The 115,343-nt window shown below is 43.1% G+C and carries 103 protein-coding genes and 1 pseudogene (1 of these 104 running past the window's edge); 60 read left to right on the forward strand and 44 right to left on the reverse strand.

The features are described from left to right. Positions 1–3,658: VWA domain-containing protein (locus tag AB6E08_RS00145; protein WP_372159568.1), on the forward strand; the 3,658-nt coding region annotated here is incomplete at its 5' end. A 93-nt stretch (positions 3,659–3,751) separates the two neighbouring features. Here the strand turns inward: AB6E08_RS00145 and AB6E08_RS00150 are convergent. Both AB6E08_RS00150 and AB6E08_RS00155 read right to left on the reverse strand, forming a co-directional pair. Further along, positions 3,752–4,945, reverse strand: coding sequence for a class I SAM-dependent methyltransferase (locus AB6E08_RS00150; RefSeq protein WP_009846634.1), 1,194 nt, complete (start codon positions 4,943–4,945; stop codon positions 3,752–3,754). 129 nt (positions 4,946–5,074) lie between these two features. Then, positions 5,075–6,478, reverse strand: a complete 1,404-nt coding sequence (locus AB6E08_RS00155; protein ID WP_371695600.1) for a methyl-accepting chemotaxis protein — start codon at positions 6,476–6,478, stop codon at positions 5,075–5,077. 88 nt (positions 6,479–6,566) lie between these two features. Here AB6E08_RS00155 and yccX point away from each other — a divergent pair, with 88 nt between their 5' ends. After that, positions 6,567–6,854 (forward strand): acylphosphatase, encoded by a 288-nt coding sequence (gene yccX / locus AB6E08_RS00160; protein WP_009846636.1) that lies wholly within the window; start codon positions 6,567–6,569, stop codon positions 6,852–6,854. A 54-nt stretch (positions 6,855–6,908) separates the two neighbouring features. Here yccX and AB6E08_RS00165 read toward each other — a convergent pair whose 3' ends face one another. The 6 genes from AB6E08_RS00165 to AB6E08_RS00190 form a co-directional block, all read right to left on the reverse strand. After that, positions 6,909–7,238 carry a TusE/DsrC/DsvC family sulfur relay protein gene (locus tag AB6E08_RS00165; RefSeq protein WP_029225525.1) on the reverse strand — a complete coding sequence of 110 codons (330 nt, stop codon included), beginning with the start codon at positions 7,236–7,238 and terminating at the stop codon, positions 6,909–6,911. Between the two features lie 159 nt (positions 7,239–7,397). Next, positions 7,398–8,063: a Bax inhibitor-1/YccA family protein gene (locus tag AB6E08_RS00170; RefSeq protein WP_012603870.1), complete on the reverse strand. Its 666-nt coding sequence runs from the start codon at positions 8,061–8,063 to the stop codon at positions 7,398–7,400. Between the two features lie 313 nt (positions 8,064–8,376). Continuing rightward, positions 8,377–9,141, reverse strand: a complete 765-nt coding sequence (locus AB6E08_RS00175; RefSeq protein WP_009846639.1) for an amino acid ABC transporter ATP-binding protein — start codon at positions 9,139–9,141, stop codon at positions 8,377–8,379. 22 nt (positions 9,142–9,163) lie between these two features. Next, positions 9,164–10,261 carry an amino acid ABC transporter permease gene (locus AB6E08_RS00180; protein ID WP_372065004.1) on the reverse strand — a complete coding sequence of 366 codons (1,098 nt, stop codon included), beginning with the start codon at positions 10,259–10,261 and terminating at the stop codon, positions 9,164–9,166. A gap of 1 nt (position 10,262) precedes the next feature. Beyond that, the gene (locus tag AB6E08_RS00185; protein WP_009846641.1) at positions 10,263–11,468 is read right to left on the reverse strand and encodes an amino acid ABC transporter permease; all 1,206 of its coding nucleotides are present in this window, start codon (positions 11,466–11,468) and stop codon (positions 10,263–10,265) included. A gap of 71 nt (positions 11,469–11,539) precedes the next feature. Beyond that, complete coding sequence (locus AB6E08_RS00190; RefSeq protein ID WP_004733634.1) at positions 11,540–12,568, reverse strand: amino acid ABC transporter substrate-binding protein; 1,029 nt, start codon at positions 12,566–12,568, stop codon at positions 11,540–11,542. A 480-nt stretch (positions 12,569–13,048) separates the two neighbouring features. Between AB6E08_RS00190 and AB6E08_RS00195 the strand changes: the two genes are divergently transcribed. After that, positions 13,049–13,990 carry a bifunctional precorrin-2 dehydrogenase/sirohydrochlorin ferrochelatase gene (locus tag AB6E08_RS00195; RefSeq protein ID WP_017103471.1) on the forward strand — a complete coding sequence of 314 codons (942 nt, stop codon included), beginning with the start codon at positions 13,049–13,051 and terminating at the stop codon, positions 13,988–13,990. Positions 13,991–14,154: 164 nt separating this feature from the next. Here the strand turns inward: AB6E08_RS00195 and AB6E08_RS00200 are convergent, their stop codons facing one another. Both AB6E08_RS00200 and AB6E08_RS00205 read right to left on the reverse strand, forming a co-directional pair. After that, the gene (locus AB6E08_RS00200) at positions 14,155–14,637 is read right to left on the reverse strand and encodes a YajQ family cyclic di-GMP-binding protein (protein WP_004733632.1); all 483 of its coding nucleotides are present in this window, start codon (positions 14,635–14,637) and stop codon (positions 14,155–14,157) included. A gap of 12 nt (positions 14,638–14,649) precedes the next feature. Further along, positions 14,650–15,708: a 3-deoxy-7-phosphoheptulonate synthase gene (locus tag AB6E08_RS00205; protein WP_009846643.1), complete on the reverse strand. Its 1,059-nt coding sequence runs from the start codon at positions 15,706–15,708 to the stop codon at positions 14,650–14,652. A 207-nt stretch (positions 15,709–15,915) separates the two neighbouring features. Here AB6E08_RS00205 and AB6E08_RS00210 point away from each other — a divergent pair, with 207 nt between their 5' ends. Together AB6E08_RS00210 and AB6E08_RS00215 are read left to right on the forward strand one after the other, a co-directional pair. Then, positions 15,916–16,803, forward strand: a complete 888-nt coding sequence (locus AB6E08_RS00210; RefSeq protein WP_372064999.1) for a putative PEP-binding protein — start codon at positions 15,916–15,918, stop codon at positions 16,801–16,803. 176 nt (positions 16,804–16,979) lie between these two features. Further along, positions 16,980–17,462, forward strand: coding sequence for a PaaI family thioesterase (locus AB6E08_RS00215; RefSeq protein ID WP_009846645.1), 483 nt, complete (start codon positions 16,980–16,982; stop codon positions 17,460–17,462). Positions 17,463–17,584: 122 nt separating this feature from the next. Here the strand turns inward: AB6E08_RS00215 and AB6E08_RS00220 are convergent, their stop codons facing one another. Beyond that, the gene (locus tag AB6E08_RS00220) at positions 17,585–18,940 is read right to left on the reverse strand and encodes a hypothetical protein (RefSeq protein ID WP_012603874.1); all 1,356 of its coding nucleotides are present in this window, start codon (positions 18,938–18,940) and stop codon (positions 17,585–17,587) included. A 28-nt stretch (positions 18,941–18,968) separates the two neighbouring features. On the opposite strand from AB6E08_RS00220, the gene AB6E08_RS00225 reads away from it, so the two are divergent. After that, positions 18,969–19,877 (forward strand): S1 RNA-binding domain-containing protein, encoded by a 909-nt coding sequence (locus tag AB6E08_RS00225; protein ID WP_009846647.1) that lies wholly within the window; start codon positions 18,969–18,971, stop codon positions 19,875–19,877. Positions 19,878–20,216: 339 nt separating this feature from the next. Here AB6E08_RS00225 and rsmF read toward each other — a convergent pair whose 3' ends face one another. The 4 genes from rsmF to AB6E08_RS00245 all read right to left on the reverse strand — a co-directional run bounded on the left by rsmF (position 20,217) and on the right by AB6E08_RS00245 (position 27,629). Then, a complete protein-coding gene (rsmF, locus tag AB6E08_RS00230) occupies positions 20,217–21,638 on the reverse strand; it encodes a 16S rRNA (cytosine(1407)-C(5))-methyltransferase RsmF (protein ID WP_372064994.1) in 1,422 nt (473 codons plus the stop codon). A gap of 170 nt (positions 21,639–21,808) precedes the next feature. Then, entirely contained in the window at positions 21,809–24,466 is a 2,658-nt protein-coding gene (locus AB6E08_RS00235; protein ID WP_372064991.1) for an MlaD family protein, read from the reverse strand. Further along, positions 24,453–25,754 (reverse strand): PqiA/YebS family transporter subunit, encoded by a 1,302-nt coding sequence (locus AB6E08_RS00240; RefSeq protein WP_371707838.1) that lies wholly within the window; start codon positions 25,752–25,754, stop codon positions 24,453–24,455. Before AB6E08_RS00240 ends, AB6E08_RS00235 begins: the two co-directional genes overlap by 14 nt. A gap of 78 nt (positions 25,755–25,832) precedes the next feature. Next, positions 25,833–27,629 (reverse strand): ABC transporter ATP-binding protein, encoded by a 1,797-nt coding sequence (locus tag AB6E08_RS00245; RefSeq protein ID WP_371995643.1) that lies wholly within the window; start codon positions 27,627–27,629, stop codon positions 25,833–25,835. 89 nt (positions 27,630–27,718) lie between these two features. Here AB6E08_RS00245 and AB6E08_RS00250 point away from each other — a divergent pair, with 89 nt between their 5' ends. From AB6E08_RS00250 to rmf, 14 genes are all read left to right on the forward strand, one after another. After that, on the forward strand, positions 27,719–28,210 hold the full coding sequence (locus AB6E08_RS00250; protein ID WP_009846653.1) for a GAF domain-containing protein: 492 nt from the start codon (positions 27,719–27,721) through the stop codon (positions 28,208–28,210). Positions 28,211–28,307: 97 nt separating this feature from the next. After that, positions 28,308–28,931, forward strand: a complete 624-nt coding sequence (gene proQ / locus AB6E08_RS00255) for an RNA chaperone ProQ (protein WP_009846654.1) — start codon at positions 28,308–28,310, stop codon at positions 28,929–28,931. Positions 28,932–28,948: 17 nt separating this feature from the next. Further along, positions 28,949–30,943, forward strand: coding sequence for a carboxy terminal-processing peptidase (gene prc / locus AB6E08_RS00260; RefSeq protein ID WP_372064987.1), 1,995 nt, complete (start codon positions 28,949–28,951; stop codon positions 30,941–30,943). Positions 30,944–31,219: 276 nt separating this feature from the next. Next, a complete protein-coding gene (locus AB6E08_RS00265; RefSeq protein ID WP_009846656.1) occupies positions 31,220–31,903 on the forward strand; it encodes a hypothetical protein in 684 nt (227 codons plus the stop codon). Positions 31,904–32,121: 218 nt separating this feature from the next. After that, entirely contained in the window at positions 32,122–34,728 is a 2,607-nt protein-coding gene (gene pepN / locus AB6E08_RS00270; RefSeq protein ID WP_372064984.1) for an aminopeptidase N, read from the forward strand. Positions 34,729–34,949: 221 nt separating this feature from the next. Further along, positions 34,950–35,168: a DUF2835 domain-containing protein gene (locus AB6E08_RS00275; protein WP_004733645.1), complete on the forward strand. Its 219-nt coding sequence runs from the start codon at positions 34,950–34,952 to the stop codon at positions 35,166–35,168. 228 nt (positions 35,169–35,396) lie between these two features. Continuing rightward, a complete protein-coding gene (locus AB6E08_RS00280; protein ID WP_372064981.1) occupies positions 35,397–40,238 on the forward strand; it encodes an NAD-glutamate dehydrogenase in 4,842 nt (1,613 codons plus the stop codon). A 346-nt stretch (positions 40,239–40,584) separates the two neighbouring features. Then, positions 40,585–41,595 carry a quinone-dependent dihydroorotate dehydrogenase gene (pyrD, locus tag AB6E08_RS00285; RefSeq protein ID WP_009846660.1) on the forward strand — a complete coding sequence of 337 codons (1,011 nt, stop codon included), beginning with the start codon at positions 40,585–40,587 and terminating at the stop codon, positions 41,593–41,595. A gap of 258 nt (positions 41,596–41,853) precedes the next feature. Next, positions 41,854–42,408, forward strand: coding sequence for a cell division protein ZapC (locus tag AB6E08_RS00290; protein WP_017099303.1), 555 nt, complete (start codon positions 41,854–41,856; stop codon positions 42,406–42,408). Between the two features lie 509 nt (positions 42,409–42,917). Continuing rightward, positions 42,918–45,038, forward strand: a complete 2,121-nt coding sequence (gene rlmKL, locus AB6E08_RS00295) for a bifunctional 23S rRNA (guanine(2069)-N(7))-methyltransferase RlmK/23S rRNA (guanine(2445)-N(2))-methyltransferase RlmL (protein WP_086049469.1) — start codon at positions 42,918–42,920, stop codon at positions 45,036–45,038. 25 nt (positions 45,039–45,063) lie between these two features. Then, positions 45,064–45,324 (forward strand): glutaredoxin family protein, encoded by a 261-nt coding sequence (locus AB6E08_RS00300; RefSeq protein ID WP_012603885.1) that lies wholly within the window; start codon positions 45,064–45,066, stop codon positions 45,322–45,324. Continuing rightward, positions 45,302–47,218 (forward strand): ABC transporter ATP-binding protein, encoded by a 1,917-nt coding sequence (locus AB6E08_RS00305; protein ID WP_009846664.1) that lies wholly within the window; start codon positions 45,302–45,304, stop codon positions 47,216–47,218. Before AB6E08_RS00300 ends, AB6E08_RS00305 begins: the two co-directional genes overlap by 23 nt. Before the next feature lie 9 nt (positions 47,219–47,227). After that, positions 47,228–48,958, forward strand: a complete 1,731-nt coding sequence (locus AB6E08_RS00310; protein WP_371708353.1) for a DUF3466 family protein — start codon at positions 47,228–47,230, stop codon at positions 48,956–48,958. Between the two features lie 162 nt (positions 48,959–49,120). Further along, a complete protein-coding gene (gene rmf, locus AB6E08_RS00315; protein ID WP_009846667.1) occupies positions 49,121–49,294 on the forward strand; it encodes a ribosome modulation factor in 174 nt (57 codons plus the stop codon). A 314-nt stretch (positions 49,295–49,608) separates the two neighbouring features. On the opposite strand, the gene fabA is transcribed toward rmf, so the two are convergent. Both fabA and AB6E08_RS00325 read right to left on the reverse strand, forming a co-directional pair. Further along, positions 49,609–50,124: a bifunctional 3-hydroxydecanoyl-ACP dehydratase/trans-2-decenoyl-ACP isomerase gene (gene fabA / locus AB6E08_RS00320; protein WP_010440782.1), complete on the reverse strand. Its 516-nt coding sequence runs from the start codon at positions 50,122–50,124 to the stop codon at positions 49,609–49,611. A gap of 70 nt (positions 50,125–50,194) precedes the next feature. After that, entirely contained in the window at positions 50,195–51,847 is a 1,653-nt protein-coding gene (locus AB6E08_RS00325; protein WP_017101104.1) for a Lon protease family protein, read from the reverse strand. A gap of 189 nt (positions 51,848–52,036) precedes the next feature. Between AB6E08_RS00325 and matP the strand changes: the two genes are divergently transcribed. From matP to AB6E08_RS00340, 3 genes are all read left to right on the forward strand, one after another. Next, positions 52,037–52,492: a macrodomain Ter protein MatP gene (gene matP / locus AB6E08_RS00330; protein ID WP_009846670.1), complete on the forward strand. Its 456-nt coding sequence runs from the start codon at positions 52,037–52,039 to the stop codon at positions 52,490–52,492. Positions 52,493–52,515: 23 nt separating this feature from the next. Beyond that, positions 52,516–52,824, forward strand: coding sequence for a DUF3634 family protein (locus tag AB6E08_RS00335; RefSeq protein ID WP_012603889.1), 309 nt, complete (start codon positions 52,516–52,518; stop codon positions 52,822–52,824). A 104-nt stretch (positions 52,825–52,928) separates the two neighbouring features. Further along, complete coding sequence (locus tag AB6E08_RS00340) at positions 52,929–53,240, forward strand: hypothetical protein (RefSeq protein WP_102249656.1); 312 nt, start codon at positions 52,929–52,931, stop codon at positions 53,238–53,240. A 160-nt stretch (positions 53,241–53,400) separates the two neighbouring features. Here AB6E08_RS00340 and AB6E08_RS00345 read toward each other — a convergent pair whose 3' ends face one another. Both AB6E08_RS00345 and AB6E08_RS00350 read right to left on the reverse strand, forming a co-directional pair. After that, the gene (locus tag AB6E08_RS00345) at positions 53,401–54,003 is read right to left on the reverse strand and encodes a DUF2971 domain-containing protein (protein WP_371708354.1); all 603 of its coding nucleotides are present in this window, start codon (positions 54,001–54,003) and stop codon (positions 53,401–53,403) included. A gap of 354 nt (positions 54,004–54,357) precedes the next feature. Then, positions 54,358–54,957, reverse strand: a complete 600-nt coding sequence (locus AB6E08_RS00350) for an outer membrane beta-barrel protein (RefSeq protein ID WP_372031408.1) — start codon at positions 54,955–54,957, stop codon at positions 54,358–54,360. A gap of 220 nt (positions 54,958–55,177) precedes the next feature. Here AB6E08_RS00350 and AB6E08_RS00355 point away from each other — a divergent pair, with 220 nt between their 5' ends. The 4 genes from AB6E08_RS00355 to AB6E08_RS00370 all read left to right on the forward strand — a co-directional run bounded on the left by AB6E08_RS00355 (position 55,178) and on the right by AB6E08_RS00370 (position 56,466). After that, a complete protein-coding gene (locus AB6E08_RS00355) occupies positions 55,178–55,537 on the forward strand; it encodes a hypothetical protein (RefSeq protein ID WP_371707907.1) in 360 nt (119 codons plus the stop codon). Further along, positions 55,534–55,731, forward strand: coding sequence for a hypothetical protein (locus AB6E08_RS00360; RefSeq protein WP_371707906.1), 198 nt, complete (start codon positions 55,534–55,536; stop codon positions 55,729–55,731). The genes AB6E08_RS00355 and AB6E08_RS00360 overlap by 4 nt, the downstream gene beginning before the upstream one ends. A gap of 300 nt (positions 55,732–56,031) precedes the next feature. Then, the gene (locus AB6E08_RS00365; protein WP_371707905.1) at positions 56,032–56,250 is read left to right on the forward strand and encodes a hypothetical protein; all 219 of its coding nucleotides are present in this window, start codon (positions 56,032–56,034) and stop codon (positions 56,248–56,250) included. A 9-nt stretch (positions 56,251–56,259) separates the two neighbouring features. After that, positions 56,260–56,466: a KTSC domain-containing protein gene (locus AB6E08_RS00370; protein ID WP_371707904.1), complete on the forward strand. Its 207-nt coding sequence runs from the start codon at positions 56,260–56,262 to the stop codon at positions 56,464–56,466. 98 nt (positions 56,467–56,564) lie between these two features. On the opposite strand, the gene AB6E08_RS00375 is transcribed toward AB6E08_RS00370, so the two are convergent. Then, entirely contained in the window at positions 56,565–57,710 is a 1,146-nt protein-coding gene (locus tag AB6E08_RS00375; RefSeq protein WP_371707903.1) for an Abi family protein, read from the reverse strand. A gap of 172 nt (positions 57,711–57,882) precedes the next feature. Next, on the reverse strand, positions 57,883–58,632 hold the full coding sequence (locus AB6E08_RS00380) for a BRO family protein (protein ID WP_208775457.1): 750 nt from the start codon (positions 58,630–58,632) through the stop codon (positions 57,883–57,885). 260 nt (positions 58,633–58,892) lie between these two features. On the opposite strand from AB6E08_RS00380, the gene AB6E08_RS00385 reads away from it, so the two are divergent. Then, entirely contained in the window at positions 58,893–59,150 is a 258-nt protein-coding gene (locus AB6E08_RS00385; RefSeq protein ID WP_016787072.1) for a type II toxin-antitoxin system Phd/YefM family antitoxin, read from the forward strand. Continuing rightward, positions 59,138–59,440, forward strand: coding sequence for a type II toxin-antitoxin system RelE/ParE family toxin (locus AB6E08_RS00390; RefSeq protein ID WP_017101740.1), 303 nt, complete (start codon positions 59,138–59,140; stop codon positions 59,438–59,440). Before AB6E08_RS00385 ends, AB6E08_RS00390 begins: the two co-directional genes overlap by 13 nt. 205 nt (positions 59,441–59,645) lie before the next feature. Here AB6E08_RS00390 and AB6E08_RS00395 read toward each other — a convergent pair. Further along, positions 59,646–60,464: pseudogene (locus AB6E08_RS00395) on the reverse strand (ISNCY family transposase); the annotation flags it as partial. A 351-nt stretch (positions 60,465–60,815) separates the two neighbouring features. On the opposite strand from AB6E08_RS00395, the gene AB6E08_RS00400 reads away from it, so the two are divergent. Continuing rightward, on the forward strand, positions 60,816–61,070 hold the full coding sequence (locus AB6E08_RS00400) for a hypothetical protein (RefSeq protein ID WP_372064969.1): 255 nt from the start codon (positions 60,816–60,818) through the stop codon (positions 61,068–61,070). A 249-nt stretch (positions 61,071–61,319) separates the two neighbouring features. On the opposite strand, the gene AB6E08_RS00405 is transcribed toward AB6E08_RS00400, so the two are convergent. Continuing rightward, complete coding sequence (locus AB6E08_RS00405; RefSeq protein ID WP_372064967.1) at positions 61,320–61,808, reverse strand: helix-turn-helix transcriptional regulator; 489 nt, start codon at positions 61,806–61,808, stop codon at positions 61,320–61,322. An 81-nt stretch (positions 61,809–61,889) separates the two neighbouring features. Here AB6E08_RS00405 and AB6E08_RS00410 point away from each other — a divergent pair, with 81 nt between their 5' ends. The 6 genes from AB6E08_RS00410 to AB6E08_RS00435 all read left to right on the forward strand — a co-directional run bounded on the left by AB6E08_RS00410 (position 61,890) and on the right by AB6E08_RS00435 (position 64,932). Continuing rightward, complete coding sequence (locus tag AB6E08_RS00410; protein ID WP_258957340.1) at positions 61,890–62,108, forward strand: hypothetical protein; 219 nt, start codon at positions 61,890–61,892, stop codon at positions 62,106–62,108. Next, positions 62,105–63,388, forward strand: a complete 1,284-nt coding sequence (locus tag AB6E08_RS00415) for a replication initiation factor domain-containing protein (RefSeq protein WP_372064964.1) — start codon at positions 62,105–62,107, stop codon at positions 63,386–63,388. Before AB6E08_RS00410 ends, AB6E08_RS00415 begins: the two co-directional genes overlap by 4 nt. A 2-nt stretch (positions 63,389–63,390) precedes the next feature. Next, complete coding sequence (locus AB6E08_RS00420) at positions 63,391–63,741, forward strand: DUF1293 family protein (protein WP_122047591.1); 351 nt, start codon at positions 63,391–63,393, stop codon at positions 63,739–63,741. A 110-nt stretch (positions 63,742–63,851) separates the two neighbouring features. Next, positions 63,852–64,523, forward strand: a complete 672-nt coding sequence (locus tag AB6E08_RS00425) for a gcrA cell cycle regulator family protein (protein ID WP_122047590.1) — start codon at positions 63,852–63,854, stop codon at positions 64,521–64,523. Position 64,524: 1 nt separating this feature from the next. After that, on the forward strand, positions 64,525–64,725 hold the full coding sequence (locus AB6E08_RS00430; protein WP_133154560.1) for a hypothetical protein: 201 nt from the start codon (positions 64,525–64,527) through the stop codon (positions 64,723–64,725). Continuing rightward, complete coding sequence (locus AB6E08_RS00435) at positions 64,726–64,932, forward strand: hypothetical protein (protein ID WP_122047589.1); 207 nt, start codon at positions 64,726–64,728, stop codon at positions 64,930–64,932. Between the two features lie 374 nt (positions 64,933–65,306). Here the strand turns inward: AB6E08_RS00435 and AB6E08_RS00440 are convergent, their stop codons facing one another. The 3 genes from AB6E08_RS00440 to AB6E08_RS00450 all read right to left on the reverse strand — a co-directional run bounded on the left by AB6E08_RS00440 (position 65,307) and on the right by AB6E08_RS00450 (position 68,696). Next, positions 65,307–67,031 (reverse strand): ATP-binding protein, encoded by a 1,725-nt coding sequence (locus AB6E08_RS00440; protein ID WP_371707897.1) that lies wholly within the window; start codon positions 67,029–67,031, stop codon positions 65,307–65,309. Further along, positions 67,031–68,215 carry an FIST signal transduction protein gene (locus AB6E08_RS00445; RefSeq protein WP_122047303.1) on the reverse strand — a complete coding sequence of 395 codons (1,185 nt, stop codon included), beginning with the start codon at positions 68,213–68,215 and terminating at the stop codon, positions 67,031–67,033. The genes AB6E08_RS00440 and AB6E08_RS00445 overlap by 1 nt, the downstream gene beginning before the upstream one ends. A 115-nt stretch (positions 68,216–68,330) precedes the next feature. Then, entirely contained in the window at positions 68,331–68,696 is a 366-nt protein-coding gene (locus AB6E08_RS00450) for a hypothetical protein (protein ID WP_017103172.1), read from the reverse strand. Positions 68,697–68,948: 252 nt separating this feature from the next. Here AB6E08_RS00450 and ccoN point away from each other — a divergent pair, with 252 nt between their 5' ends. From ccoN to uspE, 10 genes are all read left to right on the forward strand, one after another. Beyond that, positions 68,949–70,382, forward strand: a complete 1,434-nt coding sequence (gene ccoN, locus AB6E08_RS00455) for a cytochrome-c oxidase, cbb3-type subunit I (RefSeq protein WP_009846707.1) — start codon at positions 68,949–68,951, stop codon at positions 70,380–70,382. 11 nt (positions 70,383–70,393) lie between these two features. Next, the gene (gene ccoO, locus AB6E08_RS00460; RefSeq protein ID WP_004742292.1) at positions 70,394–71,014 is read left to right on the forward strand and encodes a cytochrome-c oxidase, cbb3-type subunit II; all 621 of its coding nucleotides are present in this window, start codon (positions 70,394–70,396) and stop codon (positions 71,012–71,014) included. 9 nt (positions 71,015–71,023) lie between these two features. Further along, positions 71,024–71,200: a CcoQ/FixQ family Cbb3-type cytochrome c oxidase assembly chaperone gene (locus tag AB6E08_RS00465; protein ID WP_009846708.1), complete on the forward strand. Its 177-nt coding sequence runs from the start codon at positions 71,024–71,026 to the stop codon at positions 71,198–71,200. After that, a complete protein-coding gene (gene ccoP, locus AB6E08_RS00470) occupies positions 71,200–72,174 on the forward strand; it encodes a cytochrome-c oxidase, cbb3-type subunit III (protein WP_009846709.1) in 975 nt (324 codons plus the stop codon). The genes AB6E08_RS00465 and ccoP overlap by 1 nt, the downstream gene beginning before the upstream one ends. Positions 72,175–72,259: 85 nt before the next feature. Continuing rightward, positions 72,260–72,739 carry a FixH family protein gene (locus AB6E08_RS00475; RefSeq protein ID WP_009846710.1) on the forward strand — a complete coding sequence of 160 codons (480 nt, stop codon included), beginning with the start codon at positions 72,260–72,262 and terminating at the stop codon, positions 72,737–72,739. A gap of 5 nt (positions 72,740–72,744) precedes the next feature. Continuing rightward, positions 72,745–75,108, forward strand: a complete 2,364-nt coding sequence (locus tag AB6E08_RS00480; protein WP_372064957.1) for a heavy metal translocating P-type ATPase — start codon at positions 72,745–72,747, stop codon at positions 75,106–75,108. Positions 75,109–75,116: 8 nt separating this feature from the next. Next, positions 75,117–75,353: a cbb3-type cytochrome oxidase assembly protein CcoS gene (gene ccoS / locus AB6E08_RS00485; protein ID WP_372064954.1), complete on the forward strand. Its 237-nt coding sequence runs from the start codon at positions 75,117–75,119 to the stop codon at positions 75,351–75,353. After that, complete coding sequence (locus AB6E08_RS00490) at positions 75,343–76,017, forward strand: sulfite exporter TauE/SafE family protein (RefSeq protein ID WP_009846713.1); 675 nt, start codon at positions 75,343–75,345, stop codon at positions 76,015–76,017. Before ccoS ends, AB6E08_RS00490 begins: the two co-directional genes overlap by 11 nt. A gap of 86 nt (positions 76,018–76,103) precedes the next feature. Further along, positions 76,104–76,850 (forward strand): FNR family transcription factor, encoded by a 747-nt coding sequence (locus AB6E08_RS00495; RefSeq protein ID WP_009846714.1) that lies wholly within the window; start codon positions 76,104–76,106, stop codon positions 76,848–76,850. Positions 76,851–76,982: 132 nt separating this feature from the next. Continuing rightward, positions 76,983–77,933: a universal stress protein UspE gene (gene uspE / locus AB6E08_RS00500; protein WP_017097864.1), complete on the forward strand. Its 951-nt coding sequence runs from the start codon at positions 76,983–76,985 to the stop codon at positions 77,931–77,933. 272 nt (positions 77,934–78,205) lie between these two features. On the opposite strand, the gene ttcA is transcribed toward uspE, so the two are convergent. The 4 genes from ttcA to AB6E08_RS00520 all read right to left on the reverse strand — a co-directional run bounded on the left by ttcA (position 78,206) and on the right by AB6E08_RS00520 (position 81,906). After that, positions 78,206–79,099, reverse strand: a complete 894-nt coding sequence (ttcA, locus tag AB6E08_RS00505) for a tRNA 2-thiocytidine(32) synthetase TtcA (protein ID WP_009846716.1) — start codon at positions 79,097–79,099, stop codon at positions 78,206–78,208. A gap of 289 nt (positions 79,100–79,388) precedes the next feature. Further along, positions 79,389–80,039, reverse strand: coding sequence for a DUF2987 domain-containing protein (locus tag AB6E08_RS00510; protein ID WP_017103169.1), 651 nt, complete (start codon positions 80,037–80,039; stop codon positions 79,389–79,391). Positions 80,040–80,162: 123 nt separating this feature from the next. Then, positions 80,163–81,011 carry a glucosaminidase domain-containing protein gene (locus AB6E08_RS00515; protein ID WP_371707893.1) on the reverse strand — a complete coding sequence of 283 codons (849 nt, stop codon included), beginning with the start codon at positions 81,009–81,011 and terminating at the stop codon, positions 80,163–80,165. Further along, positions 81,004–81,906, reverse strand: coding sequence for a hypothetical protein (locus AB6E08_RS00520; protein ID WP_372064950.1), 903 nt, complete (start codon positions 81,904–81,906; stop codon positions 81,004–81,006). Before AB6E08_RS00520 ends, AB6E08_RS00515 begins: the two co-directional genes overlap by 8 nt. Positions 81,907–82,234: 328 nt before the next feature. Here AB6E08_RS00520 and potA point away from each other — a divergent pair, with 328 nt between their 5' ends. The 6 genes from potA to AB6E08_RS00550 all read left to right on the forward strand — a co-directional run bounded on the left by potA (position 82,235) and on the right by AB6E08_RS00550 (position 88,367). Beyond that, the gene (gene potA, locus AB6E08_RS00525) at positions 82,235–83,350 is read left to right on the forward strand and encodes a spermidine/putrescine ABC transporter ATP-binding protein PotA (protein WP_009846720.1); all 1,116 of its coding nucleotides are present in this window, start codon (positions 82,235–82,237) and stop codon (positions 83,348–83,350) included. Continuing rightward, complete coding sequence (gene potB, locus AB6E08_RS00530; RefSeq protein WP_012603924.1) at positions 83,334–84,191, forward strand: spermidine/putrescine ABC transporter permease PotB; 858 nt, start codon at positions 83,334–83,336, stop codon at positions 84,189–84,191. Before potA ends, potB begins: the two co-directional genes overlap by 17 nt. Then, positions 84,191–84,961 carry a spermidine/putrescine ABC transporter permease PotC gene (potC, locus tag AB6E08_RS00535; protein WP_004733706.1) on the forward strand — a complete coding sequence of 257 codons (771 nt, stop codon included), beginning with the start codon at positions 84,191–84,193 and terminating at the stop codon, positions 84,959–84,961. The genes potB and potC overlap by 1 nt, the downstream gene beginning before the upstream one ends. Positions 84,962–85,098: 137 nt before the next feature. Then, positions 85,099–86,133 carry an extracellular solute-binding protein gene (locus tag AB6E08_RS00540; protein WP_017097859.1) on the forward strand — a complete coding sequence of 345 codons (1,035 nt, stop codon included), beginning with the start codon at positions 85,099–85,101 and terminating at the stop codon, positions 86,131–86,133. 227 nt (positions 86,134–86,360) lie between these two features. Further along, positions 86,361–87,398: an extracellular solute-binding protein gene (locus tag AB6E08_RS00545; RefSeq protein WP_372064947.1), complete on the forward strand. Its 1,038-nt coding sequence runs from the start codon at positions 86,361–86,363 to the stop codon at positions 87,396–87,398. Between the two features lie 102 nt (positions 87,399–87,500). Then, a complete protein-coding gene (locus tag AB6E08_RS00550; protein ID WP_372065012.1) occupies positions 87,501–88,367 on the forward strand; it encodes a GGDEF domain-containing protein in 867 nt (288 codons plus the stop codon). Between the two features lie 131 nt (positions 88,368–88,498). On the opposite strand, the gene cobB is transcribed toward AB6E08_RS00550, so the two are convergent. The 11 genes from cobB to AB6E08_RS00605 all read right to left on the reverse strand — a co-directional run bounded on the left by cobB (position 88,499) and on the right by AB6E08_RS00605 (position 100,102). Next, positions 88,499–89,233, reverse strand: coding sequence for a Sir2 family NAD+-dependent deacetylase (cobB, locus tag AB6E08_RS00555; protein WP_371707889.1), 735 nt, complete (start codon positions 89,231–89,233; stop codon positions 88,499–88,501). Positions 89,234–89,437: 204 nt separating this feature from the next. Beyond that, positions 89,438–90,658 (reverse strand): ammonium transporter, encoded by a 1,221-nt coding sequence (locus AB6E08_RS00560; RefSeq protein WP_102250109.1) that lies wholly within the window; start codon positions 90,656–90,658, stop codon positions 89,438–89,440. 411 nt (positions 90,659–91,069) lie between these two features. Next, the gene (locus AB6E08_RS00565) at positions 91,070–91,486 is read right to left on the reverse strand and encodes a hypothetical protein (RefSeq protein ID WP_017059624.1); all 417 of its coding nucleotides are present in this window, start codon (positions 91,484–91,486) and stop codon (positions 91,070–91,072) included. Beyond that, entirely contained in the window at positions 91,470–92,543 is a 1,074-nt protein-coding gene (locus tag AB6E08_RS00570; RefSeq protein ID WP_102250110.1) for a formate dehydrogenase subunit gamma, read from the reverse strand. The genes AB6E08_RS00565 and AB6E08_RS00570 overlap by 17 nt, the downstream gene beginning before the upstream one ends. Positions 92,544–92,556: 13 nt before the next feature. Further along, on the reverse strand, positions 92,557–93,165 hold the full coding sequence (gene fdh3B, locus AB6E08_RS00575; protein WP_004733723.1) for a formate dehydrogenase FDH3 subunit beta: 609 nt from the start codon (positions 93,163–93,165) through the stop codon (positions 92,557–92,559). 11 nt (positions 93,166–93,176) lie between these two features. After that, positions 93,177–96,032, reverse strand: a complete 2,856-nt coding sequence (locus AB6E08_RS00580; protein ID WP_012603933.1) for a formate dehydrogenase subunit alpha — start codon at positions 96,030–96,032, stop codon at positions 93,177–93,179. 10 nt (positions 96,033–96,042) lie between these two features. Then, positions 96,043–96,243 carry a twin-arginine translocation signal domain-containing protein gene (locus tag AB6E08_RS00585; RefSeq protein ID WP_048610996.1) on the reverse strand — a complete coding sequence of 67 codons (201 nt, stop codon included), beginning with the start codon at positions 96,241–96,243 and terminating at the stop codon, positions 96,043–96,045. Between the two features lie 76 nt (positions 96,244–96,319). Beyond that, the gene (locus AB6E08_RS00590; RefSeq protein WP_029225439.1) at positions 96,320–96,988 is read right to left on the reverse strand and encodes a molecular chaperone; all 669 of its coding nucleotides are present in this window, start codon (positions 96,986–96,988) and stop codon (positions 96,320–96,322) included. 9 nt (positions 96,989–96,997) lie between these two features. Further along, on the reverse strand, positions 96,998–98,659 hold the full coding sequence (locus AB6E08_RS00595) for a 4Fe-4S dicluster domain-containing protein (protein ID WP_372064942.1): 1,662 nt from the start codon (positions 98,657–98,659) through the stop codon (positions 96,998–97,000). A gap of 302 nt (positions 98,660–98,961) precedes the next feature. Next, positions 98,962–99,648, reverse strand: a complete 687-nt coding sequence (locus AB6E08_RS00600) for a DUF3306 domain-containing protein (protein ID WP_372064939.1) — start codon at positions 99,646–99,648, stop codon at positions 98,962–98,964. Next, the gene (locus AB6E08_RS00605; protein WP_372045553.1) at positions 99,638–100,102 is read right to left on the reverse strand and encodes a DUF3305 domain-containing protein; all 465 of its coding nucleotides are present in this window, start codon (positions 100,100–100,102) and stop codon (positions 99,638–99,640) included. The genes AB6E08_RS00600 and AB6E08_RS00605 overlap by 11 nt, the downstream gene beginning before the upstream one ends. Positions 100,103–100,474: 372 nt before the next feature. On the opposite strand from AB6E08_RS00605, the gene fdhD reads away from it, so the two are divergent. Continuing rightward, complete coding sequence (gene fdhD, locus AB6E08_RS00610; protein WP_009846735.1) at positions 100,475–101,296, forward strand: formate dehydrogenase accessory sulfurtransferase FdhD; 822 nt, start codon at positions 100,475–100,477, stop codon at positions 101,294–101,296. A gap of 249 nt (positions 101,297–101,545) precedes the next feature. Here fdhD and AB6E08_RS00615 read toward each other — a convergent pair whose 3' ends face one another. Further along, the gene (locus AB6E08_RS00615; RefSeq protein ID WP_009846736.1) at positions 101,546–103,129 is read right to left on the reverse strand and encodes an ABC-F family ATPase; all 1,584 of its coding nucleotides are present in this window, start codon (positions 103,127–103,129) and stop codon (positions 101,546–101,548) included. A 451-nt stretch (positions 103,130–103,580) separates the two neighbouring features. On the opposite strand from AB6E08_RS00615, the gene AB6E08_RS00620 reads away from it, so the two are divergent. Both AB6E08_RS00620 and AB6E08_RS00625 read left to right on the forward strand, forming a co-directional pair. Next, positions 103,581–105,926 carry an ATP-binding protein gene (locus tag AB6E08_RS00620; RefSeq protein WP_372064935.1) on the forward strand — a complete coding sequence of 782 codons (2,346 nt, stop codon included), beginning with the start codon at positions 103,581–103,583 and terminating at the stop codon, positions 105,924–105,926. A 1-nt stretch (position 105,927) separates the two neighbouring features. Continuing rightward, on the forward strand, positions 105,928–106,815 hold the full coding sequence (locus AB6E08_RS00625) for a mechanosensitive ion channel family protein (RefSeq protein ID WP_372064932.1): 888 nt from the start codon (positions 105,928–105,930) through the stop codon (positions 106,813–106,815). Between the two features lie 131 nt (positions 106,816–106,946). On the opposite strand, the gene AB6E08_RS00630 is transcribed toward AB6E08_RS00625, so the two are convergent. Together AB6E08_RS00630 and AB6E08_RS00635 are read right to left on the reverse strand one after the other, a co-directional pair. Continuing rightward, complete coding sequence (locus AB6E08_RS00630; RefSeq protein WP_017100051.1) at positions 106,947–108,974, reverse strand: cache domain-containing protein; 2,028 nt, start codon at positions 108,972–108,974, stop codon at positions 106,947–106,949. After that, positions 108,964–110,427: a sigma-54 dependent transcriptional regulator gene (locus AB6E08_RS00635; RefSeq protein ID WP_032499808.1), complete on the reverse strand. Its 1,464-nt coding sequence runs from the start codon at positions 110,425–110,427 to the stop codon at positions 108,964–108,966. Before AB6E08_RS00635 ends, AB6E08_RS00630 begins: the two co-directional genes overlap by 11 nt. 304 nt (positions 110,428–110,731) lie before the next feature. Between AB6E08_RS00635 and AB6E08_RS00640 the strand changes: the two genes are divergently transcribed. From AB6E08_RS00640 to AB6E08_RS00660, 5 genes are all read left to right on the forward strand, one after another. Beyond that, positions 110,732–111,538 carry a substrate-binding domain-containing protein gene (locus tag AB6E08_RS00640; RefSeq protein ID WP_372064927.1) on the forward strand — a complete coding sequence of 269 codons (807 nt, stop codon included), beginning with the start codon at positions 110,732–110,734 and terminating at the stop codon, positions 111,536–111,538. Positions 111,539–111,815: 277 nt separating this feature from the next. After that, positions 111,816–112,514, forward strand: coding sequence for an ABC transporter permease (locus AB6E08_RS00645; protein WP_009846742.1), 699 nt, complete (start codon positions 111,816–111,818; stop codon positions 112,512–112,514). 10 nt (positions 112,515–112,524) lie between these two features. After that, positions 112,525–113,244, forward strand: coding sequence for an energy-coupling factor ABC transporter ATP-binding protein (locus AB6E08_RS00650; protein WP_009846743.1), 720 nt, complete (start codon positions 112,525–112,527; stop codon positions 113,242–113,244). Continuing rightward, entirely contained in the window at positions 113,222–113,806 is a 585-nt protein-coding gene (mobA, locus tag AB6E08_RS00655; RefSeq protein WP_009846744.1) for a molybdenum cofactor guanylyltransferase MobA, read from the forward strand. Before AB6E08_RS00650 ends, mobA begins: the two co-directional genes overlap by 23 nt. Continuing rightward, on the forward strand, positions 113,806–115,343 hold the 5' portion of the coding sequence (locus AB6E08_RS00660) for a bifunctional molybdopterin-guanine dinucleotide biosynthesis adaptor protein MobB/molybdopterin molybdotransferase MoeA (RefSeq protein WP_009846745.1). Its footprint extends 280 nt past the window's final position; only the first 1,538 of its 1,818 coding nucleotides appear in the window; its start codon is at positions 113,806–113,808; its stop codon lies beyond the right edge, outside the window. Before mobA ends, AB6E08_RS00660 begins: the two co-directional genes overlap by 1 nt.

Consider the following 115,343-nt stretch of genomic DNA (forward strand, 5'->3'; position numbering starts at 1 on the left):
CGAGACGTTCACGTTAACCGTGGGCGGCGAAAGCAACACCGCGACCATCATTGATCACGACGTAACTATCAAAGTCCACGATGCTGTGCCTGTGAATGAAGGTGATAAAGCATCCTTTAAAGTGACATTAAATGAAGCCTCTTCTGAAAAACAGTATGTTAAATTTGAAGCGACAACGAATGGTTACGATACTGAATTTGATGACATCGATACCAATAGCCTAACTTACGAATACAAAGATGCTAACGGCGATTTCCAAGTTGCAAATGTCGTTAACGGTTATGTAGAAATTCCGGCAGGAAGAACTGAACTTCGTGTAACAGTTCAAACCGTACAAGACGATAAGTTTGAATGGACTGAACGTTTTGGACTTCACATTGTAGATACAAAATCTCAGGTAGGTGGAACGTCAAGTATTGATGAAGCGAATTCTGATCTGAAAGGTCAAGGTACAATCAAGTTAGATCATTCAGATAACCCTACGCTTACATTGACGAATGCTAATGCTGTTGATGAAGGAAGCACGGCCGTACTTGATGGGCAACTATCGAAGGTGTCTGAAGCGTCGATTGAGATGAAAGTCGAGTTTGAATTTTCTAATGGCGTTGGCAAAGCAAACCTTGAGGATTTAGCCGCAGACAGTAGTAAGCCGTTTGCTGGGGTTACAGTCACTTATGTTTCTGGCGGAGTGATTAAGACTATTTCGGTAAATGAAGTGAATGGAACATTCACACTTCCTGCGAAAGTTACGGATTTCAAAGTTAATGTAGATACAGTAAATGATAACCGTTTCGAAACATCAGAAGACTTTGGAATTAAGTTGAGTGAGATACCTTTCCAATCTTCAACTGATGCTAGTAAAGATGTAATCATCAATAGCGGTCAGCACGGTGTATCAGCTACGGGCTCTATAAATGAAGATGCTTCTGATAAACCCGCAATAAGTGTGTCCGATGCTCTTGCTGTTAAAGAAGGTGGAGTGTTGGAGTACAGTGTTGCACTTACAGGTTCTTCTGATATAGAAGTTAAATATTCATTTAACTTCCCGAATAGTAGTGATGTTAGAAAAGCAGACATTTCGTTTACGGATGGCGTTAAACTGAGTGCAGATAAGCAATCTATTATTGTGCCTAAAGGCGTATCTTACTTTAAAGTTATTGTTCCGACATTAGATGACGTTCTTGTAGAAAATACTGAAAATTACACGATTACTATTGGTGGCGACACAGGTACTGGCTCGATACTCGACAATGAAGTTGCACCTGTCATCAGGAATCAGTCAGTCAGTGTGTCTGAAGAAGCTCTTAGTGGGGGTATTACGGATACGATAGGTTTGCCGAGTGATTCTACTGATGGACACTCTGTTCAGGGGGATTTGTCTATTACCGATGCCAATGGTAACTGGTCTGACACTGTATTTAGTGAATCAAGTTCAATTAACATTACAACATCGACCGGTCAGCCTTTGACATCAGAAGGGCATACTATTGATTGGGCGGTATCGCCTGATGGTCATGCACTTACTGGTACTGCTAACGGAAAAGTTGTTATTGAAGCAACATTGGATAGAAATGGTCACTACGACATACAATTGAAAGCTCCGGTAGATCACCCCAATACTAATGGCGAAGACAATCTAGTCATTCAGATCCCGGTCATTGCTAAAGACACTTCGGGGCTTAAGAGTTCAGGGGGGCAAATTACGGTTTCGATTGAAGATGATCAGCCTGTTGCAACAGCTATTGATGTGCCAGTTACCCCAGAAACAAAATCAGATACGAATATTCAGTTGGTAATCGACGTGTCTGGCTCTATGGGCTACGATTCTGGCGTTGCTGGTAAGACTCGTTTAGCTATTTTAAAAGAATCTCTTGCTAAGATGCTCCAGCAATATGACACGCTTGGCGATGTAAAAGTCCAAATAGTGACATTTACCGGCAACGCTAAACTCATACATGACGGTAGTAAATCTTGGTTCTCTGTTAGTGAAGCTATTACAGAAATCAATAAGCTAAAACCTAAGAATAATACTGATTATGATGATGCTTTACGTAAAGCCCGTACTTCATGGGACCATGACGAAGATAGTAAGCTCCCTGATGCGAATAACGTCAGTTACTTTATTACTGATGGAATTCCAAACCAAGATGATAGGATAGATTATTGGGAAGCCAAAACTTGGACTAAACATTTAGATGATAATGGTATTACTTCTCAAGCTATAGGTATAACTGGAGGTTATCTTGACAAAGGCCAAATTGATTTGGTTTCTCACGATGGTCTGACGGGAACAGACTCTTCAGCGATAGTTATTGATTCGTCGAGCCAACTAACAGATATATTGACCCAGCCAATAATTCAAACCGTTAATGGTTCATTGGTAACTAATGGTGGCTTTGGCGCTGATGGTGGTTATGTTAGTCAGTTAGTTATTGATGGCGTAACTTTTAATTTTGATGGTTCAACTATCAGTTCTACAGGACAGAACTCTAAGATCAGCTTTACCAAAAATGAATCAACAAACGAGTTAAAAGTTACGGTCGATGGCAAGTACACTTTGAGTATCGATATGGATACGGGTTCGTACAAATTTGGTGGCAAACCACAAGCTAGACCTGAAACCGTAGACTTCGATTACACATTAAAAGATGGTGATGGTGATACAAGTAGCAGTCATATTTCATTTGATGTAATGGGTTCAAAAGGCAGCGTAGATGTGTCGTCTACAGGCAAGATGATCGATTCTGTTAAAGTTCTTCATGATAATTTGAGTTGGATAGGATCACCTGCAGTAACCAATGGACAAGCGGGTTACAACAAGATTGTAGACAATGTTGATATCAACAAAGGTGTTTCAATCAATGTTGGTGATGCTGGCGATGCTGTTTGGACTGGCCAGGGCGATGATGTGATTTATCTTGGTGATAGTCATGCTGTCTTGGACCAAAATACTGGGCAAGCGTCTAACCAAGATGCGATAAACACTTATATTAAAGATGTTTTCACTCAAGGTCGCGATTCGAACGTAATACTTAACCCTAACCAAGGTGAAGATAGTGAGATAGCTGCTACTAATAACAGTACAGCAAACTTGGATGTTGCTCATGGTGGCGGCGGTAGTGACTATATCTACGGAGAAGGTGGCTCAGACGTTATATTCGGCGGGTCAGGCGATGACGTCATTGATGGCGGTGAAGGTAACGATGGTCTTCGAGGCGGTACGGGTCACGATACACTTAAAGGCGGATCTGGCGATGATATTCTTATCGGTGGTATTGGTAACGATATTTTAACCGGCGGTAGTGATGATGATATCTTCAAGTTTGTCGACCAAGGTTCTGGTGTTCGTCATGGTGAGAAAGACACAATTACAGACTTTACTAAGGGTGATGATAAAATAGATATTTCCGATCTACTCCATACAGATTCTTCTGACAGTATTAATAGCCTACTTCAAAGCAGTAAGATTGGTATTTCTCTTGAAGGTGCAGATAATATGTCAACGGCAGATCTTAAGTTGACTGTGACAGATGGTGGAAAAACTCAGGAGATCATATTGCAAGATAGCGCTGAACAATTTGATAGTTATATCACTAACGGTTCAATTTCAGATGTGAGTGGACTATTAAACGATATATTGAAAATTTACGATAACTAAACAAAAAGGGCCGAAAGGCCCTTTTTTATATCTTAATTTAGTAAAGTAATCGCGCTGAAGAAGACCTTACATTGAAGTTATAACACGCTTTGGTTACAACACTTTACAGGCAAAACCTTTCAGATAGAAACCTTCTGGGTAGGCGGTGTCTGTAAGGTGATCGGCTGCTTGCTCGAAGCGCTCGACAAATTTTACTGTTCTGCCAGCGTCTAGAGCAGCGTCAGCGATGATTTTTTGGAATAAATCAGTGCCCATCAAGCCAGAGCAAGAGTAGGTGAGTAGAGTGCCACCAGGGTTTAAGATTTGCATTGCAAGCATGTTTACATCTTTGTAGCCGTTAGCACCTGATGTTAGGTTGTTTTTGCTTGAAACGAACTTTGGTGGGTCCATGATCACGACGTCAAACTTAGTGCCTTGATCTCGGTATTCACGAAGTAGTTTAAATACGTCTGCGTTTAGGAATACAGCACGCTTTTTCGAGATATCAAATTCATTGAGTTCAGCGTTGAACTTAGCTGTATCAAGAGCTAATTGAGACACATCTGCGTTGATTACACGTTTTGCGTCGCCTTTCAGTGCGTAAAGACCAAAGCCGCCAGTGTATGAGAAACAGTTGAGCACATCTTTGCCTTTAACATACTTCATTGACTCTTTACGGCTATCACGTTGGTCCATGTAGAAGCCAGTTTTGTGGCCTTCCATGATGTTTACGCTGATTTTGACGCCGTTTTCTTCAATGACGATAGATTTTGGTGGCTCTTCACCGTGAAGTACACCAACAACTTGTTCTAGGCCTTCTTTTTTACGAACTGCTACGTCTGAACGCTCGTAAATATTACAGTCTGGGAAGCATTCAATTAAAGCTTCAACCAATACGCTCTTATTGAATTCAGCGCCCGCACTTAGTAGTTGGCAAACTAGGTAGTCTTGATATTTGTCGATAGTGATACCTGGCAGGCCATCAGACTCTGCAGCGGTAAGGCGGTAGCCAGTTAAACCATCACGCTCAATGATGTCTTCACGCAGTGATTGCGCGTCTTGAATTCGTTTTACGAAGAACGCTTTGTTAATTTCTTCTTTTTCAAATGTCCAAACACGAGCTCGAATTTGAGATTCTGGTGAGTAAGCCGCTTTTGCTAGCCATTGACCATTCTGAGCATATACGTCTACAGTTTCACCTTGTTGTGGTTCGCCTTCGACCTTATCGATACCGCGTGAAAATACCCAAGGGTGTTTACGGCGTAGTGATTTATCTCGGCCTTTAGCTAGATGAATTGAAGGAGTCATAATTTACTCTGTTTGTTGAATTTGAAGGAGGGGTATTGTCGGGGAAGTACAAGGGAAAAGCAAATAAGAAAGGGCTGCAAAAGCAGCCCTTGTATTGAACCATCATTAGATGGTGGTTAGATGTCAGTATTAAGCTTTAAGACCTGTCAGCAAACCTTCCATCGTATCGCTCTGCTTACGAAGTTGGTCAACGTTAGAGTTACTCTTACTGATCATCTCGCAGATGCCGTCTGATTGATGACGAATCTCTTCAACACTTTGTGCAATGTTATCCGCAACGACACCTTGCTCTTCTGCAGCAGTAGCAATTTGCGTACTACTATCAGAAATAGACTGGTTTTTCTCAGCTAAAGAACCGATCTCAACGTTCACTTCCGACATCAGTGTTTGGCCTTCATTGGCATTGTTTACTGTCACTTCCATCAGTTTTGTTAATGATTGACTGTTACGCTGTAACGACTCGATCATGCTCTGGATTTCAACTGTCGCTTGTTGAGTTCGTCCGGCAAGAGCGCGAACTTCATCAGCAACAACTGCAAAACCACGGCCTTGCTCTCCAGCTCGAGCAGCTTCAATCGCAGCGTTTAGCGCTAACAGGTTAGTTTGTTCAGAGATACCATTGATGGTTGCGACTACTTCATCGATCTGCGCTGCATTAGCATCGAGTTCTTCTACTGCTTGCGAAGCCGATTGAATCTCTTGGGATAAGCTAGAGATCGATTCCAAAGTATTAGAAACCTTAACTTGACCACTTTGTGCGACACCACGAGCGTCCATTGTTTGAGTGCTTGAATCATGGGCAAGGGTAGCGACTTCGCGAATCGTTGCTGCCATTTGTTCAGTTGCGCTGGCGAGGCTATTCAAGTGCTCTTGTTGATTACTTGAGATATCTGAGCTTTGTTGCGTTGATTGGTTCAAATCCGAGCTGATTTGCTGCATGAGAGCAACGGACTCTTGGATTGAGAGAACCATGTTTTGTTCACGCTCGGCAACCTTATCGATAGTAATAGCAATTTCACTGAACTCATCGCGAACTAAAAAGTAGTTCATGCGACAAGTTAAATCGCCACTCGCAAGTGTGCTGAGTGCTTTGTTCATCGAGAACATAGCACCACCAATGAAAGTCATGATGTAGTAAACCCCTAGAGCGATCAACGTGAGAGTTACTGCAATAATCGATACCTGAGTAGTAGATAGAGCTGACCATAAGTTTTGGTCATGGCTTGCGACTAAACTGAAGGCGCCATTCATGACAGAAACAGATCCTGCACCATATCCTAAAGAGATGGTTTCAGAATTACTAATGAGTTGAGACACCTGATCTTTAGTGAGTTGTCCAGCTTCAATCAGCCCTTTCATCAGGAGCAATTCATCCTGATAAAGGTGAGCAAGTAAAGAGTCCGCGGCGCTATCTAAAACTAAAGTCAGTATAACCAGGGCGATAAGAGGTAATAAGAATAGTAGATAGAACTTTTCTTGGATTTTTAGGTGAATGAGATATTTGTCAATCCAACGAAACGGGATTTCTTTCATAATTGTAATACTCGAAGTAAGCCCACCAATAAATGGTGAATGAATAGAATCGCAACTATATCATCCATATAATTTATGAGGCAACGTTATGGATACTCTGCAGTATATTTTTGTCGTGTCAGGCGTAGTTCAGTGTGTTGGATTTCGTTATCACACCAGTAGGCAGGCGCAGGATTTGGGCATTTCCGGCTATGCAAAGAACCTAAATGATGGTCGAGTTGAAGTGTTAGCGGTCGGAGAGGTGCTGAAACTTGAGAAGTTACACGCTTGGCTTAATCTTGGACCACCGAGCGCAACAGTAGACAATGTCGTCATGCATCAAGTTAAAGATCATGAGCGGCAGGACGTACGTGTAGGGGAGTTTAAAATACTGTAGGACACTACAGTATTTAACTTTTTACGTTGAGATCAACCTAGCGCTATTTTAGTTCTACAAGCATTTTGCTGGTTTAGGTAAACCGGCGAGCTTGGTTGCTTGTTTGGCAGGGCCTTTTTTGAATAATTTGAAAAGGTACTTACTGTTGCCTTTTTCTGGACCGTGAGCTTTTTCCATTGCTTTCACGAGCATGCGAACCGCTGGTGAGGTGTTGAACTCTTCGTAAAAGCTTCTTACAAAATGTACGACTTCTAAGTGTGCATCAGTAAGTTCAATTTCCTCATCTTGAGCAAGAATTTCAATCATACCTTCTTCCCATTGAGTGTAATCCAACAGATAACCTTGAGCGTCGGTTTCGATTTGCTTGCCGTTATATTCAAACATGTTTAATCCAGAGTCCAATTAACTATCCGGATAGAGTACATGACCAAGTTTATCTTTCTCAACAGAAATTGTAGCTATCTCAAAAAATATTGCACTTATGGATAAAAAAAGCCCAAGAGATAGGCTCTTGGGCTAGATATGATTCAGTGATGGAAGCGATTAGTCGTCGTTACCCATAATGCCTAAGATGCTTAGTAGGCTGATGAAGATGTTGTAGATAGAAACATACAAGCTAATCGTTGCAGAGATGTAGTTCGTTTCACCACCACGAATGATGCTTTGCGTTGTTAGCAAGATTACACCAGTCGAGAATAGGATAAACATACCGCTCATTGCCAGTGATAGTAGTGGCATTTGTAGGAAGATGTTTGCAACCATGCCGACTAGCAGAACAACGAAACCAGCCATTAGCATACCGTTAAGGAATGAAAGGTCACGTTTAGTTGTTAGGGCGTAAGCAGATGCAGCCATAAATGCCAGTGCAGTACCGCCAAGTGCAGTTAGGATGACATCACCCATGCCTGCACCAACGTACATGTTTAAGATTGGACCGATGGTGTAGCCTAAGAAACCTGTAAATAGGAATGTGAAGACTAGACCCATGCTGTTGTCACGGTTCTTTTCTGTTAGGAATAGAAGGCCGTAGAAACCAACTAGCATAATGATAAGACCAGGGCGAGGAAGGTTCATCGCCATAGATACGCCTGCTACTACAGCAGACCAAAGTAGTGTCATAGACAGTAGTGCGTAGGTGTTACGCAACACTTTATTGGTTTGCAGAGCACTTTCTTGAGATGCTGTGCGTGAAAACATAGGGCTGTTCATAATCTTCCTCGTAAGGTGACTTCAATAGTTATTAGTACATTTATGGGGCTGAAAGTTCGAAAAATCAAGTCTTTCATTCCTCTTGTATACCTAAAATAATAATCAAAATAGTCGGTTAAGTGTTTCTGAAGGTGTAACAAAGTATTTCTAATGACGATAAAGTGTCGCTAACACTCGATGTTCAAACTTTTATAGTTACTGGCTAATGATTTATAACCTTTGGAAAACGAACGATAACATCGAAAAATAAAAAGAACATCGAAAAATAAAGAGGCGACCTAAGCCGCCTCTGTAGTTTATGCATCATAACATATTAATGGTGCAAGATTTGGCTCAAGAAGTTCTGCGTCCTATCCGATTGTGGGTTTTCAAAGAAGTCGACAGGGTTGTTCTCTTCTATGATTTCACCGGCATCCATAAAGATAACGCGATCTGCGACCTCTTTAGCAAAGCCCATCTCGTGCGTTACACACAACATTGTCATCCCTTCTTCGGCCAATTCGACCATTACGTCTAATACTTCACGAACCATTTCTGGGTCTAGTGCCGATGTTGGTTCATCAAATAGCATAACCTGAGGGTTCATACACAAAGAACGAGCGATTGCCACACGTTGCTGTTGTCCACCTGACAGTTGGCCTGGGAATTTATCCGCTTGTTCAGGGATTTTTACACGCTCAAGGAATTTCATCGCGATGGCTTCGGCTTCCTCTTTAGGCATCTTTTTGACCCAAATAGGGGCTAGAGTACAGTTCTCTAATACCGTCAGATGTGGAAACAAGTTGAAGTGTTGAAAACACATACCAACATCTCGGCGCACGGCTTCAATGTTTTTTAGGTCTTCCGTCAATTCATTACCTGAAACGAAGATATGACCCTTTTGGTGTTCTTCCAACCGGTTGATACAACGGATCATCGTTGATTTTCCTGAGCCAGAAGGGCCACAGATAACGATTTTTTCGCCTTTCTTAACCTCTAGATTGATGTTTTTAAGTACGTGGAATTCGCCGTACCATTTGTTCATGTCTTTTAACTCGATCATAAGACCTTGAGAGTTGTTTTCTGTTTGCTGCGTCATAATACGTCCTTGATCTTGTTAATTATCGTTTGTGACCGGTGTGAAGTCTGTTTTCCAGCCAAATCGAGTATCTCGACATGCCAAAACAAAACACCCAGAACACTAACGCGACAAATACATAACTTTCTGTTGAATACCCAAGCCACTCAGGGTCGGTATTCGCGGCTTGGCCAATCCCTAGTACATCAAACATACCGATAATCAAAACTAGACTGGTATCTTTGAACAAACCAATAAAGGTATTCACAATTGAAGGAATCGTGATTTTAAGAGCTTGAGGCAGAATGATAAGCCCCGTCTTTTTCCAATAGCTCAACCCTAGAGCGTCAGCGGCTTCGTATTGACCTTTTGGTATTGCTTGCAAACCACCACGGATTACTTCCGCCATATAAGCAGCACTAAACAGTACTACCCCAACAAGCGCACGTATCAGTTTATCGGTCTCCATCCCCTCTGATAAAAAGAGCGGAAGCATTACCGAGGCCATGAATAGAACCGTAATCAGTGGTACACCACGCCAGATTTCGATGTAAACGGTACACATACTGCGGATGATTGGCATCTCTGAACGACGCCCTAGCGCCAGTGCGACACCGATAGGCAGTGATACAACGATACCAACAAGTGCGATGATTAGTGTAACCAGTAGGCCGCCCCATTTATGGGTATCAACAACCTCTAGACCAAATACACCACCGTATAGTAAGCCTGCAATGATAAACGGGTAGATGTTTACGAAGAATAACCAAATCCACGTACGCTTAGGTGTTTTTTCGGAAGCTAACAAAGCAACAAAAATAGCTAATGTTGCGTAGAAAAAGCGAGGACGCCACAGTTCCGCTTCTGGGTAGAAGCCGTACATGAATTGGTCCCAACGGACGCTAATGAAAACCCAACAAGCGCCTTCGCTAGTACAGGCATCGCGTGTTGTTCCTATCCAGTCAGCGCTCAAGAATGCCCAATCAGCTATTGCCCATAATAAAGTGAAAGCAAAGTAAGCAAGCACCACAGTGACGACACTGTTAATTGGTCCATTAAATAGATTTTTTCTTAACCAACCGACAGGTCCAACAGTATTCGCTGGAGGCGGAAGATCAGGTTGAAATTGATGTGTACTCATCTTATCTCTCCACCAACGCTACTTTGCGGTTGTATATGTTCATTAGAGCAGATGTTAATAGGCTTAGGGTTAAGTAGACGCCCATTGTCATCGCGATTACTTCGATAGCTTGTCCAGTTTGGTTCAATGTTGTTCCTGCAAAGACAGATACAAGATCGGGATAACCAATGGCCATCGCAAGTGATGAGTTTTTGGTCAGGTTTAAATACTGACTGGTTAGTGGTGGGATAATAATTCTTAATGCTTGCGGTATAATGACTAGCTTAAGAGTTCTTGTTCGCGGGAGCCCTAGAGACATAGCAGCCTCTGTTTGCCCATGGTTTACCGCGTTAATACCTGAACGCACAATCTCGGCGATGAATGCCGCTGTGTAGATACTTAAAGCGAGCATCAATGCTGCCAATTCAGGAATGATACTGATACCACCTTTGAAGTTAAACCCTTTCAGAACAGGGTACTCCGCAGAGATAGGCATACCCATAACAAAGTAAGTGACTAATGGTAAGCCCACAATCAGCGCTGCAGCAATTCGCAACATTGGTGTTTGTTGGCCGGTTAGCTTTTGTTTGTTATTAGCCCAGATGTTGATAACAAAAGTAGCGATGATACCGACAATCAATGATGCTATGACAATGCTACTGCCTTGTTCTAACACTGGAGCTGGGAAGTACAAACCACGTACATTCAAGAAAATAGCTTCACCAAGGCTCATACTCTGACGAGCGGAAGGCAATGCTTGTAGAACGGCGAAATACCAAAAAAATATTTGTAGAAGAAGAGGAATATTTCGGAATATCTCAATGTAGACAGCTGCAAATCGGCTAACTAGCCAGTTTGAAGATAGCCTAGCGATACCCATACTAAAGCCCAGTACTGTGGCTAACATGATGCCTAATACTGAAACTAAAGCGGTATTGAGAAGACCGATAAAGAATGTACGACCGTATGAGAATGTTTCGTCGTATTCAATCAGTGTTAAGCCGATACCAAAACCAGCTTCTTGGGAGAGAAAATCAAAACCAGTGGCGATACCACGGGAATCTAAGTTTGTGAGTGCATTATTTACAATCGTGTAGAAGAAAGCACAAAGCGCCGCGACGGCGAGAATTTGGAAAACAATTGAGCGAAAAGTGGGGTTGTAAAAAAGGTTGGCACTTTTGGGCTGTGGTTTTTCTTGAGTTGGAGAAATAGTTTCATTAGGTTTCATACTGCTATAACCTCAAATCCATTTAATAAATAGGGCGGAAAAGTCCGCCCTAATTGATGCTTGTAAATTTATTAACGGATTGGTGGAGCGTACATAAAGCCGCCCGCATTCCATAGTGCGTTTACGCCACGAGAGATCTGTAGTGGTGAACCTGTACCAACAGTACGTTCGAAGCTCTCACCGTAGTTACCAACTTGTTTAATTACTTGGTAACCCCAATCGTCACGAATGCCAAGGCCTTTACCTTTAGGACCGTCAACACCAAGAATACGCTTGATGTTTGGATCTTTTGACTTAAGCATTTCGTCAGCATTCTTAGAAGAGATGCCGTACTCTTCTGCGTTAATCATGGCTGAAAGGGTCCATTTAGCAACGTTGAACCACTTGTCATCATCTTGACGAACAACAGGGCCTAGTGGCTCTTTAGATATGATTTCAGGAAGTACCTGTGCAGATTTAGGATCAGCAAGATTTAAGCGAAGTGCATATAGACCAGATTGGTCAGTTGTAAGAACATCACAACGACCCGCGTCGAAACCTTTTGATGTTTGTGCTGCCGTATCAAATACCACTGGCTTGTAAGACATGCCACTGTTACGGAAGTAATCGGCTAGGTTAAGTTCAGTCGTTGTACCTGATTGAACACACACTGAAGCGCCATCTAGTTCTTGAGCACTTGTTAGTCCAAGTTCTTTCTTAACCATGAAGCCTTGACCATCGTAGTAGTTAACGCCTACGAAGTTTAAACCTAGAGCAGTGTCACGATGTAGCGTCCATGTTGTATTACGAGATAGTACGTCTATTTCACCAGATTGAAGCGCGGTAAAACGCTCTTTTGCTGTTAGCGGTACATACTTAACTTTAGTCTTGTCACCGAGTACAGCCGCTGCAAGAGCTTGACAATACTCAACATCAATTCCTTCCCATTCACCTTTTGAGTTAGGGTTAGAGAACCCTGGAAGACCTGTACTTACACCACAAGTTAGAAAACCTTGAGATGTGACTTTGTCCAGAGTGCTTTCTGCCGCTGATGCTGATGTTGCCATCATCGCAGTTGATGCAGCTACTACTGAAGCAAGAAGTGTTAGTTTATTTGTCATTTGTATCCTTCCTTGTTAACCAGGTGACACCTGATACTCATACTCGTTTGAGTGTCTCTTGTGTGTTGCGTTGTCTATGACCTTGTTGCTCAAATTAAGCGAGTTGCATTTTGCAAATGAAACCGTGTGCGATTTAAACAACTGTTTATAAGGTTAGGAAAGGATCCGTAGTTTCACAAATGTATAATTTAAAAAGAATTTTGAATGAAATCACAAATCCGAACACAATTAGAATGACCAAATGTTAACTGAATGTAAATAGTGCAACGGTTCACACTGTTGGTGCAACGAGATTTAGGTTTTTATATTGATGGTGGGCTAGGTAAATATTCTGAATTAAAGTCGTATTGGTGGCGCATTAGCCTTAAGAAAGGTGGAAATTTGGTCAATAAATATTTTTATTACGCTTGGATAGTTATGAATATGCTCCAAATTTGGTAGCATGTCTGAATAGTTATTGAAGTAGTCTCAAGGAAGAACATGCGTTATTTCCCAATGTTTTTGGATGTAGAGAATAAGCCAATTCTAGTGGTTGGTGGGGGCGAGGTTGCTTGCCGAAAAGTCGACAGTTTGCTGCGAGCGGGTGCTAATGTAACTTTGGTTTCTCCTAAGGTCGCACCTTACTTAAAAGAGCTAGCCGATGAAGACAAACTTCGTTGGGTTCAAAATTTTTACTCGTCACAGCTTATCTCGAAAAACTACTTACAAGTGTGGGCAACTACAGATAACCCAAACCTAAATCATCAAGTACATAATGATGCAAAAAAAATGGGTATTCTTGTCAATGTGGTCGATGACTTACCCTATTGTGACTTCATCACACCCTCAATGATAAATCGCGGACGAATCCAAATAGCGATCTCAAGTGGGGGCGCATCACCTGTTTTGGTGAGAAATATTAGAGAAAAACTCGAAACTGTATTGCCACAGAACATAGGTTTGATAGCGGACTTCGGTGCATCAAAACGCAATTCAATTAAAGAGTCCTTTCCTACTGTTGATGAACGCCGAAAATTCTGGGAGCGCTTTTTGTCGTCCAGTTTTATTAATCAAGTGACGGATAGGGATCAACTTGAATCGTATTATCAACAGTCGTTGACTGAGCAAGTTGATAGTGAAGGGCAGGTCACTTGGATCGAATTTGAAGAAGATGTTGAGCTACTTTCTATGAAGGCTTTACGTCTGATGCAAGAGGCAGAGCTAGTACTTTCACCAATCGATTGTCCATTCGAATTTATAGACTTATGCCGTCGAGATGCAGAAAGAGAGAGCTATGTTAATAGCGGAGAGCTATCAACCAAGCTTGAGCAAGCCAGAGCTGAGAAATTACGAGTGTGTGTGTTTATTCCACCAGCAAGCGTAGAGTTCAATCTGCTGGTCGGCAAAGACCTAAAATTGTCTGCAGCCAAAGTACTCAAGTAAGGCTCGATCTATCTAGCTCGGTTCAAATGCCCTCGCGGTATGCGAATAAAGCTGACCGATAAATAAAAAGCCACTTCCTAAAAGAAGTGGCTTTTTATGATTTTAAACACGACATTGTGCTGATGAATGAGCAACCACAATAAGCAGTCGCTCAAACTCGAAAATTAGTCGCGGAAGTTGTCAAACTGGAAAGGTTGACCAAGTTCACCGCTGCGAACTAGAGCCATAACAGCTTGTAGGTCATCACGCTTTTTACCCGTTACACGAACTTTGTCGCCTTGGATAGAAGCTTGAACTTTAACTTTGTTGTCTTTGATTAGCTTAACGATCTTCTTAGCAACATCCGTTTCGATACCTTGCTTAAAGATAACCGTTTGGTGCCAAGTGCGACCTGTTTGGTCTGCTGCTTTCGCTTCCATCGCGTTAGGATCAACATTACGTTTTGTTAGGTTGCTACGAAGGATATCGCGCATTTGCTTCAGTTGAAAATCGTCTTGAGCAGTCAATTTTACTGATTCATCTTTGTAATCAAAGCTTGCTTCAACGCCGCGAAAATCGAAACGAGTCGATAGTTCACGGTTTGCGTTGTCTACCGCGTTACGCAGTTCTACTGCTTCTACTTCAGAGATAATGTCAAATGATGGCATTGTGTTGTTTCCTTAAGCTAAGTTTCTATCTTTAATTGCTGTTGCAAGCATATCTAGCATTGTTGCAGTATCTTCCCAGCTTAGGCATGGGTCAGTAATAGACTTGCCGTATTCTAGGTTGTTGATATCTGTCATTGGCTGGTTACCTTCAACAATGAAGCTTTCCGCCATGATGCCTGCAATTTGATTCTTGTTAGATTTGATTTGCTCACAAATGTCTTGTGCAACTTCTAACTGTTTACGGTGCTGTTTCTGACAGTTAGCGTGGCTAAAGTCTACAACCAAACGTTGAGGTAGATCGAATTCAGCCAGTTGCTTACATGCGTTATCTACAGATTCAGCATCGAAGTTAGGGCCTTTATCGCCACCACGTAGAATTACGTGACCGTATGGGTTACCAGAAGTACGGTAAACCGTCATGCGGCCGTTCTTATCTGGCGAGTAGAAGTAGTGTGAAGCATGCGCAGCACGAATCGCATCAATGGCAATTTTGATGTTGCCGTTAGTCGCGTTTTTGAAGCCAACTGGGCAAGACAGTGCAGAAGCCATTTCACGGTGAATCTGAGATTCAGTCGTGCGAGCACCAATTGCGCCCCAAGTGATAAGGTCTGCAATGTACTGGCCGGTGATCATATCAAGGAATTCAGTCGCGGTAGCTAGGCCAAGCTTGTTGATATCTAGCAATAGCTTACGTGCTTTATTCAAGCCTGTTTCAAGTGCGTATGAACCATCGAGATTCGGATCGGTAATTAAACCTTTCCAACCTACAACCGTACGAGGCTTCTCGAAGTAGGTTCTCATGACAACGAACAGTTCATCTTTGTATTGATCTTGAATCTGGCTTAGACGTTCAGCGTAATCAAGTGCCGCATCTGTATCGTGAACAGAGCAAGGACCAACGATAACTAATAGGCGATTATCACGACCCGTTAGGATATCTTCGATTTGGCGGCGAGAATTCTTAATGCGCTCAGCAACGTCGTCAGTAATAGGGTGTGCATTGCCTAATTCGGCAGGAGTTGGCATAGGACCCAGAGCTTGGGTTCTCAACTCATCAGTTTTTAATGGCATGTGATAGCTTTTTTATTCTATTGCGAAGTGGTTAAGATAACGGAATTGAACAGAGGAATAAACTCTCTTAAGTCAAAGTTATCTCTGTTATTGCTAATATTCTCATTTTTATCAGCAGGCCAACGTCAAATGGGGGATTTTCACTTGTATTAACAGGCAGCTATCGGTATTTTCGTTTGAACACAACATAAAAATGCTGGAGCAGCAATGACTCAAGAAAATCAAAGCACTTTGCACCCAGAACTTGTCTTAGGTGATGTGCTGCCTTCTTACAACGATAATAATAATTCCAACCATTTATACGTTTCATTATCTGAATTGGTCATGGATCGTGTCTTCTATCATCCAAGTATTGAAAGTTATTTAGAAACACTGACTGATATCGAAAAAACCTCTTTAGATGCGATCCTTGGCGATAAAACAGTCGATGAGCATTTTGTTTCGACCTTGGTTATTGCCATTCAAGCAGCCGTTCAGCCAAACCACGCCACTGTTCGTATTGCGTTAAGTAGTGCTGATAGCTATGGCTTCCGTTCGCTACTTGGTGGTAGCTGTGAAGCCGAAGAGATAAACCCGGCACTAGGTGTTCGTGGGGTTGCGCGTTATGCGACAGCCGAGTACAGCAAGGCTTTCGCTTTAGAGTGTCAGGTTATTAAAGTGCTGCGAGAGCAGGGTATTAACGTTGAAGTGGTTGTACCGTATGTACGAGCATTAAGCGATGCCGCTAAGATTATTGATTTGCTTGCAGAGCAAGGCTTACCACGCGGGCTTAATGGCTTGAAAGTTCTGTTCTCGTGCGATGTGCCGTCTGCTGTGCTACTAAGCGAAAGGTTACTTCATTACTTCGATGGTGTTGTGGTGAACGTTGATAGCTTAGCGTCTTTCACTTTAGGTGTAGACAAGCACAATGAAGCTCAGCAACACGCTTTTGATCCTCAAAACGAGGCAGTTATTACCTTGTTGAGTATGATTGTTAAAGCAACACTGAACGCGAAGAAGCCCGTCCTGCTTGTGACTCAAGGCCTGGTGGACTACCCGCGCTTACAAGGGTTCATTGCGGATCTCGAAGGTGTAGAAACAGTTATCACTGCATAAACCAGCTTATTGTCTAGATAAATCAACTTGCTGTATGAGTTTATCTAAGTCACTAAAGCTTAGAGAAAAAGGGAGATATCATTATGCGATGATATCTCTTTTTTGTAACATTTTTTTGACATGTACATCGCTAATCGATTAACTGGTCTGATGACTTATTTGACTAGGTAATCCGAATGCTGACCCCTCTACAAAAAGCAAATTTCTACTTGAGCATGTTTGGCTTTTTCAAAGTACCTCTGATCTGGCTATGTCGACCAAAACTGCTCGCGCTGGATAATCAACATGTTGAAGTGAAAATTCCTCTCAAAAGGCGAACTAAGAACCACCTCAATAGTATGTATTTTGGTGTGTTAGCTGTGGGAGCTGACGTAGCAGGTGGTTTCCTTGCTATGAGTAAATCTCAGCAGCAGGGCGAAAAGATTTCTTTGGCATTTAAAGAGGTGACAGGTAATTTCTTGAAGCGTCCAGAAGGTGACGTACACTTCACTTGTAACGATGGTGAGCTGATCAACACTATGTTGGCAGAAACCATGTCTACTGGCGAGCGTGTGAATCAACCAGTGACCATCATAGCGACCTGCCCGTCTTTGCATGGCGACGAACCAATGGCGGAATTCACGCTAACACTTTCGATTAAGAAAGTCCCAGCTAGATAATAGCTCCGAAGTATAAGGTTGGGCTGAATCTGAAGATCATAGTTCGACAGAAGTCGTTGAACAAGTGGAAGAGCGGTATGTGAATTGAATACCCACATGCCGTACTGTATGCCCTAACAATGTTATGATTCTTGAGTGATTTGCTCGATATCAACGATTTTTGAACGGTTCATGACTATTTTCCAGCGGTAATAGGTAGGCTCATCATCGTGATTGTTCTCTTTAATGATCAGGTTGAGCAGGTGGCGTTTTTCTACTGATTCTCGGCTTACTTGCCCTTCATTCATGCGATATACGTTATTCGAACCCTTGTCCATTAAGCGTGTCAGTGCTCTGAGGCTGATCGATACCGTTTCACGAGTCTCTTCGTAACCACTCATGAATGTCGATGTCGACATTTCTGTATGCGAACGATAGTGCAAAATTTGCTCTTCACGTTGAACAACACGCTTCTTGCGTATTGATTGAATACGGTCTGCTAACTTAGAAAAATTCGCGTAGTCCAACCATTCAAGCTTATGGCCGACAGATTTATTGGTTGTTGGATCAAAGTAGCGACGCTTCCACTTGGGTTTGCCTTTACGCAGCCAACGCCACAGTATGTCTCTTAAATCATCTTTGAAGATTTCACGCAAAGCGTAAATGAATGACATCGATACGATGAAAGATGCAGTAATCTCTCCTAGAAAGTCGCGAGCTAATATAACGGTTGTGGTAACTACCACCATGACCAAGCCTGTGGCGATGCCTTTAACAGCTCTCTTCACGTTCTTACCCATTGATGTCGTCTTTTCTTTGAGGACGATAGGGTGTTCGATCAAACGTCGCAACAGTCGCATCTTGTTGCTCAAACGTGTTACGTCTTCTCGTACCTTCGCTGAGTTATAGCGATTAAGTTTTCGATGGGCGGTCTCTTTTTCACAAAGCGTCAAGAGTCGCTCTTTTATCGTCGAGTATTCACTGCCACGTGGCATATGTGATACCAAAGATAAGAACTTTTGCTCCGTGTACCAAGAAAGGTAATTATCAATATTGGCATAATAGCGCTTTAGGTTTTCTTCATAAGGAATACTACGACGAAGCTTCTTGAGGATATCCAAAGCCAGTTCGATGACTTCATCGACGTCATCAGCCGTTACGTCGTCACTATCTGTTTTATTCAAGCTGCTCACTGCTTTATCTAAAGCAATCACGTATTGATAGGCGAACAAACTCAAACTCACACGATACTGTGTCGTCGATAAGCGTCCGCGTTTTGCCAAGCGGCTGTGTACCAATGGTAATAGTGTCTTATCACTGTAGTAAGCACGCTTTTGAGTAATTGAACTGTAAAAGAAGGCACTTTCAGAAAGTACTTCAGGAGTCAGTCCGAGTTCACCGGGAATGAATAGATAAACGTCCATATCGAGCTTTTTGGTCTTCGCCATCGCATGGTTAATTTTAAGTGTTATCGCATCTTGTTTATCAACGGTGATCAACGATGTCTCCTAGAATATAAAAATATGAATGAAACTAGCGAAAGCATATCAGAGATCACGTATAATCACCGCCAAATTTAAAGTAGAGACAATCTTGATGATTAATATTGGTCAAATAAACAACCTAGAAGTAGTAAAACAAGCAGACTTCGGTGTATTCCTTGACGCGAGCGACTATGGAACGGTGTTGCTGCCGAAACGATTTACTCCTGAAGGTGTTGAAATTGGTCAAAAGCTAGATGTTTTCTTATACATTGATTCTGACAACCAGATCGCTGCCACAACTGAAAAACCAATCGCTCAAGTAGGGCAGTTTGGCTTGATGACGGTTGAAGGTGTTAACAGCACTGGTGCATTCATGAGCTGGGGCGTGAAAGGTAAGGACCTTCTTGTTCCTTTCAGCGAGCAGCGCGGCCGTTTAAACGAAGGCCAGTCAATCTTAGTATATGTGTATATCGATAAAGCATCGAGCCGTATCGTTGGTACAACGAAGTTCAACAAATGGTTAGACAACACGCCTGCGACTTATAAGCAAAATGAACAAGTTGATCTCATTATCGCCGAGCGCAGCCAACTTGGTTACAAAGCGATCGTGAACGGTGAACACTGGGGTATGATTTTCCCATCAGACATCATCGGTAAGCTGTTTATTGGTAAGACACTAAAAGGCTACATTAAAAACGTTCGTGAAGAAGACGGTAAGATTGATTTGTCTCTTCAGAAAATTGGTGTCGCTAAGATGGATGACCTAAGCACTAAGGTTCTGGATCTTCTTGAGAAGAAGGGCGGTTACCTGCCTTTGAATGATAAGTCTTCTCCTGAAGCTATTTTCTCTGCATTCAGAACAAGTAAAGGTACGTTCAAGAAGACAATTGGTGGTTTGTACAAATCTGGCAAGATCACTATCGACAAAGAAGGTATCAGCTTAGTTAAATAAGCGATCCTTTCGGTCAAAAAAAAGCCCAAACCTTCCTGTTTGGGCTTAGGGGAAAGGGCTCCGAAGAGCCTACGCTAATCGTTTCAATCTTTTGACTATTAGATTGAAGTCTAGTTTAGATTCCCTAAAGTGCGATTTTTCTTATTTGAAATAGTGACTTGAATTGATGTTTGTATAATTAGTCGTTGATTTACAAGCGCTCGCACACAGAGTTACATGACCGGTAGAATAGAGAAAGCCCAAACAATTAACATTGTTTGGGCTTTTTGTTTGTGCGATTCTTTAAGCCGTTAAGCCGTTAAGCCGTTAAGCCGTTAAGCCGTTAAGCACGAAAGCTATTTAGAATAGGTTCTTATCGCGCACGAGTTCGCGTGGTAAACCGTTCTTCACTCGGTTGCCAACCCACTTACCAAGGCCGATGATCGCACCATTGTACTTCACTAGTACTTCACCTTTGCCTGACAAGTCTTCAGGGCGAACATCGCGTCCCATGAACCATTCACGAGCATCTTCAATGCTAAGGTCTACAATGTTGGCTTCATTGCCTGTTGCGAGCGTTGTCGCGACTTGGTGCTGCCAGCGGTAACCTTTCTTATGTGTTTCAGCGATCTTGATGCCCATGCGAGAGAAACGGAACTCACCGATCATAGGTTCTAGCGCTTCCGGGAATAGCCAAACGTCTTTGTCACGAATCCAAACTTGAGTATCACTTGGTAGTTCGATATCGAGTGCGCCCAGCAGTTGTTCAGCGACTTCTTGTTGAGCTTTCTTTGACGCTTTTTCAAATGGAAATTTGCCCAGACGTTTTTTCACTTCTGGTGGTGTTACAGACGCTAGTTTACGGATGCGCGCAACGAAGAAGCCTTCTGAATCATACACTTGTGGGAAAATGTGTAGAAAGCCTTCTTCTGTCGTGGTTGCTTTAGCATTGTCGAATAAGTTTTCCAAAGACTCGAACTCAACCGCATCACCAAAGGTCTCTTTTAGGTGATGACACACTTGTTGGTTCTCTTCCGTGCTTAACGTACAGGTTGAGTAAACCAGCACGCCGTTAGGTTTGAGAGCATGAAAAGCACTTTCGATCAGATCTTTTTGAGTGTCAGCAATATCGACTACAGATTGATACGTCCAGTTCTTCATCGCATCAGCGTCTTTGCGAATCGTACCTTCACCAGAGCAGGGCGCGTCTAGCAGAACAGCATCAAACTGTTCTGGTAACCACCCACCGAAAACTCGACCATCAAAGTTACTGAGTGCGGCATTACGAACGCCACAACGTTCGATGTTGGCATGAAGAACTTTCACGCGGCTTGCTGCGTACTCATTGGCAACCAATACGCCGCGATTATTCATTAGCGCTGCGATTTGCGTTGTTTTAGAACCGGGTGCAGCCGCAGTGTCTAATACGGCTTGGTAGTCAGCCTCACCTTGGAAAAGTGCTGACGGTGGCATCATAGAACTGGCTTCTTGGATATAGAAAAGGCCAGACATGTGTTCTGCCGTATTACCTAGTGGCGCTTCACTTTCATCCGCTGTAATCCAAAACCCCGTTTCGCACCAAGGTACAGGTTCCAGTTCCCAGCCTTTCTCTTTTGCTCGCAGTAAGAAGTCCTCAACACTGATTTTCAATGTGTTGACTCGAATACTTTTACGAAGTGGTTTTTGGCATGAAGCGACAAAAGAAGCCATATCTAGATGACTAGGCATGATTGATTCGATGTGCGTTAGGAATTCTTCAGGAATATATACGTTAGCGTGCAAAAGAGTGTCTCGATTTATTGCATTAATGCGGGGGAGTTTAAAGCAAAATGAGGCCGTCCTAAACCATATTTATAGTAAACAACAAAAATGCAGCCTAATGGCTGCATTTTGATGATGAATTATTCTTCGTCAAGCGGTATTAATTTGCATGGAGCTTCTGAGGATTCACTCTATGGGCGTGGAATTGCGGTTCTCCATGATTTCCACTCATCTTCGGCTTTAGGATAGAGATAGAAAGACTGATCTTCGTTTGCCACTGGCTGAAGCTCATTGGTCGGTGGCGTTGAGAATGTAATACCACCTCTTAACAAGCTGTCTACCGTTCCAGCTTTGATGTTTGCACCAGAGAGACCGATAGAGACATCGACACCAGATACGTTCCAAAACACGGTGTTTGCGCGGATCAGATACGCGTAGTCAGGTTCGATTTGAATCGTAGAGATGATTCGATCAGCAAACTTGCCTAGTTGAACATCGATAACACTACCGATTTCTAGTTCTCGAAATAGGATCGGTGTGCCTTCTGATACCGAGCCTCGCGTTTCGCTTTGTAGCTGGAATATCTTGCCTTCAGGCTGCACTGGCCCCTTGCTCAGCTTAAATTTCGTATTTATGTCACCATTGCCCGGGTCTACGTTGATGTGCTTAGAGAGCAGTGCAGAGACGTTCTTGATGCCATTAAGGCCGATTTCAGGTTCTGCTAACCAGAAGTGACTCTTCGCAACGGCAATCTTGTCTACGTACTCAGGTAAAATACGCGCAGTAATTTCAATACCGCCTTTATTGAAGTTAGGAATCACCAAGGTAACCTCACCGACGGTGACGCCTTGATATTTGATCGCCATGCCTTTGCTGACTTCTTGATCGCCTGAAGAGGTAATCGTAATCGCACGACCAAATTTTCGCGCGGATTTCGAATCTTTATAAAGTTTCCACACATCACCGAGTTTGTTGTCTATTCCCGGAAGAGAGTCAAAAGCAATACCGCCTTGAATAAGCGTTTTAACGGGTGCTGCTTTAATACTGATACCCGATAGCGACGCATCGATCTCAACGCCTGAGCGGTTCCAGAAAACAGTATGTTCATTGAGTAAGTGTGTGTAACGATTTTCGATCGTGACTTTGATTCTCACGCCACCATCGACAAGCTGAAAATCAGAAATGCTACCCACTTGTAGGTTGCGGTAGAGTAGTGGGCTTCCTTTAGAAATTGAAGGTAGCTCGCTCGCAAACAACGAAAGCGTCTTTGAGCCAGACTGATTAAACTTGGCGATTTCTGCTAACGATTTGCTTTGGAAAAGCTGATAGTCAGTTCGTGCTTTCGACTGACCTTCGCTAACAAAGCTAATTGAGCCAGTAAGAAGTTGTTTTGCTGGTGGGACCGTAACACTCAAGCCTGATTCGGTTAGCTCTGCAGTCGCACTGCCTGTCACAAAGAAACGGTTATGGCTTTTGATTAGGTGAGCATATTCGTTATCGACAAGCGCATCCATAAACACTTCGTGCTTATCAGAGCCAGTTCCCACACCATCGACTAAACCCACTTGGATGATAGAGCCAACAGCAATGCCTTTGTAGAGTAACTGTGTACCGACATCCAACCCGAATGAATTGTTTGACGTTAAGCGAATCGCAACGGATTTTTCTTGTTCCTGACTGAACTCATTTTTGCGAATCGCAGTAAATCGACGCGCTTTTTCACCCTCACCTGGAACCAAGGTTAGAAAATTCCCCGTGACTAAGTTGGCAATATTTTTCATTCCAGTAAGTGATAGTTCAGCTTCCTCTAAAACGAATTGACTGCCGCTATTTAAAAAGTCACTGAATGCCGGTTGGATTGCAGCCGATGCAACGACGTTTTCACGCCCTTCGCTTAAAGATAGGTCAGTGATTTGACCGATTTCGATGCCTCGATACATGATCGGAGCGCCCGTTGCACTGATCTTGTTGTCGTCGGGTACGGCTATCTTGATCGAGATACCACGACCGGCTGTTTTCAAATCTGGGTAAAGTTTGAATTTGGTGTTCATCTCTACGGGTTGACCCTCTCCCGGAGAGTCGACCGCAATTGAACCGCCAAGCAGAGCACTGAGGCTTTCTAAGCGTACGTCGACACCAGAAAATCCGATACTGGCACCTAAGCCACTGACATTCCAAAAACGGCTTTGGTCGGTAATGATATGGCTGTATTCATCTTTAATCGCCGCTTGAATCGTCACTGATTTTGCGTTGTCGTTTAGCTGGTAGTTGTAAACCTCACCAATTGGAATTTTACGATAAACGATTTGAGAGCCAACAGACACCCCTCCCAGGTCCTTGGTCGTCAATGAAATATTCAGGCCTTCCGAAGCCAATAAGTCAGAAGGGGATGATTCTAAAGCTTGGAAAACAGTTTCTGGTTCTTGCTTGGTTTCGCTAGGATGGATAGCGATATAGTTACCTGAAACAAGCGCATCTAACCCTGAGATACCAGATAAACTTGCTGTTGGTTTTACGAGCCAGAAACGCGTGCCTTTTGAGAGTAGCTTTTTCGCTTCTGGGTAGATGTCAGCATCGACATAGATGCTCGATAAATCTTTGGACAAGGTAATGTCGCGCACCATACCTACCTCTAAGCCTTGGTAGCGAATTGTCGTTCGACCTGCGACTAAACCTGCGGCATCTGAGAAATATATCTGCACACGTTGTCCTGCATCGTGTATCGATTTCATGACCAACCAACCCGCTAATGCGACGGTTAGTATCGGCAGGATCCACAAAGGGGAAATACCTTTGTTTTTCCTGACTTCTGGTGAATATGACGTTTGTGATTGGTTATCGTTGTTCATTCACTGACTCATCTTTAGAGGTGTAGTTATCCCAAATTAGCCTAGGATCTAAGCTTTCCGCCGCCAGCATCGTGAGAACAACCACGACGCCAAAAGCGACTGCACCATAACCTGGTGTAAAGTTTAAAATTTGTCCACGGTCGACCAAGGTCACCATGATCGAAATAACGAACAGATCCATTACCGACCACTTTCCCACCCATTTCACAATGAAATAGATGGTCATACGTTGTCTATGGTAAACCGCACGCTTCATTTTTATACAAATTAAGATATACGTTAGACCAAGTATTTTCGCGACAGGCACGACGATACTGGCAATAAAAATGATTGCTGCGATGCCATACATGTCGCTATTAATTAGCGAAGCGACACCGGAGATGATGGTGTCTTCTAGTCTTTGCCCGTTTGTTATCACGATAGAAATTGGAATGACGTTGGCCGGCACGATAGCCACTGAGGCGGCAAAAAGTAGAGCCCATGTCTTTTGTACAGAGTAGGGTTTGCGATGATATAAGTCATGGTGACAACGCACGCAAGTGTGTCCGTCAGGCTGAGACAGGTGACAGTTATGACAGTGTACGTTCTTACTTTTATCAAAAGAGTAGTCAGACTCTTTAGCCCAAGCTTCCCAGTAGCGACGCACACTGATCCGACTTACCAGTAACACACTGAAAAGCTGCAGTAGAATCAGACCAACTAAACCAGGGCCGACGAAAATATCTGAGTAATCTTGTAATTTGAAGCACGAGATTGCCACGCTCACCAGAAATACATCCAACATCATCCAGTGCTTAAGTGTCTGAATGATAGCTAATGCATAACGAAATGGTGTGAAAATCTTAAAGCGCAAGGATAAATGGGTGATGAGTACCGAGGTACAAACAAGTAACGGGGCGATCGAACTGCAGAATAAGATCAACAAGCCAAGTAGAGGGAAGCCTTCACCCATTAAAGTAAATACGCCAGATGGTAATGTCGCAGGTATCATGACACCAATCAGGCGAATACTGATGAATTCAAAAAAGTGTGAGGGGATAAACAGCAATAAGCAGGTAATAGCGATTGCAAGGTTTCCAGACAGGCTAGGGGTGCCGCCTCTATAAAGCTGAGTACCGCATCTTGGGCAGTAAGCGGATTTCCCCAAAGGGATGTCCATTTTATCAACGGGAAGTTCGCAGCCCTGACAAAGACGTACAGAGCTACTGTCGCACTGGTGCTGAGTCGATAGCTGCTGCTTAGTTGATAAAGGGTTGGTTACGAATGGGGAGGTCACGCGACCTCCCAAGTTGAAACACTAATCAGACTTTTAACCTGATTTAAATGCCTAGAACAACACTGATTTAAGTCTCTAAAACAATAAACATCAGGCGTGCGATTGCACACTGCCATAGAGTGTTTGATATAATCCTTGTTGTTCAACCAATTCACCATGTGTTCCTGTCTGTGTAACTTGCCCATCTTCTAAAACATAGATTAGATCGGCCTGTTTCACCGCTGATAATCGATGAGCCACTATCAAAGTTGTGCGATCTTTCAAAAACTCGCTCAGCGCTTTATGTAATGCTGACTCTGTTGCTGTATCGAGTGCTGATGTCGCTTCATCTAGAATAACAAACTTAGGATTGCTCAGCACCATTCGGGCTATAGCTAAGCGTTGTCGTTGCCCGCCAGACAATCGAACGCCATTCCTACCAATTTGTGTATCTAAGCCATTACTCAGTTGCTTGATGACATCTTGCATTTGAGAGACTTCAAGTGCACGCCACAACGACATTTCATCGTATTCAGCACCAAGGGTCAGATTATGCCTTAATGTATCGTTAAAAAGTATAGGTTGTTGTAAAACAACGGCAATTTGACTGCGTATCACATCGAAACTGATGTCGTCGGTGGTTTCACCGTTATAACGAATGCATCCAGAGTCCGCTTGATAAACACCAATCAGTAACTGGATTAACGTAGATTTACCGCCACCACTCGCACCCACCAAAGCGACTTTCTTACCTGCTGGAATGTGCAGCGATAGCCTATTTAAAACAGTGTTTTCTAATGTGTAAGAGAATGTAACGTCTTCAATGTCGACTGTCACTTCTTGATCTTCATTAAATGGGTTCACTTTACTGACAGGGCGCTTCTCTTCTTCTAACTGAAGAAGGTCGTTGATGCGCTGAAGTGCTGCTTTTGCGCTATACCAAGAGAATTGAATCCCTAGCAGCTCTTGAACCGGGCCTAACATGAACCACAAGTAACCAAATACCGCGAAAATCTGACCAATCGTTAAGTCGCTGAATAACACCATTAGCATCGCGACGGCACGGAAAAGCTCGAAACCTAATAAGAACAGCAGAAACGAAACACGGCCTGCAGCTTCTGATTGCCAAGCGTATTTGTCTGCATCGACTCTCACTTGGTTTGCTTGAACCTTAAGTTCATCGAGAAAGATACGTTCCTTATTTGCCGCACGCAGTTGGTAAATACCATCTAAGGTTTCCACTAAACGGTTTTGAAAGCGCTCGAAAGATTGGTTCTCATACTTCTTAAGGTGTTTGACTCTGCTACCTAGTTTACGGGAGAAATAAATTACAACAGGATTGACCAGTAAAATGAACAGTCCTAAACGCCACTCTAACCATAGCAACACGATAGCGGTACCGAAAACGGTTAAGAAGCTAATTATGAACTTAGATAGAGTCGAACCAATGAACTTATCTATTGTCTCTATGTCTGTTATCAGGTGAGCATTAATACCGCCACTGCCTTTGGTCTCGTATTGTCTAATACTAATGCGGCCGAGCTTATCTATCATTTTGCTGCGCATTTGATAGGTAATAGTTTTTGAGACAAGCGTGAATTGACGCCCTTGTAGAATGTTCAACGCTTGGCTAACAGTACGCATGATTATGACTAACAGCAAAGTCAGTGCAATATAGCCAGTTGGTGTCTGCAACGATGTCGGAAGTAGATGGTTCATCATCTCTAAGCCAGAAGCCGGCTTATCAAGTAATACTTCATCAACCATTAATGGCATGAGCAACGGGATAGGGACACTAATGAGAGTTGCAAGTATGGCAATAATGTTAGCAAACAGTAATTTGGACTTGTGTTTTTTTACTTGAGTTATTAACCAAGAACGGCTAATAGTGTCTTCTGAATTGGTCATTGTAATGAGAATAAGTCCTATTTAGTTTGATGGCCGCATTTTACTGCGTTCTCTTGATAATGGAAGTCTCAATTTAATTGGAAGTTAATATGAAAATAGAACATTACCAACGCTTAACCAAACAAGCCGTTGCATTAATTGAATCAGAACCCGATCTAACTGCTAATCTAGCTAATATCAGCTCATTATTATTCATGGAGTTGGATGAATTAAATTGGGCAGGCTTCTATTTAATGAAGCAGGACCAATCTAAGGAAAAAGACGAACTTGTGCTTGGCCCATTCCAAGGTCAACCAGCTTGTGTTCGAATTCCGGTAGGGCGTGGTGTGTGTGGAACTGCGGTCGCGACGAATACAGTTCAGCGCATTCATGATGTTCATGAATTCGAAGGACACATCGCTTGTGACGCTGCAAGTAACTCAGAAATCGTTATACCATTTTCGATTGACGGGAAAATTGCGGGCGTTCTTGATATCGATAGCCCAAATGTTGGTCGTTTTTCTCAAATTGACGAGGACGGATTAACATTTTTCATGGCAGAAGTGGAAAAGCTGCTTAATTCGCACGCGAACAAGGCATAAATTATTCTCTTACTGTGGTTTTTCCCAAGCATCTCTCTATAATACGTAAAAATATTTTCTTAATGCTCGCGGAAAACCGCAAAAACCAGGAACCCACATGGAAAACACTGAAAAGTTAAAAAACAGCAAAGAAGTTATCGCATATGTTGCTGAATGTTTCCCTAAATGCTTTACTCTAGAAGGTGAAGCGAAACCACTTAAAATTGGTATTTTTCAAGATCTTGCTGAACGTCTAAATGAAGACGAAAAAGTAAGTAAGACTCAGCTTCGTGCAGCGTTAAGACAGTACACATCATCATGGCGTTACCTGCACGGCGTAAAAGCTGGCGCAGAGCGTGTTGACCTAGACGGCAACGTATGTGGCACACTAGAAGAAGAGCACGTTGAGCACGCTAAAGCGACACTTGCAGAAAGCAAAGCGAAAGTTCAGGCTCGTCGTAAAGAACAAGCACAGAAAGCTCGTGACGAAGGCAAAGCGAAAGCTAAAGCGAAGAAAGCTCAACAGCCTCGTCGTCAAGCGCCTAAAGCACCGAAAGTAGAAAAGCCTGTAGAAACACGCGCTTTGAACGCCGATGAATTTATCACTGGTAAAGAAGTAAATGTGAACATGGGTACAGGAAACATGGCTGCGACCATTGTTGAAATCAATAAGGAAGATGTGCGTGTTCAGTTAGCAAACGGCCTACAAATGGTTGTTAAAGCGGAGCACTTGCGCGCTTAAAGGAGATACTCCTACGCATGAAATGCCGTTCAAAATTGACACTGATTGCTGCTAGCTTTTTGCTAGCAGCTTCAGCTCAGGCTCTTGAAGCCAAATTAAATCAGGACGATTTACCTCTACTCGCTCCTGAGGTTCAACACGAAACTGCTAGTAAACGTGTTACTTCTCGATTTACTCGTTCCCACTATAAACACTTCAATCTCAACGATGATTTCTCCCAAGCTATCTTTAATCGTTATTTAGAGATGCTGGATTATAACCGTAATATCTTCACTCAAGCTGATATTGACTCTTTCGCTACTTCATCTAAACAAATTGATGACCAACTGAAAGCCGGTAATAACCAAATTGCATTCGATGTTTATAATTTGTCCATGCAGAAGCGTTTTGAACGTTTCCAATATGCGCTGTCTTTACTAGATACTGAGATTAAGTTTGATACTGATGAAAGTATTGAGCTCAATCGTAGCGAAGCGGAATGGCCAAAAGATATCGCTGAAGTGAATGAGCTTTGGAGGAAGCGTGTTAAATACGACGCGTTGAATCTAAAACTTACAGGTAAAGAGTGGCCAGAGATTCAAGAAGTTTTGGAAAAGCGTTACAACAATGCGATGAAGCGTATTACGCAATCGCACAACGAAGATGCTTTCCAGATCTACATGAACGCATTCGCGCGAGAAGTTGACCCTCATACCAGCTACCTTTCTCCAAGAAATGCAGAGCAATTCCAGTCTGAGATGAATCTATCTCTAGAAGGCATTGGTGCTGTACTTCAAATGACAGACGACTACACCGTTATCCGATCTCTCGTTGCCGGTGGCCCTGCGTCAAACAGCAAACAATTGAGTGATGGTGACCGTATTGTTGGTGTCGGCCAAGATGGCGAAGATATTGTTGATGTTATCGGCTGGCGTTTAGACGATGTAGTGCAATTAATTAAAGGACCGAAAGGGACTAAAGTTAAGCTACAGATCTTGCCAGATGGTAAAGATGCAAAAAGTCACGTTGTCACAATTGTGCGCGATAAGATTCGCTTAGAAGACCGCGCTGTTAAATCAGAAGTTATCGAGAAAGATGGCAAGAAGATTGGTGTACTAGAAGTACCAAGCTTCTATGTTGGCCTTTCTAAAGATACTGATAAACTTATCACCGAACTTAAAGAGCAAGGTGTCGAAGGTATCATTGTTGATCTGCGAAACAACGGTGGTGGTGCACTCACGGAAGCAACCGAACTCTCTGGTTTGTTTATCAAAGAGGGGCCCGTTGTTCAAGTTCGTGATAGCTACGGTCGTGTAAAAGTGAACAGTGATACTGATGGCGAAATTAGTTACCAAGGTCCATTAACGGTATTGGTGAATCGCTACAGTGCTTCAGCATCTGAAATCTTTGCAGCAGCGATGCAAGATTATGGTCGTGCAATTATCCTTGGTGAAAACTCTTTCGGTAAAGGTACGGTACAACAGCATCGTTCTTTGAATCATATTTATGATTTGTTCGATAAAGAGTTAGGCTACGTTCAATACACTATCCAGAAATTCTACCGAATCAATGGCGGAAGTACGCAAAACAAAGGTGTAGTGCCTGATATTGCTTACCCAACGGCAATTGATCCAGCAGATACTGGTGAAAGTGTTGAAGATAATGCTCTGCCTTGGGATAGCATAGATAAAGCTAACTATTCAGTGTTACAGCGTAACGATGGGCAAGTTGCTGCTTTAACCGCTCAACACCAAGCTCGTATTGCGACAGACATGGAGTTTGGCTTTATCGCGCAAGATATTGAAAAATATAAGGCTGATAAAGATGATAACGACCTTTCTTTGAACGAAAAAGTACGTCAACAAGAGAGTGATGATGGGGATGAGCTTCGTCTAGAGCGTATCAATCAACGTCAAAAAGCCGCTAAGCTAGAGGCATTTAAAACGTTGGATGATATCCCTAAAGACTACGAAGCCCCGGATGCTTATCTTGATGAATCTGTTGCTATCATGCTGGATATGATCAAGAAATAGAGCAAATACCTGTTAAAAGGTGATTGTTTAAAGATGCACAATTTAAAAAGCGAGCCTAGGCTCGCTTTTTTTGTGTCTATGTATTTGACAGGAATACCTGATTGTAACCGTTGAGACTGTCGCAAAGAACACTCAATGTTCAGGGTTATTTAGCTCTGTTTTGTGTCGAATAATGACATTTAAGTTACTTTGCACTTAAAATTTAGTGACTTGGATCAAATTTTTTCGCTTTCTATTCATTACGTGCCTAAGCTTAAAGAAAACGAGGGGGCGCGTATGAAATGGATTCTACTATTTTTATCTTGTTTAAGTTTTGTTGCTTTTGGGAGTGAGGTCGCTTCAAGCGATCAGCAATCAAAAAGTGACAGCAATCTATCTCATTTTGACCTTCCTTTACTGCTTGGTGATTGGTATTTGATGAACCCAGATCCTGAACAAGGTACTGAAAATTTTAGAGCGATAAAGCTAACCCTTGATTCAAATTATTCATTCTCCATTGATATTCAAAAGAAAGACTACAGTGTCGACCATTGGGAAGGCTTGTATAATGCCAATGAAGATACCATTATTTTGGGTTTAAACACCTCTGAACCTCAAGTTTACGCCTATAGCAGTAACCATAATATGTTGAACCTCAACGGTGTCATGTTTACCAAAGCCTTACCGAATGCACTGGCAGGTATTTGGTCGAGTGCTGAGCTTTCAGGTAGCGACCTACGCGCGAGTAACATTCAAAAAATGGATTTAGTGCTTCAACCTGACTTTGTATTTATGTTCAGAGTGTCCGATGAAGTGGGGAGTGAAGTTGTTCGTCGTGGGGTGTATTACACAGAAGGCGATCAATTGGTGCTTCTGTATGAAAATGGCGAGCACGGCACTCGTTACACATTAAACAGCGACGTCTTGACGCTTCAAGGTGAAGAAGGCGACATGTTTGCAGTACTCAATCGTATTCGATAATGATGAGTTGGATGCGCAAAGTCAGGTTTGTTGATAATATGGCTCACAGTTCATTTATTAGCCGTTCCTTTCTTATTTGGTTGATAAAATAGCAAAACATGGAGGCGTTTTACTACAATGCCTCCTTTTTTCAATATTCCCCTTGTGTTCTTGGCCCTCAACCTTTAGATATATACAGTTAAAATACAATTACGTATAACGATCAAAAGGAACCCGTCATGGCACATACACCTCAAGCCAAGTATCGTAAAGATTATCAATCACCATCTCACACTATTTCTCAAATCGATCTTACTTTCGATTTGTACGATTCAGCGTCCATCATTACGGCGGTGTCTAGTGTTAAGCAAGAGAAAGATAGTTCGACCTTAGTACTTGATGGTGAAGGTTTGACGTTGGTTTCTGTTTTAGTAGAGGGTCAAGAGTGGACGCAATTCGAGCAATCTGAAACTCAACTGACACTGAGCGGACTACCGAAAGATTTCACACTCACGATCGTGACGGAAGTAAACCCTGAAGGGAATAGTGCACTTGAAGGTTTGTATAAGTCGGGTGGCGCATTCTGTACTCAGTGTGAAGCTGAAGGTTTCCGCCGCATTACTTACTATATGGATCGCCCAGACGTGTTGGCGAAATTCACGACAACAGTCATCGCAGACAAATCTGAAAACCCATTCTTACTAAGTAATGGTAACCGTGTAGATGAAGGTGAAACTGAAAACGGTCGTCACTGGGTGAAATGGCAAGACCCACATCCAAAACCAGCGTACTTGTTTGCACTTGTTGCGGGTGACTTCGATGTACTTCGTGACGCTTACACCACACAATCAGGTCGTAATGTTGACCTAGAAATATTTGTCGACAAAGGCAATTTGGACCGTGCGAACCACGCGATGGTTTCTTTGATTAACTCAATGAAGTGGGACGAAGAGCGTTTCAATCTTGAGTATGACTTAGACATCTACATGATCGTAGCTGTTGATTTCTTCAACATGGGCGCGATGGAAAACAAAGGTCTGAACGTATTTAACTCTAAGTTTGTTTTAGCGAACGACCAAACAGCAACCGACACCGACTACCTAGGCATCGAAGCGGTAATCGGTCATGAATATTTCCATAACTGGACCGGTAACCGAGTGACATGTCGCGATTGGTTCCAACTAAGCTTGAAAGAAGGCTTAACCGTATTCCGTGACCAAGAGTTCTCATCTGATCTTGGTTCTCGCGCAGTAAACCGAATCAACAATGTTCGTATTATTCGCGGGCCACAATTCGCTGAAGATGCAAGTCCAATGTCTCACCCAATTCGCCCTGAAAAAGTGATAGAAATGAACAACTTCTACACATTGACTGTATACGAAAAGGGCAGTGAAGTGATCCGAATGATCCACACATTGTTGGGTGAGGAAGGTTTCCAAAAAGGCATGAAGCTTTACTTTGAACGTCACGATGGTACCGCTGCAACTTGCGAAGATTTCGTTGCTGCAATGGAAGATGCGTCGGGCGTTGACCTGTCTCAGTTCCGTTTATGGTACAGCCAATCTGGTACGCCGACGCTTTCTGTTGAAAGTCACTACGACGCAGACAAAAAAGAGTACACGTTAACAACTCGCCAAGTAACGGCTCCAACTCATGAGCAAACGGAAAAGCAAGCTCTGCATATTCCTCTAGACATCGAGTTATACACCGCGTCGGGTGAAGTGATTGGGTTACAATGTAACGGTCAGCCAGTTCACAATGTACTTGATGTGAAAGAAGCGGAACAAACGTTTGTGTTTGAAAACGTTTCAGAGCAACCGATCCCATCGCTACTTCGTGAATTCTCTGCGCCAGTGAAATTGGAATACGATTACTCAGATGAAGAGCTGATCTTCCTGATGGTGAATGCTCGCAATGAGTTCTCTCGTTGGGATGCGGGACAAATGCTGCTAGCGAAATACATCCGTAGCAACGTAGATAACGTTCAACAAGGTCAAAAGTTTGAACTTTCTGCTTCTGTTGTTGATGCATTCCGCGGGGTACTGCTTAGTGATTCACTAGAACCTGCGTTTATTGCAGAAATGCTTTCTCTACCGAGCCATAACGAAGTGTCGGGTTGGTATGAGCGCGTTGATATTGATGCGGTCGCATCTGTTCTTAACTCAATGAAAGTAACACTAGCTGCAGAACTTGAAGACGAGTTAGCGGCGGTTTATCACAGCCATGCACTAACAGAATACACGATCGATCACGATTCGATTGGTAAGCGTACTCTACGTAAAGTTTGTCTAAGTTACTTAGCGCATACTGAAAAGGGTAATGACTTGGTTGTTGCTATGTACCAACAAGCAAACAACATGACAGATACAATGGCTGCAATGGGCGCGGCGAACAGTGCGCAACTACCATGTCGTGAAACCTTGATGGCGGATTACAGCGACAAGTGGAAACACGATGGTCTTGTCATGGATAAGTGGTTTGCATTGCAAGGTTCAAACCCAAGTTCTAATGCACTTGAAGTGATTAAAGCGTCGATGTCGCACCAAGCGTTCAGCTTGAAGAACCCGAACCGTACTCGTAACTTGGTAGGTTCGTTCTTAAACATGAACCCGGTTCAATTCCACGCCAAGTCAGGACAAGGTTATGCGTTTGCGGGCGAGATCCTACGTGAACTGAACAGCAGCAACCCGCAAGTGGCTTCACGTTTGATTGACCCGCTACTTAAGTTCCGTAAGTACGATGATGAACGCCAAGCTCTAATCAAAAAAGAACTTGAGACGATGAAGAACATGGACAACCTTGCAAAAGACTTATTCGAGAAAGTGGCAAAAGCACTAGAGGCTTAAGTCAGCCGCTTATTCAGGTAACTGATTTATCATAAGAGGTTTTACTAATAAACAGTTTACTAGTAACGAAAAGTCATCAGTGGTAGAGAATATCTGCCACTGATTTTTTGTTTCTGGTTTATCGAATTTTCGATAAGCTAGAGCAGTTTCAAGCTCAGTTTCACTTTCAGACATCGTTAAGTGCCAAAAACACCGGCACTGTATATTTATACAGGTATCGTATGAATCGCTATATTTTCCAACTTAACATCTCATATCAGCAGTTTTTGGCTAGCTACTCGGGTGCCGCAAGTAAAGTTCAAGTGATAACAACAACAGGGCTACGCTTACAGCTACCTGCAACTCGCTTCAGACCATTTCTTACACAAATAGGGGTTAGAGGACAGTTTAGGTTAACAACTGACCAAAAAAATAAGTTTATTAAGTTGGAAGCTCTGTAAAGCTTGGCGTGCCTAGTGAGTTAAAGGGAATCTTAATCACATAATCAAACATTTCACCTCTTACCACCTCTAAAACAATTAACTATTTATCAATAATGCTTTTACAATAAATGAATGCATTACCTTTGCTTAACTCGTTAGTAGAACTGGCCTTGAAGGCTTGATTCAAACGCTAGCTTAAGTAAGCCCCCTAATAATAAAATAAAATTCTAATTGTGGAGTGTGACTATGACCGCACGTGAAACTGTGGTTCCAGTTTTACTTGAAAAAGTTTACAAACTGATTCAAGACAAACTTGACCTTGCTCATCGACCTCTCGTAACTCAACTTGCTCAACACTTGTTTAGTAATGTTTCTCACGACGATCTAACTCAGAGAAACGAATCCGATTTATACGGTGCTGTAGTTAGCTTATGGCATCACATCAATGAAAAGAAAGCTGACCAAATCTCTGTTCGTGTTTTTAACCCGACAGTAAGTCGTCAAGGTTGGCAATCTACTCACACTATCGTAGAGATAGTCGTACCAGATAGCCCATTCCTTGTAGACTCTGTAAAAATGGCGCTGACTCGCCTAGACCTTTCTTCTCACCTTATGCTTCATAATCCAACTCAAATCTCTCGCTCTGATAAGGGCAGTGTTGTCGGCGTGAGCAATAACGAAGGTGCATTCCAATCGCTTTTCCATATCGAAGTAGACCGTCTTAGCAGCAAAGCTGAAATGACAGCGCTCAAAACGGAACTACTGGATATCTTTACCGATACTGGTTTAGTCGTGAACGATTGGCTGAAGATGGTTGAAAAACTTGAGGAAGTAACCAATCAAGTTGAAAAGCAAAAAGAAAGCATTCCTGTAGACGGTCAACGTTTTGATGAGACGTTGGCGTTTCTTCGTTGGTTAGGCGAGCACAACTTTACGTTTATGGGTTACAAGGAATATGACCTTGTTTCTGTAAATGGCGACACAGAACTACAACCGACCAAGGAGCAAGGCCTTGGTTTGTTTGCGAATTCAGATCGTGTGCGTAACGTTAAGCTGTCTGAGTTTTCTGACTCGGCACGCTTAGAAGCGAAAAAACCGTATGTATTGATCGTAACCAAGGGCAACACGGCTTCACGCATTCACCGCCCAGCTTACAATGATTACATTGGTATTAAGAAGTTCGATAAGAACGGTAAGGTCATTGGTGAACACCGCTTTACTGGTCTTTACACCTCTGCCGTTTATAACCAAACCGTTGAAACGATCCCTCTTGTTCGCGAGAAAGTAGAGCGCATCTTAGACGCGAGTGGTTACCGTGAAGGTTCATACTCTTACAAAGCACTGCACAACATTCTAGAAAACTACCCGCGAGATGAACTGCTTCAAGCTCGTGAAGAAGAATTGCTAGAAGTCGGTACTGGCGTAGTTCAAATGCAAGATCGCGATCTTCTGCGTTTGTTTGTTCGCAAAGACCCGTTTGGCCGTTTCTTTAGCTGCATGGTTTACGTTACTAAAGATCGTTACAACACCGAACTTCGTCGTCAAACCCAACGCATCTTGAAGCAGTATTTCGGTTGCGAAGAAGAGGTCGAATTCACGACATACTTCTCTGAAAGCCCACTGGCAAGAACGCACTATATTGTTCGTGTTGATAACAACAACATGGATGTGGACGTGAAAACAATTGAGCAAAATTTAATGGAAGTATCGTCTACGTGGGATGACCGCCTGTCTGAATCAATCGTTGCTAACTTCGGTGAGAGCAAAGGTCTTCCGTTATCGAAAGAGTACATGCGTGCATTCCCACGTTCGTACAAAGAAGATATGATGCCTGGTTCTGCTGTTGCAGATATCGAGCGTCTAGAAGCACTAAGTGAAGACAACAAACTGGGTATGCTTTTCTACCGTCCTCAAGAAGAAGCAGCAGACTCTAAAGCTGTTCGTTTGAAGCTGTTCTATCACAGTGATGAGCCGATTCACCTGTCTGATGTTATGCCAATGCTTGAAAACTTTGGTCTGCGCGTTATTGGTGAATCACCTTATGAAGTGCGCAAGACCAATGGGGTGACTTATTGGATCCTTGATTTCTCGATGCTGCATAAGAGTGACAAGACGATTGATCTTCGTGAAGCTCGCGATCTTTTCCAACAAGCCTTTGCGGCAATTTGGGAAGGAGAATTAGACAGCGATGGTTTTAACCGCTTGGTATTGGGTGCTGCTCTTTCTGGCCGTGAAATCTCAATCTTACGTGCGTATGCGCGTTACATGCGCCAAGTGGGTTTCCCATTTAGCCAACAATACATTGAAGACACATTGTCTCATTACCCAGATCTAGCGAAAGGGTTAGTGAGCTTATTCGGCAAGCGTTTTGATCCTAAATTAAAGGGCAGCGCGAAAGGCCAACAAGATCTTATTAAGAAGATCACTGAACAGTTGGATCATGTAGAAAGCTTGGATGATGATCGTATCATTCGTCGTTACATGGAAATGATCACAGCAACGCTTCGTACTAACTACTACCAGTTAGACGACAACAAACAGTCTAAACCTTGGTTGGCTCTGAAAATGAGACCAAGCGAGATCCCAGATATCCCAGCGCCGGTTCCTGCGTTTGAGATCTTCGTTTACGCACCAGACATTGAAGGTGTGCATCTACGTGGCGGTAAAGTCGCTCGTGGTGGTTTACGTTGGTCAGACCGTCAAGAGGATTTCCGTACTGAGATTCTAGGCCTAGTTAAAGCACAGCAAGTTAAGAACACAGTAATTGTACCGGTTGGTGCAAAAGGTGGTTTCGTTTGTAAGCGTCAGCATACTATGTCTGGCCGAGACGAGATCTTTGCTGAAGGTCAACGTTGTTACAAGCGCTTCATCCGTGCACTACTAGACGTATCAGACAACATCATTGAAGGTGAGGTTATTCCACCTAAGAGTGTTGTTCGTCACGATGAAGATGACCCGTATTTGGTTGTTGCCGCCGATAAAGGTACCGCAACGTTCTCAGATCTAGCAAACTCAGTATCTGCTGAATACAATTTCTGGTTAGGCGATGCATTTGCCTCTGGTGGCTCTAACGGTTATGACCATAAAGCCATGGGTATCACTGCGAAAGGTGGCTGGGAATCTGTTAAACGTCACTTCCGTGAAATGGGCATCAACTGCCAAACAACGGACTTCACCGCTATAGGTGTAGGTGATATGGCGGGCGATGTATTTGGTAACGGCATGCTATTGTCTAAGCATATTCGTATGCAAGCTGCGTTTAACCACATGCATATTTTCATCGACCCGAATCCAGAATCAGCATCAAGCTGGGTAGAGCGTGAGCGTTTGTTCAACCTACCTCGCTCAAGCTGGGAAGATTACAACAAAGACCTGATTTCTCAAGGTGGTGGCATCTTCTCTCGTCGATCGAAGTCTATCTCTCTGACGCCTGAAATTCAGAAAATGCTGGGTACTAAGAAAGCATCAATGGCACCGAATGACTTGATCAAAGCGATCTTGTCTATGCAGGTTGATCTTCTTTGGAATGGCGGTATCGGTACTTACGTTAAGTCTTCAAACGAGACTCATACAGATGTTGGTGACCGTGCAAATGACGTACTTCGTATCGATGGCCGTGACCTAAAAGCTAAGGTTGTTGGTGAAGGCGGTAACTTGGGTATGACTCAACTGGGTCGTATCGAATACGCGCTAACGGGTGGCCGAGTTAATACCGACTTCGTTGATAACGTTGGTGGTGTTGACTGTTCGGATAATGAAGTAAACATTAAGATCTTCTTGAATGGTTTGGTGTCTAATGGTGATCTAACCGTTAAGCAACGTAACCAAGTGCTTGAATCGATGGAAGATGAAGTGGGCGAAATCGTACTAGACGACGCATATTGCCAAGCTGAGTCTATTTCGGTTACTGAGCATCAAGGTGTTGGCTTAGTAAAAGAGCAAATCCGCTTTATTCATACAATGGAAAAAGCAGGGTACTTGGATCGTGGTTTGGAATACATCCCTGATGACGAAACACTGCTTGAGCGTGAAAAGCAGGGCCAAGGTCTAACAAGACCTGAGCTTTCTGTACTTGTCGCTTACGGAAAAATGGTGCTTAAAGAAGATCTTGTTAGTGATGATATCGCTAATGATGAATTCCATGCTCAACAGCTTATGCAGTACTTCCCAACTGCGTTACGTCGTAACTATTCTCAGCACATGGACAATCATCCACTACGTTCTGAAATTATTGCGACGGCACTGGCTAACCAAATGGTTAACGAGATGGGTTGTAACTTCGTTACTCGTCTGCAAGAAGAGACGGGCGCGAATATTGTTGATATTGCCAATGCTTACGCGGCATCACGTGAAATCTATGGTCTTGGCCATGTTCTGAAGAGCATTCGTGAACTGGACAATGTTTCAAGTTCTGAAGCTCAATATGAATTGATCTACCATGTTCGCCGTACACTTCGTCGCTTGGCTCGTTGGTTGCTAAGAAACCGTACCGGTAAACAGTCAGTGAAAGCATTGATTGAACTTTACCAAGGTGATGTTCTTACTATCACAGAGAAACTGGACGAAAACCTAGTGGCTTCTGAAGTAGAAGAGCATAACGCAATGGCACAGTTATGGATTGACCAAGGCGTAAACGCTGAGTTGGCTAATTCAGTTGCGCGTTTGTCTAGCTTGTACTCAGCACTGGATATATCCACAGTGGCTCGTGAGACGGGTAAAACAGTACAACAAGCGTCTAAGCTTTACTTCAACCTTGGCGACCGTTTGTCTCTGCACTGGTTCTTGAAGCAAATCAATGGTCAAGCTGTAGATAACAACTGGCAAGCGTTGGCACGTGCAGCATTCAGAGAAGATCTGGATTGGCAGCAACGTCAGCTAACTGGCCAAGTGCTTAACTGCGGTTGTGCTTCAGACATCGATGTGATTAAAGCGCTTGATGATTGGATGGAAAGTAACTCTGTTTCTCTACATCGTTGGGAAAGTATCCTCAATGAATTCAAAGTGGGTTCGGTTCATGAGTTTGCCAAGTTCTCAGTAGCACTGCGTGAATTGATGTTATTGAATCTAAACTGCATGTCGACAGATTAGTGATTAGATAAAACGAAAGACACAAGGGCAGGCCATAAGGTCTGCCTTTTTTGTTTCTATAAAGTGGCATCTATAGGTCTAACGATTTTTGACGGACCCACTTCTTTTGACGGACCCACTTCGTGGACACCTTGCTTGTTGTTAAAAGAGTGGGTGGCTGTAATATGGTAGAGACTAGAAATGAGTAAACTGACTGCTGAAACGATAACGTTTGCTTAATAAAGAACCTCATTCGCTAACAAACTCGATTATCTTACCCTTACAGACAGTAATAGATTGAATAGTTGAGTAAATAAGTAAATAATATCGCCCCGTTTACACGGGGCTTTTTTCTATCGGAGGCACAATGCTCTACCGTCTAGCCAGAACTGGCTTTTTCCAACTTGATGCCGAAAAGGCACATGATCTTGCAATTCAAAATTTCAAACGCTTCACAGGCACTCCTATTGATCTTTTGTATCGCCAACAATTACCTAATCGACCTGTAGAGTGCATGGGTCTTACTTTTAAAAACCCAGTTGGCCTAGCGGCTGGCCTAGATAAAAACGGCGAATGTATTGATGCATTTGGCGCAATGGGTTTTGGTTTCGTTGAAGTAGGAACGGTAACTCCTCGTCCACAAGCCGGTAATGACAAACCACGTCTGTTCCGTCTTGTTGAAGCTGAAGGTATCATCAACCGCATGGGGTTCAATAACCTAGGCGTCGACAATCTTATTGAGAACGTCAAGAAGTCGAACTACGACGGCATCTTAGGTATCAACATCGGTAAGAACAAAGACACACCAATTGAAAAGGGCGCTGAAGATTACTTGATCTGTATGGAGAAGGTATATCAATACGCTGGTTACATTGCTGTGAACATCTCTTCACCAAATACTCCAGGACTTCGTTCTCTACAATACGGCGAAGCTCTAGACGATCTATTGTCTGAACTTAAAACGAAACAATCTGAACTAGAAGAGAAGCATGGTAAATATGTTCCTCTTGCTCTTAAGATTGCTCCGGATCTAAGTGATGACGAAATTAGCCAAATTTGTGAATCATTGATCAAAAATAAGATCGATGGTGTGATCGCAACAAACACAACATTGGATCGTTCAATCGTTGAAGGCATGAAACATTGCGATGAAGCGGGTGGCCTAAGTGGACGTCCGGTTCAATCTCGCAGTACTGAAGTGGTTCGTAAACTTCACGAAGAGTTGGGTGACGCATTACCGATCATCGGGGTAGGTGGCGTTGACTCTTACGTTGCTGCGAAAGAGAAAATGATGGCAGGCGCTAAGCTTGTACAAGTTTACTCTGGTTTCATCTACAAAGGCCCAGGTCTTGTAGGCGACATCGTTAAAAATTTATAGTCCCCCGAAAACCAGATCTTTTATAAACCCAGAGCTTTTAGAAACAGAGTTATCAAAAAGATTTGGTTATTTTAGGAAAGCTATAATTTGGCATCGTCTTACTAAAAGAGACACTGTAACTCACTGAGTTGTAGACAGAAGCGATAAGAAAGAGGAATTCATTTCCTCTTTTTTTTTGCCTATTGCTCAGTAAAATTACTGTAATTGAAGGTAATTTTGCGTTTTACCTAATGGAATGGTTCAACAGTGTGAGACGAAATGATGCTTAAACCTAGCGATACATGGAGTTGGTATTACGATGAGCAGCAATGTTCATTAATGCTAAACCTCGGAGAGGATATGATTTTCAAAACGAATCTGGTCCGCAATAAGCTGGTGGACTGCGCGTTTAGAGATAATGAATTCACCGTTGATGACGCATCTTCATACCAAACCTTCAAAGAACAAATTTCTGGCTTAGAACTGTCTGAGCCTCGCCAAGCTGAACTCGCACTATATTGTGTGGCAGCAAAGCGCTTCCACAAGCCTGTACAGCCTAAAAGCTGGTTCTTCGATTCACAAGGCGCTGGCCACGAATCTCCTCAAGAAGGTGATATCGTACAAATGAATAACGAGCATAGCCTAGGTTACTTCATTGTATTAGAAGTGGGAGAGTGTGCGAGCCTATGTGCATTTGTCGACTTAGAAGAGTTTCTGCTCACACCTTCAAAAGGGTTAAGTTTTGGAGACTCGATTAAGGTGATGCACGATAGGATGGTAGACGCGAACTCTATTCTTCATTTTCACCATACACATATTGCAATGGTCGGTTAATTCCCCAGTTTAGTTCATCATTTCTAACACACATTGCAACGCATAAACCTATCAAACCTTCCTTAGAATCGGCTCAATAGCCGATTTTTTTGTGCCTAAAAAACCTCATCCAGATAAATACATCACCGCTTAACTATTTAATTAGTGAACTTGTGACTGTTTTTTCATCTTAATTTCTGCCTATTTTCATCGCCAGAAGTGTAAATTACCTCCCTTTATTCCCTGTTTTTGTGCCTTTGTAGCTAACTTTCAGTCTTAAATTTGGTCTGGTATATACCAGCTTCAAGGTGAATATAAATTCACACCACCGCGTTGGCCGATGTTTGGTCATAAATTGTGCTGATTCGATAAGTCTTATGTTCTAAGGGGATGTGGGTAAGCGATCACTTCATGACTGTGTGTTTGCTAGCCAGTTAGTCGAAAGATTCAATGAAAAGACGAGTTTAGTGTGATGCTCTAATAACAAATTCAGGTATAATCGAGCTAATTTTTATCAATAAAAGAACACTATGAATCAATATCTAGCGGTTACCTCAAACGGCCTTGAGAATTTATTAGTTGAAGAACTAACCCAACTAGGGATTACAAATGCAAAACCTGTTCAAGCAGGTGTTAAATTCAAAGCGACCAATGAGCAAATTTATCGTTGTTGTTTATGGAGTCGTTTGGCTTCTAGATTTGTACGTGTCCTTTCTGAATTCACTTGTATGGACGACATGGATTTGTACCTATCAACCACCGCGGTTAACTGGGTAAATCAATTCCATAGCTCTAAGCGTTTTGTTGTTGACTTTAACGGTACAAACAACGAAATCCGTAATAGCCAATACGGTGCGATGAAAGTAAAAGATGCCGTTGTTGATAGCTTTGAGAAAAAGTCTTTGCCTCGTCCGTCTATCAGCAAAGAAAATCCAGATATTCGTATTCACGTTCGTCTACATCGTGATAAAGCGATTCTTGGTGTTGATATGGTAGGTAGCGGTCTTCACCAACGTGGTTACCGTCCAGAATCAGGCCGCGCACCATTGCGTGAAACCCTTGCTGCAGCGATTCTTCTTCGTAGTGGCTGGGATGCGACTAAGCCTTTCCTAGACCCAATGTGTGGTTCAGGTACGTTAGTGATTGAAGCGGCAATGATGGCTGCGAACATGGCTCCAGGTGTTAAACGCCAGAAGTGGTGTTTTGAATCACTAGAAGATTTTGAACCAGAACTGTGGGCTGAAGTGAAAGCTGAAGCGAACGTTCAAGGTCGTCGTGGCGTTAAGAAAGTAGAGTGTAAGTTCTATGGCTACGACAATGACGAGCGCATGATCAAAACAGCGCGTGACAATGCTCGTCGTGCTGGTGTTGAAGAGCTGATTGAATTCGAAGTGGGCGATGCTGCAAAGCTTAAGCGTCCTACAGAGTTTGCTGATGGTGTGATTGTTTCTAACCCACCTTATGGTGAGCGTCTTGGTACTGAGCCGGGTCTTATTGCACTTTACACGGCATTCGGTGCACAACTTAAAGCGGAATTTGGCGGTTGTAACGCGTCTATCTTCTCTAGTTCTGACGAACTGCTTAGCTGCTTACGTATGCGTGCAGACAAACAGTTCAAATTGAACAATGGTGCGTTACCGTGTCACCAAAAGAACTACTCAATTTCAGACCGTCCGATGTCAGAGCGTCCCACGGGTGAACAAGAGCAACTTATTGCTCCAGACTTCGCAAACCGTCTTAAAAAGAACATCGGTAAAATTGGCAAGTGGGCTAAGAAAGAGCAACTAGATTGTTACCGTATCTACGATGCGGACTTACCAGAATACAATGTAGCGATTGACGTATACCCAGGTCACCTAGTGATTCAAGAATACGCAGCACCTAAAGATGTACCGGAAGAGAAAGCAAAACGTCGCTTAACCGATATCATCCGTGCTTCTATTCAAGTAACCGGCGTTGAAGCAAATAACGTGGTTCTTAAGGTTCGTCAGAAGCAGAAAGGCCGATCTCAATATCAAAAAATGGCTCAAGACTCCTCTAACCTAGAAGTGAACGAATACGGCGTTAAGCTGATTGTTAATCTTCATGACTACTTAGATACGGGCTTGTTCTTAGATCATAAGATCACTCGTCGTCGTATCGGCGAAATGGCTGCAGGTAAAGATTTCCTTAACTTGTTTGCTTACACAGGCAGTGCCTCTGTTCATGCTGCTGTGGGTGGCGCACGCTCTACAACAACCGTTGACATGTCTAATACCTACCTTGAGTGGGCAAAGCAGAACATGGAGCTTAACGGCCGTGTTGGTCGTCAACATCAGTTTGTTCAAGCTGACTGCTTACAGTGGTTGGTTAAAGAGCAGGGTTCTTACGACCTGATCTTCATTGATCCCCCAACGTTCTCAAACTCTAAGCGTATGGATCAATCTTTTGATGTTCAGCGTGATCACATTCAATTGATGGAAAACCTTAAGCGTCTTCTTCGTGAAGAAGGCACAATTGTGTTCTCTAACAACAAGCGTCACTTCAAAATGGATGTAGAAGGCCTAGAAGAGTTAGGTCTCAAAGCTCAGAACATCTCAGCTAAAACGCTTCCATTGGACTTCTCTCGTAACAAGCACATTCATAACTGCTGGTTGATTACACATAAGTAATTAAGAGATTGTATAAGGATATAGCGTGCTGACTCTCTACAGTACAGAAGGGTGCCATCTATGTGAGATGGCATTCAAACTCACGGAACAGTTAAACATTAGCCATCACGTCAACGTTGTCGACATTGCATTTGATGATGAGCTCTTTTCCCGTTACGGGGTCACTATTCCGGTGCTCAAATTTGAAAGCTCTGACTTTTCTCAAAGCTCAGAGCTTAACTGGCCATTTGGCTTGTTAGAACTTAATGATTGGTTAAAAAAGAATGGCATTACTTACAATTCATAACGGGCAATTAGCGTTTGGCGATCACCCGTTATTAGATCGTGCGGATTTTGCACTGCAAGAAAACGAACGTGTGTGTTTAGTAGGGCGCAATGGCGCGGGTAAGTCTACGTTGATGAAAATCCTGTCAGGGAACATCATCATGGACGACGGCAAGATGCAAATCACACAAGATGTGGTTGTGTCTCGCCTTGAGCAAGATCCACCGCGTAATGAAGAAGGCACCGTTTATGATTACGTTGCTGGTGGCCTAGCGGAAATCGGCGAACAGTTGAAGATCTATCATGATCTTTTGGATCTCATTGGTACTGACCCTAGCGAAAAGAACTTAAATCGTCTTACTCGTGTGCAAGAGCAGTTGGATCATGCCAACGCATGGCGTTTCGAAGATCGCGTAAGTAACGTAATGGCGGCGCTTAAACTCACTGCTGAAACAAAACTGACGGATTTGTCTGGTGGTTGGCAACGTAAAGCGGCGCTTGCTCGTGCGCTTGTATGTGACCCAGACGTGCTTCTACTCGACGAACCGACTAACCACCTAGATGTTGCGACAATCGAATGGTTAGAAGGCTTCCTGAAAGACTTCCGTGGTTCAATCATCTTTATCTCGCATGACCGTGCTTTCATAAAATCGATGGCAACTCGCATTGTTGATCTTGATCGCGGCAAGCTGAGCTCGTTCCCTGGCGATTACGAAAACTACTTGCTAGAGAAAGAAGAAGCGTTACGTGTCGAAGAGATGCAGAACGCTGAATTCGATAAAAAGCTCGCTCAAGAAGAAGTGTGGATTCGTCAGGGCATTAAAGCTCGTCGAACGCGTAACGAAGGCCGTGTACGTGCACTTAAGAAGTTGCGTGAAGAGCGCATCAATCGTCGTGAAGTGCAGGGTAAAGCGGTTATTCAGATCGATGATGGTCAACGTTCAGGCAAGATTGTATTCGAAGCAGAGAATCTTAACTTTGGCTTTGAAGGCAAAGAGATTGTTAAAGATTTCAGCTTCAACATTATGCGTGGTGATCGTATTGCTCTGATCGGCCCTAATGGCTGTGGTAAGAGTACCGTGCTTAAACTGCTTCTTGATCAGCTGAAGCCTGATTCTGGCCGTCTACATTGTGGTACTAAACTTGAAGTGGCTTACTTCGACCAATATCGAGAAATTCTAGACCCTGAGAAGTCAGTAATTGACAATCTGGCGGATGGTAAGCAAGAAGTGACAGTAGGCGGCCGTGAGCGCCATGCACTTAGCTACCTACAAGATTTCTTGTTCTCTCCTAAACGTGCTCGTACTCCTGTGAAGGCACTGTCTGGTGGTGAGAAAAACCGCCTGTTATTAGCTCGTATTTTCCTTAAGTCGAATAACTTATTGATTCTCGATGAGCCAACCAACGATCTAGATATCGAAACTTTGGAACTTTTAGAAGATTTGCTTGCCAACTATCAGGGTACGCTTCTTTTAGTGAGCCACGATCGACAGTTTGTTGATAACACGGTTATGACAAGTTGGATTTTTGAAGGCAACGGCGTTGTTGAAGAATTTGTTGGTGGTTACCACGATGCTCAGCAACAAAGAAAGCAGGCTATAGAGTACCGACAGGTTGAAAAGCCATCAAAGCCAGAGAAAGTAGTTGAGGAAACTCCCAAAACTGCGCCAGTTAAGGCTAAAGCTAAGAAGTTATCGTATAAGCTACAACGAGAACTAGAAGCGCTACCTTTGCGTTTGGAAGAATTGGAAACTCAAATTGAAACTCTTCAGGAAGAAGTCAACGATCCTAGCTTCTTTTCAAAATCTGTAGAGCAGACACAACCAGTATTAGATAAGCTATCTGCAGCAGAGCAGGAGCTTGAAGTTGCTTTTGAGCGCTGGGAAGAGCTCGAGGCACTACAACAGGAAAGTTAAGAAGTAATCATGACTTGTAATAAATTTAAATTAACAACAGTTGCAGCCTTAGTTTTGGCTGCAACTAACGCGAATGCTGCACTGTACAAGGTAGTTGAAGTCGCGACTCCTAGCTCAATTGTCGGAGCTTCTGAAACGTTTGGTGTCGCGATTCAACCAGCGGCGGTTACCGGAACTGAAAGTTGTTTTACCGACGCTACTATCGGCGGTGTCGCATGTGATAGCTTTAAGCTAGCAGGTGAAACTCGTAATTCGCTTGAAGCCATTAGTTACCGTGAAGAAGTTCCTTTTGCTATGGATGCTGTCTTCCAATATTTACAAGAGTTCGATGACTTCAAAAACTATTGTAACCGTGAACTAAGATATTCCACATGTGAAAGCTGGGCGAAAACTCGCTGGGAAGATACTTGGTTTAAGGAAAGAAACAACCTGAGTTATGTAAATGCAAAGGCATTTATAGAAGGCGGGGCAATACTCGATACTCGCAATACAGTGATCAACTCTCTAGATAAAGATGCCAACCCACTCGGTGTTAAGTCTGAGGGAACCATCCGAAACAATGCAATATTTACAACGACAGCCAAGCCTGCAGGATCTTCTGAGACTCGTGCATGGAAAGCTATCAAAGCAAGTAATGGTATTGTTTACAATGTAGGTAGTGTTTCTACTAGTGAAACCATTACGGAGACGTCAACGCCGGATCCTGTATTTAGTTCAAAAGCTGCTATTTGGGATGGTACGAATACCAAGCAAATCGATTGGACTCGTGGTGGAACTGCTAGACAAGGCGATTACTATGCTCAAGGTAGCATGCGTTCAATTGCCGAATCGGATACTAAGTTTTATGGCGTAGGCTACAATACTGTTGATGGTAGTCGTGATCTGCAAGATATGAATGCATCTGTATTCATCAGTAAATCTCTGGACTTAGCTGACAGCGCGAATACTTGGACGACCAAATCAATTGAGGGGGCTAAGGTCAACTCTAACTCGTCTAATGATTACAAATACAGTAACTCTGTAGCGACCGATATCAACAAAAACTTGTTTGTTATTGGTAACTCTAAGCGTAATGGTCGAGTACCTGAAAATGGTAGCGCAGGCAGCAAGATGTTTGTTGTTACTAATGCTTCAGTTGCGACTCCAACAGCGACATACCTAACGGGTGGTATCTTCTTTGCTGGTTCGAGTGGTGAAGCTAGAGCAGTTAACAACTTCAATGAAATTGTTGGTCAAGTTGACGCAGAAACAACGCGTGAAGTTGATGGAAGTGAGCGTAGACACCGCGGCTTTATTTATCCATATCAAGCAACGGGTACTGACCCATCAAGAATTGATCTGTTTCAGAACAAAGCTTGGTTTCTAGATGATCTAACTAACGACGGCAACGTTGCTGGAGAGAACAACAAGTTCCGAATCATTGATGCTTCAGGTATCAACGATGCGGGTGTTATCTCTGCAACAGCTATAAAATGTATGATCGATACAAATGGAGACGGTAGAGGTAACGATGAACGAGCCTACGATACAACGTCTCACAATTCATACTGTGCTGGTGCTGCGTCTAATGCAGTAGAAGAGGTTGTTGCGGTTAAATTGATTCCTATCGAAGGTAAAGGTAAGAGTGATATCCAAGCTCGTAGTACTGATACAGCAAAGGTCGATCGTAAAGGCGGTAGCTTAGGTTGGTTCGCTTTGACTGTACTCGGCTTATTAGGGTTCCGTAGAAAATTTAAATAATTTCATCTCTTGAGCCCGAGTTCACAATTCTGAATTCGGGCTTTTTTTTCGCCTTGAGAAAAGTGAAAAACTGGTCGATTCTTAAAGTTGGAGTCACAAAAACTCCGCAAAGTTGTAATCATTGTATGTTAGTAAATAGAACACCCGTATGAGGACTGCACTATGAAGAGACAAAAGCGTGATCGACTAGAACGAGCACAATCTCAAGGCTACAAAGCTGGTATAAACGGTAGGTCACAAGAAGCTTGCCCATATAGCCAAATGGATTCTCGGTCTTATTGGTTAGGTGGTTGGCGTGACGCCAAAGGTGATAAGCAATCAGGTCTCTATAAATAGATAGGGCGGAACATATTCAAAGATCAAGGCTCCATTGTTGTAAAGCAGTGGAGCCTTGTTAGTTTCTGAATGGGACATAATATCAATCGTAGAATAATGGCGTAGAGAGCTAATGCTTTAAACTGATACTGATACTGATACTGATAGCGGAATACACAGTTGCTGGTGGACTAATACAGTACAGTTTCGGGATAAGAAAGTTTGTTTAATCAGTACATTCTAGTGCACTATAACAAATGTATTGGAGTAAAAATAAAGCAGCCAATGGCTGCTTTATTAAAATCTAACTGCGTTACTCTAATTAAATGATTAGATTAGAATGCTGACGTATCTTGGAAAAGGCCAACTTTCAAATCTTTAGCAACATAAATCTCTTTGCCATCAACAAGTACGCGACCATCTGCAAGGCCCATAACTAGGCGACGGTTAACAACACGCTTCATGTGGATTTCGTAAGTCACTTTTTTCGCAGTAGGTAGGATTTGACCAGTGAATTTCACTTCGCCTACACCTAAAGCACGGCCTTTGCCTTTGCCGCCAACCCAACCAAGGTAGAAGCCAACAAGCTGCCACATTGCATCAAGTCCTAGACAACCAGGCATTACTGGGTCACCAGGGAAGTGACAGTCGAAGAACCATAGGTCAGGAGTAATATCCAGTTCAGCAAGAATCAAACCTTTACCGAAATCACCTTCAGTCTCAGACATTTTAGTGATGCGATCCATCATCAACATGTTCGGTGCTGGTAGTTGAGGACCTTCAGGCCATAGTTCGCCTTGGCTTGATGCTAGAAGATCTTCGCGAGTGTAAGAATCACGTTTGTTTTGCATTATCAATTACTCCAATTTTTGATAGGTGCATATTAGTGAACAGGTGTACGCTAAACAAGTCCGATCAGTACTAGACAAACCAGTTTTTAATGCGTCCAACAATTCCAATAGGGTGCTCATGTCTTTCAAAGTTTTCAATACGTTCCGCAATTTTGCTTAGAACGCTTTCTTGTTCATCGTCTCTAAATGGTTTGTTCATAATAAGAGGAATAGCTTCATCTACATTAGAGACAGACCAAATATGGAATTCTTTGTTTTTGATGCTTTCAATTAGGTCTGGCTTCAGAGCAAGGTGTCTTAAGTTGGATCTTGGAAGGATCACACCTTGTTCGCCAGTTAACCCGTTGTGTTTACACACATGATAGAAGCCTTCGATTTTCTCGTTTAGCCCACCAACTGCTTGTACACGACCGAATTGGTCGACAGCTCCGGTTACTGCTATTTGTTGATTGATAGGGTATTCCGACAAAGCACTGACCAAAGAGCAAAGCTCAGCAAGAGAAGCACTGTCGCCATCAACTTCGCAGTATGATTGCTCAAACACAACAGAAGCAGCATAGGGCAACGGATCTTCAAGGTTTAACGCGCTGCTTACAAACGCTTGCATGATCATCATACCTTTGGCGTGAAGGTTACCACCGAGTTCCGCTTTGCGCTCAACGTCGGCAATGTCACCATCACCAAAGTGGATAACACATGAAATTCGGGCTGGTTCACCATACGATACAGGGTGTCCTGGTACATCGATAACCGTCAGACCATTAACTTGTCCAACTTGTTCACCCTCGGTTTCGATAATAACTTGGCCATCTCGAATATCATCAAGAGCACGTTCAGGTAAGTACGATTCGCGGTTGTATTTGTGTTGCTGTGCTTGCTGAATATGGTGACCATCGATCTCATCATGGTCGGCTTCAATCAAAGCTTCGTTCAATAACGCATTGTGCCAAATCGGGCACAACGGTATATAGCTTTGGTCTTCAGTTTCTCTTGCTCCAGCAGTTAGAATGCCTGTCACCGCCTGTTGCGTGATGTTTGGCAGTTCATAACGTTGTTGGAGCCATTTAAGGTAACCAAGATATTGCGTCAACGTCTCTTCTGTTAGCTTTATGTCTTGTTCAATTTCACTGAATAGGCAGAAACCAGTTTGAATATCACTGTCTAGATAATCAAGATCGCCGAGTTGAGCTCGGTCTCCAACCACAATCAACTTAATATTGTAGGTAAGCGGTAAAGATGGAGATTGGTTTAAGTGTTCTGGGTTGCTACTGATGGGCTCTACGGCCTCACCAAGAAGTGCAGACTTAAGCAGTAACCAGCTTCCCGGGTTTGCTAGAATCAAGTTGGCTGAAACAATCAGATAACCATTGTTCGCTCTAGCCAGTAAGCCAGGCTTTGTCGCAACGACTTGGCCGTCTTTTGATTGAACTTGGTCAAACAAAGAGACAGCATTTAAAGACTCAGTTTTTATTACTGGTAACGTGTGATCATCTAGAGCAGTAACTAAAGATTCAACAATCATTTGACGATAGATCGAATTGTCCGGAGCGTTGACAAGTAAAACACGCGAAAGGTTGGACAAGCGGACAAAGCGGGTTAACGCATCGTTGAATCTATGTTGAATGTCTGAAAATGGGAAAGGCGAGATGTCAGGGAATTGCTCTAATTGAGCGCTATATTCGTCGTACTGAGGCGTAACATGTCGCCAATCTACTAGAGTCATTTAAGTTTCTGATTATGATAATGAGGTAGGGAGTATATAGAAAAACCGATCTCGCTTGTAGCTCTATGTTGTAGTTACTAATCACTAAGCTAATATAAGTATGATCTTGGTCTATTCTTTCAAGACAACAATTGTTAAATAGCCTATTTTGGGTTACGCTGTCACTAGGATTAACTCTCGAGATTAGACATGAAATATCAGCAACTTGAAAACTTGGAATGTGGTTGGAAATGGAACTATCTGGTCAAAAAATGGAAAGAAGGCGAGTCGATCACCTGCCATATTGATTCAAGTGAAGCTGACGTTGCTGTACAAGCCTTATTGAAGCTTGAACACCAACCAACAGGTGTTCTTGAGTGGATATCTGACAACATGTCTCCTGAGCTCGATAACAAGCTCAAGCAAGCGATTCGAGCTAAGCGAAAGCGTCACTTTAATGCTGAACAAGTTCACACTAAGAAAAAATCAATCGACCTTGATTATCGTGTATGGGAAAAGCTATCCCAGCGTGCGAACGAGCTAGGTTGTACGCTATCAGATGCCATCGAGTATTTGGTAAGCGAAGCATCTCGTAGTGAACAGGCCAGCAAGACAGTAACCAATCTTAAAGAAGATTTAAGCAAGCTCCTTTCTGACGATAAATAATCATCAACAGTAGTGGTGACATTATGATGTATGTAATCTTAATCGGTGCAGCGTTGGTTTTTTGGTTAGTTGCGGTTGATAGGCCGGTATTGAAAATTAAATTTAACGATGGGGCGATCGAACAAGTTAAAGGTCATCTTCCACCGAGCTTTAAGCACAACCTTCAAGAGATTGGCCACAACAACACTTTTAAAGGTGAATTAAAAGTGTACGCAAAGCGTTCTGGTTATAATCTCAAGTTCACAAAGGATGTACCTAAGAACGTGCAACAACGTATCCGTAATGTATTCCCGCATAACGGCTTCAAATCTAAAGGTTCAAAGAAGGCGTAATTGTCGAGAATTACGTCTTATCTTGTCAATCTCCATACTAAGTTAGTTCTTCGCTTGCCTTAACCATCGTCATACTGTTCTCAGTTCCAATAAAGGAGAACAGTATGAGATATCTAATCCTTTTGTTGTTTTTTTCATCCCCAGTCGTATTTCCCGACGATGCATTGGTTAATCCGGTAGCCAAAAAAATCAAAGCCACGGTCATGAAAGGACTAAAAAAGAGCAATGTTGAAATTGATGGTTATTGTGACCTGATGATTGAAATGAAGCACTCCAAAGGTTACACAAAAATCAAGAGAGTGAGAACGTCCGGCGATAGTAAAGCTTGTAGACAGGCGAAACAGCACTTACCAACCAAGAAAAACTTCAAATACAGTTTTCCAGAAAAGTTCATCCGACTTCATATCACAAACTGACCATTATAATGCACTATAACTAAATGATATTAATATGATTGTCTAAAACGCCAATGAATACGAGTGAATTACGGTGATCTGACTAAGATGTTAATTTGTTGCACTGTCACCTTATATAAGCAAATATGTCTCGTAGGGCGTTCATTTTACTGATATCTATTTAACAGAAGGTGCCAAATGTACACGAATCTTGTTTAGCGACAGCGTGTTTAACGGGGATGCCGAGGTGTTGGCAAGTCATTAGTACCTTTAGTTTTCTATCGGCAGGAGCATGTTCTGAGAGAATCACAGAGCTTATACACTCTTTATTCAGATACAGCTTGTTGCCAATAATCTCTTCATTGGGCAGTACCCAGCGATATTCTTTTTCGTAACGCCAGTTTGAATGTTTGATTCCAAGTACGCTCACGGCTAATTTCGATGCTTTTGATTTAACTAGCGAAGGAGAACTAAGCATGCTTGGGTTGTCAGTATACTGAACTTCAAAGCAATTGAGATCTGCCTCACCGTGATAACAGTTAAGATCATACTCAATACACATACCTTTAAAGTTATCGCCATACTGAGACCAAAGTATGGGATGGTCATTCGATTGAGAGAAGCACATAACCTTGAAGTCATTCTGAAGTTCTTTGTTGAACAGGTGATGAGATTCAAAAGGGTTATTAAAGGTCTTAGCGGAATCAAACCACAACGAACACTCGGATATCGATTGTATGTTTCTATCGTGAAGAGATCTGAACTTATAAAGTTTAGGCAACATATCAAACACCTGGTTTACAACATTGTCTGATGTTAACACTATAATTCATAATGTAAGCGTGAATGCATAGTGTTTGCTTGCTTAGTCACCAAGTTTAATCATATAACTGATTGATAGATCAAAATTTAAACACGAAATAGCAGCCTGTTTGAGTGATTTATCTTGCAATAGCGCTGGTTTTTTTAATAAGTTGCAACGTAACTTTATATTGGTGGAAGAATAAGTCTATATTTGGAGGCAATGTAAAGGAAGTTAAGTGAACCAATAATGATAAATCCGACCTCAAAGAGATCGGACTATTTGCAATGTTAGGCTAGTTGACCGCAATAAATTGGTCTAGCCATTGAAGGAACTTTAGAAATGGTATCGTGCACCAATGTATGCTGTTTTGGATGAAACATCGATGGACTCTATTTCAATATGTGCAGAGCGGTAACCGATATGAACGTCGATGTTATCGGTAATTATTGCGCCAAATTCTCCACCGATTTGGTAAGCGGCCTCAGATTCAGAAGCTGAGAGCCCAAAGGCTTTGATTTCCGTATCAATAGATCCAACGCCTGCTAACAGGGAGACATACAAATCCAAGACGTCGCCTTTAACGATGAATTTGGGTTTAACATTCACGAAGAAGGCTTGGCCTTCAATATCCATCATTTGAGCAAAGTTAACTTTGCCAATTTTTCGGTACTCCGCTTCTAATCCCAGCTTTACTACATCGTGTGTATTGAACTCATAACCGCCAACTAAGTTATAACTCAAGTCAGCTAGATCAGAAGAATCTTCAATTTTGCTACCGCGGTATTCTAATTCGGTTTCATTATAAAATCCGACATCTACACCTGCATAAAAATGACCGAGCTCTTTAGCTGCTGTGTCATTTTCATTAGCAAGCGCGTATGAACTGATGCCAAAAGCGATGAATAGTGATAGGGCAACCATACCGATTTTCATATTAAGCCTTTTATATAATAAGTTATTGATTCCTTGAATACCTTACCAAATGTAGAGCTTTTAAACTAATAATGGTTTTGTGTAACCATATGATTTTATGAACTTATTATCGATATAAACATCAATACGAAGCAACATGATTCGACTTTTCTCATATCGCTTTATATTTACACAATCAGTATGCCTTTAGCCGAACACAACAAGGTGGTGGGTAGGGAAACTGCTTAATCAAAACAAAGTTGAGGCGTTAAAGCGTAAAGATGAACTCGAAAATGAGAAGCATCAGGCGAGGGTACGGCGGTTACAAAATGGTGAAGAGCAGGCAAGTAGCCTTGATGAAGTCAGCATTCGAGAGCGGGGATTCAAAGACGAGTTCATTCTCTTGGTCGTGTTTGTGCCGCTTATCCTGTCGTTCATCCCCAATTATGCCCCTTATGTTGAGCAAGGCTTTGAGGCGCTGCAGGGCATCCCGAATCCGTATTGGTTTGTGGTGGGGGCAGTCGTCGTCGATACGCTCGGGATGCGCGCCATGGTGCGTTATCTCCTCGAGTTTTACGTCTCGCGGTGGAAGGGAAAATGATGAAGCTTTTAAGCACATTATTGATTGCACTTCTGACGGGCGGAGTCTCAAGCCTCGGCACGATTGCGGCTCTGAAAACGGACATCAATTGGATAAAGCGAGTGCAGCAAGACCAAGAGCAACGGATACGAAAACTGGAGATACCGAATGAAAGGACACAAGTGCAAAGGGCGCCGACCAAACGGCCAACTTAAGAAAGGATATACGCTCAAGAACGGACGCGTAGTTAGGGCGAATACCACACGAAAACGCTACAAAAAACACCGATGATTCACAGCAATCGAAAGGGCCATTTTCTTATAAAAGTGGCTCTTTTTGTATCTCACCTATAAGAAACTAATCTGTCAGCATGTAGTTTTGCACCAAATGATCTAAATCACTGTTATAAATAAGGTTTATGGGTATTATTACTCTTAAAAATCAGACTAGATAGAAAAGCTCTGCATTTAGATACAGAATTGTTCGTCTAATAGCTGTCAAATGTAGGGAGTATTATGTACACCGGATATTGGGTCGATAAAGGTTATATTTGGGGACCATCTGAATCAGGTAGATTCTGGATTGATGACGGATGGGTTTGGGGGCCATATAACTCTGGGAAATGGTGGATAGAAGGTAATTGGATTTGGGGACCAAATGATGGTGGCAAGTTCTGGATAGATGATGGTCACATCTATGGTCCTTCGAAAATACTACCGTGGTTAAAGAAATAGGAGTTTTTAATGATTGAATGGATAAGTGTTAGTTCAACAGTAATTCGTCGAATTGGGTATGAAGCCGAGTCTCTAAGAATGTATATTGATTTTGAGGATAGCGATCCTGTTTATACATTTTGCAGAGTTCCAGAGGGTGTCTTTAGAGAGTTTATTAGTGCAAGATCAGTTGGCCGTTATTATCACCAGTACATAAGGGGTCGATACGACTGCTAAAACATTTAACGAGCGGTTTAAGAGAAATTCGCAACGCGTGCATTTTTACTATGCGTTGCGGTTTTAGGGTCGTAGTTTACAGCGATTTTTGTGTTGGGCTACTTATCTTCACTAGGCTTTATAGCATCATCCACTTCATATGAGAAATCTGTAAGTAAATCAATCATATTTTGAACATTCTTTGCGTTATTCGTCAATGTGCCCCCAAGATCAAACTCTTCCTTAAAATTCAGAAGTGCATTTACCCTAGCTTCAAACTCCTCGAATGGTGATGGCTCACTAATAATAGGTAGCTTTTGGACTGTTTCTGGAAATAATCTGCGCGGGAAGCCACCTTCGGGAAAGCCCATAGACCTAAAATTAAAGCCTGGTATATCGGGTTTTTGGTCGATGATGTCCGCGATTCTGCAGATCCAATTTGAACTAGGGCCAATTTTTTTTAATAAAAACCAGATGACGGCAACCATGCCATAGAATTTACTTCTTTGGTTCTGGCCCAAGTCTAAAAGGTTAAAATAGCCTTTTCTTGGTATAGATAGAGTTCGCGGATTTGGTCTGTTACAGAGTCTAGCGTGGTGGGCACACCTATTTCTGATACCATTGAGGTTGATTAACCAGTTATCCAATTCTTTACGGTTGTCTAAACCTAGCCTATTACAGATAAGATCTTGGTTCTTACCTGATAGTATGCTATAAAACTTTGACAATGCACCAAAGTCCCAAACTTCAGCAGCGACCCAAATAGGAATAGGTTTCCCTTTATCTCGATGGTTATCAATACTTTCTTCTTTGCTGCCTTCAATTAATTTATTATGACGTGATAGCCAATCGTCATAATAAATCTTTGCACCAGCCTTAAAAGCATCGCGCGAAAATTGTTTCCGATCTAAGTAGGCTAGAGGGGCGATTCTACCTATTTCATGTGCGATGATTGTTCTCAGGTAGATCTCTATTCTTTCCAATGCATCGGTAAACTCAATTCGTAAACGTTTATCGAATAAGTAAAACTCAAATATATCTTCAAAGCACGTGTTTGCTTGAAATTCGTTGAAGTACTTGATATCACGGTCATTGCGTTTAAATTTTCTTGATGTATGCCAATAACCCGACAACCTATAATACCCAACTTGAGTTAGTTTCCGTTGGGCACGCAATGGGTCTTTAATTAACATACCTCTATCAGTTAAACGCTGAATGAGTTCGTCATATTCAAAAAATGGTTTTACTTCAACAGGTTGAGTCATATTATAAATTTCAGGTAAAAAAAAGGCCAAGACGTCACTGATGCTAGATCAGGAGGGGACATTGGCTCTGTTGGACGGGAATACTACGCTCATATGAATTAATGTCAATAAAAACTTAGCTTTTAAGAGCTTGTATTATACAAATAGGTTTGTGAGATCTATTAAGTATTTTTTATTTAGCTTCGATTAACTTTGGTAGGAACTCAAGAGCGATTGGGTCTCTGCTTTTGAAATAGTCTTTTGCTTTTGTGGGTACCCAAACTTCATCTACAAATTTGATGAAGATTGGAAGTATGTCGTTTGGGTACTCTCGCGCGTCACGTGTATGGCCATTGCCAAACATATGGCTATACATTTGAAAGCTGTCAGAGTGCTCTGGGTGGTGTAGGGTAAGGTATTTCGAAAAAAGAAGGCCAACACTCCCATCAGGCCTCATGTCCTTCCCATCAGTAGCTTTATCGGGTATTTCATACCCAAGCATCTCTAATGAACCATATAGTCTGATAAATAGCTCACCAATAACAGAAAAGTAGCCACGAGATACTCTGCCGTAATTCAAATTAAAACGGTTAACAAAACCAGGCAGTTTTACTTTACCGTAGAAACCGTTCTTGCGAATCTCTGGTAATACTTCTCGAGTTACCCAACGCTGGAATTTTCTAGCATTAGGTTTATTGCTTGCAAACACTAATTCGTACAATGCAGCTTCACTAATGAGAACTTGAAGTCTTCCGTTTATTGGGTTAGGCGAAAGCATCTTGTCTTCGTCATCTAACCTTTCAATAGGAGTCTTGCGATCAACGTAATCAAGGGCTGCGGTAACTTCATCTGCAATGAAGAAAAATTCGTTGTCAATTTGAACAGTAGTTAATTGATGCAAGTTAAAATCATCAAGTGTATTAGGTATGATAGACAGTTGCATTTAATGCCCCTTTAGAATAATTGTCAGGCTACGTCAAAGAGTAAGTATTAACGCTTTTGAGTACAAGAACTATGATCTTAACCAATAAAGCATGTTATGTTGACAATCTTCATCTATTGATAACTATATGATTAATTTCCACTTTATAGCTTATTTAGATTTAATATATCTAGAGCAAGCGGTTGATTCTCTTCTGCGCTAAGCTTTTTAGATGGAGAGTGATACAATAGTATCACTTTATTGTTTTTGGAGTCATTCTCATGAAAGTCGAGCTCGTTACTTCCCTCAAGCGTCAAGCGACCAAAATCCTTGCCGACCTGCACGACACCAAAGAGCCCGTGTTGATCACCGAGCATGGCAAACCTTCAGCGTATCTCGTGGATGTTGACGACTACCAATTTATGCAAAACCGCTTGGCTATCCTCGAAGGGATCGCCCGCGGTGAGCGCGCCATTTCTGAAGGCAAGGCGCTGAGTCATGACGAAGCCAAAGACAAGATGTCAAAATGGCTGAAGTGATTTGGAGTGAGCCCGCGTTATCGGACCTTAACGATATCGCGGAATACATTGCCCTTGAAAACTTAGTCGCGGCCAAACAGCTGGTTCGAAACATTTTCGACAAAGTTGAACGCCTCAGCGACTTTCCCGAGTCTGGGCGTCTGCCTCCAGAGCTCGAGCACCTGAATTATCGCGAAGTCGTAGTGAATCCATGTCGAGTTTTCTACAAGCAAGAAGGTGACAAGGTGTACATCTTGTTTGTGATGCGCGCGGAGCGAGATTTACGTCGGTTTTTGCTGAGCAAACAGTAAAGCGTTTTTGCCATCTCTGATAGGCTGATGGTCTACGCAGACGAGGGTTCAACATGGAGAAAAAGAAAAAATCACTTCCATCTAAATATCCCACTAAACCTAAACCAGTGCTTTCATGGACTGAGGCCAAATAGGTCACCATTCGACGACGTCGTATCGAGGGTGAATTGAGCCTCGGCGTATCGACTATCTCTCGACAGCAAGTCATGCCTTTTGGGTATTGAGCGGGCTTAGCAAAGCGATAGTTAAAATCGGCGACGAAGTAGGGAAGCCATCCGTTGGCTTGCTCGATGGTGTTGATGCCTTGTAAGCGTATCTCTTATGAGTTCTATCGCCAGCTCTTTCTGCACGCGCCCGTATTGGGTTTGGCCAACTTGTTTGTGTTTCTCCTGATTCACTCGAAATATGGAGTGTTTGTCGCTGTAAAATGCGATGGGTTTACCGTGCTCATTGAGGTATTCACGCGTCGCCAACATGTAGTCAAACGCGGATTCCGTTTCGCTGAATCTTAGGTTCATCAAGCGGCCAGTCGCATCGTCAATGAACACCAATAGGCAGCATTTGTCGCTGCGGCCTTCAAACCAGTCATGATGGGAGCCGTCAATTGGATAAGTTCACCCAAGCAATCACGACGGTAACGAGGCTGATAGACTCGAGGTTTGCATTGTGAATGTGGAAGCCACAGTCCGTCGGTGATCATCCATTGACGGAGTGTTTCTTTAGAGACGGATAGATTGTGTCGTTCAGTCAGTTTTTCCAGAGCGAACGTTGGTGAGAAGTCAGAGTAATGCTCACGGATAAGTTTCAGTATTTCAATTCTGAAATGTTCTGAGTAGCGTCGATTACTTGGGCGTCCACGGGCTGAGTGTGTAAGACTTTGAGCGCCAAGAGAGACCAGTTTGTTCACCAAACGTCGGATATGACGCGCAGACCGATTCAAAATGACAGCAGCGTCAACTTGGCGTAGTCGTTTTTCACGTACGTCAGTAAGAACCTTGAATCGATGAATATCTTTTTCACTCATAGTAATAAGCATCCGGATAACTCCTAAGCAGACCAATATAGGTAAGCTTAGGAGGACATTTTAAAATGGCTTAAACCGGACATTACTAAATTGCTCTAACAATCTAAGTGCGTATTATGGCTCTAAATTATGTTGAGTGGTTTGCTGTGCTTAACTGAATAAGAACGTGGGTGAGTAACATGCTCAATGAGGAGGCCAGCTTGTCTGGCCTTTTTGATGCCCGTTAGGAAAATCGTTGTTAGAAGTTAACCCGTAACATAATTTGCACAATACGCATTAAGTCTAGCCTCTTGAATATCTAAACTAAATCCCCATATAAACTAATGATACTAAACAAAATAAAGGCCATATATGACAATCAAAGATACTAGATATCCATTTGCTGAACACCTGAATGTCAACACTTTTAATAATGGTATTGTATCTCTCTACCATCATGAAGGTACAGACGAAGCTACTAAAAGATTACTAGCTGTTCGTTGTGCTTTAGAGTTGATTAATTCGGATGTATCTTCTGGCGGTGAGGCAAAAACATACCACTTAGGAGATCATTTTTCTTCTCTCTCAGCTTATGCTGACTTAATTCAAAAAGCTTTAGAGGTGTAGTCGCGTTAGTTGCGTTGTAAGCTAAAAACCTGACTTTACCAGTCAGGTTTTTTTATTGTCTGTATTCGTGTAATCCCCGACAGCAAGCGATGACGACGAGCGGAACTAGCGTAGGAGGAGGAGCGAGTGGGAGGGTGAACCCCCCGTCTTGTACTACGGGGGTACTTTTCACCTAACTATCAGCCTTCACCCACTATTCGCAAGTGTAGCGCGCCAGTGTTTGAGCGATAGCGAGTCCTACCTACTATATTATTTACTTAGGATCTCTTTTAATTTATCAGCGATCTTCTTTTTCTCTTCTTCTGAGTTTGATGCTAAATCTAGCTTCTCTAACATGTCTCTAGCTTTTGCTTTTTTCTCTTCATCAAAGATCTCGTATGGGTAATCTGAAGCTTTCTTCAATGCATTCAAAAAGCCGTCTTCATCATTGATATATTCTTGTATACCTATTAGGAATTCAGTGTGTGGCGTATGCTTTAACAATGTTTCAACTTTTCTTATGAACTCTATTGGTTCCATTTTTTGTTTGTGGAACTCACCTTGGCATAGTTCTTTTTCGCTTACTTTCAGTGCTTTAGATAACTTTCCCGCTAGTGATATTTTGGGCTCAGACTTTCCATTTTCCCACTTCAAGTATGTTTGGGTTGTAACTCCTACCATTTGAGCCACTTCGTTTTGCTTTAAGCCAAGCTCTGTTCTTGCTGTTCTGAGTACATCTTTCAACATTTTAAAATCCATATAAATACACCTTTGTTTAATTATACCCCTTGTTTTATACAGGATAGTGTTGACATTTACGAACCTGTAGGTTTGAGGTATATGAAAATGTACTTGACAGGGTTTGCTATGGAAACGATTTATTACGACATTTTGCCTGATTCATCTGTCTCAGTTTATGTGTGTGGTGAGTGGGATATGTTCAAGTCTTTCCGTAATTTGCAGTCTTGGTGTGAATCTGAGTTCTTAGAATTCGAGTTTATCGATATTACAGATACAACTTATCAGGAACGTATTTCAATCATGGGGGTTCAGTTATGAGTCGCGCTTGTATTGATTGCGGTCATATCTACGAGGAATCTCTCAGGGTTTGTTGTCCTGTTTGTGGCTCTGCCTTTCTTAACCAGGTTTCTGTCGATGCCCCTGACGCTTTTAAGCGTAAGCATCCTTATAAGGTTTCCCCTAAACATGTCTATCGCCCTACAAAATCAGGTCTTCAACCTGAGTTCGTAAAGCATTCACCAGAAGAGTTCACTTTCATTGAGGACTATGAGCAATCACCTGTGATTGTTGATTACCTTAGCTTTACGGTGAAACTTTCAGATTTTCGTCACTGTAAAAAGGACGCGCCTTATTCCGGTATTCACTTTCCTGACGAACCCGTTTTTAACGCTCATACCGCTAAAACTTTTGAAGAAGTTGAAGCTTACAATCGTTACTTTCAGTCGGTTTACACTGAGTACCTTGAAGAGACTTTAAGACGCTTTATTCAATATGTTTTAGGGTTCAGCTATGGCTCTGTTCGTGGTAAAGGCTTCCAGTTTTACGAGGATTCTTTTGTCCTAACATCTGATTCTGGTGATGATTACTGTGGTCAAGTTGGGATAGGAGGGAATAGGGATACCGTTCACTTTCAGATACCTGCTCATGGTTGTAAGTACCTGTTTTCTAGTCGTTCTTGTCACTTCTTGCACCATTGGCTTTCTACGGTTCTTTGCGTTAAAAACCTAGCTCGAATTGATTTGGCTTTTGATGATTATGACGGTGTCCATACTTGCGAGGCCGCGGAACGTGCTGCGCTTCTTGGTGGTTTTAAACGCTCTCGAGGCTTTAGTCCTAAAGTGAAAATTGGTGATGAGTTTCAATATGATTCGTCTGGTAACAAGGTTTTTACTCGTGAAGAACGTGATATCGGCTCTCGTCAATCGCTTGTTTACTGGCGTATCTATAACAAAAAATTAGAACGTAATATCAAGTCTGATAATTTTTCGTGGTATCGCTCTGAGGTTGAACTCAAGAAATATACCACTGACGTTCTTTTAAATCCTATCGGTCATTTCATTGGCTTGAATCAATATGCTGCTTCGATTGTTTCTACTGATGTTAAACCCGTTGTTAGTAAGTCTAAGGGGCGTAAGCGTGTCGCTTGTGATGTGCTTTCGGCCTCGTACTGGGCTAAGCGTCAATATGGTCGCTTGGTAAATTCTCTGCTTGAGCTTTATGAGGGAGATTTTGAAAGGGTGGTTACGTCGTTACTTCGTGATGATTCCGTTTTGTCTTATCCCTCTATGCATCAGAAATTAATAAATTCTTTGGAGTAATTATGGCTACACGTATTTTTGTATTGGGTATCGATTTTGTTTGGACTGCTTTTGGTGGTGAACAAGCTCAATTAAATATTTCTCGTCCTCTTCGTACTGTTGATACTGAGAACTATAAACGTCGTACTTTTGGTGAGTCAGGTGATGTGAATCAGAAGTATGACACACCGCTTATGGTTGACCGAGCTTATGCTGAAATGCTTGAGGAGACGGGTGCTCTTGTTCCTCGTCGTGAGTATGAAGTTGAACTTGGTTTGAACTTAAACGATCCATTAGCAGGGGCTATTGTGAATAAACTAATCCCTGTTGATGATGAAATCAAAAAGCATTTCGCCTCCTCTTTAAAGCAATAATTTGTCTCAAGAGCTAATTAATTTAATCGCTTTAGCCTCCCTGTTTTCGGCTTATTTATATTTGGGGGGCTAGGGTCTCTCATACTTAAAATAAAGGCTAGGGGGCTATAATGGACGGCTCATTTTTATCTCAAGACGTTAATCAAGATTGTTCTTTTTCGGATTTACTTGTGCGTTTACCTCAAGTTTCTGATAGTTCAGTTCAAGTTGTTGAAAAATCTCGACCTAAGACTGTTAGCAAGAGTTGGACTGTTGAAGAGTCTCGTTATTTAGAAGAATTATTCTTTGAGGGGAAAAACCTTTCTACAATCGCTCAAAAGCTTGACCGTACTTTTCCGTCGGTAGAAAACCAGATTCGTAAGCTAAACCTTAAACGCTTCAAGGAGTTATCTAAAAAAGATACTGAGTATTTAAAACAAAACTATTGGATACTCGATGTTGATACGTTGGCTAAAAAGCTAGGTCGTCAACCTGCCTCTATTCGTTATTTTGCGAATAAATTAGGGCTCAAGCGTGCCAAGTTAGATAGCGCTGAGCCTCCAATTCCTAGACGCCTAATGCCTTACGATATGGTTAAACGCCTATCTGTCCTAGAGCGTAACTCCCCAGATTCAAAAAACCGTGTCGATGACTCCGTTGTGATCTTCTATGACAAAAAGGGTCCATCAACACCGATGATGGCCATGCACCTCGATGATTTATGTTTGGCGCTTGATAAACATTTCAACCGTCGTGATGGTGTGACAGCTGCGGCTCTAACACATGGTTATAAGGCGGTGTAATGTGAAAAATCAAAACAGAACCCATACTTTTAAACGTCGTGATTGCTGTCCTCAATGTGGTGATATTGACTTTATTTGTACTGAATATATTTCTAACAATCAAATCTACCTCTATGAAGAGCAATGTCCACGGTGCTATGATTTTTGGCAAATTGGTCTTGAAGATGACTGTCGCAAATATCCAAGTAAGGACATGATTTAAATGAAAGTTTATTATGAAGAGGTTTCCGCTGATATGGTTTCTACGTTTACGCCTGGTCAAGGTTGGTACTCGTTTAAGTCTATGTCAGATATGAATTCAACATTATCTTCTGAGTATGGTGATAGTCTTGAGCTTGTTGATTTGACGCCTGAGCTTTATCGTTCAATGCTTGCCTCTGGTGATTTTGACGGTTATGAGCCAGCTTAGTTTTTCAGCCCGCAGGGATAAGCGAACGTGATCATATTAAGGGGTCGATTCAGTTTGTTGAGCGATAAGCAGCGAAGCGTTTCAAAGCTCGAGAAAAAAACGAAACCCATCATATTGCTAAGCGCTTTTAAAGCTTGGTTAGGCTTTGTTGAGTGGTTCTCAGGTGGCTATAGTTTTACTGGCTTTCTGAAAGCTCTCAGTGCGTATTATGTATATTATGTTAAATTAGTTTCGGTGTTTATAAGGCAGGTATCTTTATGTGATGCCCTGCCTCTTGCTTGACTACCAAACTGACGTTCTATTTAACAGTAAGTCTATTTACCATAAAATACCTAATAAACATATTTCCTAATCTTCGATTAAGAATACGTTTATTAGACTTCAAGCATTAATCTATCAATTGCTTCAATGATCTCTTTGGTTCTTACAGGTTTGGTAATGAAATCATTCATACCGACATCTAAACAAGAAAATTTATCTTCTACTGATGTGTGTGCCGTTAGCGCGACGATTGGTGTTTTGATGTTTGCGTCTCTCATGTATTTGGTTGTGGTTATTCCGTCCATAACTGGCATCGACACATCCATCAAGATAATGTCTATCGGATCATTGCCTCTTTCTACAAAGCCAATGGCTTCTTCACCGTTGCTTGCGATGAAAACTTCGTGGCCTTGCCTTGCAAGGATCAATTGAATCACCATCTGATTCGTTGGGTTGTCTTCAACAACTAACACTGAATAACGGGTTCTTGGAACTTGCGAGTATTTATCTTCTGCAGCATGATCTTGATTGTTCGTAACTCTCGTTAAAACTGGTAACCGCACTTCAAATTTCGAGCCTTTTCCTGGCTCACTCTCGACCGATATACGCCCGCGCATCAGTTCTACTAGTCGTTTTGTTATTGCTAAACCTAAGCCGGTGCCACCAAATCTACGTGTGATTGTGCTATCGGCTTGCACGAATGGACTGAATAACGACGAAAGTTGCTGTGAGCTGATGCCAATTCCGGTGTCTTCTACGCTAATACGGAATGAACTGTGCTGGTATGTAATAGAAACATGTACATGCCCGTGTTCAGTGAACTTTATTGCGTTACCAATGAGATTAAAAAGGATCTGTGCTAAGCGACTTGGGTCGATGTAATGTAGTTCACCTTCTGGAATGTCGCTAGTTAGGGTTAACGACAACCCTTTATCGTCTGCTATCTTCTTTTGTTCAGATAAAACAAAAGTTACAGTGTCTCTTGCGTTGCTCCATTGAGGAGCCAACGAGAAGCATCCAGATTCAATCTTTGAAAAGTCCAATACATCACTGATGATCGCCAATAGGAGTTCAGATGATGTACTCATATTTAACAATATAGACTGTTGTTCATCATTCAGCGGTGTGGACTTTAGCGTGTCGATTAAGCCTATGGTAGCGTTTAGCGGCGTTCTTAACTCATGACTCATCATTGCTAAGAATTCAGACTTGGCTTTGTTGGCTCTTTCTGCGTCTTTTCTTGCTGCTACGAGTTCTGCTGTACGTTCTCGGACTGTCGCTTCAAGTTTTTCTTTGTTTTCAATATCGAAAACAGCACGCTCAATCAGCGGTCGAAATCGGTTTAGAGTGGCCTTGGTTTCAATACTAAAGTGCTTGGTATTTGAGTGGATAAAGATGATGACGGATTGTGTTAGCCCGCTATCTATACCCGTAATCAGAACGGAGTTGATTTGGTCGAGAACAATGGGATGCAGGGAGTTAAATTCGCCAAGAGACTTGGGTTCGAAAAGGATGGCGCATTCACCATTGATGACTCGCGATAGCTTGCCACAATCGCTCCAATTCATTTGTTCGAATACTTTGTTATTGGTTAACAGGGTTTTGAAACTACCTTCATTCCCTACTCTTGATACCACAATAAAATCATCAAACTTTATGTATTTTTTGAGTGCGAATTCGAGACTAGAAAATATTTCAGATATGTTACTCGCCTTACTGATCGCAGAGATAGTCGATAGGATCACCCTATTCTCTTCAGCGAGTTTTCGTTCACGGACCTTTAGTTTTTGGAGTTCAATACGAGCTTCTTGCAGCGCTTCTTGGTCTTCAGTATCCATTACTTTTTCAGCCTATAAAACGTTGCAGACGATACCATCAAATTTCCGTGCGCATTTTCACCACCAGAGAGTCTGCCTTGCTCACCAAACGTAAATGGACATATGTATGGAAGCCCACCAAGTGCGTGATTGATTTGGTCACAAACCTCATCCATATCTTGTTTTAGGTGCAGCATTGGTCCTGCACAGAATATGTTGATCGCCCCTAATTTTTCTTCAAGATCCATATCATTATAGTAAGACGAATGAATGATGTTAGCGGCACGACTTATAAGTTGTTGCTTAGAGCCTTGCATCAAATAGATGGTGTCACCTTCATTTATATCAGTGAACAACTCGATACCGTTACACTCAGTTTCTCTGATCGAATGCGATAGCTTGAAATATGGGTAGTCGTAAGAAGAGCCGACCTTTCGGCCTAATGGATAAACTGTCGACTTTTCAAAAATATACCCATCATCACTGCCACCTAAATGAAAATCAGTCCATTCATTATAAACGGTGGTCGCAGGCCTATGGTCGATCTCTAACAATATTCTATTTCTTACTTTGGTGACGGTGCCTGAATACTGGGTGGGTGTATGACCGGCGCTAAAAGATGAATAGATGGATTGTGACGCAAAAAACACTGTTAAAGAGACGCCATTAATAGCAAGAGCTTCTTCGGTAAAGATACTCCAATTTCCAGACACTTGATTGTCTGCTGCGCTTCCACCAATAATCGGCACCTCTGTGCCAAATTTGTTATCGATGGCCGCCATCACCTTCTCTTCATTTCCCGGGGTGGAATGGAGCAAGATAAGATCGGGTATTTCACCTTCTCGGTTGGCGTTCTTTAATGCTTTATCGATGGCGCTGAATGTACTACGGTCTATGGAGTCGCCAAAGTGACTGATGCCGGTACCGTAGGCATTGATCCCGGAATCATAGATGATGAGTATCCCAATCACAGGGCCTGAATGGAACCCTGTTTCGGTCATAATACCGTGACAAGTGGTGCAGCCATGTATTGGTGTATTCGGGAGCGCATCTACCAAATATCTCTGCACAGCAAGTGTGGAGTACTCTTCGGTGCAGTAGCAGATAAGACAGGCAATATCGTCAGGGTTTGCCACCCCACTGAGCAGTTCATCTACTGCGATTTTATCGTCTAGGGAATAAGAGACTTTTGATAGAAATTTCATAGATCTCGGAAGATTTTATTAATGCTCTCTTTATAACACTTTTATACAATCTATTTCACTGACTTAGTACATATTTCTATCAAAAGAATTGAGGCGAGACTATCTTGTTACTGTGTTATTCCTTAGAAAGGTTTACAGAAAGTATGGCTATCTGTTGTGGAAATGTAACCGTTATTGAGGAGTTCTGAGCGTTCGTTCGTAACAGCCAAATTGATGCCCCTTTTTCTTCTAGAGTTCCGCTCTCATTATAGTTAATGATAAATTTACCAGTTTTAGATGTTTCGATCGAATACCCTAGGTTATCACCCGAAATTAAAACATTATGTTTATCAATAGTAATTTGGCAAGGTTTAGAAATTATACAGTTTACTGTTTCGTCATTGTCGTATGTCACTGTTCTCCAAGTAAATGCAGCTATTAAAATAACCAACATGACGATAATTTGAACAAGCCTGCCCTTTGTTAGCTTTTGTGCCGCCATTATAATCTTTACTCCTTGTTACAAAGTTCAAAGTTTTTAAATAAAAATCCAATTCCAGACCAAGCGTAAGGTTACTACTCTGTCATTGATTTGTTAATTCAAGTATAGTGTCGCGTTGAAAATGCCACTTTTTTTTAAAATCAGCAAGTGGAAATAAAGCTCTGAATAGGCTGAATTTCCTTTTCTAATTTGGGTGGCATTACGACGTGAGTCGTGTTGGAAGTAAAGTGTAGTAAATAAGAAATTGGAAGCATGCAAATGAGCCAAGAAAAGCAGCTTGAACAAAACTACAACTATACGGTCGTCCGTCAATTTACCCTCGTTACAATTTTGTGGGGTATTGTCGGTATGGGCGTTGGTGTTTTGATTGCCGCTCAATTAGTTTGGCCACAGCTAAACTTTGATACGCCGTGGCTGACGTACAGTCGTTTACGTCCCCTGCATACTAATGCGGTTATTTTTGCGTTCGGTACAAGTGCGCTGTTTGCAACATCATATTATGTTGTGCAACGTACCTGTCAGACGCGTCTCTTTGGTGGCCCTCTCGTAGCCTTTACCTTTTGGGGTTGGCAAGCGATTATCCTGTCCGCTGCAATTACTTTACCGTTAGGTTTAACCTCTGGTAAAGAATACGCAGAACTTGAATGGCCAATCGATATTGCTATTACTCTTGTGTGGGTAGCTTATGCGGTCGTGTTCTTCGGAACCATGATTAAGCGTAAGACATCGCACATTTATGTAGCTAACTGGTTCTTCGGAGCCTTCATCATCACGGTTGCCGTGTTGCACATCGTTAACAGCCTGGCTGTTCCTGTATCTGCGTTTAAATCGTACTCGATTTATTCCGGAGCGATCGATGCAATGGTGCAATGGTGGTACGGACACAATGCGGTAGGCTTCCTATTGACAGCTGGTTTCCTAGGTATGATGTATTACTTCGTTCCTAAACAAGCTGGTCGCCCTGTTTACTCTTACCGTTTGTCGATTGTTCACTTCTGGGCTCTTGTGTCTCTGTATATTTGGGCTGGTCCTCACCACCTACACTACACAGCACTTCCAGACTGGACTCAGTCTCTAGGTATGGTTATGTCTTTGGTTCTGTTTGCTCCATCTTGGGGTGGCATGATCAACGGTATTATGACTCTATCTGGTGCGTGGCATAAGCTACGTTACGACCCTATCCTACGTTTCCTAATCGTTTCTCTATCATTCTACGGCATGTCGACTTTCGAAGGCCCTATGATGGCAATCAAAACGGTTAACGCACTATCTCACTACACGGACTGGACTATCGGTCACGTTCACTCTGGTGCGTTAGGTTGGGTTGCAATGGTTTCTATCGGTTCGGTTTATCACTTAGTTCCTAAACTATTTGGTCAAGAGCGTATGTACTCTGTATCTCTAATCAATGTTCACTTCTGGTTAGCAACGATTGGTACGGTTTTCTACATTGTTGCAATGTGGATCTCTGGTGTGATGCAAGGTCTGATGTGGCGTGCAGTTAACTCTGACGGTACATTAACTTACAGCTTCGTTGAATCTGTAGAAGCATCTTACCCGTTCTACTTTGTACGTTTCTTAGGGGGCTTCATCTTCCTATCTGGTATGTTCTTAATGGCATACAACACGTACAAAACTGTTTCTGCACCTAAAGATAGCCTTAAAGCTATCCCTCAACCGGCTTAAGGAGATTTAGAATGAGCTCAAATTCAAATAATCGACATGAGTTGGTAGAGAAGAACGTTGGCCTACTGGCGATCTTGATCGTTATTGCTATCAGTTTTGGTGCTTTAGTAGAAATTACCCCTCTTATTTTCCAAAAGCAGACGACTGAACCTGTAGAAAATCTACGCGTTTACTCTGCTCTGGAAATGGAAGGTCGTGATATTTATATCCGCGAAGGCTGTAACGTATGTCACAGCCAAATGATTCGTCCTTTCCGATCTGAAACTGAACGTTACGGTCACTACTCTGTAGCGGGCGAAAGCGTTTGGGAACACCCATTCTTATGGGGTTCTAAGCGTACTGGTCCAGATCTAGCGCGTGTTGGTGATCGTTACTCTGATGAGTGGCACCGTGTTCACCTTATCGACCCTCGTGAACTTGTTCCTGAATCAAACATGCCTGGTTTCCCATGGCTTGCTGAGAATGTACTTGATGGCAAATTGACTCAACAGAAGCTTGAACTCTTCCGTAATCAATTTGGTGTTCCTTACACAGACGAACAAATTGCTAACGCTAAACAAGATGTTGAAGGAAAAACAGAGATGGATGCAATCATCGCTTACCTTCAATCGCTTGGCCACGCAATGAAATAAGGAATAATTATGGACATTATTACATTTCAAAGTGTTTGGACTGTTACTGTTTTTGCTTGCTTCATCGGCATCGTTTGGTGGGCATACGGCAAGAATCGTAAATCACGTTTCGACGAAGATGCGAACCTAGTGTTTGCAGACGACGAGCCGGCAACAAGTTCTAAAAATCAAGGAGTGACAAAGTAATGAGTACATTCTGGAGTATCTGGGTTAGTGCGATTACGATTGGTACCCTAATTGGTTGTGCTGTCTTGCTTCGTTGGTGTTTTAAAGATCGAACTGGCGTAGAAGAAGGTCATGATATGGGCCATGAATACGATGGTATTCGTGAGCTTAATAACCCACTACCAAAATGGTGGACATACCTTTTCATCAGTACGATTGTGTTTGCAGCGGTTTACCTTGCTCTTTACCCTGGCCTTGGCAATTTTAAAGGTCTACTAGGGTGGACAAGTTCAAACCAAGAAGTTCGTAGTATTGAAGAGTCTCGCTCTTCGATTGCTGCGGCTCAAGCGAACAAGCAGTTAGACGAGTACGCGAAAGAGCTTGATGACGCCAACACCTATTTTGGTGAAGCATTCAAAAAGCTAGCTCACGACGAAAATGGTTTACGTTCTGTCCCTGACATTGCATCAGATGCTGACGCAATTAAAGTGGGCCAACGTTTATTCTTGCAAAACTGTTCTCAGTGTCACGGCTCTGATGCTCGTGGTCAAAAAGGTTTTCCTAACCTAACTGATGACGCATGGCTATATGGTGGTGAACCACAAGCTATCGTGACAACAATCATGCATGGTCGTGTTGGCCAAATGCCAGGCTGGAAAGATGCACTTGGCGAGCAAGGCGTTAAAGAAGTGGTTAGCTACACGCTTAGCCTTTCTGGACGTAGTGTGAATGCTCGTGAAGCTGAAGCTGGTAAAGCACGCTTTGTTGTATGTGCTGCATGTCACGGTACAGATGGTAAGGGTAACCCTGCTGTAGGTGCACCTGACCTGACTGACCGCGACTGGTTGTTTGGCGACTCTCGCGCAGCTGTGACGGAAACAGTAATGTACGGACGCTCTGGCGTGATGCCTGCTTGGAAAGACATTCTAGGCGAGGATAAAGTACAACTGATTTCATCATACGTGTGGAGCTTAAGCAACTCGGATAATAAGTAACATTTCAATAACAGCCTCTTTCTAAGAGGCTGTCTTTCCTTTATTTTATAACCCCTTCTTTTTATTCTTTTTTGAGATCTTTTTTATGGTAAAGCCTTGGTATAAACAGTTTTGGCCGTGGTTCTTAATCGCGTTGCCAGCGACAGTAGTTATTTGGACCATCATGACGGTTATTGTGTTCACACAGAACTCTGTAGACCTAGTGACTGAGGATTACTATAAAAAAGGAAAAGGCATTAATGTCGACATTTCAAAAGTAAATATTGCAAAGGAACTCGGCCTTTCAGCTTCAGTTAACGAGAAAGGTAACTCAGTTATCATTACTCTTGAGAAAGGTAAACTCGATCACTTCCCTGCGATTAACGCAATGTTTGTTCACAGAACACTGCCTGACCGCGATTTTACTCAACTACTGACAGCGGATGCGAAAGGCAACTACACCATGACTTTGGATCACGAAATGCAAGGACCATGGTTTATTGAGCTTTCTCCGCATGATTCTGAATGGTTAGTGCAAGGTCGCATGAACTTCCCTATTGATACTCCTACTCAACTAACGAATTAAAGCTTATGTGTGAATCCTGTTATCACTGCGGTGAAGATGTACCAGCGGAAACGGATTTTAAAGTAGAAATTTTAGGATCGGTTCGTCCGATGTGTTGTCCGGGTTGCGAAACCGTAGCCCAGACAATCATAGATAGCGGTTTGGTCTCTTATTACCAATACCGTACTGCTCCTGCTGAAAAAGCAGATTTGGTGCCAGAGCAGCTTCTGGCACTGAGTCATTACGACAATGAAGATGTTCAATTGGAGTTCGTCCGTAACTCCGAAAACATCTCTGAGGTGACATTGTCACTAGATGGTGTCTCTTGTGCGGCTTGTGCTTGGCTTATTGAGAAGCAAGTTTCTTCAAAGCTTGGCGTTGTGAGTATTCGTGTTAATACCACGACCAACCGTGCTTTGCTTAGTTGGGACAACACTCAGGCCAAACTGAGCGAGTTGCTATCCGCGATTCATAGGTTGGGCTACAAAGCTGCACCATTCGAGGCTGACCAACAAGAAGCCGCTTATCATCGCTCGATGAAGAACTACCTTTATCGCCTCGGTGTTGCTGGGTTAGCAACCATGCAGGTCATGATGCTGGCTGTGGCGCTTTATCTTGAAGTTTTTGGCAGCCTTGAGCCGGAATTCAAAAGCTACTTTCGTTGGGTGAGTTTGATCTTCGCAACGCCTGTACTGCTCTACTCTGCATTACCGTTCTATATTAACGCTTGGCGTAGTATTAAAGGCCGAACCTTGGGCATGGATGTTCCTGTGTCGATCGCTCTATTGTTTGCCTATGTTGCGAGTTTAGTGGCAACGGTGACAGAGCAAGGCGAAGTGTTCTTTGAATCTATCTCGATGTTCACCTTCTTCTTGTTGCTTGGTCGTTTCCTTGAGATGCGCGCGCGTCGTAAAGCAGCAGCCGCGAGTGGTAACCTGCTTAAGTTGGTTCCTGCGATGGCGACAACGTTAGACGGTGAGCAAGTTCCGGTAAAAACCTTGAAGGTTGGCGATCAGATTCGGGTTCTACCCGGTGAGCATATCCCTGCGGATGGTAAAGTACTGTCTGGTAGAGTTCATATTGATGAATCCATGCTGACTGGCGAATCGATTCATGTGGTTAAGAATGAAGGCGATACCGTATTTGCTGGTACATTGAATGGTGATGAATCGTTTGAATTGGAAGTGATGACGTCTAAAGCTGATTCCGTGATTTCCAATATCGTTCGCCTTCAGGATGAAGCGCAGCTGTCTAAGCCTCGCATCGCTGAGATTGCCGATGTGGTTGCTCGATACTTTGTTGCTGTGATTCTGGTTATCTCGTTCGGCACTTGGTTTTACTGGCACCAAACACGTCCAGAAGATGCTTTCTGGATTATGCTCTCGGTACTTGTTGCGACATGTCCTTGTGCTCTATCGCTTGCAACACCGACAGCCATCACCTGCTCAACTTCTCGTATGGGTAATTTCGGTATCTTGCTGCGCAAAGGCCATGTGTTTGAAACTTTGTGCAAAGTGAATCACTTGATCATAGATAAAACAGGTACGTTGACCGAGGGTGATATTCGTATCAGCCAAGTTGAAACCTTCGCAGAACTTGACAAAGACACCTGTCTGAAAGTAGCGGCGAGCCTAGAGCAACATGCTAACCACCCTATTGCGAAAGCGTTCAAGACTCATCTTTCTGATGATATCGAAGTAGAGTCTGTCAATAACGTAATTGGCTCTGGTATCACTGGTGAGTGGAATGGACAAGAAGTCGCTATCGGCAGCAGTGAATTCATTCTTGGTGATGCACAAACATCGGAAAGCAATGGTATTTACTTGTCGATGTCTGGTCGACATATCGCAACATTCACTTATGAAGACCCGATTCGTAAAGAAAGTATTGAGTTCATTAAGCAATTCAAAGAAGCGGGAATCAAAACCACGCTGCTGACTGGCGATTCCTTGATTAACGCGAAACCTGTTGCGGCAGAGATTGGTATTACTGACATTGTTGCTAACGCGAAGCCGGAAGATAAACTGGCTTATTTAAACTCTAGAGACGCTAGTGACATCACCATGATGGTTGGTGACGGTATTAACGATGCGCCGATTCTTGCAGGTGCACACCTTTCGGTTGCTATGGGCGGCGGTACCGACGTGGCGAAAGCCTCAGCGGATATGGTGTTATTGGGTGACAAACTCGATAGATTACTTAAATCACGAACATTAGCGCTTAAAACGCGTAAGATAATCCGTGAAAATTTAGCGTGGTCGTTGGGGTATAACTTACTTATTCTTCCATTGGCCGTAGCGGGTTTGGTTGCTCCATACATTGCCGTTGTTGGCATGTCTGCTAGCTCTATTATTGTTGTGTCTAACTCGTTAAGGCTCTTAAAAGAGTAAGGTAAATAATGGAAAGTTTATACATACTTATTCCAATTGCGATCGTACTTGTGTGCATCGCTGTCGGTATCTTTCTGTGGGCCGTTAAGAGTGAGCAGTTTGAAGACCTTGAGCGTCAAGGCCACAACATTCTGTTTGATGAAGACACTAATGCTCTTCACCATTCTGATAGTAAACCTGTTAAGAACGAGAAAACTAACGTAGAAAGCCAAACTAACTTAGACAAAAAGAACGATGACGCCTGATTGGATCGGAGCCTTTGTTGTTGGGTTGATCGGCGCAGGTCACTGCATGGGAATGTGTGGTGGCATTGCGTCGCTTCTTTCAATTGGAAACAGTAAACCTTCCCCTGTCATTCCCCTGCTTTATAACCTAGGACGCTTGCTAAGCTATGCCGTGATTGGCGGTGTGATTGGCGGTGCAATTTCTTCTATAGGTCAGCTAAGCGATTTTAACGCTCTGCTAGGTTGGCTGCGATTATTTGCTGCTGGCTTTATGATCGTCTTAGGTTTGTATATTGGCAAATGGTGGTTCGGCTTGTTGTTTTTTGAAAAAGTCGGACAAAAACTATGGCGCTATATCTCTCCTGTCGGTAAATCATTTCTACCATTGAAGCATCCTAGTCACGCTCTACCATTTGGTTTCATTTGGGGGTGGTTACCATGTGGCCTTGTTTATTCTATGCTGACATGGGCGGCCGTATCAGGAAGTTGGTATAACGGAGCGGGTATCATGCTTGCTTTCGGTTTAGGAACCCTCCCTGCGATGCTCACGGTTGGAATGGGTGCAAATTTCCTCAAAAAACTGCAACAAGCTGACTTATTTCGTCAGTTTGGTGCAATTTTAATCCTCATTTACGGCTTCTATACCGGTTATATGGCGCTACAGCTTATTATTTATACCGTATAGCGGCGTCTTTAATCCGGTTTTTTTACTACCCTTTAGGATTAAGGAATGCTAAAATATTGACGTATATCAAATAGTGAAAGATTGTTATGATTTCTGAAAAGCCTGTGACGAAACGTGTTCAGTCTGGTGGCTGTGCGATCCATTGCCAGGATTGTAGTATTAGCCAGCTCTGTATTCCGTTTACTTTGAATGAATCTGAACTCGATCAACTTGATCAGATCATTGAGAGAAAAAAGCCTATTCAAAAAGGCCAAGAGTTATTTAAAGCCGGTGACGAGCTTAAATCTCTGTACGCTATTCGCTCTGGAACGATCAAGAGCTACACGATTACCGAGCAAGGTGATGAGCAGATTACTGCATTCCACCTAGCGGGCGATCTTGTTGGCTTCGATGCGATTACTGGTGACATGCACCCTAGTTTCGCACAAGCGTTAGAAACTTCTATGGTCTGTGAAATTCCATACGAAATTTTAGACGACCTATCAGGCAAAATGCCTAAATTGCGTCAGCAAATTATGCGTCTGATGAGTAATGAGATTAAAGGTGACCAAGAAATGATTCTGCTTCTTTCTAAGAAGAACGCGGAAGAGCGTCTTGCTGCATTCCTTTACAACCTTTCTACTCGTTTCTCTCAACGTGGCTTCAGCCCACGTGAGTTCCGCCTAACGATGACTCGTGGCGATATTGGTAACTACCTTGGTTTGACTGTTGAAACAATTAGCCGTCTTTTAGGTCGCTTCCAAAAAGCAGACATCTTGAGCGTTAAAGGCAAATATATCACTATCGAAGATCACGATGCGTTGATGGAACTTGCTGGCGTTTCAAAAGAATAGTCTAGATATCAATGATGTAGTTCAATAATGAGCTACATCATGTTTCTCTCTTAAAACCTCTTATATTTCTCTTATTCTCTCCATAACTACGCTACATTATTTATATGTTCGGTCTGAAAAGTAGGCTTAGTTATGAGTATCTATAACAAAATTTTAGTTGTCGCAGACATTAATCACGATGAGCAACCTGCTCTAGTTCGTGCTATCCAACTTGCCAAGAAAAGCACATCAACAAGCCACATCACTTTCTTTTTATCGATCTACGATTTCTCGTATGACATGACATCTATGCTCTCTGTCGATGAAAGAGACGCAATGCGTAAAGGCGTAATTCATCAACGTGAAATTTGGATGAATAAAGTGGCGGCTCCTTACCTTGATGATTCTATTGAATTTAACGTGCAAGTGGTTTGGCATAACCGCCCGTATGAAGCGATCATTGCAGAGGTTTACAGTGGCGAGCATGACATCCTAATCAAAGGTACGCGTAAGCACGATACCTTAGAATCTGTCATCTTTACTCCTACCGACTGGCACTTATTGAGAAAATGCCCTAGCCCAGTGCTATTGGTTAAAAATGATTTCTGGCCAGAACACGCGAAGATTTACGCTTCAGTCCATGTTGGCTCTGAAACCGAAGCTCACTTAGAGCTCAATGATACGATGGTCGACAGGTTACTTGAAATCACAGGTCGTTTAGATGCTGAGCCGCTATTGGTAAACGCCTACCCGGTGACACCTGCTAATATCACAATCGAGCTGCCAGAGTTTGACCCAACCTCTTATACTGACGCGGTTCGTGGTCATCACTTAACAGCGATGAAAGCGTTGCGCCAGAAACACGGTATGAGTGAAGAGCAAACTGTTGTTGAGCAAGGCTTGCCAGAAGATGTTATTCCTCGTGTCGCGTCTGAAAACAACGCTGCTATGGTGATTCTTGGTACAACCGGCCGTACTGGATTGTCTGCCGTGTTTATTGGTAATACTGCGGAACATGTCATCGACAAGATTAACTGTGACGTACTTGCTCTTAAACCGTCGGGTTACGTCAGTCCACTTGATCCTAATTTGTCTATAGGTTAATACCCTATAGCTGATTTAAAATCATAAAAAAACGCCTCAAGCACTGCTTGAGGCGTTTTTAATTATCTAGAGCTTCCGCCATTCCAAATACAGAATCGCGAATATCTCGTTATACCAATCACAGTAAGTAAGTGATAATAAATAGCGCAGGAAAAATGCTTGAGAACAAGGCAGAAATTTTCGATAAGTAGTTATTCTACAATCAAAATTTCTAACGATGTTATCGAGTGTTTTAACCAGCTAGGATGAACAATTATTTACTACGATTGGTATTATACGTTAGTCACGTCGATGAACATTGACTCATCGATATTTGATGAGGAAATTTCAGCTTCTTCGAATTCGTAGGCCTTGCGATCTTCACTACGGTCTAGTGGAAGGTTTACGAAATCAAACAGTTCTCGGTCAGCCAGTTGGCTTGGACTTACGTTCTGAATTGACTTGAAGATCTTCTCAACACGACCTGGCGTTTTCTTATCCCAATCAATCAACATTGCTTTAATGTTCTGGCGCTGTAGGTTCTCTTGAGAGCCACACAGGTTACAAGGAATGATTGGGAAATCTAGGTGCTCTGCGTATTGGATTAAGTCCGTTTCACGACAATAAGTCAGTGGACGAATAACAACGTTACGGCCATCATCAGAACGCAATTTTGGCGGCATTGCTTTCAAGCGTGCACCGTGGAACATGTTCAGGAACATCGTCTCAACAATATCGTCTAGGTGGTGGCCAAGAGCAATCTTAGTCGCCCCAATTTTCTCTGCAAACGAGTACAAAGTACCACGACGAAGACGAGAACATAGACCACAAGTTGTTTTACCCTCTGGCACTTTCTCTTTAACTACGGAGTACGTATCTTTATCTACGATGTAGTAAGGAATGTTCAGAGTTTCGAAGTACTCAGGAAGAATATGCTCAGGAAAGCCAGGTTGTTTTTGGTCTAGGTTTACGGCAACAACATCGAATTTGATAGGTGCAGCTTCACGTAAACGTAGCAAAATATCTAGCATCGCAAATGAATCTTTACCGCCACTAATGCATGCCATTACTACGTCATTCTCTTCGATCATGTTGTAGTCAACGATGGCATTTCCAACATTTCGTCTCAGACGTTTCTGAAGCTTGTTGAATTCAAGTGTTTCTTTTTTATTTTCGTTTTGGTTCATTGCGACTCTCACACCGTCGTATTACCGACTGTAGATTGCTAGTGGGACTGTTTTAGGGCGTGGATTATACGGATTTTTATTTGATGTTGAAATAGTAACGGCAGGATTAACAAGCTGAGTATTGGAAAGATTCCGCTTCTTTTGAGCTTTAAGCTCTCTAAACGGTTAGATAAACGCGTCTTAACAAATTCGAGGTTTGTATAGTAGACAAAGAAAAGCAGCCTTCTCTAAAAGACCAGGCTGCTTAAGAACTACTTCCTCAAAGCGTAGGGAGTGCTTTTAGCTAGACTTATTGCGCGGGAATGTACGGTAATACGCGAACCGTTGGCTCTGGTAAAGTGATGCTGTCACTTCCATTGAGCTCTTCTAAGGTGAATTTAACACGGCCTTCTTTAATTGGGATCTGTTTACCGTTAGATAGAGCAATGTTGCCTTCAAGCTTGTCATTGAACTCCAACGTTAACCCTTGGATATCAGGTGTGAACCAGCTAGAGAACATGCCGCTGACGTCTTCTAGCATTGCCTGCATCTGTGGTAACAGGCTTTCTAGCTGTGCAACTTCAACATCGCCAGCTAAAGGCTCTTGAGTCATTACAACGAGCGAATATGCACACTCTTGCTCTTGGGTTTGTACAAAGATAAGAGGATTTGCTGAGCGCAGGTTTTGATCTACAGGTAGAAGCAGCTCATTCGCAGGAGATACTTTTAGCTCTTCGTAGTGCTCTTCTTTCTCCATCCAAGCTTTGCTGATGTGACAGGTTTTCTGTGCTTGTTGGTCAACAAAGAACACCGCAACTTTGACATCATCGTGCCCTTCTTTGGTGTTGTTTTTCAGCTGAGTATAGAGTTTAGAATACGTGAACATGTATTCTTGCGCCGAAGCTGGAAGAGAAACCCCAAAACTTAAAGTGGCTAATAAAGCGATAGCTGTCTTTTTCATTATTATAATCTTGTTGAAGTTGAGCGTTTATAAATAGAAAGAGCAGCCAATGAGCTGCTCTTTTGCGATATTGCTTGGTGTCAAATTGACTAAAGAAGTCAATCAAACGGATATCCAAATGAGTTACTTTTCCCAGTATACCTTGTTGTGACGGATCATAGCTTGTAAATCAGTCACATAGTCTGAACCTCGCTCAGAATATTTTAACAAGCCATTGGTCAATTCGGTCGCCGTTTCTTTGGTTAACAGATCATTACCATTTGCTGCCAGTTGCGCACGAATGGCTCTTAAATCTGCATAGGCACGGTTACGATTAAGGTTCATGAAGTAACGGTGTACGGATTCTTGGCTTGAAGAAAATGTTGCTACTTCATGCGAGCTGCCTTCGTTACGTTGTAGCGGAACAAGGCCACAACCTTTGCTGTAACACCAATGTCCGAAATAGTTGTTTGCTTTGGTGGCGAAACGTGATGTCCCCCAAGCCGATTCATTGGCAGCCTGTGTTAATACAAGCGCCTCTGGCAGTACGTTTACGCGACTAAGCATTTCCGTAAGCCAAGCTTGATCTAATCCTGAAGATTGCACTGGCAAGCTGTATAACTTCCCTAGCCTTTTCGCATACGACATGTCTTCTGAATCAATATTCGTAATACCTGATTCAGAGATCTTGGTTAAAAACGCACGCTCTTTGGTGATACGTTTGTTTTCAATCTTGATGCTTGGGCGTAGGAACGAGAAAAACGCGTCTTTTTTCTCGTTTACATCCTTAATAGCAGCAAAATTTGGTGCGCTTGAAGCAACAGTTAAGTCATCAAATTGGTCTGCTGAATTAGAGCTTTGTTCTGTCGTACGTCGCCGTTCTTCTTCTTGGTAAAGGTAAGGGCCAATCAGTGAAATAGAACCCACGATTGCTAGTGTTGTTACTTTGAGCGCAAGAGATTTACTCGCGCTGCCTTTGTCGTTATTACGCATCGAAGACCTGCGGGTTTTTGTTCTTGTTACCATGGCTACTGTTGTTGCCGTTATTGTTACCGCCATCGCTATCGCCATCGCCATCGCTATCGCCATCGCTATCGCCATCGCTATCGCCATCGCTATCGTCATCGCTCATTGGGCGGTCTGATGCAATTATCTTCAGCTTTATGCCAAACATCTCACGGTAAACGATACCTTTCACGTGGAAGAAGAATGGAAGAACGAAGATCAAGCCAATGCCGTACATCATCGCAGCAACGATGAACATCAGCATAACCATTAGGTATATAGACGCGACAACGAAGATCTTCTTATTTACTGCTCTTAGAGAAAGTAATAGCGATTGCATCGGTGGAACTTTTTTATCACAAATCAGCAGAATTGAGTTGCTGAACGCAAGTGAGAAGTAGATAGACAGAAATGGCAGAATCATACCAGCGATGCCTTGAAGCATTAGGCTGAACAAAGTCACTAGAATAACGGGGATCGTAAACTGTAAACCTTTGCCTATGTGGCGCACTTTAGTTTGAAGACCTGCAGCATGGCTCATTGCCATTAAACAGATGCCGGCATAGATGGGTGCACTGACGACTTCATAGCTAAAATTCGCAATGAAAATCGATTCAACGATCTGGGGTGTAAAGGCCTCAGGGTCGATTACCGCATCTAAGATCACTGCTGGGTCACCAAGTTGCAGCTTTAGTGCGATATAAAAGATAGCCAATTGTACGAACATCAGCGCAACAATCGCAGGGGAAAACGAAAGAAAGTGACTTATCGTATGTTTCCAAGCCTCTTGGAATACAGCCGTTGCTTTGAGCTCATAATCGCCGGAAAGTGCACGGTCGATACTACCGCCCAAATTAAAATCTTTTTCGATGTCGTTGTTCATATTGATACCTAGGTGCGCCAACTAAACGAAGGCACCTAACTTATTGATAAAAAATTACCTTCATTATACCCATATGTCGGATGCAAACTAAAATATGAATCTGTAACAAGGCTTGCTTTTACGTCTTAATGGTTAATAATTAGACACTTGTTAGGGTGTGAACCCAACAAATAACAGTATGGTAAAGGATGTTTACTTTTACCTGCGAATTTTTTGTCTTCGAAAGATAAAAAATGCTTTGAATTCACGTTTTTGGTGATTATGATGCGCGCCTTAGAGGTGTATAGCAACAGGTCTCAAATAGAACCAAGGTGGAGAAAAACAGACGTTGAACGCTAAAAAATCAGTAGGGAAGCCAGTAGTACAGCTAACTGGCATCAGTAAAAGTTTCGATGGTAAGGAAGTCATCGGCAATCTGGATTTAAACGTAAATCATGGTGAGTTTCTCACGATTTTAGGCCCATCAGGTTGTGGTAAAACAACCGTGCTAAGAATGATTGCGGGTTTTGAAACGGCGGATAGTGGTGAAATACTATTAGCTGGACAGAACGTAACCCAAGTTCCTGCTGAACAAAGGCATGTAAACACTGTTTTCCAAAGCTATGCCCTATTCCCGCATATGACCGTTTTCGATAATGTGGCATTTGGCTTACGCATGCAGAAAGTTCCAAGCAGCGAGATTGAACCTCGTGTAATGGATGCTTTGAAAATGGTGCGCTTAGAGCAAATGGCACAACGAAAGCCACACCAGCTATCTGGCGGCCAACAGCAACGTATCGCAATCGCTCGTGCTGTCGTTAATAAGCCTAAAGTTCTCTTGTTGGATGAATCTTTATCTGCTCTGGATTACAAACTACGTAAACAGATGCAAATCGAGCTGAAACAACTGCAACGCCAACTTGGTATCACGTTCATTTTTGTAACGCATGACCAAGAAGAAGCACTCTCTATGTCCGACCGCATTATTGTTATGCGTGATGGCGTGATTGAACAAGACGGAACACCAAGAGAGATCTACGAAGAGCCTAAGAACCTATTTGTAGCGCGTTTCATTGGTGAAATTAACGTATTCGAAGCGACAGCTAAATCTCGTCAAGATGAAAAGCGCATTGTTGCGACAATCGAAGGTGAAGAGTCCATTATCTATCACGATAAAGACGTAACACCGGGTCAAAAACTGCAAGTATTGCTTCGCCCTGAAGATCTTCGTATCGAAGAAATCAAAGAATCTGAGCAACGCGGTATTGTTGGTCACATTGTCGAGCGAACCTATAAAGGCATGACATTAGATTCAGTCGTAGAACTTGAGTCGGGTATGCGTGTCATGGTTAGTGAATTCTTCAACGAAGATGACCCTGATGTTGATCACTCACTGGGCCAAAAAGTTGCAGTAACTTGGGTTGAGAGCTGGGAAGTGGTATTAGAAGATGAGCAAGAAGTTTAATTTACAAAACGCAATTGTTGCTTTAATCACAGGTTGGTTAGTGCTGTTCGTGATGATTCCAAACATCATGATCATCGGTACTAGTTTCTTAACTCGTGATGAAGCTAACTTGATTGAGATGACTTTTACTCTCGATAACTATGTGCGTTTGGCTGATCCGCTGTATTTTAAAGTGCTGATGCACTCTTTCTATATGGCAATCGTTGCTACCCTGCTTTGTTTAATTATTGGTTACCCGTTCGCCTATATCGTGGCAAAAATGCCAGCGAAGTGGCGTCCAATCATGTTGTTTTTAGTGATTGTGCCATTTTGGACTAACTCACTGATTCGTACTTACGGATTAAAAGTGGTTCTGGGTACTCAAGGTGTGTTGAACAAAGGCTTGTTGGCGTTAGACATTATCGATAAGCCACTTCGTATTATGTATTCAGAAACGGCAGTAATGATCGGTTTAGTGTATATCCTACTCCCGTTCATGATTTTGCCGTTGTACTCAGCAATCGAAAAGCTAGACGACACTTATTTAGAAGCGGCTAAAGATTTAGGTGCGAACAAACTGCAAACGCTATTGAAAGTCGTGTTACCACTGACTATGCCAGGTATTGTCGGCGGTTGTTTATTGGTGTTATTACCTGCATTAGGTATGTTCTACATCTCTGACCTATTAGGCGGAGCAAAGAACCTGCTGATTGGTAACGTGATTAAGAGCCAAGTACTTAATGCTCGGGACTGGCCGTTTGGCGCTGCGACGAGTATTGCACTGACCGTGGCAATGGCTGTGATGCTTTATGCCTACTACCGTGCAGGCAAGTTATTGAATAAGAAAGTGGAGCTAGACTAATGGGTCGCACAGTTAAGTTCAGCTTTATGGCGCTGGTATACGCTTTTCTATACCTACCTATTATCGTATTGATTGCAAACTCATTTAATGCCAATAAATTCGGCATGAAATGGGGTGGTTTTACCACCAAGTGGTATGACGCACTGATTAACAACGACAGCCTAATGCAGGCTGCGTGGCATTCGATCAACGTAGCGGTGTTCTCAGCGACTGCCGCAACGATTGTCGGAAGCCTGACAGCCGTTGCCCTATTCCGTTACCAATTTAAAGGTAAAGGCATCGTCAATGGCATGTTGTTCATCGTGATGATGTCACCAGATATCGTAATGGCGATTTCGCTTCTTGCGCTATTCTTGGTTATGGGTGTGCAACTTGGGTTCTTTACCCTACTTGCAGCGCACATTACTTTCTGTTTACCGTTCGTTGTGGTCACGGTCTACAGTCGCTTGAATGGCTTTGATGTGAAGATGCTAGAAGCAGCAAAAGACTTAGGTGCAAGTGAGTGGACGATTCTAAAACAGATCATCCTGCCTCTTGCTAAGCCAGCGGTTGCTGCGGGGTGGTTATTGAGCTTCACTCTGTCTTTGGACGATGTGATCATCAGCTCTTTCGTAACAGGTCCAACTTACGAAATCTTGCCACTGAAGATTTACTCGATGGTTAAAGTCGGTATATCTCCAGAGGTCAACGCCCTAGCAACAGTGATGTTAGTGGTGTCGTTAATACTGGTGATTATTTCTCAGTTGTTAGCGAGAGAGAAAATCAAGTAAGTCTCCTACTCTTTACTGAGACGGACTTGATAAGATTCAAGTTTAACAAAAGTGTTATTCATAAACAGAATGGTAAATTGCCATTCTGTTTTTCTATCTACTGCCTTTAGGCAACGTTTAGTTTGGAGCTAACGTCAATGAAAAAATGGGCTACTCTATTAGCTGGTAGTGCATGTGCGCTTTCAATGTTATCTGCATCATCATTTGCAAAAGATAACAAAGAATTGGTATTCATGAACTGGGGACCTTACATCAATAGTGAGATTCTAGAACAGTTCACTGATGAAACTGGAATCAAGGTTATCTACTCAACTTACGAGTCGAATGAAACCTTGTACGCAAAGCTAAAAACACATAACAAAGGCTACGACCTAGTTGTGCCGTCGACTTACTTCGTTTCTAAGATGCGTGACGAAGGTATGCTACAAAAAATCGACAAAACTAAGCTGTACAACTTCAAGAACCTAGATACTAACTACCTAGATAAGCCGTACGACCCAAGCAACGACTACTCTATTCCACACGTAGTTGCGATTACAGGTCTTGCTGTTAACACTGAAATATACGATCCGGAAGACTTCCAAAGCTGGGCTGATCTATGGAAGCCAGAGCTTGAAGGCCAACTGATGATGATGGACGACACGCGTGAAGTGTTCCACATCGCACTGCGTAAGTTAGGTTACTCTGGTAACACAACCAACGAGAAAGAGATCGACGAAGCTTACGCTGAACTACAAAAGCTAATGCCGAACGTTCTAGTATTTAACTCAGATAACCCTGGTGCGCCATACATGTCTGGTGAAGTGGGTCTTGGTATGCTTTGGAATGGTTCTGCTGCTGCTGCGCAAAACGAAGGTCTACCAATCAAACTTGTTTTCCCTAAAGAAGGCGGTATCGGTTGGGTTGATAACTTTGCGATTAGCTCTGGTGCGGTAAACGTAGATGCAGCTCATAAGATGATCGACTTCCTACTTCGCCCAGAAATTGCAGAGCAAATCTCTCGTGACACAGGCTACCTAACGGCAGTTAAAGCGTCTAACGAGAAGTTCAAAGACAGCCCTGCGCTGTTCCCGTCACAAGAAGACCTTGACCGTGTGGAATGGCAAGCTGCGGTTGGCGACAAGACAGTGAAGTACGAAGATTACTTCATGAAGCTTAAAGCCGGTCAGTAAGCGAGTTTGTTATCTAATTACTCCGGTCAACAGAGGCTAATAAGTAACTGGTTTACTTAACAAGCCTATTTAGGTAATCAACACGTTAAAAATAAGAATATCAATCAATAGGCAGCTTAGGCTGCCTATTTTGTTATATCACTGCTATAATTTAGCGCGATTTTTAGAAATCCATTTACTTTGGGTTCAATACCCAGCTCCAAATCAAACAAATGAACGGAACAGTAATGAAAAAAACACTGTATACCGGCGCATTGTGTGCTGCTACTTTACTTTCTACACCCTCTTTCGCAGCTGACCAAGAACTGTATTTTTACAACTGGTCTGAATATATTCCAAATGAAGTACTAGAAGACTTCACCGAAGAGACTGGCATTAAAGTCTATTACTCAACTTATGAGTCTAACGAAAGCATGTACGCTAAGTTAAAAACTCAAGGTACGGGTTACGACTTGGTCGTTCCTTCTACTTACTTCGTTTCTAAGATGCGTAAAGAAGGCATGCTTCAAGAGCTTGATAAAACTAAGCTAAGCCACTTTGCAGATTTGGATCCAAATTACTTAGATAAGCCATTTGACCCAAACAACAACTACTCGATCCCATACATCTGGGGCGCAACGGGTATTGGTATCAACTCAGATATGCTAGACAAGTCATCAGTTAAAAACTGGGGCGATCTGTGGGATACACAGTGGGAAGGTCAATTGATGATGATGGATGACTCTCGTGAGGTTTTCCATATCGCACTGTCTAAACTGGGTTACTCTCCAAACACGACTAATCCTGAAGAAATCAAAGAAGCGTACGAAGAACTTCGTAAGCTAATGCCAAACGTATTGGTATTTAACTCAGATTTCCCTGCGAACCCTTACCTAGCGGGTGAAGTGTCTCTTGGTATGCTTTGGAATGGCTCTGCTTACATGGCACGTCAAGAAGGCGCAACGATTGACATTATCTGGCCAGAGAAGGGCGCTATCTTCTGGATGGATAGCCTAGCGATTCCAGCAGGTGCTAAGAACACTGAAGCGGCACATAAGATGATCGACTTCCTACTTCGCCCAGAGAACGCTGCGAAAATTGCTCTAGAGATCGGTTACCCAACACCAGTTAAAACGGCTTACCCTCTTCTTCCGAAAGAATTTTCTGAAGATAAGAACGTTTTCCCGCCACAATCAGTGATGGATAATGGTGTTTGGCAAGACGAAGTTGGCGAAGCGAGCGTTATTTATGACGAGTTCTTTCAAAAACTTAAAGTAGACAACTAATTTGTTAGCAAAAATTTAATTGTTGCTAGTAAGTTAAATAAAGCGGCGTAAGCCGCTTTATTTTTATTCAGAAATTATATAGGATTGAACAAACAATACGAAGTGCGATTACATATGCAAGCAAACCCTATCCTGTTAGTTGTGACTTTTATGCTGTTAGCGTCACTGTTGATGCTTGGCTTGAGTTCATTTATTCATATTGATTCAAACTATGATTTGTTTTTCGAAACAAATACCCTCGTGATCACTATGTACATCTATTATGTTGCGCGTCATTCAATTCGTCCCCACAAAGTTCTTCGCTACGGCGCTCTATTACTCATTTTTAACCTATTTTATGACGTATCAACCGAGCTTAAACATCTTGATGAGTGGGCTGACCAAAATGAACTAATAGATACCTTCTTGGAAGACGGGTTGCTACAAATCGCATTTCTATTGATCGCTTACGGCATTACAGAATTAACTGGAAAAATCAAAGACCAAGGTAAACGCGACGAGCTTACTGGTTTGTATAATCGCAAGAAGTTTGACGCGATCAAACTTGCAGAGTTTGAGCTCATTTACTTCGACTTAGATGGACTAAAAGAGGCAAACGACCTTAAAGGCCACAAAGTTGGAGATTTAATGATTGTTCGTTTCTCTCAGGCTCTGAGGCAAACTGAATTGGAAGATGAAATGGTGTTTAGAGTGGGTGGTGATGAGTTTGTTGCAACGGCTCAACTCGGTCGTGGTGGTGAGTTTGTCAGCCAAGTCAATAATTTACTGCATGGTGAGAACATCAGTTTTTCTTACGGTATCGAAGTGACCAGCCGAGATAATTTTAAACAGGCATTGGTTGAATCCGATAAGGCGATGTACGAAATGAAAAAAGCTCAACGACCTGTTCAAAACTCTTGGTGCACGTCTTGTCCTAATCTAGAAACAAATTACCTGAATATAGAGACAACAAGGCAAACTGATGACTAGAGCCTCATCTGAATAAATGTCAGTTTGCCACTGATAAATGATAAATGATAAATGATAAATGATAAATGTTGCTGATAACGAGCTCTCAAGTTCCAACCTTAAGCGGGTCAATCAATTTATTGGCACAATGGTCAGGCCGTTAGAGACCCCTTCTCTGACAGCAATAGCTCACCGACTAGCTTAGGTACCTCGATACTCGCCTTACCGTAACGTTTCTCTTCAAATTCACTTTCAACCGCACTGGGTTCGAGGTTTATCTCGATCGTATGTGCTCCATGCATTTTAGCATCATGTACAAACCCTGCAGCAGGATAAACCACGCCTGATGTCCCGATAGAGATAAACAGGTCTGCTTCTTCGAGTGCAGAATAGATGTCACCCATTCTCAAAGGCATTTCGCCAAACCACACAATATGAGGACGCATTTGAGCTGGTATCTGGCAACAATGGCACAATTCACCAGTATGAATGTCGTCTTTGTGCTCTATAACTTGGTTTGACTCGCTACAACGTGCCTTAAGAAGCTCACCGTGCATGTGGATAATGTTGTTGCTACCGCCTCTCTCGTGCAGGTTGTCGATGTTCTGAGTGATGATGGTTACTTTGCCGTCGAGCTTATCTTCAAGCTCTCCTAGCGCCTTGTGGGCTGAATTTGGAAAGATACTTTCACTCTGTAATCCATGACGACGCTTGTTGTAAAACGCTTGTACAAGGTCAGGATCTTTTGCAAAACCTTCAGGTGTCGCAACATCCTCGATTTTATGGTTTTCCCATAATCCGTCTTGTGCTCGGAATGTTTGTATCCCCGACTCCGCAGAGATACCGGCGCCAGTAAGAATTACGATATTTCGGTATGGGAAATGCATATAACGTCCTTTTCAATATGTCACTTGGTAACAGCTTAGCACTGTTCAAATTCCAACAATAGTTTTAGGGATTAGACCATAGTCTTAGCCAACTGAATTCATTGGCTATTTGTGACATAACTCGCTTGATCTCTGCTATTCAGAAATGAAATAGGCACAAAAAAAGCGGCCGAAGCCGCTTGATGTTTATCTATTGAACCGTGATCAGTCTTCGTTGATTGATGAGATCTTATGGATAGAAAGATCCGCGCCATTAAACTCATCTTCTTCACTTAACCTTAGGCCAGTTACTTTGCTCAACACACCGTAGACAACCAATGCACCGATTAAAGCCACCGTAATGCCCGCTAGTGTACCAACCATCTGAGCAGTAAAGCTTACGCCCCCTAGCCCCCAGAATGCTTGCTGACCGAAGATACCCGCTGCAATGCCACCCCATGCACCACATACACCGTGCAGAGGCCACACACCTAGCACATCATCTATCTGTGTTTTGTTTTGCATGTAAGTAAACAAGTAAACGAACAATGCGCCAGCTACGCCGCCTGTTACCAGTGCGCCGAGTGGGTGCATTAAATCTGAGCCTGCGCAAATAGCGACGAGACCAGCTAAAGGACCATTGTGGATGAAGCCTGGGTCATTTTTACCTGCAATCAGAGCCGCAAGAATACCGCCAACCATTGCCATGAGTGAGTTCATTGCCACGAGACCGCTGATACCATTGATAGCTTGAGCTGACATCACGTTGAAGCCAAACCAACCCACACATAAGATCCAAGAACCTAGTGCTAAGAATGGGATGTTTGATGGTGCGAAGTTAGTGTGTTTGCCGGCGCGGACACGGCCTTTGCGCATGCCAAGGAAGTAAACCGCGACCAATGCAATCCAGCCGCCAACACCATGAACGACAACAGAGCCCGCGAAGTCATGGAAGCCATGACCGAATTGCGCCTCAAGCCAATCTTGGAAACCAAAATTACCGTTCCAGATGATGCCTTCAAAGAATGGATAAACAAAGCCTACGGTGAACAGTGTTGCGATGAGTATTGGATAGAAACGTGCACGTTCTGCAATACCACCGGATACAATCGCAGGGATTGCTGCGGCAAAGGTCATTAGGAAGAAAAACTTAACTAGCTCGTATCCATTCCCTTGCGATAGCGTTTCTGCGTCGGCAAAAAAGTGCGCGCCGTAAGCGACCCAATAACCGATAAAGAAGTAAGCAATGGCGGAGACTCCAAAGTCCGAGAGGATCTTAACCAACGCATTAACTTGGTTCTTCTTTCTAACTGTACCTACTTCCAAAAATGCAAAGCCTGCGTGCATTAAGAAGACCATGATGGCGCCTAATAATAAAAACAGAGTATCCGAACTCTGCGTCAAGCTCTGTACTGCGCTATGAACTTGGTTAACCGTTTGACTCATTAAAGCTCTCTCCCTTAGCTTTGTCTCAATTGCACTAGAACCGTGCGAATTGATGTCGTAATTAATTAAAGACTCAACAGTAAACGCAAGATGCGTTCCAACTTGGTTACGCAAAAAACGTGCAACAGAGTTTGGTTTTAAGTTATTGATTCTTTGTGGTTAATTTCTTAGGTGCACTTTATTGGTTCTCAGAGAGAGAAAACATTCGATAACTGATTGCACCAATTGTGGGAATTGCACCATATTGATGCGGTCAATATAAGGCATTAGATCAGTTACCTAGCGCCCAAACGACAAAAAGCCCAGTGAAATGAATCACAGGGCTTTTAAGGTCTTTCGCTGATTACAGTTAACTCATCGCAAAGGAGCTATTATCGAGTTTGGTAACCCGAACGGCTTACATATAAACGCTTAAAGGTTTGGACCTGTTGTCGGGTTTTGCGGTAGGTTTTGACTTAAACGCTGCATGCCTTGATACATACGAATAAACCACACCACAATCGCCACACCACCAAATAACATGCCCACATATGGAATGTAGTAAGCGATGTCATCGATAATGTGGTTTTGATACCAGTAATCGTTCACACCGATCAACACGCCATTAGAGGTCGCTACCGTGACGATAAGCACAACAAAGAACGTCAGGTTCAAGAAGAAAGAGCGAATCAAGCCGTAATAATGCGTATCCACTACTTCGCCGTCTTCCCCTTTATCTAAACGATAGCCTGCGTAGATAATCGCGACCACACCAGAGAGAAGACAAGTAAAGGGTGTAAAGCAGCTTAGGATGTAAGCGACCCAAATACCTTTATGAGGTTTGTTCATTCTTATTCACCTCTTCGGTTTTCTCTATTGCTACGTTTGCGCTTTGTTCAGCGCCGCTATTCTCTTGTTCCATCACTTCTTTGTACCAAAGGTCATGGTGCTCTTTAGCCCAAGTTTCATCGACTTCGCCTGTTACCATACCTTCTAGAGCGCCTTCCATACCGAACAGGCCGATGTAGATGTGGAACACAAAGCCACAGATAAGGATTAAAGCAGCCAACATATGGACTAGGTTTGAAAGCTCCATATCTCGACGGGTTTGACCGAAGATTGGAAAGTCCAAAACCAAGCCACTGATCGCAGCGACACTACCCATAACGATAAGCAGCCAAAATAGCGCTTTTTCCCCCGCGTTCGAAAACTCTGCAGATGGATGAGAACCTTTGTGTTTCCCTACCATGCCGCCTAGTTTGATGAACCACTGGATATCGACCATTTTGAAGATCGACTTACGCCACCACTTGATAAGAACAGCCATCAACAACACATAGAAAATCGGGCCGATGTAGTTGTGGTATTGCTTGGCCAGTAGAACGATGAAGCCCCATAAATCGGTTGGGATATAAGGTTTCAAGAAGTGTTTACCGTAAACCAACATCAAACCACTGAAAGCCAGTGTTAAGAAGGTAAACGCCATGCTCCAGTGCAATGCACGATCCAGTCGCGACCAACGTTTGATCTTACGACCCGTTCTTGGTGCACTCAGCATTAATGGGCCAATCACAACGTACATTAAAGTAACGAAAGCAATACTGCCAAAGATAGCGACAGCACCGGCTGGTGACATCCACTTCTCTTTCAATATGTACCACGTTTGACCCGGAGTACTGATCAACACACCATGCTCAGCTGATTGAGATGTGGTGTAACCTTCCTTACCGTTTCTTACTTGTCGCCAAAAATCAGCGCCAGCAAGTTGTGTGATTTCTCTTTCAGTAGAGCTCGATTGAGTTTGTGATGAGTTCGTCTCAGATGCATGACTCAAAGGAGACAGCATTGTTAGTGCTGCCAACATCGGCAGCACAACAAGGAAGAGACGCTTAAACATTGTAAGCATATGTCTCTCCTAACTAGCTCTTCATCGCATCGTAAGAAAGGTCGTTGCCGTCTGTCCAGCCTGCACCCTTCGCACCACGCTCAACAACACGCTGACGGAATACATCAGAGACTTTCTCTGCATCACCCGCTAGTAGTGCTTTGGTCGAACATAAAGAAGCACACATTGGTAGCTTGCCTTCAGCAATACGGTTCGCACCGTACTTCTGACGCTCTTCCACAGAACCAGGTTCTGTTTCAGGGCCGCCAGCACAGAAGGTACACTTGTCCATTTTACCGCGCTCACCAAAGGCTTCCTGTTTAGGGAATTGAGGTGCGCCAAACGGACAAGCAAACAAGCAGTAACCACAACCGATACACAGATCTTTATTGTGAAGTACGATGCCGTCTTCTGTATGTTCAAAACAGTCTGCTGGGCAAACTGCCATACAAGGGGCATCAGTACAGTGCATACATGCGACTGAGATAGAGTTTTCACCCGGTTCGCCATCGTTCAGTGTGACAACGCGGCGACGTTGAATACCCCATTCCAGAGCATCATCATTTTCGTTCTTACATGCAGTGACACAACCATTACATTCGATACAACGTTTGGTGTCACAAAGAAATTTCATTCTAGCCATTTTAAGACTCCTTACGCTTTACGAATATTACAAAGGGTTACTTTCGTTTCCTGCATCAACGTGACAGGGTCGTAACCATATGTGGTTGCTGTATTGGCAGCTTCGCCAATAACGTAAGGATCAGAGCCTTCTGGGTATTTAGAACGTAAGTCTTCACCTTCAAACTTACCACCGAAGTGGAACGGCAAGAACGCTAAACCCGGTTTAACACGACGAGTAACCATCGCTTTCACCTTGATGCGGCCTTTCTCAGCACCTTCAACCCAAACATCATCGCCATCTTTGAAGCCAATGTCGTTTGCGTCTTTCGGGTTCACTTCAACAAACATCTCTTGTTGAAGTTCAGCTAGCCATGGGTTTGAACGTGTTTCTTCACCACCACCTTCGTACTCAACCAGACGACCAGAAGTCAGAATGATTGGGTATTCAGCAGACTTGTCTTGGTCTTGAATTGATTTGTACAACGTAGGAACACGGAAGATTGCTTCCTTGTCATCCCATGTTGGGTAGTCAGCAACTAGGTCACGACGTGGTGTGTAAAGTGGTTCACGGTGCAGTGGTACGCGGTCTGGGAATGTCCAAACAATCGCACGCGCTTTCGCATTACCAAAAGGAATACAACCGTGCTTGATAGCCACACGCTGGATGCCACCAGAAACGTCAGTCTTCCAGTTTTTGCCTTCAGCAGAGGCTTTTTCTTCTGCTGTTAGGTCGTCCCACCACCCCAGTTGTTTCAGCAGTTTGTCACTGAACTCTGGGTAACCATCTTTGATTTCGCTGCCTTTTGAGTAGCTGTCTTCAGCCAATAGGCTTTGACCTTCAAATTCGACACCGAAACGAGTACGGAAGTTACCGCCGCCCTCAGCAACAGGTTTAGACGTATCGTAAAGGATATGCGTACCTGGGTGTTTCATCTCTGGGTTGCCCCAGCATGGCCAAGGAAGACCGTAAGTCTCGCCATTCGCTGGGCCGCCTTCTGCAGCAAGCGTTGTTTTGTGGAACGTGTGCCAGTTTTGTTGGTGTTCTTTCAAACGTTCTGGGCTTTGACCTGTATAGCCGATCGTCCACATACCTTTGTTGAATTCACGAGTGATGTCTTCAATCAATGGTTGGTTGTTCTCAACACGGATGTTTTTGAACAGTTGATCAGAGAAACCAAGCTTCTTAGAAAGAAGGTACATGATTTCATGATCAGGCTTAGATTCGAACAGAGGATCAACAACCTTGTCGCGCCACTGTAGAGAACGGTTTGATGCCGTTACACTGCCGTAGGTTTCAAATTGAGTGGTTGCTGGAAGCAAGTAAACGCCATCTGTGCGATCGTTCATTACTGCTGCAACTGTTGGATATGGATCAACGATAACCATCATATCCAGCTTCTGCATTGCCTTCTTCATCTCTGGACCACGAGTCTGAGAGTTCACCGCGTGACCCCAGTAGAACATGGCACGGATGTTTTCGCGCTGACGAATCTTGTCTTTGTCTTCAAGTACGCCATCAACCCAACGAGAGACAGGAATACCTGCACTGTTCATTGGTTTTTGACCACCGTATGCGTTGTCGTCGAAACGTCCTTTCACCCAGTCAAAGTCGATGTCCCAAACTTTAGACCAATGGCGCCAAGAACCTTCAGACAAGCCGTAGTAACCCGGTAGTGTGTCTGATAGTACGCCAAGGTCAGTTGCGCCTTGTACGTTATCGTGACCACGGAAAATGTTTGCACCGCCACCTGATTTACCGATGTTACCTAGCGCAAGCTCAAGTACACAGTAAGCACGTGTGTTGTTATTACCTGTAGTATGTTGAGTACCACCCATACACCAAACGATACAACCCGGACGGTTTTCAGAAAGCAGTTTTGCTGTGTGGTAAACGTCTTCTTCGCTTACGCCAGTAACACGCTCAACTTCAGCAGGGCTCCACTTCGCAACTTCTTCACGGATCTCGTCCATGCCGAATACACGTTGGCGGATGAATTCTTGGTCTTCCCATTTGTTAGCAAAGACATGCCATAACACACCCCAGATAAACGCAACGTCTGAACCTGGGCGAAGAGAAACATAGTGATCAGATTTCGCAGCAGTACGCGTACGACGAGGATCCGCAACAACGATCTTACAGTTGTTCTTCTCTTTCGCGATTAAGATGTGTTGCATCGCTACTGGGTGAGCTTCTGCTGGGTTTGAACCAATGAACAGCATCGATTTACAGTTGTGCATGTCATTGAACGAGTTTGTCATTGCACCGTAACCCCAAGTGTTTGCAACACCGGCTACTGTGGTTGAGTGACAAATACGCGCTTGGTGGTCAACGTTGTTGGTGCCCCAAAGCGACGCCATCTTACGGAATGCGTAAGCTTGCTCGTTGCTGTGTTTTGCACTACCTAGGAAGTAAACCGAATCAGGGCCTGACTCTTTACGAAGTTCTAGCGCTTTGTTACCGATCTCTTCAATCGCTTGTTCCCAAGAAAGCTTCTTCCACTTACCGCCTTCCAATTTCATTGGGTACTTAAGACGACGTTCACCGTGGCCGTGTTCACGCAGAGCTGCACCTTTCGCACAGTGTCCACCAGCGTTGAATGGGTGATCGAATGCAGGCTCTTGACCTGTCCAAACACCGTTTTGAACTTCAGCGTAGATACCACAACCCACAGAACAGTGAGAACAGATAGTACGTTTCACTTCTGTTTTCGCTTCAGGGTCGACTGATTTAGCCTGCGCCTTTTTCATCATACCCGGTGCGAATAGACTTGCGCCTACTACCGCACCACCAGCGGCTAATGAAGTGTTTTTCATGAAGGCACGTCGAGACACACCCAGTTGATTGGTTTCTTTGCTCACACTATCGGAGCGTTTGACAAGTTTCATCCGTTATCTCCTAAAGTGTGTCGTAGTAATCGCGAATGTGTTGCGTTTCACGATAGCCAGTCTTCTTCATGTCTTCTTTCGGCATTTCAACCGTTTCTGAAGCTGTTGCCACTTTCGTTGTTCCAGCGACAACCGCACCAGCAACGGCTGCAGTCGTTAAGCCTTTGAGTAAGTCCCTACGGCTTGAGTTTATTTCTTTATTATCTTTCATCATTGCTTCCTTACCTTACGGTAGATCTTTTTGGAGGCTTCATGCCCCTCTATCGATATAATCGCGTACTGCTCGATTACTCGTAATCAGTGACGTTTTTCACATCAATCTTTAATTTGTGTTTACTGCTTTTTGTATTCACGCTGAAACGAACCTGCTCCAACGTTAAGAATGCTTCACATAGCTGTGCTGCTGATTTGTAGAAGTTCGCACTTTCTGCACTTTCAAGCTGACGTGTAAAAGAGTTAAACCAAGGCCCGATATGTTTATTGAAAACGGCTTGTTGTAGCGCGTCTTCTTCATCGGTTAGCATCGCCATTACTTCACAAAGAGCCGCGATATGATCTTCAGGCTCTTTAACCTGCTCATCACGTTCAATGCCAAGCAATTCAAGATCGTGACGGATCTCAGCTAATGGTTTTTCCATCATCGATCCTGTTCTGTGCCAAGATCCAAATGGAACAATCTCCCCACGACCAATGCCAATGAAAAGATTCTGATATTCATCTTCTAGTGCTTCGCGGTTTGATTCAGTTGCTGCTTGTTGAATCGCAATCCAAGCCTTTTGCATCGCACTTTCAGACGCTTCAATGTCTAGTGTCTTTAGAAAGTCGATCACCTCTTCAGAAGGTGCGCTACGAAACAATGCAGAAAGAACCAGATAGATTTCAGTTCTTAGTGTCTGTTCTTGCTTTAATTCTTTTGCGAGCTCAGGCTCTTGTGCCTGATCCAAATTAGTATCCAAGGCCAACTCCTAGTATTTCAATTGTTTCAATGGGTCTTGAGCCATTGAATCGAACATGTCTACCACACGGCAGTCTTCACACATCGCAATACGATTAATTGCTGTCTCATCTGAGAAATGAGAGTGACCGCGTAACTTATTTTGTAACATGTCAATCATAGACTGCGGTGCGAATGGTTTATGACAACGTAAACATTCCGCTGCTTTCTCTTCATGAATCACAACAGCCTTCTGACGTTCTTCTTTCACCCAATTCATACGAGGAGTCAGAGTCAGAACATTCTCAGGACATGCCTTTTCACACAGACCACATTGAATACAGTCTTGTTCTACAAACTTAAGTGATGGAGAGGCACCATCGGTATGCAGAGCACGTGTCGGACACACAGCCACACAGCTCATACACAAAGTACAATCTTTGCTTTCACACGAAACCGTGCCGTATGGCGCATTCGAAGGGAGCTCTACAATGTTTTCAACAGGAATACGAGATGAAGACATCGCGTCAAGTGCTGTGAATAGACGTTGACGTTTATTGCCTTGAAGATCGCCAAGTGCAAGATCGAACGAATCAACACACAGTGTTGGAGGCCCTTCACGTAGAGATTCTAAATACAGGATATCGATGGTTTCTTTTGGAACACCGATTTGGTCTAGTAACTCTTGAGCGATCCCTACTTCGTTATTTAGGACACGAATGATCGTCTCTGGCATAAAGCGAGAAGCAGCAAACAGAACCTGAGTTGCGCCATTCACTAACGCTGCAAACCAAGTATCAATACCAATAGAAGGCAATTCTTCAACAACGATTGGAATCACGTTATCTGGTAGCGCTTTAAGAGCCATCACGTTGTAAGTTTCATGACGTGAGCTACAGATAAGCACGATAGGATCCAGGCCGCCCTCTTGCTCATAGTTAGCTAGCGTACGTTCAATGAATTTTTGGGTATCGTCAGGATTTGGAAGCGCATAGGTAATCGCTTCTGTAGGACAGCTTGTTGCACAAGTCCCAACGCCCTGACATAGGTAAGGGTTAATCTCGATCTTGTGACCTGTCTTGTCTGAGCCTTCACTTGATAGCGCGCCAGCAGGACAAGCATCAACACAACGCTCACAGCCTTTTACGCCACGAGAACTGTGTGCACAAAGGTCAGTGTCTAGACGGAAAAACTTAGGCTTATCAAAAGTACCCATTAGCGTTGGAATCTCTTCCAGTGCTTCCGCCAGTTTTGGATAGCCTCGCCCTACTGGGTAATAACCAGGAACAGGTACTTCTTCAGTCATGCAACTATTCAGACATAGGTCTAGAACAACATCGAAACAATCGTGATTAATGGCGACTTTCGCTAGGTTGCTTGATGTGCCTTTACTCTCAATCACGACTTCAAACGTGCCGAGGAAACCCGATACTTGAACCGAATTTGCGAAGTACAGTTCTGGGTTTGTGCCCTTTTCGCCGTCTGTTGACAATAAGGTTAAGCTCGTTAATTGAGGTAATTGCGCCGCAGCACTTTCAATGATCGCAGTTGGACCAATAACAAGTGTATTACCGCCGCTTTCGTAGCTAACAGTAGGTGGAATCAGATTTGTTAACTCTACTGTATTTTCAAATGCATACAGTCTTGCTTTAGCGTTATTTGAAGTTGCTTGTTCTAATAATTGTTTAAGCATTGCTCAGTTCCATCTATGGACATGGATAATCTGTTCAACCTTCATTGTAGTAAGCGATAGAGAACTTGCTGAGTAATCCGTTAACAACTAACTCTTTAGCTAGTGTGCCATTCGTTAGACCCTGAACTCGTCTATCTACAAAAAAGTTGATAATGAACGTTATTTAGCAAATGCCATGCCAGTTTAATAATTCTTATATATCAGTGCTTTAATGCTTTGTGGCGTTTATTGTACGTATAAAAAAACCGCTTGGGACATTTTGTCGCAAGCGGTTCATTGAGTGTTTAGTCAAAATGTACCTATTATTTGTGTGGTATATTTTGTCCCATCTCTGTCAGGTCAGCTTCGTCTGACATTGTAGCGTCATTATCTGGTACTGTGTTTTTATACAGTTCTTTTTCTTCCCCCGCAATTTCGTCACTTTCACTGAATTCTGACTCGGTCTCTTCGGCTTCATTAATAGAGTCATCAACCTCATCAATCAAAGTTTCTTCTTCATTATCAGCGGCTTGTTCAGGTTCGTTTACTGTGTCTTCTTCTGTCTTGTCTTTTACCCAATCGCGAAGAGTTTCTGCAACTCCTTCAGACAGAGACTTCAAATTGCTGTAATCGTCGTCGTAATCATCTAAACCATCACGAACGTTGAACTCTTCTGAGAGGAATAGTTTACGCAATGCGGCTTTTTTTACGCTTTCTGAAGCTTCTGATACCAATAATTGAGCAACAGACAAGTCTTCAGTGGCTTCTGGTGCGGGATCTTGAACGTCAGCAACATGAACGTCTTCATTGGTTTCTGAAGCTTCACTTTCTAAAGACTGAGGCGCTGCTGCTTCTATTTCAGACGAAAAATCAGCAGGCGAAATCTCAGAAGATGAAGAATCAGAAGAAGTGAGTTCTGGTGCTTCCAGTGTTTGCTCTACTTCCAAAGGTTCGTCAGTGGATCCATCAAGCTTTCGTTGAGACCAACGGCTAAAGAAGTTAGTTGCCATTTGCTCTTCCCGCGCCTTTGCGTTTCTTACGTCTTGTTTCTAATAACTCGCCATGACGACCGATGAACGCTTCCATCCAAGCCTGTACGGGCAAAGGAATGTCGTAGGAAAGTACTTGGTTGTCACCGTCCATGTATTGCCCTGCAACGGTTTGTGAGGCAGTAAGTAACTGAATGACGGGCTTAACATCAGAATCGACATTATCCATTACTAAGAAAAGCTTTGGTTGTTGGGAGCTTAAATTGAAACGGTAGTCAGTACGTTCGTCTTTGTGTAACTGAAGTAAACAAACGTCTTGGGCGTCATCTTCTGGTGACAGTTCAAACCCCTTCAATTCCCATTGAGTGGTTACCCAGATACCTGTTTTGATCTCTTTCTCTATTCTTTGGACACCGATTGGCCAAGCTGCTTCTGTTTTTTCATATTGTTCTTTGAATTCTTTTATCTCAGACATACTTCACCCAATTGATTTTCTCTGGTCTGAATGTGCTTAGGACATTTTGTACTTAGCTCAATCCTATAAGCGCTATCAAGCAATAAACACGCCAATACACGTTAACTTTTACCATCTTACATGATGGCTTTCGTTATTGAGTCGTATCTATAACGGTAGTCGATACACGTAAATTCGAACAACTCCACTCGGTGAACTCTCATATTTTGCGCTATTTTAATCAAATGCTTCATGTTTTCCTGAATCCCCGTTATTTTGGAATAAGATTTGCTTTAAGCATGAGTTAAAGAATCGATGAACAAGATCGGCGTTAGACCCTCTTGTTAACTTCTTATCTCTTTAAATCGCTATCTCATTAAGTAGGACGTGACTGTGGTAAAACCAAACATAATAAAAACTAGTGAAAACCCACTTCAAACAATCGAAGTTGAAGTGTTTGATGAATATGGTGAGAAGCTAACCAAACAGATCGCTTGTGAACGCCCTCTTACCGTCATGTTGAACTGGAAAGAGATCGTAACCCTGATGACGCTCGGCTCGCGTCCTGAATCTTTAGTCTTGGGTTATTTGAAGAACCAAAGCTTCCTTTCTGACCCTGAAGCAGTTGAATCTATCATCATTGATTGGGAAACCAGCTCTGCAGCGGTCATTACCAATGAAGATACGAGCCAGCTTGAGCAAGCGCTTAAGAAGAAGACGGTGACCTCTGGCTGTGGTCAGGGCACCATGTTTGGTAACGTGATGAAGCAGTTGGAAGATTACCAAGTGCCTCAAACCAAGATTAAGCAATCTGAAATTTACACCGCTCTAGAAGCACTAACTCATTACAACGACACCTACAAGAAAGCTGGCGCGGTACATGGTTGCGCAGTTTGCAAAGACGATAAGGTTCTATCGTTTGTTGAAGATGTTGGCCGTCACAATGCGGTAGATACGTTGGCTGGTGAGATGTGGCTTAACAAAGAGTCTGGTGAAGATAAGATTTTTTACACTACTGGCCGCCTGACTTCTGAAATGGTCATCAAAGTGGCGCAGATGGGTATTCCTGTTCTGTTATCACGTTCAGGCGTAACGCAAATGGGTTTAGATTTGGCTCAGCAATTTGGCATTACGACCATTGCTCGCGCTAAAGGTCTGCGTTTCCAAGTGTTCACTGGCGCAGAGAAGATTGAATTCGATGTGAAAGGTGAATAATCAGCAGTCGGAAAAAAGCGTAGGTTCGATTGGTGATTCACTAACCGCTTCTAATTGTAAAGTTCTGATGTAAAGAGTTAGTGATCCATCAAGGATAGATACTTAGCTAGATACAAGATACAAAAACGCCGTCATGCTTTTCAGTATGACGGCGTTTTTAATTTTCAGTTTATAGTTTATAGTTTATAGTTTATAGTTTATGGCTTAATTTCCAACGCATTGAGTTGAAAACTAAGGCTAACTTAAAGCTTAGCCGCGTGCTTTCAAGAACTCAGCGTAAGTACCGCGGAAATCGTTGATCTTGCCATCTTTGATTTCAAGGATACGAGTTGCAAGCGAGTCTACGAATACACGGTCGTGAGATACGAAGAACAATGTGCCTTTGTAGTTCTCAAGAGCCAAGTTAAGCGCTTCGATAGATTCCATATCCATGTGGTTCGTTGGTTCATCCATAAGCAGGATGTTTGGCTTGTGCATCATGATCTTACCAAGAAGCATACGACCTTGTTCACCACCAGAGATAACCTTTACAGATTTCTTAATGTCGTCTTGACCAAACAACATACGACCTAGGAAACCACGAACAACCTGCTCGTCTTCGCCTTCTTGGCGCCATTGGCTCATCCAATCAAACAAGTTCATGTCTGTCTCGAAATCGTGTGCGTGATCTTGAGCGTAGTAACCGATGTTTGAGTTTTCAGACCACTTGTACTCACCAGTACGTGGCTCAAGAGCGCCAGCTAGTGTGTTAAGTAGCGTTGTTTTACCCACACCGTTCTCACCGATGATAGCAACACGCTCACCTACTTCAAAAATACCGTCGAACTTGTTGTATAGGTCTTCTTCAAAACCTTGAGATAGGTTTTCAACCACAAGTGCATTACGGAATAGTTCTTTAGATTGTTCGAAACGGATGAATGGGTTTTGACGGCTAGATGCTTTAACTTCGTCTAGTTGAATCTTATCGATCTGCTTAGCACGAGACGTTGCTTGCTTCGCTTTAGATGCGTTAGCAGAGAAACGAGATACGAACGTTTGAAGTTCAGCAATTTGTGCTTTCTTCTTAGCGTTGTCAGACAGTAGACGCTCACGAGCTTGAGTCGCAGCTGTCATGTACTCATCGTAGTTACCAGGGAATAGACGAAGTTCGCCGTAATCAAGGTCAGCCATGTGTGTACAAACAGAGTTTAGGAAGTGACGGTCGTGCGAAATGATGATCATTGTGCAGTTACGTTGGTTTAGCGTATCTTCCAACCACTTGATGGTGTCCATGTCCAGGTTGTTCGTTGGTTCGTCAAGAAGCATGATATGCGGGTCTGCAAACAGTACTTGAGACAATAGAACACGAAGTTTCCAACCTGGTGCTACTTCGCTCATTAGACCGAAGTGCATAGATTCTTCAATACCAACCGCAAGAAGAAGCTCACCCGCTTTCGCTTCTGCCATGTAACCGTCCATTTCAGCGAACTGAACTTCAAGATCAGCTACCTTCATGCCGTCTTCTTCGCTCATTTCAGGCAAAGAGTAAATGCGGTCACGCTCTTGCTTAATAGCCCAAAGCTCTTTGTGACCCATGATAACCGTGTCGATTACCGTGAATTCTTCGTAAGCAAATTGGTCTTGGTTTAGTTTAGCTACGCGCTCGTTTGGATCGTAGCTTACGTTACCAGCACTTGGCTCAAGTTCACCAGATAGGATCTTCATGAACGTCGATTTACCACAGCCATTCGCGCCGATTAAACCGTAGCGGTTGCCTTCGCCGAACTTAACTGAAATATTTTCGAAAAGTGGCTTAGCGCCGAATTGTTGGGTGATATTTGCTGTGGAGATCAATGCCGTTACCTTTTTAATGTGAAAAACGCCGCAACGTTACTTGTTCGGGGCTTTAACTGCAAGTCTTGATTGCAATTACCCGCTATTAAGTGAGTGATAACCCAACAAAATCATAGTTTGAGCTGACTCACACTTTTGATTTTCTATTTATTGACGAAAAGCCGCTGATTTTCAGGGAAAACAAAATATCAAACGGCGCCCTAAAATGGGAGAGATATAACGTCCCAAATCATGCCGACCATCGAATATATCGTATGCTGATTAGTTACAGTAAAACCAACCCGATCAAAGCAGGCACAGACATAGCCAAGACTAGCCTAATCCCTGACAATTTCATGACAAAATCGATCGAAACAGGAATAAAGTACTCGCCCCCGATACGGGGTTGGATTTCACAAAGTAAGATTATCTAACTATAGTAATCCTAACCTCATAATTCTAAGAGACTTTTATGCGTTCACTATCGCGCTTCTTACTCCTCACTTTAGCCATTCTCTCATGGCCTAGTCATGCCAACTTGGAATATGACTTACAATCTCAGCCGCAGGTATCCGATTCTGCTGTTGACCTCGATGCTCGAATTGATTCGTTACCCGATCCCCTCTTTATGGAGCCGTCGGACCGACGCCAAGTCAATATCTTGTTAGCTGAAGTTCTGCGAGTTCAAAAGCAGGAAATCAAAATCTTCGAGCAACAGATAAAAGCTTATAGAGATAACAACGACGTCGATCAATGGTTTGAGGTTCAAACCAGTTACGTCACTTTGAATAGCTTAAACGTAAGTAAACAACATCTTCTAGAACAGACGAACTCTGCGAACAAAGAGCGCTTAACCGGTTTTGGCCCTTATGGTGTTACCCAGTTTAAGCAAGAATGGGAATTAACTAAGCTCAATATTGAGTATCTTGCATACTTCCAAATCCGAAGCTTCAAGGCGTTAGTTAACGATATCTTTATTTCGCCCGTGCCTGTGATTGGTGCGTCGTTAAAAGTGTTGTTCATCTATTTCGGTTTAGTGTGGTGGCTTGCTAACAGCACTCGCTTAATTGAGTTGTTTCGAATTAACTTTCTTGAAGCGAAGACGAATCCTCCTTTCTTGGTTCGTGTCATTTGGTACATCAGCCGCGCTGAAAGTGCGATTGCTTGGCTAATTGCCATCACATTGTCATTGAGAGTGCTTTCTAGTATCCCTAGTCTGCAACATTTGATTTTCCTGGAAATCTTCACGTGGTGGATTCTAGGTGGTTCGATTGCCATCAGCTTTATTTTGGAATTTGCCTACCGTTTGGGTCGTACATCCAATCAAGAAGTGATCGCGCTGCGACTATCGACTATCCGCCGTTACGTGTGGAGCTTCATCGTGGCGGGTGTGATTCTGCAAATATCAAGTATTACGCTAGGCAAAGGCACGATTTATAGTTGGATATATAGCGCCCTGTTTTTCTGGTTTGTATTGGTTACGGTTTCAGTGCTCAGGTTATGGAGAGCGAAAGTCTTCGATACGCTTCAACACATTTCTGAGCGTCCGGTATGGGTGAATTGGGCGGTAAACCGTAAGGATACGTTCTTACTTAATGTATTGGCGACGGCCATTGGTATCGTGTGGCTGAGCGTTTACAACTTCCAACACCGCATAATGGCCTTGCTATCTAATTACACGCTGTTTAGCCTAGCTTTGGCGTATCTCTTTAGAATCGAAGTGGCTAAGCAGTCAGATCTTGATAAGAATCAGCAAAACTTGGTTCGAATCAAAGGCGATCAAACGTATGAATACATTCTGCCAGGTAATATAGACAGCACGTTAATTGACTATGCCGGTGACGAGGTTAAGCAACTGTCTCGCTACTTGATGTCAGACAGCCCGGCTATCTGTATTGTTTCAGGCGAGCGTGGTGTGGGCGCGACAACGCTGCTTTATACTTTGCTGCACAAAGTATCTAACGCTGAGCCCGTATATGTAAGCTGCCCTTACGCGGGTTACCAAGAGCTGTTGGCACATCTAGCCGTGAGCATCGGCTTGGAAGAAGAAGCGACTGAAATTCAAATATTAGCGCACCTTCGTAAGAGCTATACCACTTACCTTATCGCGATAGATAACGCTCAACGACTGGTGAAACCAATGGTTGGCGGTCTGTCTGATTTGATTCGTTTGACCAACCTTCTGCGTCGTTCTAAAAAGAACCACCGTGTCGTGATATCGATCGCCAAATCAAGTTGGCGATTTGTGGATAGAGCGCGTGGTGAGCGTCTGCTGTTTGATTTAGTGTGCTTCCTTCCGCGTTGGACAGAGAAACAAGTGGGTGAACTTCTAAATAGCCGTATCAATACGGAGCTTGAGAAGCCGTTGTCTTTTGATGGCTTAGTGGTCCCTAAGCAATGGGACCAAGATGATATGAGTGAAGAAGAACGTGCACGCCAAGGTTTCTATCGAATTTTGTGGCACTACTCTGATGGCAACCCTACCGTTGCGCTGCGTTTCTTCCGACTCTCTTTGAATCGAAACAAAGATACCGATCAAGCGGTAGTACGTTTATTCCATGTCCCTGAAGCGCAAGAACTAGAGAATATGCCTAAACCTATGTTGGCTGTACTTCGTTCTATTGTACAACTGGAAATCGCTTCTCCAGAAGTGTTGTCTGAATGTACACAGCTGAGCACGGCAGAGATAACGGGGATTCTGCGTTACTTTGAAAGCCGTGGTTATATTGGTTGGCATGAAGAAAAGGCTCGAATTTCCGAGCACTGGTTCCGCCACATTACTAACGTTCTTGATCGTCAACATCTACTGGTGAAGTAAAATGAAGAAGTTATTTATCCTACTATTTGTTGGCTTGGCAAGTGCTGTCAGTTTCCCGACCTTTGCGACGGAAGAGTTAGCTAACGTAGAAAACATCTCTAAGATAGCGAGCTTGGTGCGATGGAGCGGCGTGTTCTTCTCCATGGTCGTTATTGCCGCAATGTGGTTGTTGCTTAAGTTCATCAATTCGTTAGTGACCAGTTTTGGTAGTCAGTTCGTGCAATATCGAATGCTGCTACAAAAGCTGCAATCGTTTACTCAGTTCTTTATCTACGTGAGCACCGGTCTTATCGTGTTCATGATGAGCTTTAGAATCAACGACCAAATCTTAGCTTTGATTGGTGGTACGCTCGCCGTGTCGGTCGGCTTTGCGCTTAAAGACTTGGCAGCATCGTTTATCGCCGGCATCACTGTGATGATTGACAGACCGTTTCAGGTTGGTGACCGTGTCACGTTCGAAGGCAACTACGGCGACATCATCACCATTGGTTTACGTTCGGTACGAATGAGAACCCTGAACGATGACATCATTACTATTCCGAACAACAAGTTCTTAAATGAAGTGACCACCAGTGGTAACTATGGCGCATTGGACATGCAAGTGGTGATTCCGTTTTACGTCGGTATGAATGAAGACATCACCCTAGCCCGCGACCTGATTCAAGAAGCCGCGTCTTCAAGTCGTTACATACACTTGCCAAAGCCTGTAACGGTTCTGGTTAAACAGACGATTACCGACAACTACCTAGCGATACAGTTGACGTGTAAGGCTTATGTGGTGGACACCGCGTATGAGAAATTGTTTGAAACCGACATTACCCTGCGTGTGATGAAAGAGTTTAAGAAGCACAACATCAACCCACCGAAGATTTCAGTGGCAGCGCATTAGGCTTTTCATATTTTAGACGCTTGTAATTGTTCGACATGGCTTGTAATTGTTTGAAATAACGGGCCATAAATAAAAACACCTCCGAACTTATCTTAAGTGCGGAGGTGTTTTTCTATTCGCGTTATGAACGACTAAAGGTTAGACACTAATAACTGCGGTGTGGCTTTTTGCTGAAGATAGATACTAAAGCGACTTCCTTTACCTACTTCGGATTCAACTCGTATTTCGCCGCCCGTTTGGCTCAAAATACTTTGAGAAACGGACAAACCTAAGCCTGTACCGTCTCTTTTGGTGGTATAGAAAGGAGAGAAAATACGTTTCAGTTGTTCTTCCTTAATACCACAGCCCTCATCTTCAACATGAACAATAGCCCCATGAGATACTCCATTTTCAACCCAATCTTCACTCGAGATAGTCAATGTGCCCTGTCCGTCCATCGCGTGAATCGCGTTCATTTGCAGGTTAACTAGAATTTGCAGCAATTGGTTTCGGTTCACTTCGACTGAGGTTTTAGCATTCAATTGCGAGACATACACAATGCCTTTCTTTTTTGCGCCTGTTTTTACGAGCGTAATACTTTCATCGACAATTGGATTGATATGTTGCCAAGTGATTTCGTCTTGTACACCACCGTGTCGGCTGTATTGAAGTAAGCTTCGCGTGATGTTTCGGATTCGGTCGATCTGCTCCATGATCGCGTGGACTTCTTCGTCTACACGAGCCACTTCGTCACCTAGTTCAAACTTCATTAGCTCAACGTTGCCTAGAATTACTGCTGTCGGATTATTGATTTCATGGGCAATACCTGCGGTTAACTCACCTAACGCGGCTAATTTTTCGTTGACCACCAGCTTATCTCTAGCTTGGTTAAGAAGCTGGATGTGCAGTTCGAGTTCTTCCGTTTTCTCTTTCAAACTGGCGGTACGAGAATGAACCTTACATTCGAGTTCAGACGCCGCTTGTTGAATCTCTTGATTACGCTCGTGGAGCAGATCTAACATTTTGTCGAACTGTTTCGCAAGCAACGTAAGTTCATGTTGATCATCCAAACCCAACGTACCGATTCGCTTGTCTTGCCCCATTTGGACTAGCTTTACAACTTTATGGATGCGTTCAATTGGGTTGAAAAGATCGCGTGCACCACGGTGTACGATCAAACCTGAAGCTAACAGCAGTAATATGATGGTAATGCTGATTTCACCAAGGTTAGTCAGATACGTCTCTACGAGTGGCCAGATTAGATAGCCGGTATAAAGCATGCCAATAACGTTATCAAACTGGTCGTGGATTGGTTGATAAGCGGTGATGTACCAAGCGTCGTAAACATATGCTCGGTCTAACCACTTTTGCCCTTGATTCAAGACTTTTGAATGAACCTCATGAGAAACGCGAGTACCAATTGCGCGCCCTGCACTGTCTTCACTGCTTAATGGCACATTAGTGCTGACACGCAGATCATCAAGGAATACGGTAACCGTACCAATGCGGCGATTAAAACCATCACGTTGTGGATAGATCAAGTTGCTGATCTGATCAACTAACTGTGTGCTGTTGTTAAGTAGGATCCCGCCATCAAGAAAACCAATAACGTGATCATTCTTGTCTCGAATTGACACAACAGTGCGGCTAACTAAACCTCGAGTTTCAACGTTTTGATTATTGAGCATTGGGACTTCGGCTTGCCTGGCAAGGTTTTGGTCTAAATCGTTGAGTTCGTTTTGGCTCAATACACTAAAGAACGATTCTTTGTGTGTCAGGTTGAGGTATTCAAGCTTTTTCTCCATGCTCTCGACGCTACGCCAGCGTAGAAAATCGAGTTCATAGCGAGATTTGTTTTCTGAAACCCAACGTGTGAGCTCTTCTTTCGAAATATCACTCGTGAGTTTGATTCGGAAGTTGTAAGACTCAGCAAATGCTTGAACGTTATAGGCCTGTTGGTTCTGAATTAAATGGATACTGTTGTCGGCAACATCCAAACGCTCATCGACATCAATCAGAGCACCCTGCCACGTGTAATGTACTGACCAATACAGTGTTATAGCGACAAGCGCACACAAAGTAAGAATGATGGGAGCGGATGTTAGAAATAGCAGGCGATAACGCACCATGGTTTTGAACCGGAACGCCCACTTTGTCCACCAATGACGTCTAATCGGCATATTCAGAGCCTTCTGTGTTCCATTCTTTGTACTTACGCTCTAGTGTTTTACGCGCCACACCGAGATCTCTCGCTGCTGCAGATTTATTGCCATCATGAAAACTCACCAGTTGTTCTATGTGAGATTTCTCGACTTCTTTGAGTGTCCAAGTGTTCGGGTAACCCTCAGCTGCGTCTACATTATTCAAGTTTGGTATTTCCGCCCCATGTGACACCGTCACTGAAATGCTGGTTGGGGCTGGATCACCATTCACTTCTCGCCAATAGTGTGCTGGTGGCTTGTCTAAAAGAATGCATCTTTCGACTAAGTTCTTAAGTTCGCGGATATTGCCCGGCCATTCGTATTCATTCATTGCCAAGATATCTTCATGTGCCCAGTTTGGAACCGGCATACCCAGTTCACTAGATAAAAGACGAGTGAAGTATGGAACAAGCTCTATCAGATCAGACGGTCGTTCTCTCAATGGCACAACATCAATCTTAAGTACATTGAGTCGGTAGAACAGATCGCGACGGAAGTGGCCTTTATCGACCTCTTCTTGAAGGTTTCGGTTTGTTGCTGCGACGACACGTACATCGACAGCGATCTCTTTCTCACTGCCAACTGGACGAATAGTACGTTGCTCTAACACACGTAACAGCGCTGCTTGCATTGGCAGTGGCATTTCACCTATTTCATCTAGGAACAAGGTGCCGCCACTTGCGACTCGGAAAAGGCCTTCACGGTTTTTCTTCGCACCGGTAAATGCGCCTGATGTATGTCCAAACAGTTCACTTTCTAGAAGTTCTGGAGCAATCGCACCACAGTTGATTGGCACAAATGGACCTGTGCGTTTACTGGCTTCATGTACACCTCGCGCAACCAACTCTTTACCTGTACCCGACTCACCTTCTATCAAAACGGAAGCTCGAGACGGAGCAAATTGACTGATCAGCAATTTAAGCTGTTTGGTCTTGTCTGAATTGCCGATCAGTTCGGTCTTGATATGACGACTAACATCACGCTTCAACGCGTACTGCATTCTTTGGTCGAGTCGCTTATCCATACAACGTAGTACAGCTTGTATCATTTGTTCTAAATTGAAAGGTTTAAGAATGAAGTCTGAAGCGCCAAGCTTAAGCGCGGATATGGTCATCTCTAGATCAGCATAGCCAGTCATGAAAATAACATCAGCACGTTTGTCGTTGTTGTTAAAAGCCTCTTCCCACTCAATGCCGGAGCGTCCTGGCAGGTTGATATCAAGAACAATGAGATCAAAATGTTCGCTTGAACGCAGTATTTCAGCTTCTTCAACGGATCCTGCACTCGATACCTTGCCAAAGAACTTACCCAGAGCCTTCTTTAGAATAGCCTGCATCCCTACTTCATCGTCCACGACCAAGACGGAAAACGCTTGATATTGAGTCAATGTGTTTGGGTTGAGGTTCGATGCAGGTGAACTAGGTAAAGACATAATGATTAGCCGATGGGGAAAGTTGGGACAGAGTGTACCAATTAACCTTTTGTGCGACAGGGACAATGTGCGACATTTTGTCCTAGCTCATATTTTAATGCATTTTGTTAGCCTAAATGACGCAGTTTTGTTTGATATAACAGCAATTTAATGAAATTTGATGCACTATTTATTGGCATTAAGATTGCTTATTAGGTGTAGATTCCTAATTACAACAATTAGCGTCTTATGCACATGCCCTTGTTTGAGCCCTTTAAAAAATAGAGGCATGTCATTCATTTATAACAGAATGGACATAATAATAATGAAAGCAATTCCCCTAACTATTGCAGCTCTATCTATCGTCAGTTACACGGCTAGCAGCGCGGAAGACACCACTCATATCAAATTGGCGACAACCACAAGTACCTACCACTCAGGCTTACTGGGCTACTTATTGCCTGAGTTCGAAAAGGATTCTGGTATTAAGGTTGATGTTCTCGCTGCGGGTACGGGTAAATCACTTCGCATGGGTGAAAACGGTGACGTTGATTTGGTAATGACTCACGCACCAAAGGCTGAAGCCAACTTCGTTGAAAAAGGTTACGGCGTTTTACCTCGTAAGCTGATGTACAACGATTTTGTTATCGTTGGCCCACAAAGCGACCCTGCGAAGATTAAATCTCAAAAAGCAGTAGCTGATGTGTTCAAAGCAATCGCGAACAACAACGTGACGTTTGTTTCTCGTGGAGACGACTCTGGTACTCATAAGAAAGAGATGGGTATTTGGGCGCAAACTAAGATGGAGCCAAACTTCGGCGGCTATCGCAGTGTTGGTCAAGGAATGGGCCCAACTCTGAATATGGCGTCTGAAATGCAAGGCTACACCATGACAGACCGTGGTACTTGGTTGGCTTACCAAAACAAACTTGACCTTAAAGTGTTGTTCCAGGGCGACAAGAACCTATTTAACCCTTACCAAGTGATTCTTGTTAACCCAGAACGCTACCCAAGCATCAATTACCAAGCAGCGAAAGTATTCAGTGATTGGTTGGTTAACCCTAAAGGCCAGAAACTGATCAACGACTTTAAACTGCACGGCAAACAGCTGTTTGTTGCAAACGCAGAATAGTTGGTTGCAAGCGCAGAATAGCTTGTTGTAAGAAATGAGTCGTGGGTTGTGAGTAAAGCGTAGCGTTGAAGGTTTAACCCTAACCAACTAGCGCTACGCTTAACTAAACAGTCAACGAGACCACCTAAATAATCACGTTTAAAAACCGTCTTGCTTTAAAGGCATTCACGCTTAGAAACAATAGCTGACCAATACAGGCTCAAATAGTTTGTGTCAGCTATGATTAACATCAGACACTACCGATAAAAGCCTATTATCGATTCAAACGAGATACTTCATGACCCTATGGCAAACAACGATTGATGCAATGAATCTACTGGTGAGTTTTGACCACGAATTGTGGCAAATCGTCGCGGTATCCTTCAGCGTATCTTTGTCCGCCATCTCATTAGTGATTGTTCCTGCAATCCTTATGGCTTTCTTACTGGCTTACACCGAATTCCCCGGTAAATGGGCGCTGCTTTCGGTGATCAACACCTTACAAGCGATACCGACCGTGGTAATTGGCTTGTTGATGTACATGATGCTCTCTCGTTCTGGTCCTTTAGGTGACTGGCAATTACTGTTCACGCAAAAGGCGATGATTCTAGGTCAGATGCTGATCTGTTTCCCTATCCTAGTTGCGATGATGCATGGCGCTCTGCAGGCCAGTGACCGCCGAGCAGTAGAAACAGCGCGCACTCTTGGCGTATCAACAACACGAGTCGCGTGTACCTTGATTTGGGAAACTCGTTTCCCTCTATTGGCTGCAACCATTGCTGCCTTCTCTCGTATCGTCACAGAAGTAGGTTGTTCAATGATGGTGGGTGGCAACATTATGGGGATGACAAGAAACATCCCAACAGCTATCGCCATGGAAAGCCACAAAGGCGCATTCGCTCAAGGCGTCGCCCTCGGTATGGTGTTATTAGCATTGGCATTAGCCCTTAACTTTTTCCTTTCCAGTGTGAGAGGAAAAGGCTATTTAAGAACTTAGGAACGCTGTCATGAGTATAAAAATAACAACGCAGCAAATTTCAATGCGCTACAAAGAGCGTGTTTTGTTCCACATCCCCGAATTGTCGATCGGCCCCAACGATGCCATTTATCTCAAAGGGGACAATGGCGTTGGCAAAACGACCCTACTTAAAATCTTATCAGGATTGATCAAGCCGAGCTCTGGCCGTATTCAGTCTCCGACACAAAGCTGGCAACATAGCCTGTTTCCTCGGTTAAAATTTAAAGACATCATCTATCTCCACCAAACTCCTTACCTTTTTGATGGCTCGGTGTACCAAAATGTCGCTTATGGCATTCGCTTTAATAAAGAGAGTCAAAAAGATAAGCGAGCTCAAATAATTAATGCATTAAGAATGGTAGGTTTAGAAACCTTGGCAGATGAGCACATTTCTGTGTTGTCTGGTGGTGAGCGCCAACGCGTGGCAATGGCCCGTGCTTGGATTCTTAAGCCTTCAATCTTGCTTATGGATGAACCAAGTGCTTCTTTAGACAAAGAATCTATTGAAAGATTGGTGATTATGGCCGAAGATCTTCTTCAGAGAGGCGCGAGTTTGGTCATCACTAGCCACCAAACTAACGCGTTAACCGATTTATGTAAGAAGCAGTGGTGGATCAAGGACAACACTTTGACTGAATCACCGCTTCTGCAAGTTATTAAAAAGAACAAAGCACAAGAGAATATTTATGCTGCTTCCAACGCAAACTAGTTGGGTTATTTTGGCTGGCGGACAAGCCAGCCGCATGGGCGGAAAAGATAAAGGACTCGTTGAGCTCAACGGTTCTCCGCTCATTCAATACGTTATTAACAAGCTGTCACAACAAGATGTCAGCATTACCATCAATGCCAACCGTAACTTAGACAGTTACCAAGCATTTGCACCGGTTGTTTCCGATTCTTTCCCTGACTATCCAGGCCCATTGGGCGGCATTCATGCTGGCCTTAAAAACGCGAGCACAGATTGGGTCGGCTTTGTCCCTTGCGACAGCCCACAGATTAGTGATGACCTTGTTGAACGTTTTTGTGCAGCAGTAAAAGAAGACAGCGACATTCTTGTCGCGCATGATGGCGAATTTAAGCAACCAGTATTCACCCTATTCCACAAACGTGTTCTACCAAAGTTAGAAGCGTTTTTGGAACGTGGTGATCGTAAAATTATCTTGCTGTACAAAGAGTGTGTCACGGAATACGTTGATTTTAGCGATTCTCCTAACTGCTTTGTTAATCTCAACACGCCAGAAGAACTCACCCAATTCGGAACGCTTCAATAATGAAAGATTCTAAACAACGCCCTAACCTTCCTCTATTGGGGTTTGCTGCTTACAGTGGCACAGGCAAAACAACCGTATTAGAAGCTCTGCTTCCTTTATTGACAGAGTCGGGTTTAAAAGTTGGTGTGCTAAAACATGCTCACCACGATTTTGATGTCGATAAGCCGGGCAAAGACAGCTACCGTTTACGCAAAGCGGGCGCAAATCAAATGCTGATAGCTTCGCGTAACCGTCATGTGATGATGACTGAGACTCCAGAAGCAGAAGCCGATTTTGATTACCTGTTGACTCGTTTTGATACCAACACACTTGATCTGATTTTGGTTGAAGGCTGTAAGAACATTGCTTTCCCTAAAATCGAGCTTCACCGTGATGAAGTGGGTAAACCTTGGTTGTACCAAAACGATGACAACATCATTGCTATTGCTGCTGATAGCCACGTTGAATCTGACTTACCTCAAATGTCGATCAACGACTTAGAAGCGATTCGTGATTTCATCATCGATTACGCGCAGTCCTTTGACCTTTCCTCTACAAAAGGCAAAGCAGCGTCATGCTCATCTTCAAAAGACGCAGCGCCCGCGGTGTGTTGTGATTCGTTCTCTCCAGCAGGTTTAACCGTAACTCAGGGCCAACAAAAGATTGTTGATAGCATTGACGCGCTTGATCTCACAGAGAGTGTTGAATTACTGCAAGGCTACGGTCGTGTGTTGGCTGAAGATGTGATCTCGCCAATCAACGTCCCACAGAATACTAATTCTGCAATGGATGGCTACGCGATTCGTAGTGAAGATCTTGAATTGGATAGCTACAACATTGTTGCTGAAGTTATGGCTGGTCACAGCTACGACAAAACCGTTCAACAAGGTGAAGCTGTTAAGATCATGACGGGTGCACCAATGCCAGATGGCGTTGATGTTGTTGTGATGCGTGAGCAAGCCGTGCAAGATGGCGATAAAGTTAGCTTCCCAGATGCGAAAATCTCCGTTGGACAAAATGTCCGTATGGCCGGTGAAGATTTAGAAATTGGCCAACCTGTCTTTACACGTGGCACACGCATCGAAGCACCAGAAATGGGTATGATGGCGTCGTTAGGTTTCGGTACCTGCCCTGTTCTGCGTAAAGTGAAGGTGGGTGTGTTCTCAACGGGTGATGAAGTTCAGGCACCGGGCGTTGAGCAAAAGCCAAACTCTATCTACGACTCGAACCGTTTCACTATCATCGGCATGCTTCAAAAGCTAGGTTGCGACATCGTTGATTACGGCATTATCGAAGATGACGAACAAAAGATGATGGATGTACTTCATGCTGCGTCGTTAGAGACCGATATGGTTCTGACTTCTGGTGGCGTGTCTGTTGGTGATGCTGACTACATCAAACTCGCGTTAGATAAGTTGGGTGAGATTAACTTCTGGCGTATCAACATGCGTCCAGGTCGCCCTCTTGCTTACGGCAAAATTGAAGACAAACCTTTCTTCGGTTTACCTGGCAACCCAGTAGCCGTGATGGTGTCGTTCATTAACTTTGTAGAACCTGC

The sequence above is a fragment of the Vibrio sp. 10N.247.310.24 genome, from assembly GCF_041467175.1.
Classification (GTDB): Bacteria; Pseudomonadota; Gammaproteobacteria; order Enterobacterales; family Vibrionaceae; genus Vibrio; species Vibrio tasmaniensis_A.

Excerpts from the sequence above, each read along its gene's own strand:
- AB6E08_RS00150 (WP_009846634.1), bottom strand. The coding sequence starts at position 4,945 with ATGACTCCTTCAATTCATCTAGCTAAAGGCCGAGATAAATCACTACGC.
- AB6E08_RS00155 (WP_371695600.1), bottom strand. The coding sequence starts at position 6,478 with ATGAAAGAAATCCCGTTTCGTTGGATTGACAAATATCTCATTCACCTA.
- yccX (WP_009846636.1), top strand. The coding sequence starts at position 6,567 with ATGGATACTCTGCAGTATATTTTTGTCGTGTCAGGCGTAGTTCAGTGT.
- AB6E08_RS00165 (WP_029225525.1), bottom strand. The coding sequence starts at position 7,238 with ATGTTTGAATATAACGGCAAGCAAATCGAAACCGACGCTCAAGGTTAT.
- AB6E08_RS00170 (WP_012603870.1), bottom strand. The coding sequence starts at position 8,063 with ATGAACAGCCCTATGTTTTCACGCACAGCATCTCAAGAAAGTGCTCTG.
- AB6E08_RS00175 (WP_009846639.1), bottom strand. The coding sequence starts at position 9,141 with ATGACGCAGCAAACAGAAAACAACTCTCAAGGTCTTATGATCGAGTTA.
- AB6E08_RS00180 (WP_372065004.1), bottom strand. The coding sequence starts at position 10,261 with ATGAGTACACATCAATTTCAACCTGATCTTCCGCCTCCAGCGAATACT.
- AB6E08_RS00185 (WP_009846641.1), bottom strand. The coding sequence starts at position 11,468 with ATGAAACCTAATGAAACTATTTCTCCAACTCAAGAAAAACCACAGCCC.
- AB6E08_RS00190 (WP_004733634.1), bottom strand. The coding sequence starts at position 12,568 with ATGACAAATAAACTAACACTTCTTGCTTCAGTAGTAGCTGCATCAACT.
- AB6E08_RS00195 (WP_017103471.1), top strand. The coding sequence starts at position 13,049 with ATGCGTTATTTCCCAATGTTTTTGGATGTAGAGAATAAGCCAATTCTA.
- AB6E08_RS00200 (WP_004733632.1), bottom strand. The coding sequence starts at position 14,637 with ATGCCATCATTTGACATTATCTCTGAAGTAGAAGCAGTAGAACTGCGT.
- AB6E08_RS00205 (WP_009846643.1), bottom strand. The coding sequence starts at position 15,708 with ATGCCATTAAAAACTGATGAGTTGAGAACCCAAGCTCTGGGTCCTATG.
- AB6E08_RS00210 (WP_372064999.1), top strand. The coding sequence starts at position 15,916 with ATGACTCAAGAAAATCAAAGCACTTTGCACCCAGAACTTGTCTTAGGT.
- AB6E08_RS00215 (WP_009846645.1), top strand. The coding sequence starts at position 16,980 with ATGCTGACCCCTCTACAAAAAGCAAATTTCTACTTGAGCATGTTTGGC.
- AB6E08_RS00225 (WP_009846647.1), top strand. The coding sequence starts at position 18,969 with ATGAAACTAGCGAAAGCATATCAGAGATCACGTATAATCACCGCCAAA.
- AB6E08_RS00235 (WP_372064991.1), bottom strand. The coding sequence starts at position 24,466 with ATGAACAACGATAACCAATCACAAACGTCATATTCACCAGAAGTCAGG.
- AB6E08_RS00245 (WP_371995643.1), bottom strand. The coding sequence starts at position 27,629 with ATGACCAATTCAGAAGACACTATTAGCCGTTCTTGGTTAATAACTCAA.
- AB6E08_RS00250 (WP_009846653.1), top strand. The coding sequence starts at position 27,719 with ATGAAAATAGAACATTACCAACGCTTAACCAAACAAGCCGTTGCATTA.
- proQ (WP_009846654.1), top strand. The coding sequence starts at position 28,308 with ATGGAAAACACTGAAAAGTTAAAAAACAGCAAAGAAGTTATCGCATAT.
- prc (WP_372064987.1), top strand. The coding sequence starts at position 28,949 with ATGAAATGCCGTTCAAAATTGACACTGATTGCTGCTAGCTTTTTGCTA.
- AB6E08_RS00265 (WP_009846656.1), top strand. The coding sequence starts at position 31,220 with ATGAAATGGATTCTACTATTTTTATCTTGTTTAAGTTTTGTTGCTTTT.
- pepN (WP_372064984.1), top strand. The coding sequence starts at position 32,122 with ATGGCACATACACCTCAAGCCAAGTATCGTAAAGATTATCAATCACCA.
- AB6E08_RS00275 (WP_004733645.1), top strand. The coding sequence starts at position 34,950 with ATGAATCGCTATATTTTCCAACTTAACATCTCATATCAGCAGTTTTTG.
- AB6E08_RS00280 (WP_372064981.1), top strand. The coding sequence starts at position 35,397 with ATGACCGCACGTGAAACTGTGGTTCCAGTTTTACTTGAAAAAGTTTAC.
- pyrD (WP_009846660.1), top strand. The coding sequence starts at position 40,585 with ATGCTCTACCGTCTAGCCAGAACTGGCTTTTTCCAACTTGATGCCGAA.
- AB6E08_RS00290 (WP_017099303.1), top strand. The coding sequence starts at position 41,854 with ATGATGCTTAAACCTAGCGATACATGGAGTTGGTATTACGATGAGCAG.
- rlmKL (WP_086049469.1), top strand. The coding sequence starts at position 42,918 with ATGAATCAATATCTAGCGGTTACCTCAAACGGCCTTGAGAATTTATTA.
- AB6E08_RS00305 (WP_009846664.1), top strand. The coding sequence starts at position 45,302 with ATGGCATTACTTACAATTCATAACGGGCAATTAGCGTTTGGCGATCAC.
- AB6E08_RS00310 (WP_371708353.1), top strand. The coding sequence starts at position 47,228 with ATGACTTGTAATAAATTTAAATTAACAACAGTTGCAGCCTTAGTTTTG.
- rmf (WP_009846667.1), top strand. The coding sequence starts at position 49,121 with ATGAAGAGACAAAAGCGTGATCGACTAGAACGAGCACAATCTCAAGGC.
- fabA (WP_010440782.1), bottom strand. The coding sequence starts at position 50,124 with ATGCAAAACAAACGTGATTCTTACACTCGCGAAGATCTTCTAGCATCA.
- AB6E08_RS00325 (WP_017101104.1), bottom strand. The coding sequence starts at position 51,847 with ATGACTCTAGTAGATTGGCGACATGTTACGCCTCAGTACGACGAATAT.
- matP (WP_009846670.1), top strand. The coding sequence starts at position 52,037 with ATGAAATATCAGCAACTTGAAAACTTGGAATGTGGTTGGAAATGGAAC.
- AB6E08_RS00335 (WP_012603889.1), top strand. The coding sequence starts at position 52,516 with ATGATGTATGTAATCTTAATCGGTGCAGCGTTGGTTTTTTGGTTAGTT.
- AB6E08_RS00340 (WP_102249656.1), top strand. The coding sequence starts at position 52,929 with ATGAGATATCTAATCCTTTTGTTGTTTTTTTCATCCCCAGTCGTATTT.
- AB6E08_RS00345 (WP_371708354.1), bottom strand. The coding sequence starts at position 54,003 with ATGTTGCCTAAACTTTATAAGTTCAGATCTCTTCACGATAGAAACATA.
- AB6E08_RS00350 (WP_372031408.1), bottom strand. The coding sequence starts at position 54,957 with ATGAAAATCGGTATGGTTGCCCTATCACTATTCATCGCTTTTGGCATC.
- AB6E08_RS00360 (WP_371707906.1), top strand. The coding sequence starts at position 55,534 with ATGATGAAGCTTTTAAGCACATTATTGATTGCACTTCTGACGGGCGGA.
- AB6E08_RS00365 (WP_371707905.1), top strand. The coding sequence starts at position 56,032 with ATGTACACCGGATATTGGGTCGATAAAGGTTATATTTGGGGACCATCT.
- AB6E08_RS00370 (WP_371707904.1), top strand. The coding sequence starts at position 56,260 with ATGATTGAATGGATAAGTGTTAGTTCAACAGTAATTCGTCGAATTGGG.
- AB6E08_RS00375 (WP_371707903.1), bottom strand. The coding sequence starts at position 57,710 with ATGACTCAACCTGTTGAAGTAAAACCATTTTTTGAATATGACGAACTC.
- AB6E08_RS00380 (WP_208775457.1), bottom strand. The coding sequence starts at position 58,632 with ATGCAACTGTCTATCATACCTAATACACTTGATGATTTTAACTTGCAT.
- AB6E08_RS00385 (WP_016787072.1), top strand. The coding sequence starts at position 58,893 with ATGAAAGTCGAGCTCGTTACTTCCCTCAAGCGTCAAGCGACCAAAATC.
- AB6E08_RS00390 (WP_017101740.1), top strand. The coding sequence starts at position 59,138 with ATGGCTGAAGTGATTTGGAGTGAGCCCGCGTTATCGGACCTTAACGAT.
- AB6E08_RS00400 (WP_372064969.1), top strand. The coding sequence starts at position 60,816 with ATGACAATCAAAGATACTAGATATCCATTTGCTGAACACCTGAATGTC.
- AB6E08_RS00405 (WP_372064967.1), bottom strand. The coding sequence starts at position 61,808 with ATGGATTTTAAAATGTTGAAAGATGTACTCAGAACAGCAAGAACAGAG.
- AB6E08_RS00410 (WP_258957340.1), top strand. The coding sequence starts at position 61,890 with ATGAAAATGTACTTGACAGGGTTTGCTATGGAAACGATTTATTACGAC.
- AB6E08_RS00415 (WP_372064964.1), top strand. The coding sequence starts at position 62,105 with ATGAGTCGCGCTTGTATTGATTGCGGTCATATCTACGAGGAATCTCTC.
- AB6E08_RS00420 (WP_122047591.1), top strand. The coding sequence starts at position 63,391 with ATGGCTACACGTATTTTTGTATTGGGTATCGATTTTGTTTGGACTGCT.
- AB6E08_RS00425 (WP_122047590.1), top strand. The coding sequence starts at position 63,852 with ATGGACGGCTCATTTTTATCTCAAGACGTTAATCAAGATTGTTCTTTT.
- AB6E08_RS00435 (WP_122047589.1), top strand. The coding sequence starts at position 64,726 with ATGAAAGTTTATTATGAAGAGGTTTCCGCTGATATGGTTTCTACGTTT.
- AB6E08_RS00440 (WP_371707897.1), bottom strand. The coding sequence starts at position 67,031 with ATGGATACTGAAGACCAAGAAGCGCTGCAAGAAGCTCGTATTGAACTC.
- AB6E08_RS00445 (WP_122047303.1), bottom strand. The coding sequence starts at position 68,215 with ATGAAATTTCTATCAAAAGTCTCTTATTCCCTAGACGATAAAATCGCA.
- AB6E08_RS00450 (WP_017103172.1), bottom strand. The coding sequence starts at position 68,696 with ATGGCGGCACAAAAGCTAACAAAGGGCAGGCTTGTTCAAATTATCGTC.
- ccoN (WP_009846707.1), top strand. The coding sequence starts at position 68,949 with ATGCAAATGAGCCAAGAAAAGCAGCTTGAACAAAACTACAACTATACG.
- ccoO (WP_004742292.1), top strand. The coding sequence starts at position 70,394 with ATGAGCTCAAATTCAAATAATCGACATGAGTTGGTAGAGAAGAACGTT.
- AB6E08_RS00465 (WP_009846708.1), top strand. The coding sequence starts at position 71,024 with ATGGACATTATTACATTTCAAAGTGTTTGGACTGTTACTGTTTTTGCT.
- ccoP (WP_009846709.1), top strand. The coding sequence starts at position 71,200 with ATGAGTACATTCTGGAGTATCTGGGTTAGTGCGATTACGATTGGTACC.
- AB6E08_RS00475 (WP_009846710.1), top strand. The coding sequence starts at position 72,260 with ATGGTAAAGCCTTGGTATAAACAGTTTTGGCCGTGGTTCTTAATCGCG.
- AB6E08_RS00480 (WP_372064957.1), top strand. The coding sequence starts at position 72,745 with ATGTGTGAATCCTGTTATCACTGCGGTGAAGATGTACCAGCGGAAACG.
- ccoS (WP_372064954.1), top strand. The coding sequence starts at position 75,117 with ATGGAAAGTTTATACATACTTATTCCAATTGCGATCGTACTTGTGTGC.
- AB6E08_RS00490 (WP_009846713.1), top strand. The coding sequence starts at position 75,343 with ATGACGCCTGATTGGATCGGAGCCTTTGTTGTTGGGTTGATCGGCGCA.
- AB6E08_RS00495 (WP_009846714.1), top strand. The coding sequence starts at position 76,104 with ATGATTTCTGAAAAGCCTGTGACGAAACGTGTTCAGTCTGGTGGCTGT.
- uspE (WP_017097864.1), top strand. The coding sequence starts at position 76,983 with ATGAGTATCTATAACAAAATTTTAGTTGTCGCAGACATTAATCACGAT.
- ttcA (WP_009846716.1), bottom strand. The coding sequence starts at position 79,099 with ATGAACCAAAACGAAAATAAAAAAGAAACACTTGAATTCAACAAGCTT.
- AB6E08_RS00510 (WP_017103169.1), bottom strand. The coding sequence starts at position 80,039 with ATGAAAAAGACAGCTATCGCTTTATTAGCCACTTTAAGTTTTGGGGTT.
- AB6E08_RS00515 (WP_371707893.1), bottom strand. The coding sequence starts at position 81,011 with ATGCGTAATAACGACAAAGGCAGCGCGAGTAAATCTCTTGCGCTCAAA.
- AB6E08_RS00520 (WP_372064950.1), bottom strand. The coding sequence starts at position 81,906 with ATGAACAACGACATCGAAAAAGATTTTAATTTGGGCGGTAGTATCGAC.
- potB (WP_012603924.1), top strand. The coding sequence starts at position 83,334 with ATGAGCAAGAAGTTTAATTTACAAAACGCAATTGTTGCTTTAATCACA.
- potC (WP_004733706.1), top strand. The coding sequence starts at position 84,191 with ATGGGTCGCACAGTTAAGTTCAGCTTTATGGCGCTGGTATACGCTTTT.
- AB6E08_RS00540 (WP_017097859.1), top strand. The coding sequence starts at position 85,099 with ATGAAAAAATGGGCTACTCTATTAGCTGGTAGTGCATGTGCGCTTTCA.
- AB6E08_RS00545 (WP_372064947.1), top strand. The coding sequence starts at position 86,361 with ATGAAAAAAACACTGTATACCGGCGCATTGTGTGCTGCTACTTTACTT.
- cobB (WP_371707889.1), bottom strand. The coding sequence starts at position 89,233 with ATGCATTTCCCATACCGAAATATCGTAATTCTTACTGGCGCCGGTATC.
- AB6E08_RS00560 (WP_102250109.1), bottom strand. The coding sequence starts at position 90,658 with ATGAGTCAAACGGTTAACCAAGTTCATAGCGCAGTACAGAGCTTGACG.
- AB6E08_RS00565 (WP_017059624.1), bottom strand. The coding sequence starts at position 91,486 with ATGAACAAACCTCATAAAGGTATTTGGGTCGCTTACATCCTAAGCTGC.
- AB6E08_RS00570 (WP_102250110.1), bottom strand. The coding sequence starts at position 92,543 with ATGCTTACAATGTTTAAGCGTCTCTTCCTTGTTGTGCTGCCGATGTTG.
- fdh3B (WP_004733723.1), bottom strand. The coding sequence starts at position 93,165 with ATGGCTAGAATGAAATTTCTTTGTGACACCAAACGTTGTATCGAATGT.
- AB6E08_RS00580 (WP_012603933.1), bottom strand. The coding sequence starts at position 96,032 with ATGAAACTTGTCAAACGCTCCGATAGTGTGAGCAAAGAAACCAATCAA.
- AB6E08_RS00585 (WP_048610996.1), bottom strand. The coding sequence starts at position 96,243 with ATGAAAGATAATAAAGAAATAAACTCAAGCCGTAGGGACTTACTCAAA.
- AB6E08_RS00595 (WP_372064942.1), bottom strand. The coding sequence starts at position 98,659 with ATGCTTAAACAATTATTAGAACAAGCAACTTCAAATAACGCTAAAGCA.
- AB6E08_RS00600 (WP_372064939.1), bottom strand. The coding sequence starts at position 99,648 with ATGGCAACTAACTTCTTTAGCCGTTGGTCTCAACGAAAGCTTGATGGA.
- AB6E08_RS00605 (WP_372045553.1), bottom strand. The coding sequence starts at position 100,102 with ATGTCTGAGATAAAAGAATTCAAAGAACAATATGAAAAAACAGAAGCA.
- AB6E08_RS00620 (WP_372064935.1), top strand. The coding sequence starts at position 103,581 with ATGCGTTCACTATCGCGCTTCTTACTCCTCACTTTAGCCATTCTCTCA.
- AB6E08_RS00625 (WP_372064932.1), top strand. The coding sequence starts at position 105,928 with ATGAAGAAGTTATTTATCCTACTATTTGTTGGCTTGGCAAGTGCTGTC.
- AB6E08_RS00630 (WP_017100051.1), bottom strand. The coding sequence starts at position 108,974 with ATGCCGATTAGACGTCATTGGTGGACAAAGTGGGCGTTCCGGTTCAAA.
- AB6E08_RS00635 (WP_032499808.1), bottom strand. The coding sequence starts at position 110,427 with ATGTCTTTACCTAGTTCACCTGCATCGAACCTCAACCCAAACACATTG.
- AB6E08_RS00640 (WP_372064927.1), top strand. The coding sequence starts at position 110,732 with ATGAAAGCAATTCCCCTAACTATTGCAGCTCTATCTATCGTCAGTTAC.
- AB6E08_RS00645 (WP_009846742.1), top strand. The coding sequence starts at position 111,816 with ATGACCCTATGGCAAACAACGATTGATGCAATGAATCTACTGGTGAGT.
- AB6E08_RS00650 (WP_009846743.1), top strand. The coding sequence starts at position 112,525 with ATGAGTATAAAAATAACAACGCAGCAAATTTCAATGCGCTACAAAGAG.
- mobA (WP_009846744.1), top strand. The coding sequence starts at position 113,222 with ATGCTGCTTCCAACGCAAACTAGTTGGGTTATTTTGGCTGGCGGACAA.